This window comes from Streptomyces sp. NBC_01288 (assembly GCF_035982055.1).
Classification (GTDB): domain Bacteria; phylum Actinomycetota; class Actinomycetes; order Streptomycetales; family Streptomycetaceae; genus Streptomyces.
Genome location: NZ_CP108427.1, coordinates 8,117,888 through 8,231,630, shown reverse-complemented (window position 1 = coordinate 8,231,630; position 113,743 = coordinate 8,117,888). Strand labels below are relative to the sequence as shown.

The window sequence follows — 113,743 nt, the reverse complement described above, 5'->3', positions numbered from 1 at the left end:
CTCGGTGACCGTCTCCACCTCGTCGGGCAGCGGCAGGTCGCGTGCCTCGTACTCCAGGACGCGCACTCCGATACCGGACTGGAGCAGCCCCTTGACGACCAGCTCCGCGCTCCGGATGGCCGCAGGCCGACCCGTGTGCGCGAGCAGGAAAACAGTACGAGCTCGGTTCTGTGTCAACGCGGCCCCTCCGCCACTGCACGGTCAACATCGGCCGGGTCCAGTTCGGGTGCGCCGGCCCGCAGCCACAGAAAGTACTCGACATTCCCGGAGGGCCCGGGCAGCGGGCTGGCGGTGACGCCCTCCACCCCGAGCCCCAGTTCCGCGGCCCGCCGGGCAACACCGCGCACGGCCTCGGCCCGCAGTTCCGGGCTGCGTACGACACCGCCGCTCCCCAGCCGTTCCTTCCCCACCTCGAACTGCGGCTTGACCATCATCACCAGGTCCGCGTCCGGCTTCGTGCACCGCGCCAGGGCGGGCAGCACCAGCCCGAGCGGGATGAAGGACAGATCCCCCACGACTAGATCCACAGGCTCCCCATCGATCGCTTCAAGCGTCAACTCGCGTACGTTCGTACGGTCCTTGACGGTGACGCGTTCATCGCTCTGAAGAGACCACGCGAGTTGTCCGTACCCGACGTCGACCGCCACGACCTGCGTGGCACCCGCGCGCAGCAGCACATCGGTGAAACCTCCGGTGGACGCGCCGGCGTCCAGCGCCCGCCGTCCCTCCACCACGAGCCCCCGCGGCACGAAGACCTCCAGCGCGCCCGCGAGCTTGTGGCCGCCCCGCGAGACGTAGTCGGGGTCGCCGTCATCCGCTACGACGACGATGGCGGCCGCCGTCTCCACCTGGGTGGCGGGCTTGGTCGCGACGGTCTTGCCCACGGTGACCCGGCCGGCCGCGATCAACTGGCTCGCGTGCTCCCGCGACCGCGCGAGCTTCCGTCGGACCAGCTCGGCGTCGAGACGTCGGCGTGCCACTCCTGCCACGTTCGGTTCAGCTCCTGCGGTCGTACGGTGAAGGGGGCGCCGGAGGTCCCGGGCGGGCGTCGAGCGCGGTGAGCGCGTCGCGCAGCCCCCGGTGTACATCCTCGTACACCTCGACATGCCCGTCCGTGGCGAGGTGGTCGGTGTCGGCCAGCCGCCCGAGCTGGGCGTCGACGTCGGCGTTGCCGCTCGGCGTGCGGTCCACGTTCAGGGGCGCGGGGGCGGCGGGGTCGTACGTGGGCTCCGCCTCCGGAACGGCCTGCGGAAGGCCCTCCGCTACGGCCCCGACCTCGGCCTCGGGCAATGAGTCGCTCATGCCCAGACGCTACCCCGAAGGCCTGGGGTACCGTCGATCACGATGGCAACGATCGAGGAGTGCCGCGTCGCACTCGAAAAGCTCTCGGACAACATGCAGAAGGCCGATGGGAATGTCCGCGCCGCCGCGGCCATGGACCGTTCGGTCAGCTGTCGGATCACCGACCTCGACGTCACGTTCGTGGGCCGGCTCACCGGCGGCCGCATCGTGGTGGACGAGACCGTGCAGGGCCTTCCGGCGGAGAAGGCCCAGATCAGGCTGACCATGGCGGGCGACGACCTGGTCGCCATGGTCGACGGCGGCCTGAACTTCGCGAAGGCCTGGGGCTCGGGCCGGGTGAAGCTGGAGGCCAACGTGTTCGACCTGTTCCGCCTCAGGAAGCTTCTGTAACTTCAGGAAGCTTCTGTAGCGGCGACTTTGTCGAGGTGAGTACGCGCGCGTGCCTTCCGCGCCGCCGGCACCACCAGCGGCGTCCCCGTCTCCGGGTCGTCGATGACCTGGCAGCGCAGCCCGAAGACCTCCTCGACCAGCTCGGCCGTGACGATGTCGCCCGGGGCACCCTGTGCGATCACCGCGCCCTCCCGCAGCGCGATGAGGTGGGTGGCGTACCGGGCCGCGTGGTTGAGGTCGTGCAGCACCGCGACCAGCGTGCGGCCCTGCTCCTCGTGCAGCTCGGCGCACAGGTCGAGGACGTCGATCTGATGCTGGATGTCCAGGTAGGTGGTCGGCTCGTCGAGCAGCAGCAGGGGCGTCTGCTGGGCCAGCGCCATCGCGATCCACACGCGCTGCCGCTGCCCGCCGGAGAGTTCGTCGACATAGCGATCGGCCAGCTCGGCGACTCCGGTCTGCGCCATCGACTCCTGTACGACCCGCTCGTCCTCGGTGGACCACTGGCGCAGGATGCCCTGGTGCGGGTACCGGCCGCGGCCCACGAGGTCGCCGACGGTGATCCCGTCGGGCGCGATGGACGACTGCGGGAGCAGACCGAGCGTGCGTGCGACCTTCTTCGCCGGCATCGACTGGATGACCTGCCCGTCGAGCAGCACCCGGCCGTCGGTCGGCTTCAGCATCCGCGACAGCGCCCGGAGCAGCGTGGACTTGCCGCACGCGTTCGGGCCGACGATCACCGTGAAGGAGTTGTCGGGTATCTCCACCGACAACTCGCGTGCGATGACGCGCTGATCGTAGGCGAGGGTGACGTTCTCGGCGGACAGGCGGTTCACGGTGCTCCTTCGATTGTTCAGCCCGCTGCTGAGGCCGCTCTGGTTGCTCTGGTCGCTCATATCCGGCCCGCCTTGCGCTCGGTGACCAGGAGCCAGAGCAGGTAGACCCCGCCGAGGACTCCGGTGACCACGCCCACGGGCAACTGGTCGGCGCCGAACGCCCGTTGGGACGCCCAGTCGGCGGTGACCAGCAGGGTGGCGCCCATGCACAGCGAGGGCATCAGGTTCGGCCCCGGCGAGCGGGTCAGGCGCCGGGCGAGCTGCGGCGCCGTAAGCGCCACGAAGCCGACGGGTCCGGCGGCGGCGGTCGCGGCCGAGGTGAGCAGCACGGCGGCCACCATCAGCAGCAGCCGTACGCGCTCGACGCGCACCCCGAGGGCGTACGACACGTCGTCGCCCATCTCCATCATCCGCAGCCCGCGCGCATTGGCGAGGACGAGCGGCAGGAGTACGGCGCACAGCGCGAGGAGCGGCCAGACCTGGGTCCAGTCACGGCCGTTGAGGGAACCGGTCATCCACACGACCGCGCGGGCCGCGTCGACGAGGTCGGCCTTGGTGAGCAGATAGCCGTTGACCGCGGTGACGACGGCGGAGACGCCGATGCCGACCAGGACGAGCCGGTAGCCGTGCACCCCCTGCTTCCAGGCGAGCAGATAGATCGCGACCCCGGTGACCAGACCGCCGACGAGCGCCCCGAGGGTGACGGCGGTCGCGCTGCCGGAGAACAGCACGATGACGACGAGCGCCCCGGCCGTCGACCCCTGCGAGAGGCCGAGCACGTCCGGACTCCCCAGCGGATTACGGGAGATGGACTGGAACAGCGCACCGCCGAGCCCGAGCGAGGCACCGACAAGGAGGCCGACGAGCACGCGCGGCAGCCGCAGTTCGTTGACGATGAACTCCTGACCCGCGTCACCGCCCCCGAACAGCGTCTTGAGCACGTCACCGGCCGAGATCGGGAAGTCCCCGGTGCCGATCAGCACCACACTCGCGGCGAGCGCGCAGGCCAGGAGAAGGAGGACGACCGTGAAGGCGCGGAGGTCGAGGCGGACGGAGAGGCCACCGGTCCGGACAGCCCGCGTACGGAGCGCCCGGGTCGGCGTCACCTCCACGGCCGGGCCGTCCTGCGCCGTCGTAGAAGAGGGATTCACAGCTGAGTCGTCCTTCGGCGCCGCACGAGATAGATGAAGACCGGACCGCCGATGACCGCGGTGACGATGCCGACCTGAAGCTCCGCGGGCCGCGCGATCAACCGGCCCAGGACATCCGCGCCGAGCAGCAGCACGGGCGACAGGATCGTGGCGTACGGCAGGATCCAGCGCAGGTCGGGGCCGGTGAAGGAGCGCACCACGTGCGGCACCATCAGGCCGACGAACACGATCGGGCCGCAGGCGGCCGTCGCCGCGCCGCACAGCACGGTCGCGGAGAGCATGGCGAGCGCGCGGGTCCGGTTGAGGTTGGCGCCGAGGGCGCGGGCGGTGTCGTCGCCCATCGCGACCGCGTTGAGCGGCCGGGCGAGCAGCAGGGAGGTCACCGTGCCGACCGCGAAGAACGGGGCGACCTGCGTGATCGTCGAGCCGCTGGCCGAGGCCAGTGAACCGACCGTCCAGAAGCGCATCTTGGAGAGCGCCGCGTCGTCCATGATCATGACGGCCTGGAGATAGCCGTAGAGCGCGGCACTGATCGCGGTGCCGGCGAGGGCGAGGCGCACGGGTGTGGCACCCCGGCTGCCGCCCAGGAACCAGACCAGCGCGCCGACCACGGCCGCGCCCGCGAAGGCGAACCAGACGTAGCCGCTCAGCGAGGTGACACCGAAGTAGGTGATCGCGGTGACGACCGCGGCCGAGGCGCCGGCGTTGATACCGAGCAGACCGGGGTCCGCGAGGGGGTTGCGGGTGAGCGCCTGGAGGACGGCGCCGGAGAGGCCGAGCGCGGCACCGGCGAGCAGCCCGAGGACCGTACGGGATATCCGGTCGCCGACCACGACGTCCGCGTACGTCCCCGAGTCATGGAACAGGCCGTGCCACACATCCCCCAACGGCAGCGATTTCGCGCCGATCGCGATGCTCGCCAGGGCCACGAGGACCAGGAGCGCCACGGAGGCGAAGAGCCCAAGGACACGTATCGCCCGGCGGGTTGGGGGCGCGGGGGCGGTCTCCGCGCGCTGTTCTGGGGGACTGTCGACCAACACGTGGTTAGGTTAGCCTACCCTCGCACCCGAGCCGAAGGCCGAGTCCCGCCACCCCCTTGCGATGAGCGGCGCCTCACAACCCCAGTCGCGCCAGCGCCTTCTCCCCGTCCAGCGCGCAGGAGCCGTCGCCCGCCGCCGTCCAGGCCGCCGCGCAGAGCGCCCGGAGCCCGTCCAAGGGCTCGCCCTCACCGTCGAGTTCCAGTCGGTCGCGGCCCGCCGTCGCCGTCCAGCCACCGCACCGGAAGCCGTCTCCCGCCCCGGTGACCTCGGGCTGCGCGGTGAGCATGCCCCGCAGATCGGCGTCGACGTACGTCGGCCGGTGCTGCGGCGGCGCGGCGAGGAGCTGCGCGCCGTCGGTCACGCCGGTCAGGACGAGCAGCGAGTCGACATCCCCGTTGAACGCCCCCTCGATGTCCGTGTCCAGCCGGTCCCCTACGACCAACGGCCGCTCGGCGCCCGTGCGCAGGATCGTCTCCTTGTGCATCGGCGGCAACGGCTTGCCCGCCACCTGCGGCTCGGCCCCGGTCGCTATCCGTACGACCTCCACCGCCGCGCCATTGCCCGGCGCGATGCCGCGCGCGCTCGGGATCGTCAGGTCGGTGTTGGACGCGAACCACGGCACCCCGCGCGCGATGGCGTAACAGGCCTCCGCGAAGCGCCCCCAGGCCAGGTCGGGGCCGCCGTAACCCTGCACGACCGCGACCGGCTCGTCGTCCGCCGAGTCGACGGGCTCAAGACCGCGCTCGCGCAGCGCGACCCGCAGCCCCTCCCCGCCGATCACCAGCACGCGCGAACCCGCCGGCACCTGCTCGCTGATCAGCCGGGCGACGGCCTGCGCGGAGGTGATGACGTCGTCGGCCCCGGTCGGTATCCCCAACTCGGTGAGATGCTCGGCCACCGCGTCCGGCGTCCGCAGCGCGTTGTTGGTGACATAGGCGAGCCGCATGCCGCCCGCGCGGGCGGTGGCGAGCGAGTCGACCGCGTGGGCGATCGCGTTGCCCCCCGCGTACACCACCCCGTCGAGGTCGAGCAGCGCCGTGTCGTACGCCTCGCTCAGGGCCCGGGCACTGCCGTCGGGGCTCGTCCTGACGCTCTGGCTCATTCCACATCGCTCCTCGTTCGATCGCTTTCACCCGATCATCCCGCATGCCACTGACACACGTACGATGCCGGGATGAACACCGCAGGTCACTCGGAAGCAACGGAGCGCCGAGGCCTGGAACTCACCCCGTTCCGAGGCCTTCGCTACGATCCCGACCTGGTCGGCAGCCTGGCCGCCGTGACGTCCCCACCGTACGACGTGGTCGTACGCCCCGACGGCCTGCACCACCTCCAGGACGCCGACCCGCACAACATCGTCCGGCTGATCCTCCCGCAGGCCGTCACCCCGAGCGCCCGCAACGAGCAGGCCGCCGACACCCTGCGCCGCTGGCTCTCCGAGGGAGTCCTCACCACCGACCCCGAGCCCGGCCTGTACGTCTACGAACAGCGCGACGGCAGCGGCCTGTTGCAGCGCGGCGTCATCGGCGCCCTGCGCCTGTCGGACCCGTCGGAGGGTGTGGTCCTGCCCCACGAGGACGTCATGCCGCATGTGGTCGCGGACCGCGCGGCCCTCATGCGCGCCACCTCCGCGAACCTCGAACCCCTGCTCCTGACGTACCGCGGCAACGGCTCACCGGCCGACACGACGACGGTGGTCGAGCGCATCGCCGAGGCCCCCGCCCTCCTGTCGACGACTACAGAGGACGGCTACAGCCACCGCCTGTGGTCGGTCACCGACCCCACGGACCTGGCCCGCATCCAGACGGACCTCGCCCACCACCAGGCCCTGATCGCCGACGGCCATCACCGCTGGGCGACCTATCGACGTCTACGCGCGGAGCATCCCTCCCCCAGTCCCTGGGACTTCGGCCTGGTCCTCCTCGTCGACACGGCTCGCTACCCGCTCCGCGTCCGCGCGATCCACCGCCTCCTGCACGGCGTCCCGGTGTCCGACGCCCTCGCCGCCCTGGACGGCCTGTTCCGCGTACAACACCTTGACGTGCCCCTCCCGGAGGCCCTGGAGGTCCTCGCCGACGCGGCCTGCGCGGGCAACGCCTTCCTCCTCGCCGGCGACGGCGCCTTCCACCTGGTCGACCACCCGGACCCGGACCTCCTGGCCCGTACGATCCCGGCCGACCGCCCCACGGCCTGGCGCACCCTGGACGCGACGGTCCTGCACGCCACTCTCCTGGACCACGTCTGGCTCATCCCCGAGGACGACCCGACCCGCATCGCCTACATCCACGACACCGCCGCCACGGTCCGCAAGGCCGAACGCGACGGCGGTACGGCCGTGTTGATGCACCCCGTCCGCGAGGAGGTCGTACGCGACCTGGCCCGCCAGGGCGTCACGATGCCCCGCAAGTCGACGTCCTTCGGCCCGAAACCGGCCTCGGGGCTGGTGCTGCGCGCGCTGGACGTCTGAGACGCGGCCGTCGACACCGGAACCGCGAAAGGGCGGAACCCCAGGTGCCGGGGTCCCGCCCTTTTCACTTCACTGACGCAGGTCAGTTCTTGTCGTCGTCTTCTTCTTTAAGAAGGACATCTTCCTTGACGACGTCCTTCTCGGTCTCGGCCGCGGCTTCGACCTCGTCGTCGTCCTCGTCCTCGATGTCGTCGTCCTCGTCCTCGTCGTCCAACTCGTCGACTACGGAGACGTCGTCCTGGGGCTCGACCTCGTCGTCGACCTCAGTCTCAGCGTCGATCTCGGTGTCGCTCTCGTCCTCGTCTTCGTCCTCGACGAACGCGTCGACGAACTCGACACCGTCCATCTCGGCGAGCCGGTCCGACGCGTCCGTGCTGCCGTCCTTGTCGGACTCCACGGCCTTGGCGAACCACTCACGCGCCTCGCCCTCACGCCCGGCGGCGAGCAGGGCGTCGGCGTAGGCGTACCGCAGGCGCGCGGTCCACGGCTGCACGGTGTTCGAGGCCAGCTCCGGGCTCTGCAACGTGACGATGGCCGCGTCGAGCTGGTCCATGTCACGCCGGGCGCCGGCCGCGACGAGCCGCATCTCGACCTGCCCGGCCTTGTCGAGCTTGTGCACCTCGGCGGCGCCGGCCATCTCCAGCGCCTTCTCGGGCCGCCCGAGCCCACGCTCACAGTCGGCCATCACGGGCCACAGGTCCACGCTGCCGGTCATCCGCCGCGCGGCCCGGAACTCGGCCAGCGCCTCGCTGTACTTCTGGTTCGCGTACGCGGCGAACCCGGCCGCCTCACGTACGGCGGCGACACGCGACGCCAGACGCAGGGCGATCTTCGAGTAGGCATAGGCACCCTCGGGGTCCTCGTCGATGAGCCGGGCGACCATCACCAGGTTCTTCGAGACGTCCTCCGCGAGCCCCTTCGGCAGACTCATCAGCTCCTGCCGTACGTCCTTGTCGATCTCCTCGCCCGTGACGTCCTCGGGGATCGGCAGCCGCTTGATCGGCTCACGGTCACGCTCCCGCTCGTCACGGAACCGGCTGCCGCCACCGCGGCGGTCATCGCCCCGACGGTCGTCACGCCGGTCATCGCGGCGGTCGTCCCGCCGGAACGCCGGTCGCTCACCACGGCTGTCGTCCCGACGGAACCCTCCGCGGTCTCCACCGCGGTCATCGCGACGGGGACCGGACGGACGGTCGTCACGGCGCGGACCGGCGGGACGGTCATCCCGACGGGGACCGGAGGGCCGGTCATCACGACGAGGCGCCGCCGAACGGTCGTCACGCCCACGGAAACCGCCACGGTCACCGCGGTCGTCGTCACGCCGGAAGGCAGGACGCTCGCCCCGGTTGTCGCTGCGGTCGTCACGCCGGAACGGAGGCCGCTCACCACGGCTGTCATCCCGACGGAAGGCCGGACGATCCCCACCCCGGTCATCACGACGCGGCCCGGACGGACGGTCGTCACGGCGGGGGTAGCTGCCACGGTCACCACGGTCGTCATCACGCCTGAAAGCGGGACGGTCACCGTCACGGCGGTCATCCCTACGGTCATCACGCCGGAACGGCGGACGCTCACCACGGCTGTCATCCCGACGGAAGGCCGGACGCTCGCCGCCGCGGTCATCGCGACGGGGGCCGGCGGGCCGGTCGTCACGACGCGGAGCCGCGGAACGGTCGTCACGGCCGCGGTAGCCACCGCGATCGTCACTGCCACGGCTGTCGCTACGGCGGTCATCGCGACGGTCGTCACGGCGGGGGTAGCTGCCACGGTCACCACGGTCGTCGTCACGCCGGAAGGCAGGACGCTCGCCCCGGTTGTCGCTGCGGTCGTCACGCCGGAACGGAGGCCGCTCACCGCGATTGTCGTCGCGCCGGAAACCGCCACCGCCACCGCGGTTGTCGTCACGCCGGAACGGCGGACGCTCGCCACGGCTGTCATCGCGACGGAAACCACCGCGATCACCACCACCACGGTTGTCGTCGCGACGCTCGCCACCACGGTTGTCGCTGCGGTCGTCACGGCGGAACGCGGGCCGCTCACCACGGTTGTCGTCCCGACGGAAACCACCGGGACGTCCTCCGCGCTCGCCGCCACGGTCATCGCGACGGGGACCGGCCGGACGGTCGTCACGGCGCGGACCCGCAGGACGGTCATCCCGACGCGGGCCGGCGGAACGGTCGTCACGGCCACGGAAACCGCCGCGATCGCCACCGCCACCGCTGCCGGGACCGCCGCTGCCACGGTCGTCGCGGCGAGGGGCACCACCACGGTTGTCATCGCGACGGCCGTAGCCACCGCGATCACCGCTGCTGCCGCCGCGGTCGTTTCCTCGGTCGTTGCTACGGCTCGGGCCTCCGCGGTACCCGCCACGGTCGCCGCGGTCACCACTGTCCCGTCGCCGCTCCTCGCGCTCGGGTCGGTCCTCGGGAGAGTTGGTGGACATCGGTGACTCCTGTCTTCGGTACCGCAAGTCATTCTCGCGCAGCCGGCTACTCGGCGCGCTCCGGACTGTGTTTCTGAGAGTTTCTGGAAAAACAAAAGGACCCCTGGTCCCAGCGTGAACGCTGGGACCAGGGGTCCTCCAAATATTGTTCGGCGGCGTCCTACTCTCCCACAGGGTCCCCCCTGCAGTACCATCGGCGCTGTAAGGCTTAGCTTCCGGGTTCGAAATGTAACCGGGCGTTTCCCTCACGCTATGACCACCGAAACCCTAATGGTTTCGAGCGAACAAGCACACTTTTCTGTTGTGTGGTTCAAGCTCTAGCCGACAACTGTTCGTTGTCTCAGAACTAACACAGTGGACGCGAGCAACTGAGGACAAGCCCTCGGCCTATTAGTACCGGTCACCTCCAGCGGTTACCCGCCTTCCAGATCCGGCCTATCAACCCAGTCGTCTACTGGGAGCCTTAACCCCTCAAGGGGGTGGGAACACTCATCTCGAAGCAGGCTTCCCGCTTAGATGCTTTCAGCGGTTATCCCTCCCGAACGTAGCCAACCAGCCATGCCCTTGGCAGAACAACTGGCACACCAGAGGTTCGTCCGTCCCGGTCCTCTCGTACTAGGGACAGCCCTTCTCAATGTTCCTGCGCGCGCAGCGGATAGGGACCGAACTGTCTCACGACGTTCTAAACCCAGCTCGCGTACCGCTTTAATGGGCGAACAGCCCAACCCTTGGGACCGACTCCAGCCCCAGGATGCGACGAGCCGACATCGAGGTGCCAAACCATCCCGTCGATATGGACTCTTGGGGAAGATCAGCCTGTTATCCCCGGGGTACCTTTTATCCGTTGAGCGACGGCGCTTCCACAAGCCACCGCCGGATCACTAGTCCCGACTTTCGTCCCTGCTCGACCCGTCGGTCTCACAGTCAAGCTCCCTTGTGCACTTACACTCAACACCTGATTGCCAACCAGGCTGAGGGAACCTTTGGGCGCCTCCGTTACTCTTTAGGAGGCAACCGCCCCAGTTAAACTACCCATCAGACACTGTCCCTGATCCGGATCACGGACCCAGGTTAGACATCCAGCACGACCAGACTGGTATTTCAACGACGACTCCCCCTGAACTGGCGTCCAGAGTTCACAGTCTCCCAGCTATCCTACACAAGCCGAACCGAACACCAATATCAAACTGTAGTAAAGGTCCCGGGGTCTTTCCGTCCTGCTGCGCGAAACGAGCATCTTTACTCGTAGTGCAATTTCACCGGGCCTATGGTTGAGACAGTCGAGAAGTCGTTACGCCATTCGTGCAGGTCGGAACTTACCCGACAAGGAATTTCGCTACCTTAGGATGGTTATAGTTACCACCGCCGTTTACTGGCGCTTAAGTTCTCAGCTTCGCACACCCGAAAGTGCACTAACCGGTCCCCTTAACGTTCCAGCACCGGGCAGGCGTCAGTCCGTATACATCGCCTTACGGCTTCGCACGGACCTGTGTTTTTAGTAAACAGTCGCTTCTCGCTGGTCTCTGCGGCCACCCCCAGCTCAAGGAGTAAATCCTCTCACCAGTGATGGCCCCCCTTCTCCCGAAGTTACGGGGGCATTTTGCCGAGTTCCTTAACCATAGTTCACCCGAACGCCTCGGTATTCTCTACCTGACCACCTGAGTCGGTTTAGGGTACGGGCCGCCATGAAACTCGCTAGAGGCTTTTCTCGACAGCATAGGATCATCCACTTCACCACAATCGGCTCGGCATCAGGTCTCACCCTTGTGTCATCCGGATTTGCCTAGATGACGGGCTACACCCTTACCCCGGGACAACCACCGCCCGGGATGGACTACCTTCCTGCGTCACCCCATCACTCACCTACTAACCGCTTGGGCCGGCGGCTCCACCACTTTCCATTCCCCGAAGGGTCCGGAACGGCTTCACGGCCTTAGCATCACGATGCTCGATGTTTGACGCTTCACAGCGGGTACCGGAATATCAACCGGTTATCCATCGACTACGCCTGTCGGCCTCGCCTTAGGTCCCGACTTACCCTGGGCAGATCAGCTTGACCCAGGAACCCTTAGTCAATCGGCGCACACGTTTCTCACGTGTGTATCGCTACTCATGCCTGCATTCTCACTCGTGAACCGTCCACCACTAGCTTCCGCTGCGGCTTCACCCGGCACACGACGCTCCCCTACCCATCCCAGCACCCGTTGGGGCTTAATTGCTGAAATGACACGACTTCGGCGGTACGCTTGAGCCCCGCTACATTGTCGGCGCGGAATCACTAGACCAGTGAGCTATTACGCACTCTTTCAAGGGTGGCTGCTTCTAAGCCAACCTCCTGGTTGTCTCTGCGACTCCACATCCTTTCCCACTTAGCGTACGCTTAGGGGCCTTAGTCGATGCTCTGGGCTGTTTCCCTCTCGACCATGGAGCTTATCCCCCACAGTCTCACTGCCGTGCTCTCACTTACCGGCATTCGGAGTTTGGCTAAGGTCAGTAACCCGGTAGGGCCCATCGCCTATCCAGTGCTCTACCTCCGGCAAGAAACACACGACGCTGCACCTAAATGCATTTCGGGGAGAACCAGCTATCACGGAGTTTGATTGGCCTTTCACCCCTAACCACAGGTCATCCCCCAGGTTTTCAACCCTGGTGGGTTCGGTCCTCCACGAAGTCTTACCTCCGCTTCAACCTGCCCATGGCTAGATCACTCCGCTTCGGGTCTTGAGCGCGCTACTATATCGCCCTATTCGGACTCGCTTTCGCTACGGCTTCCCCACACGGGTTAACCTCGCAACACACCGCAAACTCGCAGGCTCATTCTTCAAAAGGCACGCAGTCACGACGCATCAAGTAAACTTGATGCGCGACGCTCCCACGGCTTGTAGGCACACGGTTTCAGGTACTATTTCACTCCGCTCCCGCGGTACTTTTCACCATTCCCTCACGGTACTATCCGCTATCGGTCACCAGGGAATATTTAGGCTTAGCGGGTGGTCCCGCCAGATTCACACGGGATTTCTCGGGCCCCGTGCTACTTGGGTGTCTCTCAAACGAGCCGTTGATGTTTCGACTACGGGGGTCTTACCCTCTACGCCGGACCTTTCGCATGTCCTTCGCCTACATCAACGGTTTCTGACTCGTCTCACAGCCGGCAGACTGTGAAAGAGAGATCCCACAACCCCGTACACGCAACCCCTGCCGGGTCTCACACGTATACGGTTTGGCCTCATCCGGTTTCGCTCGCCACTACTCCCGGAATCACGGTTGTTTTCTCTTCCTGCGGGTACTGAGATGTTTCACTTCCCCGCGTTCCCTCCACTTGCCCTATGTGTTCAGGCAAGGGTGACAGCCCATGACGACTGCCGGGTTTCCCCATTCGGAAACCCCCGGATCAAAGCCTGGTTGACGACTCCCCGGGGACTATCGTGGCCTCCCACGTCCTTCATCGGTTCCTGGTGCCAAGGCATCCACCGTGCGCCCTTAAAAACTTGGCCACAGATGCTCGCGTCCACTGTGCAGTTCTCAAACAACGACCAACCACCCGTCACACACCGCTTACACGATGCTTTACCGGGGTCGGCACTGAAGGCAGCCTCACGGCCGTGCCCTCAGACACCCAACAGCGTGCCCGGCACCATCGCCACTCGTGATCAGCTTTCCACGCCCCGAAGAGCAGTACTCGCAGCCATGAGATGACCGACAGTGCCGAATAATCAACGTTCCACCCTTGAGCAACCAGCACCGGACATTCGCCGATGAACTGGCCTCTGACCGAGCGAACTCGGTTAGAAGTGCTCCTTAGAAAGGAGGTGATCCAGCCGCACCTTCCGGTACGGCTACCTTGTTACGACTTCGTCCCAATCGCCAGTCCCACCTTCGACAGCTCCCTCCCCACAAGGGGGTTGGGCCACCGGCTTCGGGTGTTACCGACTTTCGTGACGTGACGGGCGGTGTGTACAAGGCCCGGGAACGTATTCACCGCAGCAATGCTGATCTGCGATTACTAGCAACTCCGACTTCATGGGGTCGAGTTGCAGACCCCAATCCGAACTGAGACCGGCTTTTTGAGATTCGCTCCACCTCACGGTATCGCAGCTCATTGTACCGGCCATTGTAGCACGTGTGCAGCCCAAGACATAAGGGGCATGATGACTTGACGTCGTCCCCACCTTCCTCCGAGTTGACCCCGGCGGTCTCCTGTGAGTCCCCGTCACCCCGAAGGGCACGCTGGCAACACAGGACAAGGGTTGCGCTCGTTGCGGGACTTAACCCAACATCTCACGACACGAGCTGACGACAGCCATGCACCACCTGTACACCGACCACAAGGGGGGCACTATCTCTAATGCTTTCCGGTGTATGTCAAGCCTTGGTAAGGTTCTTCGCGTTGCGTCGAATTAAGCCACATGCTCCGCTGCTTGTGCGGGCCCCCGTCAATTCCTTTGAGTTTTAGCCTTGCGGCCGTACTCCCCAGGCGGGGAACTTAATGCGTTAGCTGCGGCACCGACGACGTGGAATGTCGCCAACACCTAGTTCCCACCGTTTACGGCGTGGACTACCAGGGTATCTAATCCTGTTCGCTCCCCACGCTTTCGCTCCTCAGCGTCAGTAATGGCCCAGAGATCCGCCTTCGCCACCGGTGTTCCTCCTGATATCTGCGCATTTCACCGCTACACCAGGAATTCCGATCTCCCCTACCACACTCTAGCTAGCCCGTATCGAATGCAGACCCGGGGTTAAGCCCCGGGCTTTCACACCCGACGTGACAAGCCGCCTACGAGCTCTTTACGCCCAATAATTCCGGACAACGCTTGCGCCCTACGTATTACCGCGGCTGCTGGCACGTAGTTAGCCGGCGCTTCTTCTGCAGGTACCGTCACTTGCGCTTCTTCCCTGCTGAAAGAGGTTTACAACCCGAAGGCCGTCATCCCTCACGCGGCGTCGCTGCATCAGGCTTTCGCCCATTGTGCAATATTCCCCACTGCTGCCTCCCGTAGGAGTCTGGGCCGTGTCTCAGTCCCAGTGTGGCCGGTCGCCCTCTCAGGCCGGCTACCCGTCGTCGCCTTGGTGAGCCATTACCTCACCAACAAGCTGATAGGCCGCGGGCTCATCCTGCACCGCCGGAGCTTTTAACCCCCACACATGAGTGCGGGAGTATTATCCGGTATTAGACCCCGTTTCCAGGGCTTGTCCCAGAGTGCAGGGCAGATTGCCCACGTGTTACTCACCCGTTCGCCACTAATCCCCACCGAAGTGGTTCATCGTTCGACTTGCATGTGTTAAGCACGCCGCCAGCGTTCGTCCTGAGCCAGGATCAAACTCTCCGTGAATGTTTTCCCGTAATCGGGAATGACACACACGAGAGCGGAACAGTCAGGCGGAATAAGCCCGACCGTTCACAGCGTCCTCGCTGTATGTTTTCTTCAAAGGAACCTCGCCCCAACCATCGTGATGATGAGCTGGAGACGGGGTATCAACATATCTGGCGTTGATTTTTGGCACGCTGTTGAGTTCTCAAGGAACGGACGCTTCCTTTGTACTCACCCTCTCGGGCTTTCCTCCGGGCTTTTCCCTTCGGTCTTGCGTTTCCGACTCTATCAGACCGTTTCCGGTCCCGATTCCCTGTCGGCGGGGATTGTCAAGGGCTTTGGACTTTCGCCTGTCGGCCTTTCGACATTCACTACGTTAGCCGATCCCCTCTGCAACTCATAATCGAGTTCCGCGAGTTCGAATTCAGGCATGCAGGCACGCCGAATGCGCCCTCAGCGAGGGAGAGTCGTTAGTAGTGGGTTGGTCGCTTCCGGCTGCAGGCGATTGCCGTACCCGGGTCAAGCGGCTCGGGCTACATTACGCACCCTGCCAAGACGCGTCAACTTGGCCGACGTCTCGGCGTATGAGCCCGATACGGGCTAACCGTAGGGTCGTTGGTGATCCAGAACCGCCACGGCTGGACGGCGCCCTCGCCGGACACTCCGGTGCGGGGACCGTTGCTTACCTGATGAGAGGGGACGGGTGTACCGGCCAGCATCCTCAAGGGTGTCTCGCCCGTAGTGCACGCGTCCGTGCCGTCCAGGGAGCGGTCGACGTCCAGGGCGGTGGCCAGGCGGGCGGGGCCTTTGGCCAGTTCTTTGTCATTTCGGGCCGAGAGTCGACGTTTGCGGGCCAGCTCGGCGCCCTCGACGATCTCGCCGGCGCGGAGCAGGACCCCCCTCGCCGTGCCCTCCGGGCCGCACACCAGGTTCATGCAGTGCCACATGCCGTAGGTGAAGTAGACGTACACATGCCCGGGCGGACCGAACATCACGCCATTGCGGGCCGTAGGACCTCTGTATGCGTGGGACGCGGGGTCGTTACCGCCGTCGTAGGCCTCGACCTCTGTGATGCGCAGGACGATCGGGCCGTCGGGGGTCGTACGGACGACGAGGCGGCCCAGGAGGTCGGGGGCGACCTCCAGTACAGCGCGGTCGAAGAACTCTCTGGGGAGTGGCTTACGGTCCGGGGGCGCGATCATGGCGTCCGAGCCTAGTCCAGGCGCGCTTGTGCCAAGGGGTGGTCAAGGTTCCGTCCGCTTGCCAGGGTGTGGCGCGGAACCGGGCGCGGTCGGTTCGCGTTTGTAGGGATCAAGGGTCCATACGTAAAGGGAGAGTCATGGCGTTCAAGAAGCTGCTCGCGAGCCTGGGGGCCGGCGGGGCTTCGGTGGAGACGGTGCTGACCGAGGTCAACGTCGTTCCGGGCGGGGTCGTCCAGGGCGAGGTGCGGATCCAGGGTGGTTCCGTCGCCCAGGAGATCCAGGGGCTCTCGGTCGGGCTACAGGCCAAGGTCGAGGTCGAGAGCGGTGACCAGGAGTACAAGCAGGACATCGAGTTCACGAAGGTGCGGCTGGGCGGTGCCTTCGAGCTACAGGCGGGGACCGCGCACAACGTGCCGTTCGGGCTGGAGATCCCGTGGGAGACGCCGATCACGATGATCGACGGTCAGTCGCTGCGGGGCATGCACATCGGGGTGAGCACCGAGCTGGCGATCGCACGTGCCGTGGACTCCAGTGACCTCGACCCGGTCAACGTGCATCCGCTGCCGGCGCAGAAGGCTCTCCTGGACGCCTTCATCCGGCTGGGCTTCCGCTTCAAGAACGCGGACATGGAGCGCGGTCACATCCGGGGGACGCGGCAGAAGCTGCCGTTCTACCAGGAGATCGAGTTCCAGCCGCCGTCGCAGTACCGCGGGCTGAACCAGGTCGAGTTGAGCTTCGTGGCCGACGAGAACGCGATGGACGTCATCCTGGAGATGGACAAGAAGCCCGGCCTGTTCAGTGAGGGCAGTGACACCTTCCGCTCCTTCCAGGTGGGTCTGCACGACTTCCAGGGGACGGACTGGGCGGCGTACCTCAACCAGTGGCTGTCCGAGGTCGGCAGCAAGCGCAACTGGTTCTAGGCTCGGTGTCCACTGAAGAATCCGATCAGGAGGTACCGAGGTGACCGAGCTCAATCGGCGGCCGCTCCCCCATGACTTCCACCCGCCCGTGCCGTCGTTCACGGTGACGAGCGAGGACGTCGAGCCGGGGGCCGCGCTCAAGGACGCTCAGGTCTACGCGGCCGGCAACACCTCGCCGCAGCTGCGGTGGGAGGGCTTCCCGCCCGAGACCAAGAGTTTCGCCGTGACCTGTTACGACCCGGACGCCCCTACGGGGAGCGGGTTCTGGCACTGGACGGTGTTCGACATCCCGGCCTCGGTGACCGAGCTGCCGGAGGGGGCGGGCAGCGGCAAGTTCGAGGGGCTGCCGGAGGGCGCGGTACAGGTGCGGAACGACTACGGGTCGAAGGACTTCGGTGGTGCCGCGCCGCCGCCCGGGGACGGGCCGCACCGTTATGTGTTCACGGTGTACGCCGTGGACGCGGAGAAGCTCGGTCCGGACTCGGACGTTTCTCCCGCGGTCGTCGGTTTCAACCTGCGGTTCCACACGCTGGCGCGTGCCCAGCTGATCGGTGAGTACGAGGTTCCCGCCGAAGACTGACGTTCATGGAACGTTTGCCCGCCTCTGGTCATGGAATTGATCAGGGGCGGGCATTTTTTATTGCGTTGTCCATCTCGGCGTGCCCGGCCAGAGTTGATCCAAGCCCGCCGCGCGGTGGGCCGGTTGCACATGGGAGGTGGGCTGGATGCGGGACACGCTGGTGCTGAACGCGAGCTTCGAGCCGCTGTCGACGGTGTCGTTGAATCGAGCCGTCGTTCTGGTGCTCCAGGACAAGGCTGTCGTCGAGCAGGCCCACCCCGAACTGCGTATGCGCGGAGCCGAGGTCGATATACCGGCCCCCCGGGTGATCCGGTTGTGCAGGTACGTGAGGGTGCCGTTCCGAAGACAAGCTCCGTGGTCGAGGCGCGGTGTGCTGGTCCGGGACCGGCACCGGTGCGCGTACTGCGGCAGGCGGGCGACGACGGTCGACCATGTGGTGCCGAGGGCGCAGGGGGGTCAGGACTCCTGGCTGAACACGGTGGCGTCGTGCGCGGAGGACAACCACCGCAAGGCGGCGCGGACTCCGGAGCAGGCGGGGATGCCGTTGCTGCGGCATCCGTTCGAGCCGACGCCCGCCGACGCGATGCTGCTCGCGCTGGCGGCCGAGGATTTTGAAGCGCTGCCGGGTTGGTTGGCTCGGGACGCTGCCTGAACTGAGCGCCGTAGGGGCGTGGTTGGTCGTCGGGTGCGCGTCGTGTGTGGCTGATCGCGCAATCCCCGCGCCCCTTAGGGGCGCGGGGATTGGCGTAGGTCCAGAAGTGACCGTCAGTCGATGGACGGCTTCTCGCGGCGTTGGCGTTCCGAATTGCCGTCCGAGTTGCCGGAGTTGCCTCCGCCGCCTCCCGAACCGCCGCCGAACGGGCCCATGTTGCCCATCGCGCCGGAGAGACCCTTGAGGGCGTCGCCGATCTCGCTGGGGACGATCCAGAGCTTGTTGGCGTCGCCTTCGGCGATCTTCGGGAGCATCTGGAGGTACTGGTAGGAGAGGAGCTTCTGGTCGGCGTCGCCGGCGTGGATCGCCTCGAACACCGTACGGACGGCCTGCGCTTCACCCTCTGCGCGCAGGGCCGCGGCCTTGGCCTCACCTTCGGCGCGCAGGATCTGGGACTGCTTCTCACCTTCGGCGGTGAGGATGGCGGCCTGGCGCGTGCCTTCCGCGGTGAGGATCGCGGCGCGCTTGTCACGGTCGGCGCGCATCTGCTTCTCCATCGAGTCCTGGATGGAGGTGGGGGGCTCGATTGCCTTGAGTTCGACGCGGTTCACGCGGATGCCCCACTTGCCCGTCGCCTCGTCGAGGACTCCGCGCAGGGCCGCGTTGATCTCCTCGCGGGAGGTCAGGGTCCGCTCCAGGTCCATGCCGCCGATGATGTTGCGGAGCGTGGTGACCGTGAGCTGCTCAATTGCCTGGATGTAGCTGGCCACTTCGTAGGTCGCGGCCCGCGCGTCCGTCACCTGGTAGTAGATGACCGTGTCGATGTTGACGACCAGGTTGTCCTGGGTGATCACCGGCTGCGGCGGGAACGGTACGACCTGTTCGCGCAGGTCGATGCGGTTGCGGATCGTGTCGATGAACGGGACGACGATGTTGAGTCCCGCGTTGAGTGTCCGTGTGTAGCGGCCGAACCGCTCCACGATCGCGGCACTTGCCTGCGGGATGACCTGGATCGTCTTGATCAAAGCGATGAAGACCAACACCACCAGGATGATCAAGACGATGATGACCGGTTCCATCGTGCTCCCCGTACCCTTCTCCGCCTCGGCGCTTTCGGAAGATCTTATGGTTGTTGAAGATCTTGCTGGTCGAGTCTGTCAGACCGTCACGCAACTCGTGTGCTGTTCGGTTCAGTTGAGACCTGCGAGGTCACCAGTCGTGTCCTGCGAGGTCATCGGTCGAGTCCCGCGAGGTCAGATGACGATCGCGGTGGCTCCCTCGATCTCCACGACGTCCACCTCCTGGCCCGGTTCGTAGGCACGGTCGGTGTCGAGCGAGCGGGCCGACCAGATCTCTCCGGCCAGCTTGATCCGGCCGCCGCCTGAGCCGTCGACGCGCTCCAGGACGACGGCCTGTTTGCCCTTCAAGGCATCGATGCCCGTGGCGAGTTGGGGCAGCGTCGCGCGGTGCCGGGTAGCGATGGGTCGTACGACCGCGATGAGAGCGACCGAGACGACGACGAAGACGAGGACCTGGACGACGAGGTCCCCGCCGATTCCCGCGGTTCCGGCGGCCGCTACGGCGCCGACGGCGAACATGCCGAACTCCGGCATCGTGGTCACCACGAGAGGAATCCCGAGTGCTGCCGCGCCGACGAGCCACCACACCCATGCGCCGATGTCGTTCACATGGTCAATGGTAGGGCTGCGGGTCCCGTCACGGACAGGGCGCATATGTCCCTACACCCGCTTCTTACAAGGCAGTTCAGGCCATGGGGAGACCGTGTGCGGTCCAGCGGTCGCCGACCTGCTCCACGATGAGGGGGAGACCGAAGCACAACGACAGGTTCCGGGCGGTGAGTTCGAGCTCCAGCGGGCCCGCGGCGAGGACCTTGCCCTGACGGATCAGCAGGACGTGGGTGAAGCCGGGGGCGATCTCCTCGACGTGGTGCGTGACCATGATCATGGAGGGGGCGATCGGGTCGCGGGCGAGGCGGCCGAGGCGGCGTACGAGGTCCTCGCGGCCGCCGAGGTCGAGGCCGGCGGCGGGCTCGTCGAGGAGGAGCAGCTCGGGGTCGGTCATCAGGGCGCGGGCGATGAGGGTGCGCTTGCGCTCGCCCTCGGACAGCGTGCCGAACCTGCGGTCCAGGTAGTCGCTCATGCCGAGGCGGTCGAGGAAGGCGCGGGCGCGCTGCTCGTCGATGTCCTCGTAGTCCTCGTTCCACCCGGCGGTCATGCCGTAGGCGGCGGTCAGGACGGTCTGGAGGACGGTCTGGCGCTTGGGGAGCTTCTCGGCCATGGCGATGCCGGCGACGCCGATGCGGGGGCGCAGTTCGAAGACGTCGACCTTGCCGAGGGTCTCGCCGAGGATGGTGGCGGTGCCGCTGCTGGGGAACAGGTAGCTGGACGCGACGTTCAGGAGCGTGGTCTTGCCGGCGCCGTTCGGGCCGAGGATGACCCAGCGCTCGCCCTCCTTGACCGACCAGGAGACCTGGTCCACCAGAGCCCGGCCCTCCCGGACCACGGTTACGTCCTCCAGCTCCAGAACATCGCTCATGAGCGCGCTGTCTCCCATTGCATCGTCGGCCTGTCTCGGCTGTCGCGTGCGCCGGTAGGCGCAGCCCTCGAAGAAATCTACGCCACCGGCCGGGCGGTCCATTCCATCGGTCCTGTCCTTAGGGTGGACGCCATGCTTTCGGAACCACGCTCAGGGCGCCTCGCCGCCTGGGGAAATGCCCTGTTGGCCGGACTTGTCTCGCCGGACGACGCCGTGCTCGCCATCGTGGGCGAGGACGCCGTGCACCGGGTGGAGGGACTGCCGGGCGAGTCGGCACCCGTCGGACTGACCCTCGCCCTGGGGCGCCTGCGCACCCTCGGGGCGACCGGCCTGCGGGTGGCCCTGCCCACCTCGGGACACCCACTGGGGCTCAGCGGCCCGCCCGACTTCAACGCCCGGGCCCTTGAGGCCGAGGAGGCGGTGATCTGCTACGGCGTCGCGCTCGGCCTCGTTCCCGAGGTCTACGAGGCCGGTCCCACCGGTGACGTCCATGTCGAGGTCGTGTGGCACTGCCTGCCGGTGCGGGAGGCGCCGCCCGCCGACGTGCCCTCGCTCGGGGAGGCCGAGCGGGAGCTGGCGGAGGCGCTGCGGGACGCTACGGCGGTGTTGTCGCGGCTCGATGTCGCCGGGTCGGGGCCGGTGGCCGAGGCCGCGGTCGACGCGTATCGGGCGCGGGCGGAGCGGGGGCGGGAGGTGTTGGCGCCGGGGTATCCGCCGCGGGCGGTGCGGGTGCTGGAACTGGCGCAGCGGGTGGGGTTGCTGGTGTCCGTGGCGTACGAGAACGGGCCCGGGGGTGCGGTGAGCGCGTCCGAGATGGGGGCGCGGGCCGAAGCGTTGCGGCCGGTGGAGCGGACGGCTCGGCGGGCGCAGGTCGCGGCGTACAACTCCGTTGTGGAGGAGCGGGAGAAGGGGGTCCGCTGAATGTTCCGTTGCGTGGGTGCCCTGTGTTGGGGTGCCCTGTGTTGGGGTGCCCTGTGTTGGGGTGCCCTGTGTTGGGGTGGGCGCCGCTGGGGTGGGCGCCGCTGGGGTGGGCGCCGCTGGGGGCTCCGCCCCCAGACCCCCGATCGGCCCTGAAGGGGCCTCGTCCTCAAACGCCGGACGGGCTGAACAATGCCGGGCCTGTATGCAAGAAGAGGGGCCCCGCGAGTCGTCGTTGACTCGCGGGGCCCCTCTTTTGTGGTGTGGGCGTCAGTCGTTGATGCCCTTGTTGCCGAACGCGGGGTTCAGCAGGCCGATGACGTTGACGCTGTCGCCGACGACGTTGACCGGGACGTGGACCGGGACCTGGACGGTGTTGCCCGAACCGACACCCGGGGACTTCACGGCCGCGCCGTCGGCACCGGCGTCGGCGAAAGCGGCACCGGCGGAGGCGCCGGCGGCGATACCGGCGACGGTGAGGGCCACAGCGGCCTTCTTGGCGATGTTCATGGGAAGCGTTCCTCCTGCGATTGCGTGACCGACCCGGCCGCGGGTCGTGCGCTGATCAACGCACGGAACGGCGGAAACGGCACGGACATCCGCGTTTGACTGCCCGTTCGGATCATTGGCGCGACAAGCCGACCAGGTGACCAGGTGACGAGCGGACCGGCCTCCCAGGGAGCGCCCTGGGAGGCCGGAGGTCACTGTCGCGGAGCGACGTGCGTCAGCTGTTGACGCCCAGGTTGCCGAAGGCGGGGTTCAGGACGCCGATGACGTTCACGCTGTTGCCGACCGCGTTCACCGGGACGTGCACCGGGACCTGGATGACGTTGCCCGAGCCGACGCCGGGCGAACCGGCGGCCTGGCCGTTCGCCAGGCCGTCGGCGGAGGCCAGCCCGGCACCGGCGGCCACCAGCCCGCCGGCCACCATCGTCACGGCCGCTGCCTTCTTCAGGTTCTTCACTTCTGAGCCCTCCTAGCGATCACCGCGGCAGGCGCCGCAGCATGCACTGGAGAACGGTGGAGATCCACGAAGGATGCGCCATTCGAGGGACATTCCCACGACGGTATGAATCTCAGCCCGGAACGGGACGCTCCGTGTTGCCGTCACGCCACCACTGCGACACCGCTCACCTGGTCAGACCGTGGCGTACGGCGAACAGGGCGGCCTGGGTGCGGTCCGCCAGGTCGAGTTTCATCAGGATGTTCGAGACGTGGGTCTTGACCGTCTTCTCGGAGAGCACGAGGGCGCGGGCTATCTCGCGGTTGGAGCGGCCGTCGGCGATCAGGCCGAGCACCTCACGCTCCCGCTCGGTGAGCGAACCGCCCCTGCCCTGTCCCGAGTTGGACTCCTCCTGGGACAACAGGACGCCTGCGACCTCGGGTTGGAGCAGGATGTGGCCCGCGTGGACGGAGCGGATGGCGCCGGCCAGGGCGCCCGGGTCCACGTCCTTGTAGACGTATCCGGCGGCGCCCGCGCGCAGGGCCGGGATCACCGTGCGCTGTTCGGTGAAGCTGGTGACGATCAACACGCGCGCGGGGAGGTCGAGTTCGCGGAGTCTGCGCAGCGCGTCGATGCCGTCCATGCCCGGCATCTTGACGTCCATGAGGACGACGTCGGGCTTCAACTCCTCGGTGCGGGCGACTCCTTCGGCACCGTCGGCCGCCTCGCCGACGACCTCGATGTCGTCCTGCACCTCCAGGAAGGTGCGCAGGCCCCGGCGGACCACCTGGTGGTCGTCGACGATGAGCACCTTGATCGGTTCAGCCACCGGGGACCTCCATCTCGATCGTGGTGCCCTTTCCGGGCGCCGATTCCACGGTCAGCGTGCCGCCGACGCCGTTCGTCCGGTCCCGCATGGAGACCAGCCCCAGGTGGCGTCCGGCGCGGCGGATCGACTGGGGCTCGAAGCCGCTGCCGTCGTCGGTGATCCGGAGGACCGCTCCGCAGCCGTGCCGCTCCAGGGTCACGGCGACGTGCTCCGCGCCGGAGTGGCGCAGCGCGTTGTGCAGGGCCTCCTGGGCGACGCGGAGCAGGGCCTCCTCCTGGGCGGCGGGAACGGCGCGGAAGCCGCGGCCGGTGAAGGTCACGCGCGCGGTGTGGGCGCGGTCGAGGACCTGGATCTGGGTGCGCAGGGTGGCGATCAGTCCGTCCTCGTCGAGGGCGGCGGGGCGCAACTCGACCACTGCGGCGCGCAGTTCGTCCGCGGCCTCGGCGGCGAGCGCGGCCACCTGCTGGAGTTCGCCCTTGGCGCGGGAGGGGTCGCGGTCCACGAGGGTGGCGGCGGCCTGTGCGGTGAGGCGGAGCGAGAACAGCTTCTGGGCCACCGCGTCGTGCAGTTCGTGGGCCAGGCGGGAGCGTTCCTCGGCGATGGTCAACTCGCGGCTGCGCTCGTACAGGCGGGCGTTGGTGAGGGCGATGGCCGCGTGCTGGGCGAGGATGGAGAGGAGTTCCTCGTCCTCCTCGGTGAAGCCGCAACTGCCGTCCCGCTTGGGGCAGTTCTTGTTGGCGAGGAAGAGCGCGCCGATGACCTCGTCGTCGTCGCGGATGGGCAGGCCCAGGAAGTCGGACATGTCGGGGTGGGCCGAGGGCCAGCCTTCGAAGCGCGGGTCCTTGCGCACGTCCGCGAGGCGCTCGGCCTTGGCCTCGTGCAGCATCGCGGCGAGGATGCCGTGCTGGCGCGGGAGCGGGCCGATGGCCTTCCACTGGGCGTCGCTGACACCGTCGACCACGAACTGGGCGAAGCCGCCGTGGTCGTCGGGGACGCCGAGGGCGGCGTACTGCGCGTCGAGCAGCTCGCGGGCCGAGGCGACGATCGTCTTGAGGACGTCGCGCACCTCCAGATGCCTGCTCATGGCCAGCAGCGCGGAACTCACCGCCGCGAGGCCGGACCGTGGACCTTGACTCATGTCCTCACGGTACCGGCGGGGTCTGACAACGCGGATCGGGCCGGTGACGGCCGTCGTCTGGTCCGGTGGACCTAGGGCGAAGGGCCCCTGTGGATGCGGCCCGGGCCCGACGCGGCGGGGGCGGTCCCGTTCCTACGTTGGGGGCACGCCGACGGAGGCGTAGTGGACGAGGGGACGTGTGTGTCATGTCGGTAGCGATCATCACGGGAGCGTCCAAGGGACTGGGGCGGGCACTCGCCGAGGCCCTGGCCGAGCGGGGCTGGGACCTGGTGCTCGACGCCAGGACCGAGGGGGTGCTCACAGAAGCCGCGGTTGCCGTCGCCGCGTACGGCACGCGCGTGGAGGCCGTTCCCGGGGATGTCACGGACGCCGTTCACCGGGCCGAGCTGGTGGCCGCGGCGGGGAAGCTGGGCGGCGTCGACCTGGTCGTCAGCAACGCGAGCGCGCTGGGCGCCGAGCCGCTCGTACGCCTGGAGGAGCTGCCCCTGGACGGGTTGCGGCGGGCGCTGGAGGTGAACGTGGTGGCCGCGCTGGGGCTGGTCCAGGAGGCGCTGCCGCCGCTGCGGGCCTCGCGGGCGGGTGCGGTGATCGCGGTCAGCTCGGACGCGGCGGCGGAGGCGTACGAGACGTGGGGCGGCTACGGGGCGTCCAAGGCTGCCCTCGACCATCTCGCGGCCGTGCTCGGCGCCGAGGAACCCGGACTGCGGGTGTGGGCGGTCGACCCCGGAGACATGGGCACGGACCTGTACGCGGCGGCCGTACCGGACGACGACGATCCCCGGCCGTCGCCGACCTCCGTGGTACCGGCCTTCCTACGACTGCTGGACGAGCGTCCGGCGAGCGGGCGCTACGGCGCACCGGCCCTCCTGGAGGAGCGATGACCGTGGCCGTGCGGGTCCCGGAGGAACTGTCCGCGCGCGTGCCCGCCGAGCAGCGCGGGCCCGGGCTCGACCGGGACGCCGTACGACTGCTCGTGTCGCGGGGTACCGAGGTGTCGCATCACGCGTTCGTGGAACTGCCTCGGCTGCTGCGGGCCGGGGATCTGCTGGTCGTGAACACGTCGCCGACGCTCGCCGCGGCGGTGGACGGGTGGATCGGGCACGCACGCGTGGTGGTGCATTTCTCCACGCGGGGCGATGACGGGCGGTGGGCGGTCGAGCTGCGGGAGCCGGACGGAAAGGGCACCACACGCGCGCGTGCGGGCGGCCCGGCCGGTGTGGAGGTGCGGCTGCCTGGAGGGGTGCGGCTGGTCCTGGAGGAGCCGCTGAGCGGGCGGGGTGAGCGGTTGTGGTGGGCGCGGGCGCTGGTGCCGGACCTGGGAGCACCCGAGCCCGGGACGCCGAGGACGGCAGCCCCGGGGCCGGCCGTGCCCGGGACGAGTGCCGCGGAGCCGGAGGCGGTGGGCCCGGACGTGCCCGGGGCGGAGTCGCCGGGCTTCGGGACGCCCGGGCCTGGAGGGCCGGTGTCGAGCGTGGCCGCACTGCTCCGGGAGCACGGGCGGCCCATTCGTTACTCCTATACGGAGCGCGATCAGCCGCTCTCCGTCTACCAGACGGTGTTCTCGCTGCCCACGGAGGACGGGTCGGGCAGTGCGGAGATGCCCAGTGCGGCGCGGCCCTTCACCGCGCGGCTGGTGGCGGAGCTGGTGAGTCGGGGGGTGCAGTTCGCGCCGATCACGCTGCACACCGGGGTGGCGTCGGCCGAGGTGCATGAGCCGCCGTATCCGGAGCGGTTCGCGGTGTCGGAGGTGTCGGCCCGGTTGATCAACGCGGCCCGGGCCGGGGACGGGCGGGTGATCGCGGTCGGGACCACCGCCGTGCGGGCCGTCGAGTCCGCCGCCGGGGTCGACGGGGTCGTACGCGCGCGTGCGGGCTGGACGGATCTCGTCGTGACGCCGGAGCGAGGTGTGCGGGTCGTGGACGGGCTGCTGACGGGGCTGCACGAGCCGGAGGCCTCGCATCTGCTGATGCTGGAGGCGGTCGCCGGGCGGACTGCCGTAGGCCGGAGTTATGAGGAGGCGCTGCGCGGGCTCTACCTGTGGCACGAGTTCGGGGACGTGCATCTCATCCTCCCGGAGGAGGGTCCTCACACGGTGCATTGCTCCCGCAACTGCGGGTGAGGTTGATGTGCGGTCGATGTGAGCCCGCACATAGGGCGCAGATCACGTACTAGCGGACATAGGAGATATGGGCGCCCCGCCTGAGCGGGACGTACGGTCCCGTCTGTCCCGTTTTGCCCTGGACCGGTCAACTACCCGGGATCGTACGTCACACCTTTGCCAGGGGTTTTTGCGGCCGCTAAGAATTGCAGCCGTCGCTCAGCGCCGCGGATCCCGTCCGCGGCGTTTGTGCCGGAAGCACCCGCGTCCCCCGCCGGACGGTGAGCGACCTCCGCGCAATTCGAAGAGGTCCATCCGCCATGCCCAAGAACTCGAACACTCCTGGTCATAGTCGCCTGACCAAGCTGAACAAGCTGACGAAGCGGCACAAGATCGCGCTCGCCGGTGTCGCCACGCTCGGCGCCGCCGCCCTCGCCTTCTCCGCGGTGCCCGGCGACGCGGGGACGACCACGAGCGACGCCGCGACCTCGACGAAGATCGCGTACAGCTCGGAGCCCATCAAGGGCGTCAAGGCCAGCGTCACCGACCAGCTCGCCGGTGCCAGTGTGAAGACCGAGGCGATCCAGGCGAAGGCCGACGCCAAGGCGAAGGCGGCGAAGGCCAAGGTCGACGCCGCCGCGAAGAAGAAGGCCGCCGCCGAAGCCGCCGCCAAGAAGAAGGCGGAGGCCGCGCGCAAGGCCAAGAAGGCCGCGAGCCGCTCCACCGAGCGCGTCAAGATCCAGCCCGTCGCCGCGACGACGTACTCCAACAACCTCAACGGCTGGATCAACCACGCCCTGGCGATCATGAAGCAGAAGGGCATCCCGGGCTCGTACAACGGCCTGTACAAGAACATCATGCGGGAGTCCTCGGGCAACCCGAGCGCCATCAACGGCTGGGACGTCAACGCGGTCAACGGCACCCCGTCGATCGGTCTGCTCCAGGTCATCCAGCCGACGTTCAACGCGTACCACGTCTCCGGTACCTCGTCGAACATCTACGACCCGGTCGCCAACATCACCGCCGCCGCCAACTACGCGGCCGACCGGTACGGCTCGATCGACAACGTCAACAGCGCGTACTGAGACGCGTACCGAGGCCTCCGGCGGACCTCTGGGTCTCGGTATCGACGCCGAAGGGCGGCACCCCCACCAGGGGCGCCGCCCTTCGGCGTCGTAGCTGAACAGCCGTTGCGGAACGGCTACTTGCGCATGACCTCGGGCTCGTGGCGGCGCAGGAAGCGGGCCACGAAGAAGCCGCAGATCACGCCGAGGACGATCAGGGCGGCCATGTCCATGCCCCAGGCGCCGACGGTGTGCTCCCACAGCGGGTCGGTGCTGTCGCCGGGCTTGGGCGGGCTGATCTTGTTGAAGTCCAGCGTGGCGCCCGCGGCGCCGACCGCCCAGCGCGAGGGCATCAGGAACGAGAACTGGTTGACGCCGACCGCGCCGTTCAGGGTGAACAGGCAGCCGGTGAACACGACCTGGATGATCGCGAACATGACCAGCAGCGGCATGGTCTTCTCGGCCGTCTTCACCAGCGAGGAGATGATCAGGCCGAACATCATCGCGGTGAAGCCGAGGCCCATGATCGGGATGCAGAGTTCGAACATGGTCTGGGTGCCGAGGACCAGGCCCTGCTTCGGGATCTCGCGGCTGGCGAAGCCGATGACGCCGACCATCAGGCCCTGGAGCGCGGTGATCACACCGAGCACGAACACCTTGGACATCAGGTACGCGGAACGGGACAGGCCGGTCGCGCGCTCCCGTTCGTAGATGACCCGTTCCTTGATCAGCTCGCGGACGGAGTTGGCCGCGCCGGCGAAGCACGCGCCGACCGCGAGGATCAGCAGGACCGTGGTGGCCGTGCCGTTCGGGATGATCTGACCGTTCGCCCTGGGCGGGTTGGGCAGCAGGCTGTTGCCCGAGTCGATGAGCAGGCTCACCGCGCCCAGGACGCCCGGCAGGATCACCATCAGGGCCAGGAAGCCCTTGTCGGAGGCGATCACCCCGACATAGCGGCGCACCAGCGTGACGAACTGGGACATCCAGCCCTGCGGCTTCGGCGGCTTCATCGCCTGCATCGGCGGCATCTGTACGGACTGCGGAGCAATCGCGTCGATGTCCGCGGCGTACATCTGGTAGTGCTGCGAGCCCTTCCAGCGCCCGGCCCAGTCGTAGTCGCGGTAGTTCTCGAAGGCGGAGAAGACGTCGGCCCAGGTGTCGTAGCCGAAGAAGTTCAGCGCCTCCTCGGGCGGGCCGAAGTAGGCGACGGAGCCGCCCGGTGCCATCACCAACAGCTTGTCGCAGATCGCCAGTTCGGCCACGGAGTGGGTGACGACGAGAACCGTGCGGCCGTCGTCGGCGAGGCCGCGCAGCAGCTGCATGACATCGCGGTCCATGCCCGGGTCGAGGCCCGAGGTGGGCTCGTCCAGGAAGATCAGCGAGGGCTTGGTGAGGAGTTCCAGGGCCACCGAGACGCGCTTGCGCTGGCCGCCGGAGAGGGAGGTGATCTTCTTCTCTTTGTGGATGTCGAGCTTCAGCTCGCGCAGCACCTCGTCGATACGGGCCTCGCGCTCGGCGCCCGTGGTGTCGGCGGGGAAGCGCAGCTTGGCCGCGTACTTGAGGGCCTTCTTGACGGTCAGTTCCTTGTGCAGAATGTCGTCCTGCGGGACCAGACCGATGCGCTGGCGCAGCTCGGCGAACTGCTTGTAGAGGTTCCGGTTGTCGTAGAGGACGTCGCCCTGGTTGGCGGGCCGGTAGCCGGTGAGCGCCTTGAGCAGGGTCGACTTTCCGGACCCGGACGGGCCGATGACCGCGATCAGCGACTTCTCCGGTACGCCGAAGGAGACGTCCTTGAGGATCTGCTTGCCGCCGTCGACCTCGACGGTCAAGTGCCGTGCGGAGAAGGAGATTTCACCGGTGTCGACGAACTCTTCGAGCCGGTCGCCGACCAGGCGGAACGTGGAGTGGCCGACGCCGACGATGTCGTTCGGGCCGAGCAGCGCGGAGCCGCCCTTGGTGATCGGCTGGCCGTTGACGTACGTGCCGTTGTGCGAGCCCAGGTCACGGATCTCGAAGCGGCCGTCGGGCGTCGCGTGGAACTCGGCGTGGTGGCGCGAGACCTGGAGGTCGGAGACCACCAACTCGTTCTCCAGCGCACGGCCGATGCGCATCACGCGCCCCAGCGAGAACTGGTGGAACGTGGTCGGGCTTCGGTCGCCGTAGACCGACGGCGCCCCCGCGCCGACGCCGGATCCCTGCTGCGGCGGAATGTTCGCGGCGGCCGGCGGCGGCTGGTAACGCTGCTGCTCGGGCGTCTGCGCCGGGGCCGGGGCCTGCTGCGACGGTGCCTGCTGCGCCCAACCGGGGCCCGCGCCCTGTGCGGCGTAGGGCTGTTGCTGCGGCTGGGCCTGCGGCGTCGCCACGGCGGCCGCGGCACCTGAGAGGTTCAGGCGCGGGCCGTCGGTCGCGTTGCCCAGGTACACGGACGAGCCAGGGCCGATCTCCATCTGATGGATGCGCTGGCCCTGCACGAACGTGCCGTTGGTGCTGCCGTGGTCGTCGATGACCCAACTCCGGCCGCCCCAGCTGATCGTGGCGTGCCGCCAGGAGACCCTGGCGTCGTCGACCACGACGTCCCCCTGCGGATCACGTCCGAGGGAGTAGGGCCTGGACGCGTCGAGCGTCCAGGTCCGTCCATTCAATTCCAGTACGAGTTCCGGCACTCCATGCCCCACTGAGTAGTCCCCCGAGTTACCCCCATCACAGGGAGTCTAGGGATGGCGAACATCGTCGGGAACTATTTCAGGCTGCACCCCCTGACCGAAAGTCGGGCCTTGTGAAGACCACGTCCATACGCTTCCGTCGGTTCCGTTGACGGGGTTGAAACCGGCCCGGAGAGTGGTAATCCACGCGAGGGGGACATGCGTGGTGTCCGCACCGCGCCGCGGATCGGGGGGTCTGCCATGAACTCAGCGACGAGTGTCAGGACGGCGAACTACGACACGAGGGTGCCCTGGATCGACGTCCTGCTGTCCGCGGTCGCGGCGGTCAGTTGGGCCCTGATCGGCATGGCGGGCACGGCGGCGCTCGGCCTGCACCTGCTGGGCGCCGACGCGACGGGCTCGCTCGGCCCGATGACCGCGGCGGTGGTGGCCCTCGGAGCGGGCGGCTCGGTCACCCCGACCGGCGATGTATCGGCCTTCGGCCTGACCGGCGCACAAGCGACGACGGCCGTCACGATCACCCCGCTGGGCGTGAGCCTCGTGGGCGCGCTCCTGCTGTCGTACTTCTTCCTACGATCCTTGCGGGCGGCCGGAGTTGTGATCGCCCCGGCCGAACTCCTCGCGCGCGCGGGCTCGGTGATCGCGCTCTTCGTGGCGATGCTCGGCGGGCTGGCCTGGGCGGGCCACGACGTCATCACGATCGACGGCAGCAAACTGGGCCTGGACAAACTGACGGGTGGCGGCGGTAGCGGCGGCGGGGTGAACATCCCCGGCCTCGGCGACATCGGTGACATCGGCGGGCTGCTGCCGGGCAAGATCAGTGACCTGGTCAAGGCGAAGGCGGCGATCGGCTTCACGGTCGACACGGCACCGACGTTGCTGGGCGGCCTGGGCTGGTCGGCCGGCATCCTCCTCATCGCCCTGCTGGCATCCCGCCGTACCCCCCTCCCCCGCGGCTGGGAGGCCGTCCACCGCGTCGTACGCCCGGCCGCGTCCGCGCTCGTGGCGGTACTGCTGGTCGCGGTGGCGGCGGGCCTCGCGGCGGCGGCGTACGCGGCGATCGGCGACGACCACCCGAAACGCATCGCGGGCGCGGCCCTGCTGGGCGCTCCCAACGGGGTCTGGCTCGGCATCCCGATCGGCCTCTTCGTCCCCTGGGACGGCAGGGCGACGGGCGAACTCGCGAAGCTCCTCCCCCACCCCCTGGACCAACTCCTGAGCGTGAAGTCCGATCAGCCGGTGACGTTGGGGCAACTGGCCGAACTGGACGGTCGGGTTTGGTTGTTGGGGGTCGCGGCGGCGTTGATGATGCTGCTGGCGGGGGTGTTGACGGCGGTGCGGACGCCCTTGGGGGCGGGGAGTGGCTCCGATCGTAATGGTGCGGGGGGTCGCGGGAGTGCTCTCGGTTTTGCCGGGCGGTGTGCCGTACGGCTGGGGGTCGTCACCGCGCTGACGTTGCCGTTGCTGGCCTGGCTGACGGACGTGTCGGTGGATGCGTCGCTGTCGGTGCTGGGGTTCGACGCGTTCGGCGCGGGGATCGAGTTGCACGGGCAGCTGGGCATGGCGTTGGTGCTGGGCGCGGTGTGGGGTGCGGGGGCGGGGGGTGTCGGGGGGCTCCTCGCGTACGCGACCGGGGCCGCGGGGCGGCAGGCTTCGCGGTTGGCACGGGGTGACTTGGAGGTGGGGGCTCCGGGGACGGGTTCAGGGTCGGGGTCGGGGTCGGATGCCTGGATGCCGGGGCAGCCGGGGTATCCGGAACATGCGCAGCCCGCGGGAGGCGCGGAACAGGCAGGGCACCCGGAGAACGCCGGAGACCCGGGACCCTACGTGCCGGGTTCGCCTTACCGCGCGCCGAACCCTGCGACCAACCCATATCTGCAACTGCCCGATGAGCTACGGCAACCGGAGGACGGTCGGCCGGCGCCGCCTGGTGGAGCTTGGCCTGGTGGGAAGTCGCCGGGGCAGGAGGGTGGGGCGGGTCCTCGGGGTTCGGGATCGCCTCAGGAGGGTGTGTGGCGGCCGGGGGCGGGGTCTGGTGGTTCGGGGACTGGCGGTGCAGGGGCGGATGGTGGGGCTCGGTCCGGTGGACCTGGGTGGCCGCCGCAAGGCGCGGGCCCCGGCGGCACGCCCCGGCCTCGCGGACCAGCTCGGCCACCAGACGCCGGATCACCAACGGAGACTACGTGGCCGCCCGGTGCGCGGTCGCCGCAGGAAGGTGGTCGGCCGCCCGGTGGAGGCTCACGGCACGGCAGTTCCCCTCAACTTCCGGGAAACGCGGGGCAGTTCGGGGCCGGTCCGGCACCCGGAGCCGTAGGGACCGGTGGAGTCGGTCCGTACTCCGGAGGCTCGCGGCCGCCCGGAGCCGTTCCGCCGGACGACGGGACTCGCCCCTACGACGACCCGCAGTCGCCCGGCATCCCTTTGCCGCCCGCCGACATGTACGGCGCTCCGACGATGGCCGAGTCCTACGAGCCGCCGTCCCGGTCGCCTCGGCGTCGGCCCGGGTCACGTTCGCGGGACTGGCCGGACGACGACTCGGACGGTGGGCAGCGACCTCCTCCTCCGCCCCCGCCACCAGCGCCGCCCCCTCCGGGGAAGCCCAAGGGTCGCCGGTGAGCCATGTCCACGTCGGGTGAGCTCCGCGTCTGCTTCGGGTGAGCCCTCTTCGGTGCCCGGGGGACCTTGCCCGCACCGGATGAGCCGGGGGCACCGCCGACCGGAGTGCGGGGGCCGACATCTGCATGGGCCAACGGCCCCGTACCCGGCGTCCCACCCATCCGGACGTGTCCCTCCCATCCGGCCCCGCACCAGCCCCCTCACTCAATGACCAGCCAATTCCCGATCGGCGCCCGCACTCACCACGATCACATCAACACACCCTCTGACCGCCCATCAGGCCACTCGCGACCGACCCGAGCCCACTCCTGACCGCCGCCCCGCTCCTCCGTGATCGCCCCGTAAGGTTCGCGCCACCGACCCGACACCCACTGTTCCGTGTCCGCTAGGCGGACCTCTGCGGCATAAGGCACTCCGTGCCGGATACGGTGGGTGCATCATGAGCGCTTCGCAGACCTCTGACGTCCCCACTCTCCTCGTCAAGATCTTCGGCAAGGACAGGCCGGGTATCACGGCCGGACTCTTCGACACCCTCGCCGCCTACTCCGTCGACGTGGTCGACATCGAGCAGGTCGTCACGCGTGGCCGGATGGTGCTGTGCGCGCTGGTGACACCGCCGCCCGCCGGGCTCGAAGGGGATCTGCGGGCCACCGTGCACAGCTGGGCCGAGTCGATGAAGATGCAGGCCGAGATCATCTCCGGCCTCGGCGACAACCGGCCACGTGGGCTCGGGCGTTCGCTGGTGACCGTGCTCGGTCACCCCCTCACCGCGGAGTCCACCGCCGCGATCGCCGCCCGCATCACCAAGGCCGGCGGCAACATCGACCGTATCTTCCGGCTCGCCAAGTACCCCGTGACAGCAGTGGAGTTCGCGGTGTCCGGCGTGGAGACCGAGCCCCTGCGCACCGCCCTCGTCACCCACGCGGCGACGTTCGGCGTCGACATCGCCGTCGTGGCGGCGGGGCTGCACCGGCGGGCCCAGCGGCTCGTCGTCATGGACGTCGACTCCACGCTCATCCAGGACGAGGTCATCGAACTCTTCGCCGCGCACGCCGGCTGCGAGGCCGAGGTCGCCGAGGTCACCGCCGCCGCGATGCGCGGCGAACTGGACTTCGAGCAGTCGCTGCACGCACGCGTGGCGCTGCTGGAAGGGCTGGACGCCTCGGTCGTCGACAAGGTGCGCAGCGAGGTGCGCCTGACACCGGGGGCCCGCACCCTCATCCGTACGCTCAAGCGGCTCGGCTACCAAGTCGGCGTCGTATCAGGCGGGTTCACCCAGGTCACCGACGACCTCAAGGACCGGCTCGGGCTCGACTTCGCCCAGGCCAACACCCTGGAGATCGTCGACGGCAAGCTGACCGGCAGGGTCACCGGCGAGATCGTCGACCGCGCGGGCAAGGCACGGCTGCTGCGCCGGTTCGCCGCCGAGGCGGGCGTACCGCTCGCGCAGACCGTGGCGATCGGCGACGGCGCCAACGACCTGGACATGCTCAACGCGGCCGGTCTCGGTGTCGCCTTCAACGCGAAGCCGGTCGTACGGCAGGCCGCGCACACCGCGGTGAACGTTCCGTTCCTCGACACCGTGCTGTATCTGCTGGGCGTCACCCGCGAAGAGGTCGAGGCCGCGGACACGCACGACGAGGACTGATCCCGGACGACTCTCCATACCTTCGGGGGCCCGGCACCGCGCGGTGCCGGGCCCTTGTCGTGCGCGGTCAATTCCGGTTGTCGTGCGCGGTCGGTTCGACTACTTGGACACGTGGAACGCGGACTACTCCGACGGCGCCCAGTAGTCGTCCAGCGTGGCCACACCCGGCTCCAGCGCCTTCCAGGAACCGGTGAAGGACAGCACGGCGAAACCGGCGGCCGCGAACCCGCGCTGCTTCAGCCATTCGCGAGCCTCGGCGTTGCCCGTACCGGCGTCCGCTTCGGCGTCCGCTCCACTGCCCGTACCGGTCTCCGCACCGGGGAGGATCTCGGCCAGCCCCTGCACGCTCGGGTTGTGGCCCACGAGGATCACGTTCCGCGCGTCGTCCGGCGTCTCGTTCAGCACCGCGATCAACTCGCCGGGAGAGGCCTCGTAGAGCCGCTCCTCGTAGACGGTTTTCGGCCGGTGCGCGAGTTCGTGGACGGCGAGCTTCCAGGTCTCCCGGGTCCGGACCGCGGTGGAGCAGAGGGCCAGATCGAAGGGGATGCCGGTGTCGGCCAGCCTGCTTCCGGCGGTGGCCGCGTCCAGGCGGCCCCGCTCAGCGAGCGGCCGCTCGTGATCGGTCACCTGGGGCCAGTCGGCTTTCGCATGCCGGAAGAGGACGATCCTGCGGGATTCTGCGACGCTCATGGGATCCAGCTTCGCATGAAACAGGCCATGGGGCGCAGGGAGTTGACGGGGTGGCTCCGCAGGTGCTCAGCAGGCACTCAGCGGGCTATGAGCTGCTGCGCGCGCTCGAACAAATGGGTGATCACCGGGTCCGAGGCCGCCGCTTGCGCGTCCGTCGGGTTGAGCATCATCACGAGCAGCACGACGAACGCGAGCGCCGGCAGGGCGAGGGCCCACCACGGCAGCCTGATGTCGACGCCGCCCGTGGTCGCCGGGTGGGGCCGGGTGTACGTAGGGGCCGACATGGATGCCTCCGCTGGTCTCCGAGTGGTCCGCGATCCGCTTCTCGCGGTCACACCATCGAAGTTACGGAACGCGCGGCCCCCAACCCATCCGGAGATCCACCCACTTGACCCTGAGCCTCACCCCCTAGGGGATGGTGGGGACAACCCCACCATCGGCCCGCGGAGGCACTCACACGGTCACGGAAACGCGACCGTCAGGGCGACGCGATCGTCGCGATGATGGCGATCACGATGAAGATGGCGAAGAACGAGCCGAAGACGAGCAGCATCTTCTTCTGACCGTTCTGGGGGTTCGGGTCGAGCACTGGCATACGGCCAGTCTCGCACCCGCCGCCCACGCCGCGTCCCCCGGGGCCGGGTCAGCGGGCCGCCTCGTCCTCCACCGTGCGGTCGCGGCCCGCGAGGACGCCCACGGCCATCTGCGGGATCATCAGGCCGGCCATGAGGGCGATCGGCAGTCCCCAGCCGCCGCTGTGCTGGTAGAGCACGCCGACCAGGAGCGGCCCCGGGATGGAGATCAGATATCCGGTGCTCTGCGCGAAGGCCGACAGCTGGGCGACGCCCGCACCCGTCCTGGCCCGCATCCCGACCATCGTCAGGGCCAGCGGGAAGGAGCAGTTGGCGATGCCGAGCAGCACCGCCCAGACCCAGGCGCCGCCGGCCGGCGCGAGGTACAGGCCCGCGTATCCGGCGAGGCCGCAGACGCCGAGGGCGATCACGATCGGGCCCTGCCGGGGCAGCCGGGTGGCCACGCGCGGGATGACGAACGCCAGCGGCACGCCCATCACCATGGTGACGGCGAGCAGCAGCCCTGCGGTGCCCGCGGAGACCCCCGCGTCCCGGAAGATCTGCGCCATCCACCCCATCGTGATGTACGCGGCGGTGGCCTGGAGCCCGAAGAACACGGCGAGCGCCCACGCGGTACGGCTGCGGGTGATCCGCAGCACCGGCCGCGCCTGCTCGGCCTCCCGCGCGCGGGCTCGCGTCGGAGTCCCGGGCGCGGGTGTCCCGTCGGCGCCGTCCCGCGCGCGGGAGCGCTGTTCCCCGGCCGCCTCCGGTCCTGAGGACGCCTCCCGGTGGCGTACGAGGGCGATCCACGGCAGTACGGCAGCGGCGGCCAGTGCTGCCCACACGGCGAGGCCGGAGCGCCAACTGCCGCCCAGGGCATCGGTGACGGGCACGGTGACCGCGGCGGCGGAGGCCGTGCCGAGGGCCAGGGCCATCGAGTACAGGCCGGTCATCGAGCCGACCCGGTCCGGGAACCAGCGCTTGACGATCACCGGCATCAGGACGTTGCTGACCGCGATGCCCATGAGCGCGAGCGCGCTGCCGATCAGGAAGCCGGTCGTGCCGCCTATGTAGGGCCGTATGAGCAGGCCCGCGGTGATGAGGACCATGCCCGCGCAGACCACCGTGGCGGGGCCGAAGCGGCGGGCGAGGCGCGGGGCCATGACGCCGAAGGCGGCGAAGCACAGCGGGGGTACGGAGGTGAGCAGTCCGGCGACGCTGCCGCTCATGCCGAGGCCGTCGCGGACCTCTTCGAGGAGGGCGCCGAGGCTGGTGATGGCGGGGCGGAGGTTCAGCGCGGCGAGCACGATGCCGAGGACGAGCAGACGCGTCGTCCACGCGTGCGTGGACGCTTTCTCGGGCTGCTTCCCGGTCCGCTTCCCTGTCGGAGCCGGGGAGTCGCTCGCGGCGGAGCTGCCGACGTTGCCGCTGACGTTCGTCGTGGACTTCAGTGTCCGGGTTTCCTCGCTTGCCATGCCGCCCATCATAGAATGATGGGATGATTGGTTGTCCATCCCCGGGTGGCCCGCTCCCGCCCCACCCATGCGAAGGTGTGCCATGCCCCTGAGCCATCCCCGTCGTTCGGCGCTGTCCGAGCAGGTCATCGCCTCGCTGCGGAACCAGATCACCTCGGGCGAGTGGCCGGTCGGCTCCCGGATCCCGACCGAGCCGGAGCTGGTCGAGCAGCTCGGGGTCGCCCGCAACACGGTCCGCGAGGCCGTCCGCGCGCTCGCGCACAACGGCCTGCTGGACATCCGCCAGGGCTCCGGCACGTACGTCGTGGCGACGAGCGAGCTGGCCGGCGTGATGCACCGCCGCTTCGCGGACGCCGACCCCCGGCACATCGCCGAACTGCGCTCCACGCTGGAGTCGTCGGCGGCGCAGCTGGCGGCCGAGCGGCGCACCGAGAAGGACCTCAAGCAGCTGGACGCCCTCCTCGTACGACGGGAGGAGGCCTGGGCATCGGGCGACACGGAGGCCTTCGTGACGGCCGACGCGACCCTGCACATGGCCGTGGTGGCGGCCTCCCACAACGACGTCATGACGGCGATGTACGCCGACCTGGGCGAGGTGCTGCGGGAGTGGCTGCGCGCGGACGTCGGCGAGGCGCTCACTCCGGAGACGTACATGGACCACACGCGACTGGTGGACGCGATCCGCGCGGGTGACGCGCAGGCGGCCGCCAAGGAGGCCGCGGGCTATCCGTTCGTGTGCCGCCCGGGGAGGCTCAGCTCGCCCGCTTCTGGTGGCTGACCCACACCGCGCGGACGTCCTCCCAGCAGCGGCCGGTGAGCCGTACGGTCTGCGCCGGGCCGGCGTCGGTCGCGATGCCGTCGCTGTCGATGTCCCACCAGCGGTCGCACTCGATGTGCAGGCTGACGCGGTCGGTCCGGGGGTACGGGTTGTGGCAGTACGCGATCACGTGCGAGCCGTGGACGGCGGTGCGGCAGTCGGCGCCGAACAGCTGGGGTGCGGCCGGTTTTCGGGCCTCCACGCGTGCGTGGGGCATCGCCTCGTACGCCAGCGAGATGACGAGCGCGACGGCGACGGTCACTGAGGCCAGGCTGCGGGACAGGCGCACAAGGGAAACCTCCTCGGCAGTGCTGGGGAGGGAATCGCGTGGTGAACGCGTAGTCCAGAGTGCGCGGTTGTGCCCTGCCCCCGCCCGGCCGGAGGGGCCGAACGGGTGACGCCCCGCTCCCCGCGCGGTGCGGGAAACGGGGCGTCGACGCCGTAGGAGGGGCCGGGCCGGGAGGTCAGGCTCCGATGGCGTGCAGGCCGCCGTCCACGTGGACGATCTCGCCGGTGGTCTTCGGGAACCAGTCGCTCAGCAGGGCCACGATGGCCTTGCCGGCCGGCTCCGGGTCGTTGAGGTCCCACTCCAGGGGGGAGCGGTCGTCCCACACGGAGGCCAGCTCGCTGAAGCCCGGGATGGACTTGGCGGCCATCGAGCCGAGCGGGCCCGCGGAGACGAGGTTGCAGCGGATGTTCTGCTTGCCCAGGTCGCGGGCGAGGTAGCGGCTGGTGGCCTCCAGGGCGGCCTTGGCCGGGCCCATCCAGTCGTACTGCGGCCACGCGAAGGACGCGTCGAAGGTGAGGCCGACGACCGAGCCGCCGTTCTGCATCAGCGGCAGGCAGGCCATGGTCAGCGACTTCAGGGAGAACGCCGAGACGTGCATCGCCGTGGCGACCGACTCGAACGGCGTGTTCAGGAAGTTGCCGCCGAGCGCGTCCGGCGGCGCGAACCCGATGGAGTGCACGACACCGTCGAGGCCGCCCAGCTCCTCGCCCACGACGTCGGCGACGCGCGCCAGGTGCTCGGCGTTGGTGACGTCGAGCTCGATGACCTTGGTGGGCTTGGGGAGCTTCTTGGCGATGCGCTCGGTCAGCGTGGGCCGCGGGAACGCGGTCAGGATGATCTCGGCGCCCTGCTCCTGGGCCTGCTTGGCGGCGTGGAAGGCGATGGAGGACTCCAGCAGCACACCGGAGATCAGGACGCGCTTGCCCTCGAGAATTCCGCTCATGGTGATCAGTGACCCATTCCCAGTCCGCCGTCTACGGGGATGACGGCTCCAGTGATGTACGAGGCGTCGTCCGAGGCGAGGAACCGCACCGTCGCGGCGACCTCCTCGGGCTGCGCGTAACGGCCGAGCGGCACCTGCTTGACGATGCCCTCACGCTGCTCGTCGGTGAGCACCTTGGTCATGTCGGTGTCGACGAAGCCGGGCGCGACGACGTTGAAGGTGATGTTCCGCGAGCCCAGCTCACGGGCGAGGGAACGCGCGAAGCCGACGAGGGCGGCCTTGGAGGCGGCGTAGTTCGACTGGCCGGGGCCGCCCATCAGGCCGACGACCGACGAGATCAGCACGACGCGGCCCTTCTTGGCGCGCAGCATCGCGCGGTTGGCGCGCTTGACGACGCGGAAGGTGCCGGTGAGGTTCGTGTCGATGACCGAGGTGAAGTCCTCCTCGGACATGCGCATCAGGAGCTGGTCCTTGGTGACGCCGGCGTTGGCGATCAGGACCTCGACCGGGCCGTGCTCGGCCTCGATCTCCTTGTAGGCCTGCTCCACCTGCTCGGAGTCGGTGATGTCGCACTTCACGGCCAGGCAGCCCAATTCCAGCAAGGCGGCCGGCGGCTCTCCCGAGCGGTAGGTGAAGGCGACCTTGTCGCCGGCGTCGGCGAACGCACGGGCGATGGCGAGGCCGATGCCCCGGTTGCCTCCGGTGACGAGAACCGAGCGGCTCAACGGATCACCCTTTCGATAGCGGTCCTGCACGCCTGCCCGGTACACCTGGTCGACAGGCGGCTTTATCGAAAACCTATCGGTCCGCCCCGTCCGGCGGACAATCGGGCACCGACAGTGGCTTACGGGACTCGCTGTCGGGTCCCTACAGAAAGTGCCGACGCAGCGCGGAAACGTGTGGTCCCCGCACCCGCTCGCGCGACATGATCGGACCCGACAGGCCACGACAGCAGGGAGACCTCCGTGCCCCATTCCATCGACGAAGCCTTCACGGCACTTCCGCTACGCGCCCTGGCCGACGCCGCGCTGGCACGCGCGCGTGCGCTCGGGGCGGAGCACGCGGACTTCCGGTTCGAGCGGGTGCGCAGCGCGTCCTGGCGGTTGCGGGACGCCCGGCCCGCCGGTACGTCGGACACCACCGACCTCGGGTACGCGGTGCGGGTCGTGCACGGCGGCACCTGGGGGTTCGCCTCGGGCGTGGACCTGAGCCTGGACGCTGCCGCCAAGGTCGCCTCGCAGGCGGTGGCGATGGCGAAGCTCTCCGCCCAGGTGATCAAGGCGGCCGGGTCGGACGAGCGGGTCGAGCTGGCCGCCGAGCCCGTGCACGAGGAGCGGACGTGGATCTCGTCGTACGAGATCGATCCGTTCTCGGTGCCCGACGAGGAGAAGGCGGGGCTGCTGGCGGACTGGAGCTCCCGGCTGCTCGCGGCGGACGGCGTCAACCACGTGGACGCGTCGCTGCTCACCGTGCACGAGAACAAGTTCTACGCCGACACCGCCGGGACGGTGACCACCCAGCAACGGGTCCGGCTGCACCCGCAGTTGAACGCGGTGTCGGTCGACGAGTCGAGCGGTGAGTTCGACTCCATGCGCACCATCGCGCCGCCCGTGGGCCGCGGCTGGGAGTACCTCACCGGGACCGGCTGGGACTGGGACGAGGAACTGGCGCGCATCCCCGAGCTGCTCGCCGAGAAGATGCGGGCGCCGAGCGTCGAGGCGGGCCTGTACGACCTCGTCGTCGACCCGTCCAACCTCTGGCTGACGATCCACGAGTCCATCGGCCACGCCACCGAACTGGACCGCGCGCTCGGCTACGAGGCCGCCTACGCCGGCACCTCCTTCGCCACCTTCGACAAGCTCAACAAACTGAAGTACGGCTCGGAGCGGATGAACGTCACCGGCGACCGCACCGCCGAGCACGGCCTCGCGACCATCGGCTACGACGACGAGGGCGTCGAGGGCCAGTCCTGGGACCTCGTCAAGGACGGCACCCTGGTCGGCTACCAACTCGACCGCCGTATCGCCAAGTTGACCGGCTTCGAGCGTTCCAACGGCTGCGCGTACGCCGACTCCCCCGGCCATGTGCCGGTGCAGCGGATGGCCAACGTGTCGCTCCAGCCGGACCCGGCGGGGCTGTCCACGGAGGATCTGATCGGCGGGGTCGACCGCGGGATCTACGTGGTGGGCGACCGGTCGTGGTCGATCGACATGCAGCGCTACAACTTCCAGTTCACCGGGCAGCGGTTCTTCAAGATCGAGAACGGGCGGATCACCGGGCAGCTGCGGGACGTCGCGTACCAGGCGACGACCACCGACTTCTGGGGGTCCATGGCGGCCGTCGGCGGTCCGCAGACGTACGTCCTGGGCGGCGCCTTCAACTGCGGCAAGGCCCAGCCGGGCCAGGTCGCCGCGGTCTCGCACGGCTGCCCGTCGGCCCTCTTCACGGGCGTCAACATCCTCAACACCACCCAGGAGGCCGGTCGATGAGTCCTCGGACGAACAAGCCGCACGAGATCGTCGAGCGTGCCCTCGAACTGTCCCGGGCCGACGGCTGTGTCGTCATCGCCGACGAGCAGTCGACCGCCAACCTCCGCTGGGCGGGCAACGCGCTGACCACGAACGGCGTCACGCGCGGGCGCACGCTCACCGTCATCGCGACCGTCGACGGCAAGGAGGGCAGCGCCTCGGGGGTCGTGTCCCGGTCGGCCGTCACCCCGGAGGAACTGGAGCCGCTGGTGCGGGCCGCCGAGGCCGCCGCGCGCGGTGCCGCGCCCGCCGAGGACGCTCAGCCGCTGGTCACGGGCGTACCTCAGTCGCCCGACTTCACGGACGCGCCCGCCGAGACCTCGTCCTCCGTGTTCGCCGACTTCGCCCCGGCGCTCGGCGAATCGTTCGCACGCGCGCGTGCGGGCGGTCGCGAGCTGTACGGCTTCGCCAACCACGAGCTGGTCACCAGCTACCTCGGTACGTCGACGGGCCTGCGCCTGCGCCACGACCAGCCCAACGGCACGCTGGAGCTGAACGCCAAGTCCCCGGACCGTACGCGCTCGGCCTGGGCCGGCCGCTCGACCCGGGACTTCAAGGACGTCGACCCGGCCGCGCTGGACGCGGAGTTGGCCGTACGGCTGGGCTGGGCGGAGCGGAGGATCCCGCTGCCCGCGGGCCGGTACGAGACGCTGCTGCCGCCGACCGCGGTCGCGGACCTGCTGATCTACCAGATGTGGTCGGCGTCGGGCCGGGACGCGGTCGAGGGCCGCACGGTGTTCTCCAAGCCCGGCGGCGGCACCCGCGTCGGCGAGAAGCTCACCGAACTGCCGCTGACGCTGCGCAGCGACCCGAACGAACCGGGCCTGGAATCCGCCCCGTTCGTGCTCGCGCACACCTCCGGGGGCGACCAGTCGGTGTTCGACAACGGGCTGCCGCTGAACTCCACCGACTGGGTGCGCGAGGGCGAGTTGCAGCACCTGCTGACCAGCCGGCACAGCGCGGGTCTGACCGGGCTGCCGGTCGCGCCGTCGATCGACAACCTGATCCTGAGCGGGGGCGAGGACCGCTCCCTGGAGGAGATGGTCGCGAACACCACGCGCGGGCTGCTGCTGACCTGCCTCTGGTACATCCGCGAGGTCGACCCGGCGACGCTGCTGCTCACCGGGCTGACCCGGGACGGCGTCTACCTCGTCGAGAACGGCGAGGTGGCGGGCGAGGTGAACAACTTCCGGTTCAACGAGTCGCCGGTGGATCTGCTGGGCCGGGCCACCGAGGCGGGGCGGACGGAGAAGACGCTGCCGAGGGAGTGGAGCGACTGGTTCACCAGGGCCGCGATGCCCGCGCTGCGGGTGCCGGACTTCAATATGAGCTCTGTCAGTCAGGGCGTATAACCTCGTACCTGATTGATTCGCGAGACCACTCAAGGAGATACGAGAACCGTGACGGACATCGTCGACGAGCTGAAGTGGCGGGGCCTGTTCGCCCTGTCCACTGACGAAGATGCTTTGCGCAAGGCGCTCGCGGACGGTCCCGTCACGTTCTATTGCGGCTTCGACCCGACCGCGCCGTCGCTGCACCTGGGTCACCTGGTGCAGGTGCTCACCGTGCGTCGGCTCCAGCAGGCGGGACACCGGCCGCTGGCGCTGGTCGGCGGGGCCACGGGCCAGATCGGCGACCCCCGCCCGACGGCGGAGCGCACGCTGAACGACCCGGAGACGGTCGCCGGCTGGGTCCAGAAGCTGCGCCGCCAGATCGAGCCGTTCCTGTCCTTCGAGGGCGAGAACGGCGCGGTCATGGTGAACAACCTCGACTGGACGGCGAACCTCTCCGCGATCGAGTTCCTCCGCGACATCGGCAAGCATTTCCGCGTCAACAAGATGCTGGCGAAGGACTCGGTCGCCAAGCGTCTGGACTCCGAACAGGGCATCAGCTACACGGAGTTCAGCTACCAGATTCTCCAGGGCATGGACTTCCTCCAGCTCTACCGGAGGTACGGCTGCACGCTCCAGCAGGGCGGCAGCGACCAGTGGGGCAACCTCACGGCGGGCCTGGACCTGATCCACCGCCTGGAGCCGGACGCCACGGTGCACGCCTACGGCACACCGCTGATGACCAAGGCCGACGGCACGAAGTTCAGCAAGTCCGAGGGCACCGCCATCTGGCTCGACCCGGAGATGACCACGCCGTACGCGTTCTACCAGTTCTGGCTGAACACGGACGACCGGGACATCTCCACGTACGCGCGCATGCTGTCCTTCAAGTCCCGTGAGGAGCTTGAGGAGTTGGAGCGGCAGACCGAGGAGCGCCCCCAGGCCCGTGCCGCGCAGCGCGCGCTGGCCGAGGAGCTGACGACGCTGGTGCACGGCGCCGAGCAGACCGCCGCCGTGACCGCCGCGTCCAAGGCCCTCTTCGGACAGGGCGAGCTGGCGGAGCTGGACGAGAAGACACTGGCCGCGTCGCTCTCCGAGGTGCCGCACGTCCAGGTCGCCGAACTCGGCCCGGTCGTCGACCTGTTCGCCGAGGTCGGCCTCGTGGCGAGCAAGTCGGCCGCGCGGCGGACCGTGAAGGAGGGCGGGGCCTACGTGAACAACGTGAAGGTCGCGGCGGAGGATGCCGTGCCGGCGAAGGAAGATCTGCTGCACGGGCGGTGGCTGGTGCTGCGGCGGGGCAAGAAGAACCTGGCGGCGGTCGAGGTGACCGGAGCGTAAGCGCCAAAGGGGCGCGGGTTAACTGCGGGCCGCGGCTTTCGTCGTGGCTGGTCGCGCAGTTCCCCGCGCCCCTTTGGGGCGCTGTCCTCAGGCTCTCTGTTTGTTCTTGCCGATCGTCGCCATGTACGCCATGTCGACGACGAAGACGATGATGATCGCGGCGATGAGCTGGAACGCGTGGCGGCTCCAGTCGATGCCGCTGGTCGCGTCGACGCCGGCCGCTCGGGCGATCGCGTTGCCGACGATGGCGCCGAGAATGCCGCAGATGGTGGTCAGCCAGAGCGGACTGTGCTGCTTGCCCGGGATGATCGCCTTCGCGATCAGGCCGAGCACGAATCCCACGATGATCGCCCACAACCAGCCCATGGCTGCCTCCTTGTACGGCTCGACGTTCGACGTGAGCATTACGCCAAGTGTGGGTCCGGTCGCCGTACGGCGCATGTCGGGTACGGCCATACGCGCTACGGCGCAGTTCGTTCGCCCAGGCCGGAGGTCCCCCGGTCTCGAAGGCGACGGAGGCGCGGCGTAACGTGGAACGTGTCGGGGCCCGGTTCCCGGATCGGGTGCGAACCGGGGTCGCGGGCCGGGGAGAGTCCGATGCGGGCGGACGGTGGAATGTGATGCGGAAGCTGCACGGCGAAGGCAAGGCCCAGGTGTTCCGGATCACCGGAGCCCGGACGGGACTCGCGGAGGACATCCGCGGCCGCCAGCGCCGGTACATCATCTCGATGTCGGTCCGTACGGTGTCGGTGATCCTCGCCTGCGCGCTGTGGAACGTCGAACGGCACGTCGCGATCGTCGCGTTGGTGCTCGGCGTACTGCTCCCCTATGTCGCCGTCGTGATCGCGAACGCCGGGCGGGAGAACGCGCCGGGGCTTCCGTCCACGTTCGTCACCGCGCCGCTGCGGCCGATGATCGCGCCGCCGAGGCCGGACGGGACGTTCGCGGAACCCGTCCCGGAAGAGGTCGTGCCCGAGTCGGCACCCCGTGTGGGAGGCGAACCGTACGACCGGTCGTGACCATGGCGAACGCGCCAGAACCGGACGTCGGCTCCGCACCAAGCTCAAGAAAAGCTCAGATCAATCATGTTGTTCCGGTGCCGGGCTAGCGGTCACCCGTGACATACTTCGTACGCGCTCCGCATCCCCCGTCGGAGCGACGGACCGACGCCGGGCAGCTCCCCCCGTGGCTGCTCGGCGTCGCCTTTATCAGCGCATCTGTGAGACGAATTCCGTGAGTTCCCGTGAGTGACGAGACCCCGATCTGCTCCGCGAAGGGCTGCCGCGCCGACGCCGTGTGGGTCCTCGCGTGGAACAACCCGAAGATCCATACGCCGGAGCGACGCAAGACGTGGCTCGCGTGCGAGGAGCACCGCGAGCACCTGTCCCAGTTCCTCGGTGTGCGGGGTTTCCTGAAGGACGTCGTCAAGTTCGAGGACTGGGAAGAGCCCGAGATCCCGTAGAGCCCGTTCGCCTACGACGGCTGCTCAGCCGCCGATCGCCGACATCGGCCGGTCCGGCTGGAGGAACGACGGGTCGTCCAGGCCCGAGCCCGCCTTCTTGCCCCACATCGCCTGGCGCCAGATCCGGGCGATCTCCTCGTCCGGGGTGTCGGAGCGGAGCGCGCCGCGGAGGCTGGTCTCCTCGCGGGCGAACAGGCAGTTGCGTATCTGGCCGTCGGCGGTGAGGCGGGTGCGGTCGCAGGCCGCGCAGAACGGGCGGGTGACCGAGGCGATGACGCCCACGCGGTGCGGGCCGCCGTCCACGATCCAGCGCTCGGCGGGGGCCGAGCCGCGCTCGTCGGAGCCTTCGGGGGTCAGCTCGAAGCGGGTGCGGAGGGAGGTGAGGATGTCGCCCGCGGTGACCATGCCCTCGCGCGTCCAGCCGTGCTGGGCGTCCAGGGGCATCTGCTCGATGAAGCGCAGTTCGTACGCGTGCTCCACGGCCCAGGCCAGCAAGTCGGGGGCCTCGTCGGCGTTGAGTCCCGGCATCAGCACCGAGTTGATCTTCACCGGGGTCAGGCCCGCGGCGTGGGCGGCTTCCAGGCCGGCGAGGACGTCCTTGAGGCGGTCGCGGCGGGTGAGGGTCTTGAAGACGTCGGGGCGCAGGGTGTCCAGGGAGACGTTGACCCGGTCCAGGCCCGCCTGCTTCAAGGCGGTCGCCGTGCGCTTGAGGCCGATGCCGTTGGTCGTCAGGGACATCTGGGGGCGGGGCTCCAGGGCCGCGACCCGCTCGACGATGCCGACCAGGCCGGGGCGCAGCAGGGGCTCGCCGCCGGTGAAGCGGACCTCCTCGATGCCGAGGGAGGTGACCGCGATGTCTATCAGGCGGACGATCTCGTCGTCCGTGAGGAGGTCGGGCTTCGCCAGCCACTGCAGGCCCTCCTCGGGCATGCAGTAGGTGCACCGGAGATTGCACCGGTCGGTCAGCGAAACCCGCAGGTCGGTGGCTACTCGGCCATAGGTGTCGATGAGCACGTGTGCCCCCCTCCCTCGTTTCGGATCGCATGTTTTCCGACACCTGCGAGCGTACGCGACACCTCTGACAACGAGGGCGGCCCGATCCCACGAGGTACGACACGGCCGCGTCGTAGGGATCTACGACGCGGCCGTCGACGTGGGGGGACCTGGTGGGGGGACTCAGGTGGACCGGGCGGGGCGGCTCAGTGGGCTCCGGTGCCGGTCAGGGACCGTACCTCCAACTCCGCGAACTTGCCGGTGTCCGGCTCCTCCTTGGAGAGGATCGTGCCGAGCCAGCCCAGCAGGAAGCCGACGGGGATGGAGATGATGCCGGGGTTCTCCAGGGGGAACCAGTGGAAGTCGACGTCCGGGAACATCGACGCGGGCTTGCCCGAGACGACCGGCGAGAACAGGACGAGGCCGACCGCGGTGACCAGGCCGCCGTAGATCGACCAGAGGGCCCCGGAGGTGGTGAAGCGCTTCCAGAAGAGGCTGTAGAGGATCGTCGGGAGGTTGGCGGAGGCGGCGACCGCGAAGGCGAGGGCGACCAGGCCGGCGACGTTCAGGTCGCGGGCGAGGGCGCCCAGGAGGATGGAGACGGCGCCGATGCCGACCGTGGCGTAGCGGGCGGCGGCCATCTCCTGCTTCTCCGTCGCCTGGCCGCGCTTGATGACGTTCGCGTAGATGTCGTGGGCGAACGAGGAGGACGAGGCCAGGGTCAGGCCGGCGACGACCGCGAGGATCGTGGCGAAGGCGACCGCCGAGATGGTGGCCAGGAGGATGGCACCCCAGTTGGAGTCGACTCCGCCCAGATGCAGTGCCAGGAGGGGGGCGGCCGTGTTGCCCGCCTTGTTGGAGGCGATGATCTCGTCGGGTTTGATCAGTGCGGCGGCGCCGAAACCGAGGGCCAGGGTCATCAGGTAGAAGGCGCCGATCAGGCCGATGGCCCAGATGACCGACTTACGGGCGGCTTTGGCGGTGGGCACCGTGTAGAAGCGGATCAGGATGTGCGGCAGGCCGGCGGTGCCGAGGACCAGGGCGAGGCCCAGGGAGATGAAGTCCAGCTTGGTGGTGCCGGTGGCGCCGTACTTGAGGCCGGGGTTCAGGAAGGCGGAGCCCTTGCCGCTGTTGGAGGCGGCCTTGCCGAGCAGGTCGGAGATGTTGAAGTTGAACTTCAGCAGCACCAGGAAGGTCAGCAGCAGGGCGCCGGCGATGAGTAGGCAGGCCTTGACCATCTGGACCCAGGTGGTGCCCTTCATGCCGCCGATGGTGACGTACACGATCATCAGGACACCGACCAGGGCGACGATGCCGATCTTGCCCGCGTCGGTGGTGATGCCGAGGAGCAGCGAGACAAGGACGCCCGCGCCGGCCATCTGGGCCAGCAGGTAGAAGATCGACACCACGATGGTGGAGGTGCCGGCCGCGGTGCGGACCGGGCGCTGGCGCATGCGGTACGCGAGGACGTCGCCCATGGTGTAGCGGCCCGAGTTGCGCAGCGGTTCGGCCACCAGGAGCAGGGCGACCAGCCAGGCGACCAAAAAGCCGATGGAGTACAGGAAGCCGTCGTAGCCGAAGAGGGCGATGGCGCCGGCGATGCCGAGGAAGGACGCGGCGGACATGTAGTCGCCGGAGACGGCGAGGCCGTTCTGGAAGGCGGTGAACTGGCGGCCGCCCGCGTAGAAGTCGGCGGCGCTCTTCGTCTGGCGGCCCGCCCAGACGGTGATGACGAGCGTGGCGGCGACGAAGATCGCGAACAGGGTGATGATCAGCGGCCGGTGCTGGCTCGCCTCGCCTGCGGCCAGGGTGATCGTGGGGCTCATGCGCCGCCCTCCATCCGGGACTTGATGGCTTCGGCCTTGGGGTCGAGCTTCGCGGCGGAGTACCGCGCGTACCACCAGGCGATGAGGAAGGTGGTCAGGAACTGGGCGAGGCCCAGGACCAGGGCGACGTTGATGTGGCCGACGACCTTGGTGTCCATGAAGTCGTCCGCGTAGTTGCACAGCAGCACGTACAGCAGGTACCAGACGATGAACGCGACGGTCACCGGGATGGCGAAGGAGCGGTGGGCGCGGCGCAGTTCGGCGAACTCCGCGCTCTCCTGGACCTGTTCGAACTCCTCGGTACTGGGGAGTTGGTGTTCGGCTTTCGAGGGGGGTGGTGTCTCGGTGGCCACGGTGTCTCCTCGCGTTACGGACCTGCGGGTTCTGGTCTGGCTCGGTGCTTCCTGCCCAAGGGCACGGCGCGACACGTCGACCGGTTCAACTCCTTTGACTTCTTTCGGTAGTCGTCTTTGGGAAATCATTGCTGGCCAGCCGCCGCGGGAGATAACTTCAGGTCTGCACCACTCGTCATGTACCTGATGTACCTGCCCGAGCGCGCCACCACGTCTCGGGCCGTTTCGTTTCCGGATGATGTGGAGATCCCATGGCTCATCTGCGCCCCAGACGCCGGCTCGCCCTTGCCGTACCGGTCGTCCTGTCGCTGACCGCCTCGCTCGGTTTCCTCCCGTCGGCGGCCTCGGCGGTCCCGATCGCGGAGACCACCGCGCAGGCCGCTGACGCACCGAACCTTGCGTATGTGGTCAACACCCGGCTCGACCACCACACGATCAACTCGGTCAAGAAGGCGATCAATGCGGCCGGCGGCACCATCGTGGTGACGTACGAGAAGATCGGTGTGATCGTCGTCCACTCGGCGAACCCCGACTTCGGCGCGCGGATCCGTGCGGTGCGCGGGGTCCAGTCGGCCGGCGCCACGCGTACGGCGCCGCTGAGCCTCGCCTCGACGACCGACGAGGGCGCGGTGCAGTACCTCTCCAAGGACCAGGCCGCGAAGACGGCGAAGGCCTCCGCCGCCGCCGGTGACAGCGAGCCGCTCGAAGCCGACCAGTGGGACCTGCCCGCGATCGGTGCCGACAAGGCCGCGAAGATCAACCCGGGCAGCAAGAGCGTGACGGTCGCCGTCATCGATGTCGGCGTCGACGACACCCACCCGGACATCGCCCCGAACTTCTCCGCCTCGCAGTCCGCGAACTGTGTCGGCGGCAAGGCGGACACGACGTACGGCTCCTGGCGTCCCGTGGACTCCGCCCACTACCACGGCACGCATGTCGCGGGTGAGATCGCCGCCGCCCGCAACGGCATCGGTGTGGCGGGTGTCGCGCCGGGCGTGAAGGTCTCCGGGATCACGGTGGCCGAGCCGGACTCGACCCAGTTGTTCTATCCGGAGAGCGTGGTCTGCGCGTTCGTGTTCGCCGCGGATCACGGCGTGGAGATCACCAACAACAGCTACTACGTTGATCCTTGGCTGTACAACTGCATGGACGACCCCGATCAACGTGCCATCGTCGACGCGGTCAACAGGGCCCAGCTGTACGCCCAGAGCAAGGGCACGCTCAATGTCGCCGCGGCCGGCAACTCCAACGACGACCTCGACTCGGACGCCCTCGTCGACGACTCCAGCCCCGACGACTCGACCGCGACGCCCCGGACGGTCGACCCGCACAAGTGCTTCGACGTACCGACCCAGTTGCCGGGTGTCGTCACGGTGAGCTCGGTCGGCGCCAAGAAGGCCAAGTCGTACTTCTCCAGCTACGGCCAGGGCGTGATCGACGTGTCGGCGCCCGGCGGTGACGCCCTGCAGATCCCGGACACCCCGTCGAAGAACGGCCGCATCCTCTCTACCTTGCCGAACAACTCCTACGGCTACCTCCAGGGCACCTCGATGGCGACCCCGCATGTCGCCGCGGTGGCCGCGCTGCTCAAGTCGACGCACCCGCACGCCTCTCCGGCCCAGTTGCAGGCGCTGCTGAAGGCCGAGGCGGACAACCCTGGCTGCCCGACCGCCCCGTACGACACCAACGGCGACGGCGTCGCGGACGCGACCTGCGTGGGCGGCAAGCGCGTCAACGGCTTCTACGGGTTCGGCATCGTCAACGCGCTGCGGGCGGTGAAGTAGCCGACACCTCACCAGTTCACGAGGCACCTGTTCACGGGCCGGGCGGATCTCCGCCCGGTCCGTTCGTGTCTGTACAGCCATCCATATCCGCATTGCCTACATTGATTGAATCAATACTGCATAGTTAAATCATGACCGACATCAAGATGGCATGGGCCGCCCTGGGCGGCGATCCCGCTCTGGTCCCGCACGTCTCGACCGTCACGCGTCAGGGGGCGCTCGAAGCGCGGCTTCCCGTACGGGAGTTGGCGCGGGCCTGTGTGGGGGCGTGCGCGCTGGCCGCCGCCGAGTTGGGGGCGCGGCGGGCCGGGCTGACGGAGGTGCCCGGGGTGCGGGTGGACGACGGGGCCGTAGCGACGGCGTTCGTCAGTGAGCGGCATCTGTTGATCGACGGGCGGGCGCCGGTCGGTTTCGCGCCGCTGTCGCGGTTCTGGCGGACGGCCGACGGCTGGGTCCGCACCCACGCGAACTATCCGCACCACCGGGCGCGGCTGCTGGACGCGTTGAAGCTGCCGGGCGGCGCGTCGGTGGAGGACGTGGCCAAGACGCTCGCCGAGCGGTCCGCACCGGAGGTGGAGGAGACCGTCTACGGCGCCGGGGGCCTCGCGGTCACGCTGCGGACGGCGGAGGAGTGGGCCGCGCACGCACAGGGGGTCGCGGTGGCCCGGCGTCCGCTCGTCGAGCGTGAGCGGCTCGGCACCGCACGCGCGCGTGTGCTCCCGGCGCTCGACGGCGACCCGTTGCTGCCTGCCGCCGGGCTGCGCGTGCTCGACCTGACCCGGGTCATCGCGGGGCCGATCGCCACGCGGACGCTGGCCCTGCTGGGCGCGGACGTGCTGCGCGTGGACGCCCCGCAGCTGCCCGAGGATCCGGACGCGCACGGGGACACCGGTTTCGGGAAGCGGTCGACCCGGCTGGACCTCGGACTGTCCTCCGACCGACGGGCCTTCGAGGAGTTGCTCGCGCGGGCGGACGTGGTCGTCACCGGGTATCGGCCGGGCGCTCTGGACCGGTTCGGGCTCTCCCCCGAGGCGCTGGCCGACCGTCGGCCCGGGGGGATCGTGGCCCAGTTGTCGGCGTGGGGCGCGTACGGGCCCTGGGGTGACCGGCGGGGGTTCGACAGCCTGGTGCAGGTCGCCACCGGCATCGCGGCGATCGAGGGGGCGCCGGGGCAGCCCGGCGCGCTGCCCGCACAGGCCCTCGATCACGGGACCGGGTATCTGCTGGCGGGGGCGGTGCTGCGAGCGGTGACGGAACAGTCGGAGCACGGTCGCGGCATCGCCCTGCGGCTGGCGCTCGCACGGACCGCGGCGTGGCTGACGGCGGACGGGGGTGAGCGGGGAGAGGCGGTGGCCGACGGGACGGTGACGGGAACGGCGCGCGGGAACGGGCAGGGCCGGGCGGCGGAAGAACACGGCGGGGCGGTGTTTGCCAGCGACGCGGCGGCACAGGGGCAGCTCCGGGCGACCGACGAGCAGGACGGGGCGGCGGACCAGCGCCGTGGGGCCGCGTACGCGAGCGGCCCGGCGGCACACGGGCGGGACGGGACCGCGGACGAGCAAGGCCCGGCGGCACACGAACGCGGCGGAACCGCAGACGGCCAGCACGGGACGGCGTACAACCAGCCCGATGCCTGGCTCGTCGAGACGGACAGCGATATCGGGCGGCTGCGGCACGCCCTGTCGCCGGTGTCGTTCGTCGGTGGGCCCACGAACTGGGCGCGGCCGCCGGGGCGTTGGGGCACGGACCCGGCTCGTTGGGCTTGATGCGGGGGTCGGGCGGAAACGTACCTATGAGCGGAATGCCGTTCCGTCGGTCGTTTTGTTGCACTTGCCCGGTTATGTGGCGGCTGGTGAAGATCTTGGGGTGACCTTGATACGACCGACTGTCGAAGTGGACGACACGAGCGGCTCCGGGCGGCGCCCCGGTCCGCGTCGGGCTGTCGCCGTACTGGCCCTGGTGGTGCTCGCCGCGCTGATATCCCTGCTCGGCCCGGCCGCCGCGCTACACGACACCGGGGAGGCGGCCGCGCCCGGCGTGGGCGGCATCGCGCTGCTGCGGGCGGTGCTGTTCGGCGCGCTGTGCGTCCCCCTGGGCGAGCTGTTCGTGAACCGGCTGGCGCGTACCGTGCCCGGCGCTCCCCCGAACGGCCCCCGCAGCTGGGCCCTGTACGCGGCCGGTGCCGGTTTCGTCGCCGCGCTGGGGCTCGCGTCGGTCGTGGCGACCGGCAACCTCGTGCCGCACAGCCTCGCCCAGATCGACGTCGGCGGGCTCTACCGGTCCCGGGACGGCGAGTTGGCGCTCCTGGAGGTCAACGCGTTCGCCGTGGCGGCCCTGTGCGCCCGGTCGCGCAGACCCGGCCTCCTGGTGTGGCCCCTGGCCGCCGTGGTCCTCGCGGAGGCGCTGCGGGTGCACCCGGCGAGCGAGCACAGCCCCCTGGTCGGCTCCGAACTGACCCTGGTGCACCTGACGTGCGCGGCGCTGTGGGTGGGCGGTCTGCTGCACGTGCTGCGGACGTTGCGGCAGTGGCGGGGTACCGAGGCGGGGGCCGCGTTGTTGGGGCTCTACGCGCGCGTGGCGGCCGTACTGCTCGCCGCGATCACCGCCACAGGCGTGTGGAGTTCGCTGCGCCGGATGCCGGCCGGCACGATCCTGGACCAGCTGACGACGACGGCGTACGGGCGCACCCTGCTCGCGAAGGTGATCCTCGTCGCCGCCGTCGCCGTAATGGCGCTGTGGGCGCGCTCCAGGCTGCGGCGGGCCACCGATCCGCTGACCGCGTGCTCACCCGCGCGGGCGGAGGTCGTCGCCCTGGGGGTGGTGGTCGGGATCTCCGGACTGTTGACGGCATTGCCGGTGCCGATCCGCTGGCATTGACCGATCAGGCGATCAATCCATCGATCAATAGTTGATCAACTGTTCGTGACCAGGACCTTCAGGGCCGTGCGCTCGTCCATCGCCTTGTAGCCGTCGGGCACGCCCTCCAGGCTGACCGTCAGGTCGAAGACGGGCGAGGGGTCGATCGTGCCGTCCAGGATGTCCGGCAGCAGCTCCGGGATGTACGTGCGGACCGGTGCGACCCCGCCGCGCAGCGCGATGTTCCGGTCGAACATGACCCCGAGGTCGAGGCCCGTGCCGCTGCCGTGCGGTACGCCGACGAAGCCGATCGCGCCGCCGTCGCGCGCGATGCCGACGGCCGTCCGCATGGACTGCTCGGTGCCGACGGCCTCGACGACGGCGTGTGCGCCCTGGCCGCGGGTGAGTTCGCGGACGGCCGCGACGGCGTCCTCACCGCGTGCGGCGACGACGTCGGTGGCGCCGAAGCGGCGGGCGATGTCCGTGCGCACCTCGTGGCGGCCGAGCGCGATGATCCGCTCGGCGCCGAGGCGCTTGGCGGCGAGCACGGCGCACAGGCCGACCGCTCCGTCGCCCACGACGGCGACAGTGGCGCCCTTGCGGACGCCCGCACCGAGGGCGGCGTGGTGGCCGGTGCCCATGACGTCGGACAGGGTCAGCAGCGCGGACAGCAGGTGGTCGTCGGAGGCCGCCTCCTTCGGCAGCCGTACGAGGGTGCCGTCGGCGAAGGGCACGCGTACCGCCTCGCCCTGGCCGCCGTCGTAGCCCACGGCGCCCCAGAAGCCGCCGTGCACGCAGGAGGTGGTGAGGCCCTCGCGGCAGTAGTCGCAGACGCCGTCGGACCACATGAAGGGCGCGACCACGAGGTCACCGGTCCTGACGCCGTTCACCTCGGAGCCGGTCTCCTCCACGATCCCGAGGAACTCGTGCCCGATGCGCTGCCCCGGCTGCCGGGCCGACTCACCGCGGTACGCCCACAGGTCGCTGCCGCAGATGCAGGCCCGCAGCACCCGGACCACCGCGTCGGTGGGCAGCTGCACCAGAGGCTCAGGGACGTCCTCCACGCGCATGTCGAACGGGGCGTGGATGGTGGTGGCGCGCATGGCGAGGGTCCTTCTCGTCGCGGGTGTGCGGGTGCGGTGCGCTCAGGGGGTGGTCGAGCGCACTTCACGGTACGCCGCCGCCGGTGCGCGGCGCTCGGCGAGGGTGCCGAGCATGCCCTGGACCAGCAGGAACTGTGCGGCGACGTACGTCAGCATGATCCAGACGTCGGGCCTGGGTGGCTGCGGCCAGTCGGCGACCCCGGTCGCGATGAGGGTGTCGGAGACCATGAAGAGCGCCCCGCCGAGCCCGGCGACGAGGCCGAGCCGGGCAGCCGCGGCGCACGCCATGGCCGTCAGGAGGGCGCTGTAGCCGGCCACGGGCACGCGCAGGTCCGCCGGGAGGTCGGGCCACAGCAGCGTGACGGTGAGGGCAAGGGCGACGGCGTACCCGGCGACGAGCAGACCGGCACGCACGCGTGGAACACGTTTCGGGCCGCCGTACGTCCCGAAGAGCGCGAGGTAGCAGAGGTGGCCGGCCGCGAAGCAGGCCATGCCCGCGAGGAAGGCGGGGTCGGCGTCGGAGAGCAGCAGGGTGTCGCCGCCCCAGCCGAGGAGGAGCGCGGCGACGAGGAGCCGGGGTGCGCCGCGCAGGGCCGCGTACCCGGCGAGGAGCGGCATCAGGAGGGGCTTGGTGACGGTGTGGCCGGGGTCGTAGCCGACGGCGAGCGACAGCAGGTCCAGGAAGGCGGCCAGGGCGAAGACGGTCAGGAGCGCGCGGGAGACGGCCGGGCGTGCGGTACGTGGGTTCACGCGGCCGCGGTCTCCTCGGCGGCCGGGACGCCCTGCTCCGGGGCGGGCACCGGCTGCCAGCCCGGTCCCCGGAACACGCGCCCCACGCGCTCGCGCCAACTGGTCGCCGCCTTCAGGTCCTTGGCGATGGCGGCGTACTCATGGGTGGCCACCTTGATCGGGTTGAACGTGTTGATGTTCTTGGTCAACCCGTAGACGGGCCGCTCAACCTCCGGCACGAAGGACCCGAAGAGCCGGTCCCAGACGATGAGGATGCCGCCGAAGTTGCGGTCCAGGTAGCCGCCCTGGGAGGCGTGGTGGACCCGGTGGTGGGACGGGGTATTGAAGACGAATTCAAACCAGCGGGGCATGCGGTCGATCCGCTCGGTGTGGATCCAGAACTGGTAGACGAGGTTCGCCGAGGAGCAGAACGCCAGTGCCGCGGGATGCACGCCCAGAGCGATGAGCGGGACGTAGAACGGCCATACCGTGAGGGTCGTCCAGGGCTGGCGCAGGGCCGTGGTGAGGTTGAACCTGCGGCTGGAGTGGTGGACGACGTGGCAGGCCCACAGGATGCGGATGACGTGGTGGCCGCGGTGGGACCAGTAGTAGAAGAAGTCCTGTCCGAGCAGCATCAGCGGGATCGTCCACCACAGGACGGGCACGCGCAGCGGGGTGAGTTCGTAGATCGCCGTGTAGACCGCGACGATCGGGATCTTCCAGAGGAAGTCGAAGACGAGGCTCCCGAGCCCCATGCCGACGCTCGTGACGGCGTCCTTCGTCTCGTAGCCCGCCGCGTCCTCGTCGGGATGGACGCGCACGCTGATCATCTCGATCACGGTGAGCAGCACGAAGGCGGGTATCGACCAGAGCACGGCATCGGGCAGGTTCGGCATGGATGAACCGTAAAACCGCGAATCGGCCACGCCTAGACGTTGTTACCCACAAGTATTACCTGGGGTACGCGCTTGCTTGTTGGCGATCTCCGCCAACAGGTCACCCAACCGGTCACGCTCCCGCAGCCCCCAACAGTGTCCCCGCCACATACGTCACCGCCATCGCCAGCGCTCCCCCGGCCACGTTCCGTACGATCGCGAGCTTCGGGTCGGCCGCGCCGAGGCGGGCGCTGGTCCAGCCGGTGAAGACGAGAGCGGCCAGGGACGAGACGACGGTGACGCCGAGGCGCCAGTCGGCCGGGGGCAGGACGATCGCCAGGAGGGGCAGCAGGGCGCCGGCCGTGAAGGACAGGAAGCTCGCCCAGGCCGCGTGCCAGGGGTTGGTGAGGTCGTCGGGGTCGATGCCGAGCTCCACGCTGGCGTGGGCGCGCAGGGCGTCGCGTTCCGTGAGCTGGACGGCCGCTTCCCTGGCCACGTCGCGGGTCAGGCCGCGGTCCTGGAGGAGTTCGGTCAACTCCTCCAGTTCGGCCTCGGGTTGCTCCTTCAGCTCGCGCTTCTCCATGGCCAGCGCGGCCTTCTCGGAGTCGCGCTGCGTCGATACGGACACGTACTCCCCCGCCGCCATCGACATGGAGCCGGCGAGGAGACCCGCAAGGCCGGCCGTCAGCAGCGCCGAGCGGTCGGACGTGGCACCGGCCACGCCGACGACGAGACCGGCGGTCGACAGGATGCCGTCGTTCGCGCCGAGGACCGCGGCCCGCAGCCAGTTCAGCCGGGAACCGAGGCTGCCGCCGTGGGCCTCGGAGTGGGACTCGCCGTTGGTTTCAGTCACCCCCGGAGGATTCCACCCCGGGCCTCACCACACCCGTACCGACGCCCCTCTCGCGAACACCGGGCTCGTCGCGCCCGCCGGCGGTTCGGCGAGCGGCTCCGCGATCTCGGTCACCGTGGGGCCGACCTTCGCCGCGATCGGGTCCAGGGCGTCGAGGTCGAAGCCGTAGACGCGGGCCGCGTTGCCGCCCACCATGGCGGCGACTTCCTCGCGCGGCACGCGCGCGTAGGCGAAGCGGAGGCCCTCCCTGGAGTACGGGTAGGTGCCCTCGTCGTGCGGATAGTCGCTGCCCCACATGATCTTCTCGATGCCGATGCGGTCGCGCAGGGGCACCTCATGGGGGCGCATGAAACTGGCGCCCACGAAGCAGTTGTCGCGCCATACCTCCGAGGGACCCTTGCCCATCGAAGTGGCGAGCCCCGCGCCGAACTTGGACTCCGCGGTCGACGCCTTCGACGCCGCCGCGACCAGGCGCCCGTGGTAGTAGTCCAGCATGTCGAGCACCCCGGGTATCCAGCCGGAACCCTGCTCGGTCAGGACCAGCTTCAGGTTCGGGTGACGGCGGAAGGCGCCGCCGAAGATCAGGTGCCACAGGGCGCGGTGCGAGAACCAGGTCGTCTCGACCATGTACACCGCGCGGGCGGCCGGTTCGTCGCCCAGGGGCGGGGAGGCCGAGCCCGCGTGGTGGTTGACGGGGACGCCGAGTTCCGCGCAGACGGCCCAGATCGGGTCGTACGTCGACGAGTACAGCTCCGGCAGTCCTGAGCCGGGTGGAGTGCCGGGCAGCAGCAACCCGCCCCTGAGACCTGCCTCGACCGCCCACCGGATCTCCTGGACGGCCTCCTGGACGTCGTTGAGGAGAATCTGGAAGACACCCGCCCGTCGGCCCGGCGCGGCCGCGCAGAAGTCCGCCAGCCAGCGGTTGTGGGCCCGCAGGCCGGCCCAACGGCGCCGGAACTCCTCGGCCGTGGGCGCGGGTGCCATCAGGGAGCCGGACGGGAAGAACGGCGGGATGGTGTTCGGGAAGACGACCTCCGCGACGATCCCGTCCTCCTCCAACTCCGTGATCCGCCGCCCGGAGTTCCAGTTCTTGTCGGCCGTGTCGGCGAGCAGGTCCTGGTACGGGTTGACATACTCGGCCGCCCACGCGTCGAACTCGTCGTGGTACCGCTTCTCCAAGTAGGGCCGGTAGTCCAGGAGATCGGCGCCCGCGTGGCAGTCCGCGGAGATGACCGTGTACCGGTCCGCGCCGTCGGAACCGACAGACCCCGTGGAGCCCGTGGAGGTCATGGCGTCGCCCCCAGGACCGGGAAGTCGTGGTCGGTCAGCCAGTGCCGCCCCACCTCGCGCGAGCGCGACCAGGACGCCGTCACGGCCGCCTGGTCGTCCTGCTGGCCGAGTTCGGTGGGGGTCGGGCCGATCCGGTGGGCCAGCGGGGTCAGCGCCGCCGTATCGAAGCCGAAGGCGTCCGCCGCCGCGAGGCCCAGCATGCGGCGGGTCTCGTCCACCGGGATGTCGTGGAAGGTGCGCTTCAGCCACGCGCGCGTGTCGGGCCAGGTGCCCTCGGGGTGCGGGAAGTCGCTGCCCCAGAGGATGTTGTCGACGCCGATCTCATAGCGCTGGGCCAGTTCTCGGCGCTTGGTGTTGGTGGCGCAGATGAAGATCTGCCGGTCGAGGTACTCGCTCGGCGGCCGTTTCAGCTCCGCGAACGGCGAGAGCTTCTTGCCGCCGTGGGCGCCCAGGTAGAGGCGGTCCATGAACCACAGCTGGTTCGGCAGCCACCAGCAACCCGACTCCGCCACACCGAACTTGAGGCCCGGGTGACGTTCGAAGACCCCGGACCAGAGCAGGAACCAGAGCGGCCGGGCCGGCCACCAGGTCACCTCGCTCACATAGATGCCCAGATGGTCGCCGTACTCGTGGCGGGGCGCCGCCCCGGAGTGCGTGAGAACGGGCATCCCGCACTCGGCCGCCGCCGCCCACACGGGGTCGTAACGGCGGTCGTGGTAGGGCTCCTTGTCGACCCACATGGAGGGGATCATCAGGGCGCCGAGGCCCGACTCCTTGGCGCGGTGGATCTCCGCGACAACCTTTCCCGTAGGAGCCGTCACGGGCAACAGGGCGACTCCGCAGTGCCGTTGGGGGTTCTCGGAGACGAAGTCGGCGAGCCAGCGGTTGTGCGCCTGCGCGCCCGCCATGCCCAACTCCGGGTCCTGGTCCCCGGAAAGGCCGAGACCGACCCCGAAGGGTGCGGCCGTCTGGCTGTCCACGGCATCGGCGTCCGGGAAGACCACCTCGGCGGCCACCCCGTCCCCGTCCAGCTCCTTGAGGCGCTGTGCGGTGTCCCAACCCCCGCGCAGGCCTTCCTCGTTGTCCTGGAACCACTTGGCCGCGAACGCCTCGTTGCGGATGCCGAGCCGGGTCATCTCCTCGCGGCGGCGGTCGCGTCCGGCGAGGAACTCGTCGAAGTCCCGGTGGAACCGGGCGTCCAGATAGGGCCGGTACTCCTCGGTGGGCAGTCCGGCATGGCAGTCGGAGGAGATGATCAGGTACGGCTCCTGGTCGGTCACAACAGCCCCCTCAGTCCAGGATGAAGCTCTCTAGGTACGACGGGTTCGCGCGGTCGAGCATCGAGCCCGCCCTCGCCCGGATCTGGGCGTCGCTGTGCTCGCTCTCGGGCAGCAGCCAGAAGCGGTCCGCGCGGACGCCGTCCACGACGAGGTCGGCGACCTCCTCGACGGGCGTGAAGGCGACCTCCTTGCCCGCCTCCTTCATCGCGGTCTCCCACTGGTCGAGGCTGCGATAAGGGGTCCTACGGGGGCGCTCTTTGGCGTACCGGTCGGGCCGGTTGCGGTGCGACTCCCACAGGCCCGTGCGCAGCATGTGCGGCCCCGGGAAGAGCACCGAGGCGCCCACGCGCGCGTGCTCCGCCTTCAAGTGGGCGTACAGGGATTCGGTCATCGTCACGACGGCGGCCTTGGTGACGGCGTACACCGAGGCGGTGGGCAGCGGGGCGATACCGCCGTCCCCGGAGGACGTGTTGACGACATGACCGGGTTGACCGGACTTGATCATCCTCGGCACGAACGCCTGGATGCCGTGGAAGACACCCCACACGTTGACGGCGAACGCCCACTGCCAGTCGTTCGGTTCGTGCTCCCACATCCGGCCCTCGGCACCCGAGCCGACCCCGGCGTTGTTGCACAGGACGTGGACGGCGCCGTACGTCTCGTAGGCCGACTCGGCGAGATCCAGGACCTGTTGGCGTACGCCGACGTCGACCACGCGCGCGTGCACGTCGGCACCGTCGGCGCGCAGATCGGCGGCGGCCTTGTCGAGGGCCCCCTGCTCGACGTCGGCGAGGACCACCTTGAGCCCGTCGGCGGCGAACCGCCGTGCCATCGCGAGCCCGATCCCGCTCGCGGCCCCGGTGACGACGGCGACCTGACCCTCCCCCAACTCCATTACGCACTCCCCTCGGGCGGTCCGTCGTGGATCTGCTGCGGGTCGTCGTAGCGCTGGTGGATGTACGGCAACAGGGCCCGCGCGTCGACCCGTTCGACGACCCTGCCGCGCTGGTCGCTGGTCTTCTCGCCGATGGTGATGTCGACGAGAGTGCGTACCGGGAGGTCGGCGACCGGGTCGTACATGGACTCCCGTAGAACGACGTCTCCGGTGACGCGTTCGAGGCGGCGGACCTTCTCGTTGCGCAGGCAGTGCACGAGCACGGGGTCGGCGTCGAAGCCCGAACCGTCCACCGCGGGAAGGAACTTGAAGTAGAAGTCGGTCTTCTGGGTCGGCCCGGGGAGGGGCAGTTCCTCGCTGATCGCGCCGCGGACCTCCACGAACGCGATGCCGTGCCGGGCGAGGGACGCGTGCACGACGAGGCCCACGCGCTCGACGGTCACCTCGCCGAGTTTCTTGGGCTCTCCGAAGACCTCGCGGCCGCCGGTGAGGGCCCGTTCGTGGGTCATCGGCATCACCAGGGGGTACCAGCCCTCGACGCCGTCGTGCGCGGCGGCGACCGCGAACGAGCCCGCGCCCAGGGGGTATCCGGTCAGCTCCACCTTGCTGATGTTCACCCGGACCAGGGGCCGCCCGGTGGGCTTGAGGGGCGGCGGCAGGACCGCCGCGACCGCGTCCGGGTCGCTCTCCCAGACGGCCACCACACCGGTGGACCAGATGTCGGGGAGCTTGGAGCTCGCCGTGCGTGCGGCGGCGATCTCCGCCTCGGTCCGTGCGCCGTACCGTACGCGTGCCATACGCCGTACCGCCCTTCGTAGGCCGTCATCCGTCAGGCGGGCAGCACGCTTGCACCGGGCGGGCAAAAGGTCCATAGCCACGCGCACGCGCATTCGGCGGGCCCGAACGGGCGGGCGGGGCGGGCGACCTGAGGGACAGGACTGTCAGTGGCGGCCCGTATCCTCAGTGACCATGCTCGAAGACCACTCGCCGACAGTGTCCGCAGCCACTCCGTGGCCGGCCGCATATCCCCAGGGGTATGCGGTAGTTGACGTGGAGACCACCGGCCTGGCCCGGGACGACCGGATAATCTCCGCGGCCGTCTACCGTCTGGACGCGCTCGGCGAGGTCGAGGACCACTGGTACACGATGGTCAACCCGGAGCGCGATCCCGGCCCCGTGTGGATCCACGGTCTGACGAGTGACGTCCTGGAGGGCGCGCCCCTCTTCAAGGACATCGCCGAGGAGTTCGCGACCCGCCTGGAGGGCCGGGTGTTGGTCGCGCACAACGCGGTCTTCGACTGGCAGATGATCGCGCGGGAGTACGCGCGCGTGCAGATCGAGCCCCCGGTCCGCCAGCGGCTGTGCACCATCGCGCTTTCCAAGGAGCTGAGCCTGCCGCTGCCCAACCACAAACTGGAGTCCCTGGCAGCGCACTTCGGCGTCGTCCAGCAGCGCGCGCACCACGCGCTCGACGACGCGCGCGTGCTCGCGGAAGCCTTCCGCCCGAGCCTCCGGGCGGCGGCTCAGGGCGGCGTACGGCTGCCGCTGCACGAGTGCCGGCCGCTGACGGAATGGGCCCAGCCCGCACCCCGGATCGGGCAGCAGGCGGGGGGCTACGGCGGCTTCGGGGCGGGCGGTTGGCGTCCCGCGCGCAAGCGGCCCGCGTGCCCGTACCCCAACCCGGGGCGCTTCGAGGACGGCAGGCCGCTCAAGCAGGGGATGCGGATCGCGTTCTCCGGGGACACGTCCGTCGAGCGCGAGCTGCTGGAGGACCGGGCCGTGGAGGCCGGCCTGCATGTCGCGACGAGCCTGTCCCGGCTGACCAGCCTCCTCGTTACGAACGACCCGGACTCGGGCACCTCGAAGGTGGTCAAGGCCAAGCAGTTCGGCACGCCGGTGGTGGACGAGGCGGCGTTCGGGCAGCTGCTGCGGGACGTCGAGGCGGCGGGCTGAGCGCGCCGCGCGGGGCCGTACGCCCTGCGGCCGATCACCTCGGTCGCACGGACCGAGCGCGCCGCACGGACCGTACGGACGGGTGATTGTCGTACGACTCGCCCCGCGCCCGCTCGCCCGTGCCCGGCGGACGGCCCACCCTGTGGCGCATGGCGAGATGTGAAGTATGCGGCAATGACTACGGCATGAGCTTCGAGGTGCACGCGCAGGGCGCGGTGCACGTCTTCGACTGCTTCTCCTGCGCGATCCACCGCATGGCCCCGATCTGCGAGCACTGCCGGGTGCAGATCATCGGCCAGGGCGTGGAGGTCGAGGGCCGCTGGTTCTGCGGGGGCCACTGTGCGCGGGCGGAGGGGATGGTGGGGATCATCGACAAGGTGTGAGCCACCGGCCTTCCGGGAGCCGGACCCCGTATCCCTTCCGGTACCCCCCTGAATGCGCCCCACGACCGAGTTGTACGGTCGTGGGGTGTACCGCTTCCTGATGTCCCGGCAGTGGGTGATCCTCGCGTTGATCACCCTTCTCCTGATCCCGACGATGATCAGGCTGGGCATCTGGCAGATGCACCGCTACGAGATGCGCAGCGCCCGGAACCAGTTGGTCACGAACGCGCTGCACGCCAAGCCGGTCCCCGTGGAGACGATCAGCACCCCGGGGCACGCGGTCACCCGTACGGAGAAGTACCGCACCGTCACCGCGACCGGCACCTTCGAGACTTCTAAAGAAGTCGTCGTCCGGCGTCGTACCAATGACGACGACGAGGTCGGCTTCCATGTCCTCACCCCGTTCGTGTTGACGGACGGCAAGGTCGTGTTGATCAACCGTGGATGGATCCCGGCGACGGGGGTGCAGACGGCCTTCCCGAAGATCCCCGCGCCCCCGAGCGGCAAGACCACGATCACCGGACGCCTGATGGCCGACGAGACGACCGCGGCCAGCGGCATCAAGGACATCAAGGGCCTGCCCGATCGCCAGATCATGTTGATCAACAGCGAGGAGCAGGCGAAGCGGCTCGACGCCCAGGTGCTCGGCGGTTACGTCGAGCAGACCGCGCCGGAGCCGAAGGGTGACACGCCGGAGCAGATCTCCGACCCGGGCAAGGAAGACGCCCCGCTGAACTACGCGTACATGATCCAGTGGTGGCTGTTCGCCGCGGCCGTACCCGTCGGCTACGTGGTCCTCGCCCGCCGCGAGGCCCGCGACCGCCGGGAGGCGGCGGCGAAGGAAGAGCAGGCAGCGGAGGCCGAGCCCGCGACCGTGTGAGCCGGGCTCCCGCGACCGTGTGACCCGGGCTTCTCTTCACCCGCCCGGCCCCGAACCTTGATTGCCTCACCGACAGGCAGGGAACCCGCACCCCGTGCACCCACGTATCGAGGACTACGCCCTCATCGGCGACGAACAGACCGCGGCCCTGGTCGGCATGGACGGCTCGGTCGACTGGCTGTGCCTGCCACGCTTCGACTCGGCCGCCTGCTTCGCCAGAATGCTCGGCGACGAGGACAACGGCCACTGGCGCATCGCCCCCAAGGGCGCGGACCGCTGCACCCGCCGCGCCTACCGCCCCGACACCCTGGTCCTGGACACGGAGTGGGAGACCGACGAAGGCACGATCCGTGTCACCGACCTGATGCCCCAGCGCCACCGCGCCCCCGACGTCGTACGCATCGTGGAAGGCGTCAGCGGCAAGGTCACCGTCCACAGCAGGCTCCGTCTCCGCTTCGACTACGGCGCGGTCGTGCCGTGGATGCGCCGGTCCGACGGGCACCATGTGGCCGTCGCGGGCCCCGACTCGGTGTGGCTGCGCAGCGAGCCCGAGGTGCGCACCTGGGGCGAGGACTTCAGCACCCTCTCGGAGTTCACCGTCGAGGCCGGCCAGAGGGTCGCCTTCGTCCTCACCTGGCACCCCTCGCACGAGCCCCGTCCGCCGCTCGTCGACCCCTACAAGTCGCTGCGCACCAGCGTCGCGGACTGGAGGCGCTGGGTGGCCCGCTGCCGCTACGACGGCCCGTACAGGGACGCGGTCGTGCGGTCCCTGATCACGCTCAAGGCGCTCACCTACCGCCCGACCGGTGGCATCGTCGCCGCGGCCACCACGTCACTCCCCGAGGAGATGGGCGGCGTCCGCAACTGGGACTACCGCTACTGCTGGCTGCGCGATTCGAGCCTCACCCTGGGCGCCCTGGTCGCCGCGGGCTACCACAAGGAGGCCGAGGCCTGGCGCGACTGGCTGCTCCGCGCGGTCGCCGGCGATCCCGCGGACCTCCAGATCATGTACGGCGTGGCGGGCGAACGACGGCTCCCCGAGTTCGAACTGCCGCACCTCTCCGGCTTCGCCGGTTCGGCCCCCGTCCGGATCGGCAACGGCGCCGTCAACCAGCTCCAACTCGACGTCTACGGAGAGGTCCTGGACTCCCTGTGGCTGGCCCGCCGCGCGGGTCTGTCCCCCAAGCCGCACATGTGGTCGCTCCAGGCCGTCCTCCTGGAGTGGCTGCGCGCGCAGTGGCAGCAGCCGGACGAGGGCCTGTGGGAGGTGCGCGGCGGACGCCGGCACTTCGTGCACTCCAAGGTCATGGTGTGGGTGGCCGCCGACCGCGCCGTCCGCACCCTGGAAGAGTACGCCGACCTGCCCGGCGACCTGGAGGGCTGGCGCGAGCTGCGGGACGCGGTGCACCGGGACGTGTGCGAGAAGGGCTACGACCCGGAACGCAACACGTTCACGCAGTACTACGGCTCGCAGGAACTCGACGCCGCCCTGCTGCTCATCCCCCGCTTCGGCTTCCTGCCGCCCGATGATCCGCGGGTCGTCGGCACGGTCGACGCGGTCCGCGAGGCCCTGGGCCATGACGGCTTCGTTCGCCGCTACGACACCGCCGCCGACACCCAGGTGGACGGGCTGCCCGGCGACGAGGGCGCCTTCCTGGCGTGCTCCTTCTGGCTCGTGGACGCACTCCAGATGACGGGCCGCCGGAAGGAGGCCCGGGTGCTTTTCGAGCGGCTGGTGGGGCTCGCGAACGACGTGGGGCTGCTCGCGGAGGAGTACGACCCGGTGGCCGGCCGTCTGCTGGGCAACTTCCCGCAGGCGTTCAGCCACATCGGCCTGGTGAACACCGCCCTCACCCTGTTCGGGGACGAGGAGGCAGGATAGGGGTCATGGATCTTGGACTGAAGGACCGGGTGTACGTCGTCACCGGGGCCACCCGTGGGCTGGGCAACGCCGCCGCGCGCGAGCTGGTGGCCGACGGCGCGAAGGTGGTCGTCACCGGGCGCGACGAGAAGCGGGCCGCCGACGCGGCGGCCGAGCTGGGGCCGAACGCGGTCGGCGTGTCCGTCGACAACGCCGACGCGGAGGCACCGGCCCGGCTGATCGCCGCCGCGCGCGAGCACTTCGGGGGCTTCGACGGCATCCTCGTGAGCGTCGGCGGACCACCGCCCGGGTTCGTCGCCGACACCACCGACGAGCAGTGGCAGTCGTCGTTCGAGTCGGTGTTCCTGGGCGCGGTGCGACTCGCCCGCGCGGCGGCCGAGGAGTTGGGGGCGGGCGGTGTCATCGGCTTCGTGCTCTCCGGGTCGGTGCACGAGCCGATCCCCGGGCTGACGATCTCGAACGCCTTGCGGCCCGGCCTCGCCGGTTTCGCCAAGTCCCTCGCGGACGAGCTGGGCCCGCGCGACATCCGTGTCCTGGGGCTGCTGCCGGCCCGTATCGACACGGACCGCGTGCGCGAGCTGGACGGGCTGTCCGCGGACCCGGTGGCCACGCGTGCGGCCAACGAGTCGCGGATTCCGCTGCGGCGGTACGGGACTTCGGACGAGTTCGGGCGGGTGGCGGCGTTTCTGCTGTCGCCGGCCGCGTCCTATCTGACGGGGATCATGGTGCCTGTCGACGGTGGGATGCGGCACGGGTTCTGACGCTCCGTCAACTCAATCCCCGCTCAGCCAACCCATCAGTCAACCTGTCAACTCACCCGCTCCGCGCGGTGCTTGACGCCCGTCAGACGGACCTCCGTCGGCAGCGTCTCCAGGCCGGCCGAATCGCGGGCGTGGGCAAGGGCGTTGGCCGTCAGGTGGTCGAGGGCGACTCCGGGGTCCACGTGCGGTTCCAGGCTGAGCTGGACGCGGGCCTCGGGTGCGGTGCGGGTGCCGGCGAGCCGCACGTGCGCGTGGGCCACGCCGTCCAGGGCGCCCGCGTCGGTGGCGAGGACGCCCTCCAGGGCGCGGCCCCGCAGTAGCGCACCCTCGCCGTCACCGGTGCTGACGGCGACCTCGGTGAGCCGACGGCGCCGTAGCACCGCGACGAGCCACCACAGAGCCAGCAGGACGAGGACGGCGAGCACGGCGAGGACCGTCGGCCACCACCAGCCGTCGCCCCGCCAGCGCGTGCGCCGGGCGTCGCTCAGCAGGACGTCGTGGCGCCCGTCGTAGATCCACCAGGAGGGCGGCTTCACACCGAGGCCTACGGCGAGTACCGAGCCGCCGAGCACGAGCAGTACGAGGCCCACGACACCGATCACCGCGCGGTTGACGATCCTGAGCATCGGCCTCATCCCTTCCGGCCGGAACGGCCGACGTGCACCGACAGCGCGGGTGGCCGGGCGAGTCCTAGCCCGGTGATCGCGTCGCCGAGCACGGCGTCCAAGTCGGCCCGTACGTCGTCGAGTTCACGGAAATGCGACACCGCGCGGACGTCGGCTCTGGTCCGGCTGGTCCGTACGCGGACCGACTGCACGCCCGAGACCTCCATGGCCCGGTCGCGCAGCACCATCGCGGCGGCGGCGCGTTGCAGGCCGGCCCGGACGTCGGCGTGGGTGCGGCGCATCGGCAGCACCTGGCGCAGGCCGGGTGTCACCGCGAGCACGATCAGCCAGAGGCCGAGGGCGGCGGCGATGCCGGCGCCGATGAGCACCCAGGTGTCGTCCAGGGGGCGTTGGGCGAGCTGCCGGGCCAGTTCCCGGCGCCAGTGCGCGGCGGGCCGCTCCGCGCGCACGGCGGTGACGTCGTAGAGCAGGGCGCCGGCGCCGGCGAGCAGCAGGACGGCGACGATGGCCGCGGGGACGCGGCGCGCCGACCAGAAGCGGCCGCCCTTGCCGTCCCCGTCATGGACGACGGGAACGGGGTCGTAGTCGGACGCGGCGGTGTACCCGCCGTGGCCGGGATCGGTCTCCTTCTCGATGACCGGTAGTCGTTGGGTCGTGCCGTCGGAGCCCTGGGGCTCGCTCATCGCGTCCTCCCCTGTGCCGCGCCATGTGCCGGATGGAGCCGTTCCACTTGGACGGCGACCTCGGGCACTTCCATGCCCACCAACGCGCGTACCCGCTGAACCACCTGTCGACGCACCTGAAAACAGCGGGCGCCGATGTCGCAGGGATAGTCGAGTTCGAGGTGCACGCGTACGCGTACCGTTTCGTGGTGTACGACGACGGTGGCATGCGGCGACGCGGCGTCCGGGTGCAGTGGTCCGAGCGCCTCGCGCGCGGCCTGCGCGGCGATCTTCGCCACGACCCGGTCGGCGATCCGGGTGGCGCCCCGCTCACCGGGTGCGACGACCGCCAGGGGTCTGCCGCGCTCGTCGACCGAGCCGTCCCGGCCGCTCACGGGCGTCATCGCCGCCGGTCGTCACGCGAGCGGAAGAAGTCGCCGAGTTCCAGGTCCCCCTCCAGGAACCGGCCGACGACGAACCCGATGGCGCCCAGGGCCGCCACCAGCAGGAAGGCCCCGAACCCGCCGAAGTATCCGGCGAAGCCCAGTGCCATTCCGGCGATCATGCCGACCATGGCCCTGCTCATCCTGCGCTCCTCAGCTCGTTCGTCGGCCCGCTCGTTGACTCGTTCGTCGGCTCGGTCACTGGAGCCTGGGCTCCGGTTCGTCGTCCTCTTCGTCCGGCAGCTTCACGTCGCTGACCGCGATGTTGACCTCGACGACTTCGAGGCCGGTCATCCGTTCCACGGCGGCGATGACGTTCTCCCGTACGGCACGGGCCACGTCCGCGATCGACACCCCGTAGTCGACGACGATCTCCAGGTCGAGCGCGGTCTGCACCTCGCCGACCTCGGCCTTCACACCCCGGGACACCGACTTCGTACCGCCGGGCACCCGGTCGCGCACGGCCCCGAAGGTGCGGGACAGCCCGCTGCCCATGGCGTGGACGCCCAGGACGTCCCGGGCGGCCAGCCCGGCGATCTTCTCCACCACGCCGTCGGCGATGGTGGTCCGCCCCCGGGACGCGGGGTCGCCGCCGCCGCGTTTGGTGGGGGGTTTGCGGGTCTGTACGGACTCCCGCTCACCGTCGGGGTCCTGTGTCCGGTTCCGCTCCGTCATGTCGGTCATCGCCGTACATCCCTTTCGGTCGTCGTCCTTCGACCACCGTAAGTGCGGTTGCTCGGTCCCGCGCTGGACATGCGGCAGGCTGGAGGAATGACGGCGGACGCGTGGACTGGGAATCAGGGGCGGCGCGAAGCGCCTTCGAACAGGGCGGTGGTGGGCGACGGGCGGGCAGTACGGCATCAATTGCGGCTCGGCAGGTTGCTGCCCCTGGGTGATCGGCGCGACGGCGCGTGGATCGCCGAGCGGGCGGCCGAGGCCGTACTGCGGGGCGCGGCGGAGCAGGTGCGGGGCGTGCGGCTGGGCGCGCTGCGGATCGGGCTCGCCGACCCGGCGGACGCGCACGAGCCCGCCGTACCGCCTCCGCCGGGTGCGCTGCCGCCCGGGCCGCTGCGGATCACGGCCGACTGCGCCGCCGTGGCGACCGAACCCCTGCCGGCCGCGGCGTCCCGGCTGCGCACGGCCCTGGCTACGGCCGCTGCGGAGCGGCTCGGTCTGGTGGTGGACGAGGTTGATCTACAGGTGACGGTCCTGCTGGACCATATGGACGACGTTGACGGCATGGACGACGTCGACCGTGTGGACGATGCGGATCACGATCCCGCTGCCGACATTGACCATGTTGATGACATTGATCGTGTGGACGATGTTGATCGTGTTGACGGCGACGACGAGTCCCTGGTCGCCGCCGCCGCGCTCGCCGTCCCGGGCGTGGTCCGGCTGACCGGCGCGCTGGGCGGGCTCGGCCGCGCTGTGCACATCGAGGAGGTCGCGGGTGAGGGGACGCTGCCGCGTCGCCACGCGCGTGTGGAGCTCGCGGTGCGCGCGGACCGCCGGGCCCTGGATGTGGCCCGGGAGGTCCGCGCGGGGGTCGGCGAGGCGCTGCCGGATCACCCGACCGTGGCCGTACTGGTCACCAAGGTGCACTGACGGCAAGGTGGGTTGACGGCCTTATTCGCCGACGCCGGCCAGGTCCCGCAGGCGTCGGGCCTGGGCGGCACGCTCGGCGGCGCGCTGGTCGTCGTACGCACGGCCCTGGACGCCCTGGAGCAGCGCCTTGGTCTCGATGAGGGCGTCGCGCGGGGCGGCCAGCAGTGCGGTCGCGAGGTCGCGTACGGCGTCCTCGACCTGGTCGGCGGGAACGGCGATGTTCGCGAGGCCGGTGCTGACGGCTTCCTCGGCCAGGACGGAGCGCCCGGTCGCGCAGATCTCCAGCGCGCGGGCGTAGCCGACGAGGCCCACCAGGGGATGTGTGCCGGTCAGGTCGGGCACCAGTCCGAGGCTGGTCTCGCGCATGGCGAACTGCACATCGTCGGCGACGACGCGCAGGTCACAGGCGAGGGCGAGTTGGAACCCGGCCCCGATGGCATGCCCCTGGACGGCGGCGATGGACACGATGTCGCTGCGTCGCCACCAGGTGAAGCCCGCCTGGTACTCGGCGATGGTCCCGTCCAGCACGGCGTCATCGCTGTGCGCGAGGTCGATGAACGACGGTTCGCCGTCGAAGCCCTCGGGCGTGAACGCCTGGCGGTCGAGTCCGGCCGAGAAGGACTTGCCCTCGGCGCGCAGCACCACGACACGGACGGTGCCCGGCAGCAACCGCCCGGCCTCCGCCAACGCCCGCCAGAGAGCAGGACTTTGAGCGTTGCGCTTGGCCGGGTTGGTCAGCGTCACCGTGGCGATCGCGTCGTCGACGGTGAGCCGTACGCCGTCCTTGTCGAGTACGGGACCGAGGTCCTTGTCGTCCTGTTCGGGCGAAGCCATGGGGCGCCTCCGATGTGTGCGGTCAGCAGAGCAGAGCTAAGTGACTGCACAGTAACCACCCGGTCGGTCAGTCGTCCGACCGGGTGGCCACCATCGAAGCCGATGAGCCACCCGGGGTCAGGCCGAAGCCTTCTTGCCCCGGGTCGCCCCGCCACGCCCACGAAGCGTGACGCCCGACTCACTGAGCATCCGGTGGACGAAGCCATACGAGCGGCCGGTCTCCTCGGCCAGCGCTCGGATGCTCGCACCGGAGTCGTACTTCTTCTTCAGGTCTGCCGCGAGCTTGTCGCGCGCGGCGCCGGTTACCCGGCTGCCCTTCTTCAGAGTCTCGGCCACCCGTGCCTCCTCATGGGAAGTGCGCTCTTGGTCTCCTCATGATCACCCCTCCAAGCGTTCATGGCCACCCATTCGGCAAGGTCCGTAAGACAAGGTTTTGACGACAGGAGCGCGTCCCCACAAGTGGAATGTGGAATTCCTGAGGGTCTTGTCCGTACGGCCGAACGAGTTGTTCCGTGAAGTACCTGGTCAGAGACGCAGGACGGCCGAGCCCTTGTCGATAAAGGACTCGGCCGGGAAATCGGTGTACGACACACCTCGGTACGAGGAGATCTCACACAGATGGTGGATCACCGGTAGGCCGAATGATCCATACGCCGTGGATCAAGCATTCGGTCAAGCGGCACTGACCGTCGGGCGGCACTGACCGTCAGGCGGCCGGCCGTCAGGCGAGCGCGACGAGATCCGCGTAGTCCGCGCCCCACAGGTCCTCGACGCCGTCCGGCAGCAGGATGATGCGCTCCGGCTGGAGAGCTTCCACGGCACCCTCATCGTGGGTGACGAGGACGACGGCGCCCTTGTAGGTGCGCAGTGCGCCGAGGATCTCCTCGCGGCTGGCGGGGTCCAGGTTGTTCGTCGGCTCATCCAGGAGGAGGACGTTCGCGGACGACACCACGAGGGTGGCGAGCGCGAGACGGGTCTTCTCGCCGCCGGAGAGGACCCCGGCCGGCTTGTCGACGTCGTCTCCGGAGAACAGGAACGAGCCCAGCGTCTTGCGGACCTCGACCAGGTCCAGGTCGGGAGCGGCGGAGCGCATGTTCTCCAGGACCGTGCGCTCGGGATCGAGGGTCTCGTGCTCCTGCGCGTAGTAGCCGAGCTTGAGACCGTGGCCCTCGATGACCTCGCCGGTGTCCGGCTTCTCGGCACCGCCGAGGAGCTTCAGGAGGGTCGTCTTGCCCGCGCCGTTCAGGCCGAGGATGACGACGCGCGAACCCTTGTCGATAGCCAGGTCGACATCGGTGAAGATCTCCAGAGAGCCGTACGACTTCGACAGGCCCTCCGCCATGAGCGGGGTCTTGCCACAGGGCGAGGGCTCCGGGAAGCGCAGCTTGGCGACCTTGTCGGAGACACGCACCGCGTCGAGCCCGGCGAGCAGTCGGTCGGCGCGCTTGGCCATGTTCTGCGCGGCGACCGTCTTGGTGGCCTTGGCACGCATCTTGTCGGCCTGCGAGTGCAGGGCGGCGGCCTTCTTCTCGGCGTTCTGCCGCTCGCGCTTGCGGCGCTTCTCGTCGGCCTCGCGCTGCTGCTGGTAGAGCTTCCAGCCCATGTTGTAGTAGTCGATCTGGGAGCGGTTGGCGTCCAGATAGAACACCTTGTTGACGACGGTCTCGACGAGATCGGTGTCGTGGGAGATCACGATGAAGCCGCCGCGGTACGTCTTCAGGTAGTCGCGCAGCCAGACGATCGAGTCGGCGTCGAGGTGGTTCGTGGGCTCGTCGAGGAGCAGCGTGTCCGCGTCGGAGAACAGGATGCGGGCCAGCTCGATACGGCGGCGCTGACCGCCGGAGAGCGTATGCAGCGGCTGGCCGAGCACTCGGTCCGGGAGGTTCAGCGCGGCGGCGATGGTGGCCGCCTCGGCCTCGGCGGAGTAGCCGCCCTTGGTGAGGAACTCCGTCTCCTGGCGCTCGTACTGGCGCATGGCCTTGTCGCGGGTGGCGCCGCTGCCGTTGGCGATGCGCTGTTCGTTCTCGCGCATCTTGCGGATCAGGGTGTCCAGTCCGCGCGCGGAGAGGACGCGGTCGCTGGCGAGCACGTCCAGGTCGCCGGTGCGGGGGTCCTGCGGGAGGTAGCCGACCTCGCCGGAGCGGGTGACGGTGCCGCCGGCGGGCTGGCCCTCGCCGGCCAGGACCTTGGTCAGGGTGGTCTTGCCGGCGCCGTTGCGCCCGACCAGACCGATGCGGTCGCCCTTGGCGACACGGAAGGTGGCGGACTCGATGAGGACGCGGGCACCGGCGCGCAGCTCGATACCGGAGGCGGAGATCACGGTCAGACTCCAGAGCGGGGTCGTAGGCGGAAGGGGCGGCTGAGGACGTTCCCGCCGTCTAATGCGCGAGGAGAATGGCCATGGGCCAAGTCTAACGGGGCCGTGCAAGCGCTTTTCCTGTGCGCGGTGGGTCATCGCCCCGGGGCGGACGGCCCGGGATGGTCCGGTACAGGGCGTCCGCAGCTATGAGCTGGGCGGTCCGGGCCGGTGCCGGGAGATGGGCACCCCACGCGCGTGACGTACGGCACGCGCGTGCGTGCGGGCCCGGTGGGCGGGACCGGGTGCGTGTCCCCCGTTCGGCTCTCGTCCGGCGCCGCGGCGGGAACGGCGGGCGAGGATGACGCCATGCAGTTCGACGACGACGCGAATCTGGACACCTCCGAGGTGCAGGACGTGCGCGGCAGCCGGATTCCCGGTGGCCGGGCGACCGTGGGCGGTGGCCTCGCGGCGCTGATCGCGCTGCTGCTCGGGCTCTTCTTCGGCGTCGGTCCGGACAACCTGGGGTTGTCGTCGGGCAGCGACTCACCGGTGGCGACCGCGTCCTCGCTGGCCCAGGTGCAGTCGACCTGCCGTACGGGGGCCGACGCGAACACCAAGGAGGACTGCCGCATCGTGGCGGTGGTCAACAGCGTGCAGGACTTCTGGACGCAGGAGTTCCGGCGGCGCAGCGGTACGTACACACGGTCGCCGACGGTCTTCTTCAGCGGGCAGGTCGCCACCGCGTGCGGGACGGCGACCTCGGCGGTGGGGCCGTTCTACTGCCCCGGCGACCGGAAGGTCTATCTGGACCTGGGGTTCTTCGACGAGCTGCGGACGAAGTTCGGCTCCAGTGGCGGGCCGTTCGCGCAGGCCTATGTCGTGGCGCACGAGTACGGGCACCACGTGCAGGACCTGATGGGCACGCTCGACAGGTCGCAGGACGGGCGGACCGGCGCGAACAGCAACGCCGTGAAGGTGGAACTGCAGGCCGACTGCTACGCCGGCGTCTGGGCGCATCACGCGACCACCACGAAGGACGAGTCGACCGGGCGGCCGTTGATCACCAGCCTCACGGACGCCGACATCCGGGACGGCCTGGACGCGGCGGCGGCCGTCGGCGACGACCGGATCCAGGAGCGGTTCCAGGGCCGGGTGACGCCGGAGAGCTGGACGCACGGGTCGGCGGCGCAGCGGCAGCAGTGGTTCTACACGGGCTACCGGACCGGGGACATGGCGCAGTGCAACACCTTCCGCTGACAGCCTCGGGGGCGTTCTCGCGGGGCGTTGTCAGTGGCGGGTGCGAGACTCGTCGAAAGCGATCGAAGCAGCGGAAACACTGAGGAACCCGACAGCAACCAAGAACGGCTGAGAACCCCAGGCACACAAGGAAGTGATCGGCATGGCAGGCGAGAACAGCGGGCGTCCGAGCATCTACCCGTCCTTGCTGTACGCGGACGCGAAGGCGGCGATCCGGCAGCTCACGGAGGCCTTCGGCTTCACCGAGCTGGCGGTGTACGAGGGCGAGGACGGCTCGGTGATGCACGCGGAACTGGTGCAGGGCAACGGTGGCGTGATGCTCGGCTCCAAGGGCCGCGGCGGCCGTTTCGACGAGGCGATGAAGAGCGCGGGTCCCGCCGGGGTGTACATCGTCGTGGACGACGTCGACGCCCATCACCGGCGGGCCGTGGAGCACGGCGCGGAGATCCTGATGCCCCCGGCGGACCAGGAGTACGGCTCGCGGGACTACATGGCCCGGGACGCCGAGGGCAACATCTGGAGCTTCGGTACGTACGCTCCGGAGCTGCCGGAGATACCGAAGACAGGGGCCTGACCGCGCCTAGCTTCCCCCCGTGTGCACCTGGAAGGCGGCCCGACGTACGGCCTTGGCGAGGGCCGGGTCGGGGTGGGCCGCGGCGAGCGCGACGAGGACCTGCACGGTGCGGGGATGCCCTACGGCGCGCACCTCGTCGAGGAGCATCGGGACGGTCGGCTGGATCGCGGACTCCAGGTGGCGCACCAGCAGCGGGGCCTCCCCGTGGTCGGCGACGGCGGCGGCGCTGTCGACCCACAACCAGGTGGCCTCTTCGCGGGTGAGGACCTCGTGGGCGTCCTCCGGGTCGATCCCGTCGTGCTCGGCGAGCCACAGCAGGGCGTACGGCCGCAGGGTCGCCTCGTCGGCGACGGCGCGGACGTCGGGTTCGGCGGGGGCGCCGACGACGCGCAGCGCCTCGAAGGCGAGGCCGCGCAGCAGGGCGTCCTCACCGCGGGCGGCGTCGATCAGCTGGCCGACGGCGGTGCCCACGGTGCGGGCGGCGAGCCAGGCGCGGTACTCGGCGCGGGCGGCGTTCGGGCGGAGCTGGGAGCAACCGCGGAGCATGTCCTCGGCGGGCTGCTCGATGTTCCCGGCGGGGCTCTGGGCGGCCACGCAGATCTGTTCCAGCTTGACCCAGACCGCCCAGCTGCCGAGCGGGGTGAGGGTGGCCTGGGCGTCGCCGTAGGTGAGGGCGCCGACGGAGGCAAGGGCGTGCAGGGCCCAGTCGAGGAGGGGGTCGAGGGGGGTGTCGATGGAGGCGTCGGCGGCCGGGGGCTGCTGGACGGGTTCGGGCTGGGGGCCGTAGGGGATCTCGCAGCGCTCGGTGCGCAGTTCGGTGACCCGTTGGCCGAGGAGGTCGAGGAGCTGTTCGACGGGGACGGGGCCGGCGGACAGTTGGAGGAAGGAGAGCACCTGAGGCATGGCCGAGACGACCTCGGCGACGGCTGAGGGCTCGTGCTCCCGGGGTTCCGGGTGGGCGAGCGACCAGGCGTCGAAGAGGGCGACCCAGCCGCGCAGGACGGCGCTGTCGTCGCGGTCCCAGGCGCGCAACCGCCAGCCGGGGCGGGCCTCGTCGCCGTGCACCTCGACGAGGCCGGCGAGGCGGGCGGTGTCCCAGTCGGCGCGGACCTGAGCCGGGGTCAGGCCAAGATCCTCGGCCGCGAGTTCGGCGGTCGCGTCGGAGAGGGTGCCTTTGCCGTCGGGGCTCGCGCTGTCACGGCCGGGGCGTAGTGCGGCGTCGGCCCAGTGGGCGACTCGGGCGGCTCCGGCCAGGCCGGAGCGAGCCATTCTGGCCAGTTCCGCGGGGGCCGGTGTGCCCTCCGGAGGGCGGGGTGCGGGGCGGCGCGAGCGCCGCTGGTTCATCGCTCGGGGGGCGGCGGCCAGGGGTCGCGGGCGGACGAGTCGAAGCCTGGAGTCGCGCGGGATACGGGACGTCACGGGTGCAGTCTTCCGGTTGACGGTCCGAAAACCCAAACGGAATGTCACGGCGGGCGACGGGGAGGGCCAAGGCACGGGGTCCCGCGGGCGGCTGGGGACCGGGATCAGGCCAGTGGTACAGGGCTAAACGGAAGGTCGGTGGGGTGTGGTGGGGGTGGGAGTCCGGGGTGGTGAAGGAGGGCGTCCGGTACGGCCGGTGGATCACATCAGCGGTGCGCGGATCACGTCAACGGGGTGCTGCTCACATCAGCGGGGTCAGGAAGCGGCGCAGGATCTCCTCGTATCCGGCCGGGTCGGCGTTCCACATCGCGCTGTGCGGGGCGTGGGCGACCGGCTGGAGGGTGATCAGGTCGGGGCGCTGGGCGGCGAAGCGGCGGGAGAGGGTCCAGGGGGCCACCGTGTCGTCCGGGCCGTGGAAGATCAGGGTCGGGACCCGGAGCCGGGCCGGGTCGGCGGCCTCGGCGATGCGGTCACCGTGCAGACCGGTGCGGCCCTGGGCGGCGCGGACCGCCAGCGGCAGCAGCGCGCCCGGGGTGTGCCGGGCGGTGGCGAGGGCGCGCAGCGTGGTCTCCCAGTCGAGCACCGGCGAGTCCAGCACGAGGCCGGAGACGCGGTCGCGCATCGCGGAGTGGGCGGCGGCGCGCAGGGCCATGGTGGCGCCGGTGGACCAGCCGTACAGGACGACGTGCTCGGCGCCGTAGCGCACGGCGTAGCGGATCGCCGCGTCCAGGTCCCGCCACTCGGTCTCGCCGAGGTGGCCCAGGCCGTCGGGGTTGCGGGGTGCGCCCAGGTCGCCCCGGTAGGCGAGGGCGAGCACCGGGAAGCTGTTGCGGTGCAGGAACTCCATGACGTTCAGGGAGAGTTCGCGGGTCGCCGCCAGTCCGTGCACCGCGATCACCCAGGTGCTCCGCGCTCCGGGTACGAACCACGCGGGCAGGGAGCCGAGTTCGCCGGGGATGTCGATGTCGGCGTGGTCCAGGCCGAGGGCGGCGCTCGGATTGCCGACGTGGACGTTCGGGGTGAGCCACACCTTGTCGCCGGGGTCCAGGGTGCCGTGGGTGACGCGTTCGAGGCGGCGTACGACGGCGTCGGCGGGGACGGACGCCGTTTCGACAACCGGGCCGACGACCGCGTGGGAGCCGTCACCGGCCAGACCGTAGGTCCCGGGGCGCAGGGAGGCCAGGTCCCGGGTGAGCGTGATCTGCCCGGCGGCGGTGGAGTGCACCGTGAGCCGGGGTTCGCCCGGCAGCGGGCGGCCGGGCGGCGCCTTCAGCGCGGCGTCGCTGGCGTACCGGCCGGCGGCGACACCGGCGACACCGGCCGCGAGGGCCACGGAGACGGCCGCGGCCGTCGCTTTGACTGTGCGCACGGGTCCAGTGTCGCGGGGGACCGGGCGAGCGGCCAGCCGGAGCGGGCCTGGGGTGACGGGCGGGGCGGTTTCAGCGGCGAGGGTCGGGTGATGCGGGGCGGCTCGGGGTCACCGGAAAGGTTCACCGCGGCCGAGCAGCGTCGCGATGGGCGGAAGGCGTCGGCGACGGGGGCGGCACGGCGGCACGGCAGCACCGGAAAAGCTCACCGCGGCCGAGCACCGACGCGGCGGGCGGAACGCCTCATCGACGGGGGCCGCGAGAGATGTCGGCGACGGCAGGGCGACCGCCGGGAAAGGCGTCGGCACCGGCAAGAAGCCCACCGCAGACAGCGACCGTCACACCTGTTGCCCTCATCCCCGGCGCTGTCCGCCCCGGTTGCCGTCACACACGCTGCCCTCACCCGGGTTGCTCCCAAGCCCCGTCACCATCCACCCCAGCTGCCGTCACACCCGCTGCCCTCACCCGAGTTGCTCCCAAGCCCCGTCACCGTCCACCCCGGCTGCCGTCACACCCGCTGCTTCACCCGGGCCGCCTTCAACCCGGCCACCCTCAACTCCGGCCGCCCTCACCCCAGCGGACCTCACCCCCTCACCCTCACCCCCGCTTCCACCCCCTCACCCCGCCGCGCGCTCCCCCTGCCCATACCCCCGCAACCGCTCCCCCGCCGCCGCCACCTGTTCCCCCGTCAGCAACGTAGGCGACAGCCCCGGCACGGACGACGCCGTCAGCCACAGTCGGCACATCCACTCCAGTTGGGCCGTGCGGTCGAAAGCCTGGTCCAGGGAGGTGCCGTAGGCGATCGTGCCGTGGTTCTGGAGCAGGCAGGCGGAGCGGTCCGTCAGGGCGTGGAGCATGTTCTCGGCCAACTCCTCCGTGCCGTAGGTCGCGTACGGGGCGACCCGGACCGGGCCGCCGAGGGCGCCGGACATGTAGTGGACCGAGGGGAGTTCGGGGACGAGGGTCGAGACGGCTGTCGCGTGGACGGCGTGGGTGTGGACGACGGCGTGGGCGTCGGTGGTGCGGTAGACGGCGAGGTGCATGGGGAGTTCGCTCGTCGGGAGCAGGGTGCCGAGGACCTGCCTGCCGTCGAGGTCGACACCCACCGTGTCGGCGGGTGCGAGGCGGTCGTAGGGGACGCCCGACGGTGTGACCAGGACGGTGTCGCCGACGCGGACCGAGACGTTTCCGGAGGTGCCGACGACCAGGCCGTCGGAGACCGTCCGGCGCGCGGTCGCGACGAGCGCGCCCCAGGCGTGCGCCTCCTCGGGGAGGACACTCCGCCTCCGCGTCTCACCCGCAGTTCCCGCACTCTCCCGGGCGTCCCGCCCGCCCCGCTGGTCCCGCCGTTGCTCAGCCATGTCGCGATCCTGTCAGCCGGTGCCCCAACGCACGTTCGGGCGAAGGCACTTTAGGCCGGAAGCCGCGCGTCCGAAAGATGACATATGGGCGTGAACCGCCCACTCCAGTCGCCCGACTGGAGACCGACCGGCATCGACGGATCGTCCAACAACCTCTGGGTGATTTGTCGTGCACGCCGCCATTCCCCGGGGGAAACATGGCCCGTGATCGCACACCGTCCCTGACCCGCGTCCGCACCGGCATCCGCCTTCGCCTCCGCACCGACCCCCGCGCCCGCCTCGCCGTAGCCGCCGTCGCCGCGCTCACCGTCGGCGCGACCACCCTCGCGCTCGCCGAGATCCCGGCCGTCGCCGCAGACATCGTCGCGAGTTCACCGAAGGGCCACGACGTCTCCTCGCACCAGAAGAACGTCGACTGGCCGAGCGCGAAGGCGAAGGGCGCCACGTTCGTCTACGTCAAGGCGACCGAGTCGACGACCTACCGCAACCCGTACTTCGGCCGGCAGTACGACGGCGCCCGCAAGGCCGGCGTCATCCGCGGCGCGTACCACTTCGCCCTGCCGGACAGGTCGTCGGGCGCGAGCCAGGCCGCGTACTTCGTGGCGCACGGCGGCGACTGGAAGGCGGACGGCTGGACGCTGCCGCCCGCGCTGGACATCGAATACAACCCGTACGACAAGAAGCACGGCTGCTACGGCCTGAGCAAGGCCAAGATGGTCAGCTGGATCAAGGCCTTCAGCGCCGAGGTGAACCGGGAGACCGGCCGCCGCCCGGTGATCTACACCACCACCCTGTGGTGGAAGACCTGCACGGGCGACAACAGCTCCCTGGCCTCGACACACGCGCTGTGGATCGCCCGCCACAACGCGGCGGACGCGGGCTCGCTGCCCGCCGGATGGTCGTACTGGACCTTCTGGCAGTACGACAACAGCGGGAGCCTGCCGGGTGACCAGAATCTCTTCAACGGGACGGTGAGCCAACTGAGGAAGTTCGCCCGGGGCTACTAGTCGATTTGCTGGGCAATCCGGCCACCACAGGGACCCCCTCAGTTCATCTTCCGTTCATCCGGATTGCCTACGGTCAACGCGCCGATGACCTCGAACGATTGCCTGGGTAAATGGAAAACTTCTCGCTGATCCTCGCGATTGTGGTAATCACCGCACTCGCGTTCGATTTTACGAACGGTTTCCACGACACCGCCAACGCGATGGCCACCACCATCTCGACCGGTGCGCTCAAGCCCAAGGTCGCGGTGGCCATGTCGGCCACCCTCAACCTGGTGGGCGCTTTTCTCTCCGTGGAGGTCGCCAACACGATCTCCAAGGGTCTCGTCGACGAGAGCGGCATCCGTCCCGAGGTCATCTTCGCCGCCCTGGTCGGCGCGATCCTCTGGAACCTGGTGACCTGGCTCGTCGGTCTGCCGTCCAGTTCCTCGCACGCCCTGATGGGCGGTCTGATCGGCGCCACCATCGCCTCGGCCGGCACCGGCGCGGTCCACGGCGACGTCCTGGTCACCAAGGTCCTGCTGCCGGCGATCGCCGCCCCGATCGTCGCGGGCATCGCGGCGATGCTCGCCACCCGCTTCTCGTACGCCCTGAGCCGCAACGCCGGGGGCAAGGCCGCCGACAAGGGCTTCCGCGTCGGCCAGATCGCCTCCGCCGGACTGGTCTCGCTGGCCCACGGCACGAACGACGCGCAGAAGACGATGGGCATCATCACCCTCGCCCTGATCGCCGGCGGCTCCATCGCCCCCGACTCGGACCCGCCCACCTGGGTCATCCTCTCCGCGGGCCTCGCCATCGCGATGGGCACCTACATCGGCGGCTGGCGCATCATCCGCACCATGGGCAAGGGCCTGACCGACCTCCAGCCGCAGCAGGGCTTCGCCGCCCAGACCAGCGCCGCCGCGGTCATCCTGGCCTCCTCGCACATCGGCTTCTCCCTCTCCACCACGCACGCCGTCTCCGGCTCGGTGATGGGCGCGGGCCTCGGCCGCAAGGGCGGGGTCGTCCGCTGGTCGACCGCGACCCGGATGTTCGTCGCCTGGGGTCTGACCCTGCCGGCCGCCGCACTGGTCGGTGCGCTCGCCGAGTCCGTGACCGACCTCGGCGACTGGGGCACCGCACTGGTGGCCGTCTTCCTGGTCGCCTCCAGCGCCGGCATCTGGCTGCTCTCCCGCCGCCAGGTCGTCGACGCCTCGAACGTCAACGAGGTCGACGAACCGGCCGGCGTGATCACCACCGCGATCGCCGCCGTGACCCCGCCGCCCCCGTCGGTCGCCCTCTCCGAAGGCCTCACGGCGACGATCCCCTCGCCGCCCGTGAACCCGGCCCCCATCGTGCAGTCCGACCCGGCGACACCGCCGGCCGCCGCCGTCTGAGCCCCGCGCCCCGGACACGAAGGAACGAATCAGCATGCACATCGACTGGGCAGCCCTCGGCTCCGTCTTCGGCGTCAGCCTCGTCGCCACCGTCTCCCTGGTGGCTGTTTTCACCCTCGGCATCGTCGGCCTCTCCCGCCGCGAACGCGCCACCGCCCAGGGCGACTCCGCGCCCCTCGCCCTGACCGGCGCGTACGCCTGCTTCGCGGCCTGCGCGGCGGCGGTGGCGTACGGGATCTATCTCATCGTGGCCTGACCGGCCGCCAGTTGGACCGAGCGTGGGGTGCGGGACGGATCGCCGTCCCGCACCCCACGTCCGCGTGACCCCTCCGACCCCTCGCGTGTGGGCATCAGCACACTCCGTCCCCGCAGGTCAACAGCAAGTTGACGGCCCTTCCAACAGCATGGTGGACTGCCGGAGCCATATACGGCGGCAGGAGAGGAAGCCGGTGCGAATCCGGCGCGGTCCCGCCACTGTCACCGGGGTAGACACCCCCGGGAGCCAGGAACTCTCACCGCCGGTCTCGTCGAACCAGGGCGTGGACACCCTGAGTGAGGACATATCGCCATGCTCGGCTGCCGTTCGAGGTCCCGCACCATCCCCGTGTCCGACTCAGTGATCGGCTGACCCGATGCGTGCCGATCGCGTCTTCGCGTACGGCGCCGCCGCCGGCCTCCTCGGCGACCACCTGCTCGGCGATCCCCGCCGCGGGCATCCGGTCGCCGCCTTCGGCCGTGCCGCGGGCGCCGTGGAACAGGTGCTGTGGCGCGACCACCGGGGCTGGGGCGCCCTGCACACCGCCGTGTGCGTCGGTGGCACCATCACCCTCGCCGCCGCGGCCACTTCGGCCCTACGGCCGTCCCGTACGGCCTCTGCCGCCCTCACCGCCGCCGCCACCTGGGCCGTCGTCGGCGGGACCTCCCTCGCGCGCGAGGCCGGGGTCATCGGGCGGGCGCTGGAGGCCGGTGACATCGACGGTGCGCGGGCCCGGCTCCCCCACCTCTGCGGGCGGGACCCGCAGTCCCTCGACGCCGACGGGATCGCCCGGGCCGTCGTCGAGTCCGTCGCCGAGAACACCTCCGACGCGGTCGTCGGCGCCCTGGTCTGGGGCGGCATCGCGGGTGTCCCGGGCCTGCTCGGGTTCCGGGCCGTGAACACGCTCGACGCGATGGTCGGCCACAGGTCGGCCAAGTACCGCCGCTACGGCTGGGCTTCGGCCCGCCTCGACGACGTCGCCGGCTGGCCGGGCGCCCGCCTCACCGCCGCCCTCGCGACCGTCGCGGGCGACGACCCGCGCGGCGCCGCCCGCGCCTGGCGCACCGACGCCCGCAAACATCCCAGCCCCAACGCCGGCCCCGTCGAGGCCTCCTTCGCGGGAGCCCTCGGCGTACGCCTCGGCGGGACGCTCTCCTACGGCGGCCGGGTCGAGCACCGGCCCGTGCTCAACGGCGACGGACGCCCCGTCGCCGTACCGGACATCGCGCGTGCCGTACGACTGTCCCGGCGCGTCGGTCTGCTCGCGCTCGGGGTCAGTGTCGCCGGGCGGCTGCTGGTGAAGGGACGGAAGTCATGAGCGGCGGCGGGCTGTTGGTGGCCGGCACCACCTCGGACGCCGGCAAGAGTGTCGTGACCGCCGGGATCTGCCGGTGGCTGGTGCGGCAGGGCGTGAAGGTCGCGCCGTTCAAGGCGCAGAACATGTCCCTGAACTCGTTCGTGACGCGCGAGGGCGCCGAGATCGGTCGGGCACAGGCCATGCAGGCGCAGGCGTGCCGGATCGAGCCGACCGCGCTGATGAATCCCGTGCTGCTGAAGCCGGGCAGTGACCGGACCAGCCAAGTCGTCCTCATGGGCAGCCCTGTTGGCGAGATGAGTGCCCGCGGCTATCACGGCGGGCGCCAAGAGGCCCTGCTCGGCACGGTGTTGGACTGTCTCGCCGAGTTGCGGGGCACGTATGACGCGGTGATCTGTGAGGGGGCCGGTTCGCCCGCCGAGATCAATCTGCGGCGGACCGACATCGTGAACATGGGCATCGCGCGCAATGCCCGCCTGCCCGTGCTCGTGGTGGGCGACATCGACCGCGGGGGCGTCTTCGCCTCCTTCTTCGGGACCGTCGCGCTGCTCAGCCCCGAGGACCAGGCGTTCGTCGCCGGGTTCCTCGTCAACAAGTTCCGGGGCGATGTGTCGCTGCTGGAACCGGGGTTGGAGATGCTGCTCGGCCTCACCGGGCGGCGGACGTACGGCGTGCTGCCGTTCCGGCACGGGCTCGGGATCGACGAGGAGGACGGCCTGCGCATCTCGCTGCGCGGGACCGTGCGCGAGTCGAACACCGCGCCGCCGGTCGGCGAGGACGTGCTGCGGGTCGCCGTCTGCGCGATCCCGCTCATGTCCAACTTCACCGACGTGGACGCGCTGGCCGCCGAACCGGGCGTCGTGGTGCGGTTCGTGGACCGGCCGGAGGAGTTGGCCGACGCGGACCTCGTCGTCATCCCCGGCACCCGGGGGACGGTGAAGGCGCTGGAGTGGCTGCGCGAGCGGGGACTTGCGGACGCCCTCGTGCGCAGGGCGGCCGAGCAGCGGCCAACTCTCGGTATCTGCGGTGGCTTTCAGATCCTCGGCGAGCACATCGACGACGAGGTCGAGAGCCGGCAGGGGTCGGTCGACGGGCTCGGAGTGCTGCCGCTGCGCGTGCGGTTCGCGCGCGAGAAGACCCTCACCCGGCCGGTGGGCGAAGCCCTCGGCGAACCGGTCGAGGGCTACGAGATCCACCACGGAATCGCCCAACTGACGGGCGGCGAAACCTTCTTGGACGGGTGCCGGGTCGGTCAGACCTGGGGCACGCACTGGCACGGCTCGCTGGAGTCGGACGGGTTCCGGCGGGCGTTTCTGCGCGAGGTGGCGACCGCCGCGGGCCGCCGGTTCGTACCGGCGCCCGACACCTCGTTCGCCGCGCTGCGCGAGGAGCAGCTCGACCGGCTCGGCGACCTCATCGAACAGCACGCGGACACGGACGCGCTCTGGCGACTCATCGAGTCCGGCGCGCCGCAAGGACTGCCTTTCATTCCACCGGGAGCGCCCGCATGAGCACAGTGTTGTTGTTGTCGACCGCCGACACGGATCTGCTGGCGGCCCGGGCCTCCGGCGCCGGGTACCGGATCGGCAACCCGAACCGGGTGGACGTGGCAGCCGAGTTGCCCGCGCTCGTCGCGGGCGCGGACATCGCCGTCGTACGACTGCTCGGTGGCAAGCGCGCCTGGGAGGACGGACTCGCCGCGCTGAAGTCGTCCGGGATTCCGACCGTGCTGCTGGGCGGGGAGACCGTCCCCGACGCGGAGTTGATGGCCGAGTCGTCGGTACCGGCCGGTGTGGTGGCCGAGGCGCTGCGGTATCTCGTCGAGGGCGGGCCGGAGAACCTCGCCGAACTCGCCCGGTTCCTCTCGGACACGGTGCTGCTGACGGGCGAGGGTTTCGAAGAGCCGCAGAAGATGGCCGAGTTCGGCGTCCACGGCGAGCGTGCCTTCGTCGAGGGCCGACCGATGGTCGGTGTCCTCTTCTACCGGGCGCACCACTTGAGCGGCAACACCGCCTTCGTGGACACCCTGTGCGACCAGATCGAGGCGAAGGGCGCCAACGCCCTTGCCGTGTACTGCGGTTCACTGCGCGGCGCCGACTCCGGGCTGTACGAGATCCTCGGCACGGCGGACGCGTTGATCGCCACCGTCCTGGCCGCGGGCGGTACGCACGCCTCGCAGGCGTCGGCCGGCGGTGACGAGGAGGCGTGGGACATCGGCGCGCTCGCCGACCTCGACGTCCCTGTGCTGCAAGGCCTTTGCCTTACGTCGTCCAGGGCGACCTGGGACGAGTCCTCCGCCGCCCTCTCCCCCATGGACGCGGCGATGCAGGTCGCGATCCCGGAGTTCGACGGACGGCTCATCACCGTCCCGTTCTCCTTCAAGGAGGAGGGCCCGGACGGCGTCCCGGTCTACGTCGCCGACCCCGAGCGCGCCGCCCGCGTCGCCGGGATCGCCGTACGGCACGCGAAGTTGAAGCACAAGCCGAACGCCGAGAAGAAGCTCGCGGTCGTCTTCACCGCCTATCCGACGAAGCATTCGCGGGTCGGCAACGCGGTCGGCCTGGACACGCCCGCCTCGGCGATCCGGGTGCTCGATGCCCTGCGGGACGCCGGGTACGGGGTCGACGAACACCCGGACAACGGGGACGAGTTGATCCACCGGCTCATCAACGCCGGTGGCCACGACGTGGAGTGGCTGACGGAGGAGCAGTTGGCCGCCGCGCCCGCGCGGGTGCCGCTCGCCGACTACCAGGCGTGGTTCGACAAGCTCGAACCGGAGCTCAGGCAGGGCATGTTGGACGCGTGGGGTGAGCCGCCCGGCAACCTCTACGTCGACGGCGACGACATCGTGCTCGCCTCGCTCCAGTTCGGGAACGTCGTCGTGATGATCCAGCCGCCGCGCGGCTTCGGGGAGAACCCGATCGCGATCTACCACGACCCCGACATGCCGCCGTCGCACCACTACATGGCCGCATACCGGTGGCTGGACAACAGCTTCGGCGCCGACGCGATCATCCACATGGGCAAGCACGGCACCATGGAATGGCTGCCGGGCAAGGGACTTGGGCTCAGCAGCGGCTGCGCGCCCGACGCCGTACTCGGTGAACTCCCGCTGATCTACCCGTTCATCGTCAACGACCCCGGCGAGGGGACGCAGGCCAAGCGGCGCGGGCACGCCACGGTCGTCGACCACCTCGTGCCGCCGATGGCGCGTGCCGACACCTACGGCGACCTGGCGAAGCTGGAGCAACTCCTCGACGAGTACGCCCTCGTGTCCGACCTGGACCCGACGAAGGCGCCGGCCGTGCGCGCGCAGATCTGGACGCTGGTGAAGGCGGCCGAGCTGCACCACGACCTGCATGTGGACGACCAGCCGGACGACGCGGCGTTCGACGAGTTCGTGATGCACATCGACGGCTATCTGTGCGAGATCAAGGACGTGCAGATCCGCGACGGGCTGCACATCCTCGGCGGCGGGCCGGTCGGCGAGGCCCGCGTGAACCTCGTGCTGGCTGTGCTGCGCGCCTCGCAGGTGTGGGGCGGGCAGGCGAACGCGCTGCCGGGTCTGCGAGCCGCGCTGGCGCTCCACTTCGGCCTGGTCGAGAAGGAGTTGCTGGCCGAGCCGGGTGCGCCGGTGAAGGTGCCGGTGGAGCTGAGCGAGCTGGTCGACGGGCCCGCCCGTTCAGCCGCCGACGCGATCGATCTGCTGGAGCAGCTGTGCCGCCGGTTCGCGGAGGGCATGGAGTCGCAGGAGTGGGAGGTCACGGCGGTCCCGGCGCTCGTCCGTGCCGTCATCGGCACCGAACTCCCGGACGCGGTCGCGGTGTTGGAGTTCGCCTGCGACGAGGTCGTGCCCCGGCTCGCCCGCACCACCGACGAGATCGACCACATCCTGCTGGCGCTGAACGGGGGTTACGTCCCGGCGGGTCCGTCGGGCTCCCCGACCCGCGGTCTGGTCAACGTCCTGCCGACCGGCCGGAACTTCTACTCGGTCGACCCCAAGGCCATTCCGTCCAGGCTGAGTTGGGAGGTCGGGCAGGCGCTGGCCGACTCGCTCGTGCAGCGGTACCTCCAGGACAACGGCGAGTTCCCCACGTCCGTCGGCCTCACGGTCTGGGGTACGTCGGCGATGCGCACCCAGGGTGACGACATCGCCGAGATCCTCGCGCTGCTGGGCTGCCGTCCCGTCTGGGACGACGCCTCGCGCCGGGTGACCGGCTTCGAGATCGTGCCCGTCACGGAGCTGGGCCGACCGCGCATCGACGTCACGGTGCGGATCTCCGGCTTCTTCCGGGACGCGTTCCCGCACGTCGTCGGGCTGATCGACGACGCGGTACGGGCGGTGGCCGAGCTGGAGGAGCCGCCGGAGTCCAACTACGTCCGCAAGCACGCCGACGAGGACACCGCCGAGCACGGCGACCGACGCCGGGCCACGGCCCGCATCTTCGGCTCCAAGCCGGGGGCGTACGGGGCGGGGTTGCTGCCGCTGATCGACGCGCGGAACTGGCGCAGCGACGCGGACCTCGCCGAGGTGTACGCCGTGTGGGGTGGCTACGCCTACGGGCGCGGCCTCGACGGGCGGCAGGCGCGCGGGGACATGGAGACCGCGTTCAAGCGCATCGCCGTAGCGGCCAAGAATGTCGACACCCGCGAGCACGACCTCGTCGACGCCGACGACTACTTCCAGTACCACGGCGGCATGGTCGCCATGGTCCGCCACCTGACCGGCACCTCCCCCGAGGCGTACGTCGGCGACTCCGCCACCCCGGACCAGGTGAAGACCCGCACGCTGGGCGAGGAGACGCACCGCGTCTTCCGCGCCCGCGTCGTCAACCCCCGCTGGATGGCGGCGATGCGGCGGCACGGCTACAAGGGCGCCTTCGAGATGGCGGCGACCGTCGACTACCTCTTCGGGTACGACGCGACGGCCGGGGTCGTCGACGACTGGATGTACGAGAAGCTCAGCGCGGAGTACGTCTTCGACCCGGAGAACCGGGACTTCATGAAGAAGTCCAACCCGTGGGCGCTGCGCGGCATCACCGAGCGGCTGCTCGAAGCGGCCGAGCGCGGACTGTGGGCCGAGCCGGACGCGGACACGCTGGAACGACTGCGGGCCACCTACCTGGAGCTCGAAGGCGACCTGGAGGGCGACGACCAGTGACAACTCCCTTTCCGTTCACGGCCGTTGTCGGCCAGGACGATCTGCGGCTCGCGCTGCTGCTGAACGCCGTGTCGCCGGCGGTCGGCGGTGTGCTGGTGCGCGGCGAGAAGGGCACCGCCAAGTCGACGGCCGTGCGCGCGCTTTCGGCGCTGCTGCCGGAGGTCGCCGTCGTTCCCGGCTGCCGCTTCTCCTGCGACCCCGCCTCGCCCGACCCGGCCTGCCCGGACGGCCCGCACGAGACCGGGCCCGGGGCCCAACGCCCCGCGCGCATGGTCGAGTTGCCGGTCGGCGCCTCCGAGGACCGGCTGGTCGGCGCGCTCGACATCGAGCGGGCGCTCGCCGAGGGCGTCAAGGCCTTCGAGCCCGGCCTGCTGGCCGACGCGCACCGGGGCATCCTCTACGTCGACGAGGTCAACCTCCTCCACGACCACCTGGTCGACCTGCTGTTGGACGCGGCGGCGATGGGCGCGTCGTACGTCGAACGCGAGGGCGTCTCCGTCCGGCACGCCGCCCGCTTCCTGCTCGTCGGCACCATGAACCCCGAAGAGGGCGAACTGCGACCGCAGTTGCTCGACCGGTTCGGCCTGACCGTGGAGGTCGCGGCCTCACGGGAGCCCGACCAGCGGGTCGAGGTGGTGCGGCGCAGGCTCGCCTACGACGACGATCCGGAAGGGTTCGCCACGCGCTGGGCGGACGAGGAGTCCTCCGTGCGGGCGCGGATCATCGCCGCGCGTGCGCTGTTGCCGTCCGTGCGGCTGGGCGACGGGTCGTTGCGGCAGATCGCGGCGACCTGCGCCGCCTTCGAGGTGGACGGCATGCGGGCCGACATCGTGATGGCCCGTACGGCGACCGCGCTGGCCGCCTGGGCCGGGCGGACCGACGTGCTCGCCGAGGACGTACGGCAGGCCGCGCTGCTCGCGCTGCCGCACCGGCGGCGGCGAAATCCCTTTGACGCTCCGGGACTTGACGAGAACAAGCTCGACGAGACCTTGGAGGAGTTCGCGGAGCCCGAGCCCGACGACGATCCGGATCCGGACGGCGGTCCTGACGGATCCGGCGGAGGTGGCGGGCAGCCGCCCGAGTCGGATTCCGACGGGCCTCAGGACGGGGACGCCGGGGCGCCGCCCGAGGCCGGGGAGGGCGGGGAACCGCAGCCTTCGGGTACGGGCTCGGGTGAGCAGCAGCCCGTGCGGGCCTCCGAGCCCTTCCGTACCAAGGTGTTGAGCGTGCCGGGTCTCGGTGAGGGCGCCGCCGGGCGGCGGTCGCGGGCACGCACCGAGCACGGGCGGACCACCGGGGCCCGACGGCCCCAAGGGGCGCTCACCAAGCTGCACTTGGCGGCGACCATCCAGGCGGCCGCTCCGCATCAGCTGGCGCGTGGACGGGCCGGGCGTGGACTGGTCGTACGGCGGGACGATCTGCGGCAGGCGACGCGGGAAGGGCGCGAGGGCAACCTCGTGCTGTTCGTCGTGGACGCCTCCGGGTCGATGGCGGCGCGGCAGCGGATGAGTGCGGTGAAGGGGGCCGTGCTGTCGTTGCTGCTGGACGCGTATCAACGGCGGGACAAGGTGGGGCTGGTGACCTTCCGGGGGTCCGCCGCTGATGTCGCCCTGCCGCCGACCTCTTCCGTGGACGCCGCCGCCGTACGGCTGGAGTCGTTGCCGACCGGGGGGCGTACGCCGCTCGCGGCCGGGCTGCTCAAGGCGCATGACGTGCTGCGGGTGGAACGGTTGCGGGATCCGGCTCGGCGGGCGTTGGTTGTCCTGGTGACCGATGGGCGGGCGACCGGTGGTCCTGAACCGGTCGCGCTCGCCGGGCGGGCGGCGCGGTTGTTCGCCGCCGACGGGGTCGCTTCCGTGGTCGTCGACTGCGAGTCGGGGCCCGTACGGCTGGGGCTGGCCGGGCAGTTGGCCGGTGAACTGGAGGGTACGGCGGTGACGCTGGACGAGTTGCGGGCGGACTCGATCGTCGGGCTGGTCAAGGACGTGCAGAGGAGGGCCGCGTAATGCCGCAGGGGCAGCCGAGTGTCGTACCGGACGACGGACTGACGACCCGTCAGCGTCGTAATCGGCCACTTGTCGTCGTGCATACGGGAGTTGGGAAGGGCAAGTCCACTGCTGCTTTCGGGCTCGCGTTGCGTGCCTGGAATCAGGGGTGGCCGATCGGGGTGTTCCAGTTCGTCAAGTCGGCGAAGTGGAAGGTCGGGGAGGAGAACGCGCTTCGGGTGCTGGGGGCTTCCGGCGAGGGCGGGTCCGTCGACTGGCACAAGATGGGCGAGGGGTGGTCGTGGGTTCAGCGCGACTCCCAGATGGACAACGAGGAGAAGGCGCGCGAGGGGTGGGAGCAGGTCAAGCGGGATCTCGCCGCCGAGACCTACAAGCTGTACGTGCTGGACGAGTTCGCCTATCCGATGCACTGGGGGTGGGTCGATGTCGATGAGGTCGTCTCCGTGCTGCGGGATCGGCCCGGGAACCAGCACGTCGTGATCACCGGGCGGAACGCGCCCGAGAAGCTCGTCGAGTACGCCGACCTCGTCACCGACATGTCCAAGGTCAAGCACCCCATGGACGCCGGGCAGAAGGGTCAGCGGGGTATCGAGTGGTGAAGCCGTCGTGACTTCCTCGTCCTCCCTGTTCTCCGTTCCTCGGTTGGTCATCGCCGCGCCGTCCTCCGGCAGTGGCAAGACCACCGTTGCCACGGGGTTGATGGCCGCGTTCGCCTCACGGGGGCTTGCCGTGTCTCCGCACAAGGTCGGGCCGGACTACATCGATCCCGGGTATCACGCGCTCGCGACCGGGCGGGTGGGGCGGAATCTCGACGCGTATCTGTGTGGGCCGGAGTTGGTCGGGCCGCTCTTCGCGCACGGTGCTCGCGGGTGTGATCTCGCTGTTGTCGAGGGTGTGATGGGGATGTACGACGGGGCTGCGGGGGAAGGGGAGTTGGCGTCCACGGCGCATGTGGCGAAGTTGCTGCGGGCGCCGGTCGTTCTTGTCGTCGACGCTTCTTCGCAGTCTCGGTCTGTTGCCGCGTTGGTGCATGGGTTCGCTTCCTGGGATCCGGAGGTTCGGGTCGGGGGCGTGATCCTGAACAAGGTCGCGTCCGATCGGCACGAGGCCTTGTTGCGGGAGGCGTTGGACTCGGCGGGGGTGCCGGTGCTGGGTGTGTTGCGGCGGGCTCCTCAGGTGGATACGCCTTCTCGGCATCTGGGGTTGGTGCCGGTCGCCGAGCGGCGGGCTGCGGCGGTGGAGGCTGTTGCGGCGATGGGGGCGCAGGTGGTCGCCGGGTGTGATCTTGAGGGGTTGTTCGCGCTGGCGCGTAGTGCGGGGGCGTTGTCGTGTGCGGCTTGGGATGCGGCTGAGGCTTTGGTTTCCTCGCCCCCGCCGCCCCGACCCGTCCCATCACTGGGGGCTGCGCCCCCAGACCCCCGCTTCGGCCCTGAAAGGGCCTCGTCCTCAAACGCCGGACGGGCTGAAAGTGGCGGCCCGCGTCCAAAAGTGAATGGGCAGGCCGATGTTGCCGCCAACTCGAAAGTGAGGGTTGCCGTCGCCGGTGGTCCCGCCTTCACCTTCTCCTACGCCGAGCACACCGAACTTCTCAGCGCGGCCGGTGCCGAGGTCGTCGTGTTCGATCCGCTGCGGGATGAGCAACTTCCTGACGGGACACGCGGGTTGGTGATCGGGGGCGGGTTTCCCGAGGTGTACGCCGCGGAGTTGTCGGCGAACGAGCCGTTGCGCAAGGCCGTTGGCGCGCTCGCCCACACTGGCGCGCCGGTCGCCGCCGAGTGTGCCGGACTCCTCTACCTGTCCAGGGAGTTGGACGGGATGCCCATGTGCGGGGTGCTCGATGCGTCCGCGCGGATGAGCGAGCGGCTGACTCTGGGGTATCGGGATGCCGTCGCGTTGAGCGACAGTGTGCTGGCCGTGGCCGGGACGCGGATGCGGGGGCACGAGTTTCATCGGACCGTCGTCGAGCCCGGCTCGGGGGCGGCTCCCGCCTGGGGGGTTCGCGCCCCTGAGCGGCGGGTCGAAGGTTTCGTACAACAGGGTGTGCACGCGAGTTATCTGCACACGCACTGGGCGGCCGAGCCCGGTGTGGCCCGTCGGTTCGTGGAGAGGTGCCGGACGTCATGAGCAGCAGCAGGTTGATCGGAGTCGGGGTGGGTCCCGGCGATCCGGAGCTGGTGACCGTCAAGGGCGTCAACGCTCTGCGGGCCGCCGATGTCGTGGTCGTGCCGGTCATGGACAGCGGGGAGCGGGGGCGGGCCGAGGCCACCGTTCTGCATTACGTGCCTGAGGAGAAGGTGCTGCGGGTCGTGTTCGCGCTGAACGAGCGGACCGACCGGGCCCGGCGCGAGGCCGCCTGGGATGCCGCGGGGGCGAAGGTCGCCGAGCTGCTCGGCGCGCATCGCGTCGTCGCGTTCGCCACCATCGGGGACCCCAACGTCTACTCCACCTTCACCTACCTCGCCCTGACCATCGGGGAGTTGGTGCCGGGGACCGTAGTCGAGACCGTGCCCGGGATCACCGCCATGCAGGATCTCGCCGCGCGGTCCGGGGCCGTACTCACCGAGGGGACCGAGCCGCTCACGCTCGTGCCCGTGACCGCGGGGGCCGCCGTGCTCAAGGACGCGCTGGCCGGGCCGGGGACGGTCGTGGCGTACAAGTTCGGGCGGCAGGCCGCGGAGGTCGCCGAGGCGCTGCGGGTGACCGGGCGGATCGGGGACGCGGTGTGGGGGTCGGCGCTCGGGCTGCCCGAGGAGTCGATCCGGCCCGCCGCCGAGCTGGACGGGGAGCCGTTGCCGTACCTCTCCACGCTCATCGCGCCCGCGCGGCGCGAAGGCGGGCGGGGCGGGAAATTGTGACCGGTCGTAGATGTCGTAGACGTCGTGGATCAGGCCGCGAGGCCTACCACCAGCCAGATGAACGCCGCTCCCGCGACCGTGCACAGCAGGGTCGCGGGTGCGGGGTGTTCGTGGTGGGCCTCGGGGAGGATCTCGGCGGCGGCGAGGTAGAGGAGCACGCCGCCGAAGAAGCCGAGATAGCCGCCGAGCAGGGCCTCCGGGATGGTGAGGAAGGCCGTCGAGGCGGCGCCCGCCACCGGGGCCGCCGCGTCCGCGACCAGCATCGCGATCGCCTTGCGGCGGGCGTTGCCGTACAGACTCGTGATCGTGTACGTGTTGAAGCCGTCCGCGAAATCGTGAGCGATGACCGCGAGCGCGACCGCCGTGCCCATGCCGCCGCCCACCTGGAAGGCCGCGCCGATGGCGACCCCGTCCATGAAGCTGTGGCCGACCATCGCGGACGCCGCCGTGAGACCCACCTCGGGCGCGCGGCCGTTGTTCTCCTCGGCTCCGTGCGAGGCCTGGCGGGCGGCGAGCAGGCGTTCGACCAGATGGGCCACGAGGAAGCCGGCCACGAAGAGCAGCAGGGCGGCCGGTACGCCGAAGACCTCGCGGCCCGCCGCGTGCAGCGCCTCCGGCAGCAGGTCGAGGCCGACCACGCCCAGCATCAGGCCGCCGGCCAGGCCCAGGACGAGATGACGGCGGTCGGTCACACGCTGTGCCGTCCAACCGCCGGCCAGCGTCATCAGGAACGCGCCGAGCGCGACGAAGACCGCCATAGTCCCCTTGCTATCCGATCAACCCCTGTTCGCGCACATCCTGGCCCACTCCGCCCCCATTCGTATTGACGTTCCCCACGTCTCCCACGTTCCGTATGTTCCGCGTGTTCCGCATGTTGTGTTTGAGAGGATCCGACCCCATGGCCGATGCCGCTGCCGACGCCGATACCCCCGTCGGCAAGGTGACCTTCGTCGGTGCCGGCCCCGGCGCCGCCGACCTGCTGACGTTCCGAGCCGCGCGCGCCATCGCCGAGGCAGACGTCGTGATCTGGGCGGCCAGCCTGGTGCAGGCCGAGGTCCTCGACCACGCGCGCGAGGGCGCCGAGATCCTGGACTCGGCGACGATGTCCCTGGAGGACGTCGTCGCCGTCTACGAGCGGGCCCGGAGCGAAGGGCTGCGCGTCGCGCGTATTCACTCCGGCGATCCCGCCCTCTGGGGCGGTACTCAGGAGCAGGTCGACCGGTGTGCCGCGATCGGGATCGCGACCGAGATCGTCCCGGGTGTCTCGGCGTTCTCCGCCGTCGCCGCCCTCGCGCAGCGCGAGCTGACGATCCCCGAGGTCGCGCAGTCCGTCGTCCTCACCCGGCTCGGCGGGGGCAAGACGCCGATGCCGCCCGGGGAGGAGGTACGGGAGTTCGCGCGCCACGGCACGACCATGGCGATCTTCCTGTCGGCCGCCCGCAGCGGGCAGTTGGTGCGGGAGCTGCTGGAGGGCGGCTATCCGACGGAGACGCCCGTCGTCGTCGCCTACCAGGCGACCTGGCCCGAGGAACTGATCGTGAAGTGCACGATCGCCACGCTGGAGGAGACGGTCAAGGAGCACAAGCTCTGGAAGCACACCCTGTTCCTGGTCGGCCCGGCCCTCGACGCCCACGGCACCCGCTCGCACCTCTACCACCCGGGCCATTTCCACGGCTACCGCAAGGCCGACCCGGAGGCTCGCCGGGCCCTGCGCTCGCGGGGTGCCAGCACGTGATCACGGTCGTGGGGATGGGGACGGGGGAGGTAGTCGCGGAGGACGTGCTCTACGGCGCCCGGCTCGTCGTCGGCGGCCGGCGGCATCTCGCCGCCATCACCGTCCCCGAGGACGCCGAGCAGGTCGTCCTCGGTCCGCTCGCGCCCGCCCTCGACACCATCCAGGCCTACGTCGAGAAGGGCGAGCCCGTCGTCGTGCTGGCCTCGGGGGACCCCGGGTTCTTCGGGATCGTCCGGGCGCTGGCGGAACGGTTCACCGGCGACGCCCTCGACGTCCGCCCCGGCGTCTCCTCCGTCGCCACCGCCTTCGCCCACGCCGGGCTGACCTGGGACGACGCCGTCGTCGTCAGCGCGCACGGACGTGACCTGCGTACGGCGGTCAACGCGTGCCGCGCGCATCCCAAGGTCGCCGTGCTGACCGGACCGGGCGCCGGACCCGCCGAGCTGGGCGCCGCGCTCACCCACCGGACCGGCGGGCGTGTCCTCGTCGTCGCGTCCGCGCTGGGCTCCGCGGAGGAGCAGGTGGAGCGGGTCACGCCCGCCGAGGCCGCCGCCCGGGACTGGGGTACGGCGGTGAGTGTGGTGCTGTGTCTGGACGAGTCGCGGGTCCTGGGTGCCGTGCGGACGGTCGCCGGGGCTGGCGTCGGGCCTGCCCAATGGGCGCTGGACGAGCGGGAGTTCGAGCACCGGGACTCGATGATCACCAAGTTCGAGGTACGGGCGCTGGCGCTGGCCCGGCTCGGGCCCCGGCTCGGCGACCTGGTCTGGGACGTCGGCTCGGGCTCCGGGTCCGTGGCCGTCGAGTGCGCGCGGCTCGGCGCCGCCGTCACCGCCGTCGAGAAGACCCGGGACGGTGTCGAGCGGATCCGCGCCAACGCCGAGGCGCACGGCGTCGACGTCCACACCGTGCACGGGGCGGCGCCGACCGTGCTGTCCGACCTCGACGACCCCGACGCCGTGTTCGTCGGCGGGGGCGGGCGTGAGTTGCCCGCCATCGTCACCGCGTGCGCGCGGCGGGCCCGGCGGACCGTGGTCGTCGCGATGGCCGCCCTGGACCGGGTACCGGCCGTGCGGGAGGCTCTCTCGGCGGCCGGACTCGCGGTCGACGGGGTGCTGTTGCAGTCGTCCCGGCTGGCGCCGCTCCCGGGTGACGTGACCCGGCTCGCGGCCACCAATCCTGTTTTCCTGTTGTGGGGCGTCCGGCCTCCGGCATCTGTTGAAGGAGTTGCTCAGTGATCGGCCTCATCTCCGCCACCGCGGCGGGAGCGACGGCGCGGGACCGGCTGGCCGCCGCGTGGCCGGACCGTACGCGCGTGTACGAGGGTCCCGTCGGCGACGCCGTCCGGACCGCGTTCGCGGAGTGCGAGCAGCTCGTGTGTTTCCTCGCCACGGGAGCCGTCGTACGGCTGATCGCCCCGCTGCTGGGCGACAAGCGGACCGATCCTGGGGTCGTGACCGTCGACGAGGGCGGGCGGTACGCCGTCTCGCTGGTGGGCGGACACGGCGGCGGGGCCAATGAACTCGCCGTGGAGGTGGGCGAGTTGCTCGCCGCGCAGCCGGTGGTGACGACGGCTACGGACGCGGTCGGTGTGCCCGGTCTCGACACGCTCGGGTTCCCCGTGGAGGGGGATGTCGCCGGGGTCACTCGGGCCCTCCTGGACGGCGAACCGGTCGCCCTGGACGCCGAGTTGGCGTGGCCGCTGCCGCCGTTGAAGGTGTCGCCCCAGGGGGCCTACGTCATCCGCGTCACCGATCACGCCGTCGAACCCGGCGAGCGGGAGGTCGTACTGCGACCGCCGTCCCTCGTCGTCGGGGTCGGCGCTTCCAAGGGCGCACCCGTGAACGAGGTGCTCGGACTGGTCTACGACGCTCTGCGCGAGGCGGAGTTGTCCGTCGGCAACATCGCCGAACTCGCCACCGTGGACGCCAAGGCGGACGAGCCCGGCATCGTCCAGGCGGCTCAGCGGCTCGGGGTGCCACTGGTGACCTACTCCGCCGAGGAGTTGGCCGCCGTGGAGGTGCCCAACCCGTCGGACGCGCCGCTCGCCGCCGTGGGCACGCCGTCCGTGGCGGAGGCCGCCGCGCTCGTCGGCGGGGGTGAACTCCTCGTCCCCAAGCGGAAGTCGGAGCGCGCCGACGGGCAGGCGGCGATGGCGACCTGTGCTGTCGTACGACGGCTCGCGCGCGGGCGGCTCGCGGTGGTCGGGCTCGGGCCCGGCGCCCGGGATCTGCTCACGCCGCGTGCGAAGGCCGAACTCCGGCGCGCCGCCGTGCTGGTGGGGCTCGACCAGTACGTCGACCAGATCCGGGATCTGCTGCGGCCCGGGACCGTCGTCCTGGAGTCGGGGCTCGGTGCCGAGGAGGAACGGGCGCGTACCGCCGTGGCCGAGGCGCGCAAGGGGCAGGCCGTCGCGCTGATCGGCAGCGGTGACGCCGGGGTGTACGCGATGGCCTCGCCCGCGCTCGCGGAGGCGTCCGACGACATCGACGTGGTCGGAGTCCCGGGCGTGACCGCCGCGTTGGCCGCCTCGGCGATCCTCGGGGCGCCGCTCGGCCACGACCACGTGTCCATCAGCCTCTCCGATCTGCACACGCCGTGGGAGGTCATCGAGCGGCGGGTCCGGGCGGCGGCCGAGGCGGACATCGTGGTGACGTTCTACAACCCCCGTAGCCGGGGCCGGGATTGGCAGCTCCCGAAGGCCCTCGCGATCCTCGCCGAGCACCGGGAGCCCACGACTCCGGTCGGTGTCGTACGGAACGCCTCGCGGCCCGACGAGTCCAGCCGGCTGACGACATTGGCCGCGCTGGATCCGGCGTGGGTCGACATGATGACGGTGGTGACCGTGGGCAACACGGCCACCCGGGACATCGCGGGGCGCATGGTGACGCCGCGCGGGTATCGCTGGCAGGCGTCACAGGCAGGGCAGACAGGGCAGACAGCGCAGGAGGTGGCGAAGTGAGTTCTGTGGACCGTGCGGACCGTGTGATCCATCCGATCGAGGTGGAGTCCTACCGGCGGATGCGCGCCCGGCTGGACACCTCGCACCTCCCGCCGCTGACCCGTGCGGTCGTGGAGCGGGTCGTCCACTCCGCCGCCGATCTGGAGTACGCGTCCGATCTCGTCCTGGACGAGGGCGAGTTGGCGAAGGCGCACCGCGCGCTGCACGCCGGGGCGCCGGTCGTCGTGGACGTGCGGATGGTCGCGGCCGGAATCACCCGGCGCGAGACCGTCTGCCGACTCAAGGACGCCAAGTCCGGTCCGGGGACGACCCGTTCGGCACATGCGATCCGGCTCGCCTACGAGGAGGTCGGGCCCGGTGCCCTCTGGGTGATCGGCAATGCGCCCACCGCCCTGGAGGAGTTGCTGACGCTGGACGCCTCCCCCGCGCTCGTCATCGGGCTGCCCGTCGGTTTCGTCGGCGCGGTCGAGTCCAAGGCCGCGTTGCGCGCGAGCGGGCTGCCCGCGGTGAGCAACGTGTCCGAGAAGGGCGGTTCGGCGGTGGCCGCGGCTGCCCTCAACGCCCTGCTGTATCAACCTGTTTCACCTATCGAGGAGAAATCGTGACCACCCCGCCGCCCGCCCTGCTCATCGCCGGACACGGCACCCGGGACGAGGCCGGAGCCGAGGCGTTCCGGTCCTTCGTACGGGAGTTGGGCCGCCGTCACCCCGAACTGCCTGTCGCGGGCGGGTTCATCGAGCTGTCGCCGCCGCCGCTGGGCGACGCGGTGACCGAGCTGGTGGAGCGGGGGGCGCGCCGGTTCGCCGCCGTACCGCTGATGCTGGTGTCCGCCGGGCACGCCAAGGGGGACATCCCGGCGGCGCTGGCCCGGGAGAAGGAGCGGCACGAGGGGATCTCGTACACGTACGGCCGTCCGCTGGGCCCGCATCCCTCGCTGCTGAAGGTGCTGGAGCGGCGGCTCGACGAGGCGCTCGGCGAGTCGGTGCGCACGCCCGCCGACCGGGCCGACGTGACCGTGCTGCTGGTGGGCCGCGGTTCGACGGACCCGGACGCCAACGCCGAAGTGCACAAGGCGGCGCGGCTGTTGTGGGAGGGGCGCGGATACGCTGGCGTGGAGCCGGCGTTCGTGTCGCTCGCGGCGCCGGACGTGCCGAGCGGCCTGGACCGGTGCGTGAAGCTGGGCGCCCGGCGGATCGTCGTCCTGCCGTACTTCCTCTTCACCGGCATCCTGCCGGAGCGGGTGCGGCAGCAGACGGAGGGCTGGGCGGCGGCGCACCCGGAGATCAATGTCCTGTCCGCCGAAGTCATAGGCCCGGAGCCGGAGTTGCTGGACCTGGTGATGGAGCGGTACCGGGAGGCGGTCAAGGGTGATCTGCGGATGAACTGCGACTCGTGCGTGTACCGCATCGCACTGCCCGGCTTCGAGGACAAGGTGGGGCAACCGCAGCAGCCGCACTTCCACCCGGACGACGACGGCCACGACCACGACGGTCACCACCACGGGCATCACCATCACGGTGGGCACGCCCATGCACACTGACAGAGCCCACGGCCACGATCCGACGGACAGAGCGCACGATCTGCGCCATCACGGTGACGTCGAAGTCCGGGACGACGGCGCCCAGTTGATCGACCTCGCCGTGAACGTCCGCGCGGACACGCCACCGGCCTGGCTGCGGGAACGGATAGCCGGTTCGCTGACCGGGCTCGCCGCCTACCCGGACGGGCGGGCGGCGCGGGCCGCGGTCGCGGCGCGGCACGGGCTGCCGGTGGAGCGTGTGCTGCTCACGGCGGGTGCCGCCGAGGCCTTCGTGCTGCTCGCTCGCGCCCTGAAGGTCCGTCAGCCGGTCGTCGTGCACCCGCAGTTCACGGAGCCGGAGGCGGCTCTGCGGGACGCGGGGCACTCGGTGGGGCGGGTGCTGTTGCGGGAGGCGGACGGCTTCCGGCTGGGCCCGGGAGCGGTGCGGGCGGTGCCCGAGGACGCGGACCTGGTGCTGATCGGCAACCCGACGAACCCTACGTCCGTCCTGCACACCGCTGCGGTGATCGCCCAACTCGCGCGCCCCGGGCGGACGTTGGTGGTCGACGAGGCGTTCATGGACGCGGTGCCGGGTGAACGGGAGTCGCTGGCGGGCCGGACCGACATTCCCGGCCTGGTGGTGCTCCGCAGCCTCACCAAGACCTGGGGGCTGGCGGGGCTGCGGATCGGCTACGTCCTGGCCGCCCCCGAGACCATCGCGGAACTGGAGCGGGCCCAGCCGCTCTGGCCGGTGTCCACGCCGGCGCTCGCCGCGGCGGAGGCCTGCATGGAGTCGCGGGCCCTCGCCGAGGCCGCCCACGCCGCGCACCGCGTCACCGCCGACCGTGCCCATCTCGTCGCCGGGCTGGCCGAGTTCGCCCCCGACGGACTCCGGGTCATGGAACCCGCCGAGGGGCCGTTCGTCCTCCTCCGCGTCCCGAACGCGGTGGCCGTACGCCGTCATCTCCGCGACCTGGGCTTCGCCGTTCGCCGTGGGGACACGTTCCCGGGGTTGGACGAGGAGTGGCTACGGCTCGCTGTGCGCGACCGGGCGACAGTGAACCGGTTCTTGCAGGCGCTGGACCAGGCGGTGACGTTGGCGGGGCGGTGAGGGTGGCTCCGCCCTGCACCCACCCACCAAACCTTTCGCACCCACCCACCCGTCTCGGTGGGCTGAGAGGTCACCGTCAAAACCCTGCCCGCCCGACTCGGTCGGTCGAGAGGCCAGCCTCCAAGCCCTTCCCTCGTACCCGCCCACCCGCCCGACTCAGTCGGCCAAGAGGTCAGCCTCCAAGCCCTCCCGCCCACCCGCCGCCCGCCGCCCTCCCGTTTGCTCTCTTTTCAAGCTGAGCCTCTAAAACGCCCGAGACGGGTGGGTGGGTGGGCAAGGCAGTTTCCTCAGCCTCGGCGCCGGCGCGTCATCAGCACCGCTCCGCTACCCATCGCCAGCAGCAACACCGCCCCACCCGCGATGTACGGCGTCGTGGAACTACCCCCCGTCTCGGCCAACCCCGCCTCCGCAGGCGCCCCTTGGGGCTTCACATCCGGTGCCGGCTTCGACGAGGGCGGGGTCACGGCGGCGACCTTCGGCGCCTCGCACGTCGCCTGCGCCAAGGTCACCGTCCCCTCGACGTCGGCGACGTTCAGCTTCAACGGGTTGACGGAGACCTTGAGTTCGAGCGCGGTCGCGGCGGCCGTACGGGACGTGGTCGACCTCTTGGACAGGTCGAGGCGGACCGAACCGACCCCCGGCACCTCAACATCCGTAGGACCACTGGCGGTCACTGTGATCCGCTTGCCGAGCACCGTCACCGCCCCCGGCAGATGCGACGTGGCCACGGGCGCCTTCCCCGCCTCGCACGTCGCCTTCGAGGTGACCGCGTCGATCTCGATGAGCGAGAGCAGCGGCAGGCCGGGAACATGGAGCCGCGCGTGGGCGAGGTTCGTGTAGCCCTCGGCCTTGGTCGCGGACACCGTCGCCTTCGCCGTGGCGACGTCCGCGCTGAGCACACTGAACGCCTGACCGCCGTTCACCCCGTCCAACTGGGCGGTGAGCGCGGTCTTTTCGGCACTCTGCGGCGCCTGGACCTCGTTGAGGGAGACCGCGAGCGGGACGTCCACGGTCTTGTTGAGCAGGGACACGTCGAGCCCGGTGCGGAGCACGACGGCGCTCGCGCGACCCTGGTCAACGGTCGCGTGGGCGGACCCCGCGCCGGCCAGCGCCACGGGACCGGCGGCGAGGGCGGTCGCCGTGGCCACGGTGGCCCAACGGCGTGCGGGCATGCGGAAGTTGGTGCCGTTCAAGGTGTGGGACCCCCAGAAGAGACATGCTTGGGACCCGGTAAGAATTACCCACGACGAGTGAACCGTCAGCAATCCTGCGTCACTTCACCCCATCGTGGGTTTTCCGTGAACGTATTCGAATCGCCTGGCGACTATTCGACCACCAGCCCGTTCAGCACCACCCGCCGCGGCGACGCCAGCACGCGCACATCGGCGCGCGGGTCGGCCTCATAGACGACGAAGTCCGCCGGCGCACCCTCATCGAGCCCCGGCCGCCCGAGCCACCGCCGCGCACCCCACGCGGTCGCCGACAGCGCCTCTACGGCGGGGATGCCGGCGGTGACGAGTTCGGCGACCTCGGCGGCCACCAGGCCGTGGGCGAGGGAACCCCCGGCGTCCGTGCCGACGTAGACCGGGACGCCGGCGTCGTAGGCGGCGCGGACGGTGTCGTAGCGCCGCTCGTACAGTCGCCGCATATGGGCCGACCAGCGCGGGAACCTGGCGTCGCCGCCCTCGGCGAGCTGCGGGAAGGTCGCGATGTTCACGAGGGTCGGGACGATCGCGACGCCCCGTGAGGCGAACAGCGGGACGAGGTCCTCGGTGAGGCCGGTCGCGTGCTCGATGCAGTCGATGCCCGCCTCGACCAGGTCGCGCAGCGCGTCCTCCCCGAAGCAGTGCGCGGTGACGCGCGCGCCGAGCCGGTGGGCCTCGGCGATGGCCGCGTCCACCGCTTCGCGCGGCCAGCAGGCCGACAGGTCACCGAGGTCGCGGTCGATCCAGTCGCCGACCAACTTGACCCAGCCGTCGCCGCGTTGGGCCTCCTGGGCGACGTAGGAGACGAGTTCGTCGGGTTCGATCTCGTGGGCGAAGTTGCGGATGTAGCGGCGGGTGCGGGCGATGTGTCTGCCCGCGCGGATGATCTTCGGGAGGTCTTCGCGGTCGTCGATCCAGCGGGTGTCCGAGGGGGAGCCGGCGTCGCGGAGCAGGAGGGTGCCGGCGTCGCGGTCGGTTCGGGCCTGTTGCTCGGCGGTGTCGGCGTCTACGGGGCCGTGGGTGCCGAGGCCTACGTGGCAGTGGGCGTCGACGAGGCCTGGGAGGGCCCAGCCGTCAATCGTCCGGATGTCATCGGCGTCGACGGGACGGTCGTAGGAGATGCGGCCGTCGATGACCCAGAGTTCGTCGCGGATGTCCTCCGGCCCCACAAGGACCCGGCCCTTTACGTGCAGCACGGCTTGATCGCTCATGGGACGCACGATAGTTCGTCGAGTGCGGGTCCGTTGTGGCTGGTCGCGCCCACGCGGCGGAGCCGCACATCGACACAGCCCCGCGCCCCTTTAGGGGGTGCTTTCCTCGTCCTGTACTTCAGCCATCGCGGGCTCCAGGAGCCTCGACAAGAAGTGGCGGGTGCGGTCGTGCTGCGGGTCGCCGATCACCCGGTCCGGAGTGCCCTCCTCGACGATCAACCCCGCGTCCATGAACACCACCCTGTCGGCCACCTCACGCGCGAACGTCATCTCGTGGGTGACGACCATCATCGTCATGCCCTCGTTCGCGAGCATCCGCATGACCGCGAGCACGTCTCCGACCAGCTCGGGGTCGAGTGCCGACGTCGGTTCGTCGAACAACATCACCTCGGGGCCCATCGCCAACGCCCTTGCGATCGCCACGCGTTGCTGCTGGCCGCCGGAGAGGGAGGCGGGGTAGGCGGCGGCCTTCTCCGACAGACCTACGCGGCGGAGGTTCTCGGCGGCGACCTTCGCCGCCTCCGTCTTGTCGCGGCGCAGGACCCTCCGTTGGGGCAGGGTGAGGTTCTCGGTGACGGTGAGGTGCGGGAAGAGGTTGAACTGCTGGAAGACCATGCCGATACGGCGGCGTACGGCGTCGATGTCGACATCGGGGTCGGTGATCTCGGTGCCGCCGACGAACACCCGTCCCTGGGTGGGTTCTTCGAGGAGGTTCACGCAGCGTAGGAGGGTCGACTTGCCGGAGCCGGAGGGGCCGATGACGCACACGACCTCGCCCTGGCCGATCTCCAGGTCGATGCCGCGCAGCACCTCGTTGGTGCCGAACGACTTGTGCAGGCCGCGGACTTGGATCTCCGGAGTGCCCGTGACCGGACCGCGGTTCACCGGACCGCCTCCCCCGTCTTCGTCTCCATGCGGCGGACCACGAAGCTCAGCGGGATCGTGACCAGGAGGTAGCACAGGCCGGCCACCAGGATCGGGGTGGAGTTGGCTGTCGTACTCGCCAAGTCCCGACCGTATTTGGAGAGTTCGCGTTCCTCCAGGGTGACGCCGAGGAACAGGACCAGGGAGGAGTCCTTGAAGAGGAGGACGAGTTCGTTGGTCAGCGGCGGGAGGATGATCCGGAACGCCTGCGGGACGATGATCGACACCATGGCCCGCGCCTGGGAGAACCCGAGCGAACGGGCCGCCTCCAACTGCCCTTTGGGCACCGCCTGGATGCCCGCGCGGATCGTCTCCGCCATGTACGCGGCCGACACCAGGCCGAGCGCGAGGGCGACCTTGCCGTACGTGCCGCCGACGATCTCCGTGCCGGGGAAGGCGAGGGGCACGGCGACGCCGACGAAGATGAAGATCAGCAGGGCGGGCAGGCCGCGGAAGATCTCGATGTAGATCCCGGCGAGCCAGCGGTAGGGGCCTACCGACGACAGTCGCATCAGCGCGACGACCATGCCGAGGACGAGTCCGAAGACGAAGCCCGACAGGGTGTAGAGCACGGTGTTCTTCAACGCCAGGGTGATGACGTCGGGGAACATCTGCTTGGCGATGCTCCACTGTGCGAACTGGTTCTTCAGGCGGCCCCAGTCGGCGGTGACCGCGAAGACGATCACGACGGCGGCGAAGACGGCGTACTGCACGCCTTGGGACAGCCTGCGCCGCTGACGTCTGCTCAACCCCTGTCTCCTGGGCTGGAGTCGGGGGTCCGCGGTGTCGCCGGTCATGAGGCCGACGGAGAGGCGGTGGCCGAGGCGTCGTAGGGGCCGATCCACTTCTCGTAGAGCTTCTTGTACGTGCCGTCGGCCTTCGCGTCCTTGATGGCCTTGTTGATGGCGGCGAGGAGTTTCGTGTTGCCCTTCTTGACCGTGAAGCCGTACTGCTCACCGGTGTTGAGGTTGTCGACGACCTTGAAGGCGTCGGCGTTGGCCTTGGTCTTGAGCCAGCCCTGGACGACCGGGTAGTCGATGATGACGGCCTGGACCTGGCCGGTGCGCAGGCCGTTGAGGACGGCGTCGGAGGACTCGAAGGAGACGGGGTCGAAGCCCTTGCTCTTGGCGTAGTCCTCGCCGGTGGTCTGCGCCTGGGCGCCGAGCTTCTTGCCCTTGGTCTTCACGTCGGCGAGGGAGGTGATCCCGCTCTTCCTGTCGACGAGGACGGCCTGGGTGGCGTCGAAGTACGGGTCGGAGAAGTCGACGTTCTTCTTGCGCTCGGCGGTGATGGTCATGCCTGCGGCGGCCAGGTCGCACTCGTCGGCGTTGAGGAAGGCGCCGGTCTTGAAGTTCTCGAAGGGGGTGTCGAGGATCGTCTGCTTCACGCCGAGGTTCTTGGCGACCAGGTCGATGAGGGAGACGTCGAAGCCCTGTACTTTGCCGTCGATCTCGGACTGGAAGGGCGGGTAGGGCAGGTGGGTGCAGGTGGTGAGTTGGCCGGCCTTGACGAGTTCGACGCCACCGGCGGCGGTCTTCGAGCCGCTGTCGCTCGACGTGCAGCCGGCCGCGAGGACGAGGGCGAGTGCGGCCGTCGCGGTGGTGGCGGCCAGGGTGCGGGACCGGCGGCCGAGGAGCGTGTTCACGGAGGCCTCCTGTGACGGAACTATGGGTTCCGATTATTCGGAGGGGTTGGGCGGGCCGCTCACCCGGAACGGTGACCAGGGGGCCGTCCGGGCTAAGAAGTCGCCGGTTACGCTCATCTCCGTCGATCAGGACCGTCCGGCCCGACCCCTCCCCCAGTCCCTCCCGGCCCCTCTCCCCGTCCCTCCCCGCGAGCGAAAGAGCACCGCCATGACCCACCCCTTCCTCGACCTGGCCCCGCTGAGCGCCGCGCACTTCGCCTCGATCGAGGACCGGGTGGCCCGGCTGCTCGGCACCGAGCAGGATGTCGTGATCATGCAGGGCGAGGCGCTGCTGCCGCTGGAGGGCGCGATCCGTTCGACGGCGGGGCCGGGCACGCTCGCGCTGAACGTCGTCACCGGCCCCTACGGGCAGACCTTCGGGAACTGGCTGCGGGACTGCGGTGCCGAGGTGATCGATCTCGCGGTGCCGTTCCACACGGCGGTGACCGCCGACCAGATCCGGGAGGCCTTCGCCGAGCACCCCGAGATCGACTTCGTGTCCCTCGTCCACGCCGAGGCCGCGACCGGCAACACCAACCCGGTCGCGGAGATCGGCGAGATCGTGCGCGCGCACGGCGCGATCTTCTACCTCGACGCGGTGGCGTCCATCGGCGCGGAGCCGGTGCTGCCGGACGCGTGGGGTGTCGACCTGTGTGTGATCGGCGCGCAGAAGGCGATGGGCGGCCCGGCGGGTGTGTCGGCGGTGTCGGTGAGCGCGCGGGCGTGGGCCCGTATGACGGCCAACCCCGGGGCCCCGCGCCGCTCGTACCTCTCCCTCCTCGACTGGAGGGACCGCTGGACCGACGCCGGCCGCACGACGCTGCCGCACGCACCGGCCCAGTTGGAGATGCTCGCGCTGGAGGCGTGCGTGGAGCGCATCGAGTCGGAGGGCCTGGATGTGCTGATGCGCCGCCACGCGACCGCGGCGGCGGCGACGCGCGCGGGCGCGCTCGCCCTGGGCGGCGGCCTCGAACCGTACGTCCACGCTGCCGCTGAGGCCGCACCGGTCGCTACGACGCTCAGGACACCTCCGGGTGTCGTGGCCTCGGAGCTGGTGGCAAGGGCCCTGTCCTCGGACCCGGCCCTGCCGCTGGCCGCCGGTGGGGGTGCCCTGGCGAAGGAGATGATCCGGGTCAACCACTACGGGGTGGACGCGACGGTGGGGGCGGTACAGAGCTCCTTGGCAGCGCTGGGCGCGGCGCTGGCGGAGCAGGGGGTGTCGGTGGACCCGGAGAGCGCGCGGTCCGCCGTCGAAAGCACGTGGCGGTAGTCGTGGGCTGAGGTGGTGCTGGGGGTTCCGCCCCCAGACCCCCGATCGGCCCTGAAGGGGCCTCGTCCTCAAACGCCGGACGGGCTGAGTCATGCCGGCCTGCGTTGGAAGGCGCCGGACCTGACGCAACGGGCACCCACGCGGAACCGAACCCTCATGCCATGCTCCCCCGCATGACCACTGACACGCCCCAGACGCTCCCCGACGGCCGCCCCTTCCCCGCCATGACGGGCGCCGAACGCCCCATGCTCGAAAGCTGGCTCGGGTTTCATCGCGCCACGCTGGAATTGAAGTGCGCCGGTCTGGACGACGCACAGGTGCGGCTCGCGGCGGCCGCGCCCTCCTCGTTGACGTTACTCGGCCTGGTCCAGCATCTCGCCGAGGTCGAACGGAACTGGTTCCAGCGGGTGTTCGGGCTCGACGTGCCGACGGTGTACGGCAGCGAGGACGGGTATGCCCTCGAACCCGGGCGCGGGATGGACGAGGCGCTGGCCGTGTGGCGGCGGGAGGTCGCGCGCGGGCAGGAGCACTGTGTGGGGCTCGCACTGGACGATCTCGGGCGGATCCCGGACGGGCCGATGGCCGGGGGCGAGGTCAGTCTGCGGTGGGTGCTGATTCATCTGGTCGAGGAGTACGCGCGGCACAACGGTCACGCCGACATCCTTCGGGAAAGCATCGACGGCGTCACCGGAGCCTAATTTCGATATAATTCCCGGGAATTTTATCGCCGTCTTTACGGGCAGCTTCCCATATTCTTCTGCCCGATTTCAGCGCACCCAAACGCAAATAATTCGCGTAGATCTCGTGAGGGTTACACCCTTGTGACCCGTTACACAGGTCACCCGTTTTGCCCTTTATCTGCGGGTCAAAGCAGTACATAGCATGCTCCCTCGCACGCGTGATAACACAGCACCGCCTCAGACGTAACCCCATCCCTCCATGCAATTTAGAATTTCCCTCGGTAAATTCAATTCGCATGACTGCCACCCAAGCAGACCTGCACATCGACCGCCCCACGGTGGCCGACGGCGCCGCGTTGTGGCGTATTGCCAAGGACTCGAACGCCCTCGACCTGAACTCGTCGTACAGCTATCTGCTGTGGTGCCGGGACTTCGCCGGTACCTCCGCCGTCGTGCGGGACGAGCGCGGGGAGCCGGTCGGCTTCGTCACCGGGTACGTGCCGCCGGACCGGCCGGGCACCCTGCTCGTGTGGCAGGTGGCCGTCGACGCCGCGCAGCGCGGTCGCGGGCTGGCGGCACGGCTGCTCGACGGACTCACCGAGCGGGTCTCCGGCGACTACGGGGTGACCGCGATCGAGACCACGATCACGCCCGGCAACACCGCCTCCGAGCGCCTCTTCACGTCGTACGCCGAACGCCACGGCGCCACCGTCGAACGCACGGTCCTCTTCGAGGCCGGTGACTTCCCGGACGGACCGCACGACCCCGAAGTGCTGTACCGCATCGGCCCGTTGAGCCTCTGACGGCCCTCCGCCGGTGGAGTCTCTGACGGCTCCCGGCCGGTTCCCCAGACTTCCCGCCACACCCCGCACCCCCTCACCCCCCACCCCGAGGAGCGATTCGCGTGACCATCACCCAGCCCGATCTCAGCGTCTTCGAGACCCTGGAGTCCGAGGTCCGCAGCTACTGCCGCGCCTGGCCCACCGTCTTCGACCGGGCCCGGGGCAGCCGTATGTACGACGAGGACGGCCACGCCTACCTCGACTTCTTCGCGGGCGCCGGCTCGCTGAACTACGGGCACAACAACCCTGTCCTGAAACGGGCGTTGATCGACTACCTGGAGCGGGACGGCGTCACGCACGGGCTCGACATGTCGACCAGTGCGAAGCGCGCGTTCCTGGAGACCTTCCAGGACCTGGTGCTACGGCCGCGCGACCTGCCGTACAAGGTCATGTTCCCGGGCCCGACCGGCACCAACGCCGTTGAGTCCGCACTGAAGTTGGCGCGGAAGGTGAAGGGCCGCGAGTCGATCGTGTCGTTCACCAACGCCTTCCACGGCATGTCGCTCGGCTCGCTCGCCGTGACCGGCAACGCCTTCAAGCGGGCCGGCGCCGGCATCCCGCTGGTGCACGGGACGCCGATGCCGTTCGACAACTACTTCGACGGCAAGGTCCCCGACTTCCTGTGGTTCGAGCGGCTGTTGGAGGACCAGGGCTCCGGCCTCAACAAGCCCGCCGCCGTGATCGTCGAGTCCGTGCAGGGCGAGGGCGGCATCAACGTCGCCCGCCCCGAATGGCTGCGCGCGCTGGCCGAGTTGTGCGAGCGCCAGGACATGCTGCTGATCGTCGACGACATCCAGATGGGCTGCGGCCGCACCGGCGCGTTCTTCTCCTTCGAGGAGTCGGGCGTCGTCCCGGACATCGTCACCGTGTCCAAGTCCATCAGCGGCTACGGCCTTCCGATGTCGCTGTGCCTGTTCAAGCCGGAGCTGGACATCTGGGAGCCGGGCGAGCACAACGGCACCTTCCGCGGCAACAACCCGGCGTTCGTCACCGCCACCGCCGCCCTGGAGACGTACTGGGCGGACGGTTCCGCGATGGAGAAGCAGACCCGGGCCCGCGGTGAGCGGGTCGAGCAGGGACTGATCTCCATCACCGAGGAGAACCTCGCCGACATCAAGGAGTACCGGGGCCGCGGCCTGGTCTGGGGCATCGAGTTCAAGGACCCCGAGCGCGCCGGCCGGATCAGCGCCCGCGCCTTCGAACTCGGCCTGCTCGTCGAGACGTCGGGCCCGCAGAGCGAGGTCGTGAAACTCCTCCCCGCGCTGACCATCACCCCCGAAGAACTGGACGAGGGGCTGAGCATCCTCGCCCGCGCCGTACGCGAGACCGCCTGACCCGACATTCCTATCTGATACTGCGTCAAGGAGGCGTCACCACACCGTGATTGTTCGTTCGTTCAAGGAACTCGAAGGCACCGACCGGCACATCAAGGCCGCGTCCGGCACCTGGGAGAGCAAGCGCATCGTCCTCGCCAAGGAGCGGGTCGGTTTCTCGGTGCACGAGACCGTCCTCTACGCGGGTACCGAGACGTCGATGTGGTACGCGAACCACATCGAGGCCGTCGTCTGCGTCGAGGGCCACGCCGAACTCACCGACGACGAGACCGGGCAGACGTACACGATCACGCCCGGGACCATGTACCTCCTCGACGGCCACGAGCGGCACACGATGCGGATCAAGGAGGACTTCCGCTGCGTCTGTGTCTTCAATCCGCCCGTCACCGGACGGGAGGACCACGACGAGAACGGCGTCTACCCGCTGCTGACCGAACCCGAGGAGGTGTGACGAGCATGACCACCGTCACCAGCGTCACCGACCTGTACCCCAGCCGCGGCACCACCGAGGTGTCCGCCCCGCGCAAGGACCCCGTCGTCTGGGGCTCCCCCGACACCCCGGGGCCGATCCCGACGGCCGACCTCCAGGCGTTCGAGCGCGACGGCTTCCTCTCCATGCAGGAACTCCTGCGGGACGACGAAGTCGACGTCTACCGGCGGGAGTTGGAGCGTCTCGTCACGGACCCGGCGATCCGGGCCGACGAGCGGTCGATCATCGAGTCGAAGTCCAAGGAGATCCGGTCCGTCTTCGAGGTGCACCGGATCAGCGAGGTGTTCGCGCGCCTCGTGCGCGACGAACGGGTCGTCGGGCGGGCGCGCCAGATCCTCGGCTCGGACGTGTACGTCCACCAGTCCCGGATCAACGTGAAGCCCGGCTTCGGCGCGAGTGGCTTCTACTGGCACTCGGACTTCGAGACCTGGCACGCCGAGGACGGGCTGCCGAACATGCGCACCGTGTCCGTGTCGATCGCGCTCACCGAGAACCACGACACCAACGGCGGCCTCATGATCATGCCGGGCTCGCACCGGACGTTCCTCGGCTGCGCGGGCGCGACCCCCGAGGACAACTACCGCCAGTCGCTCCAGATGCAGGACGCGGGCACCCCGTCCGACGAGGCGCTGACCGGCATGGCCTCCGAGTACGGCATCAAGTTGTTCACGGGCAGGGCGGGTTCGGCGACCTGGTTCGACTGCAACTGCATGCACGGCTCCGGCGACAACATCACGCCGTTCCCGCGCAGCAACGTCTTCATCGTGTTCAACAGCGTGGAGAACAAGGCAGTTGAGCCGTTCGCCGCGCCGGTACGACGGCCCGAGTTCATCGGGGCACGGGACTTCACGCCGGTGAAGTGACGGCCAGGCGGTTCGCCGCAAGCGCATCAGGGCACCTCGGTCACGACGACCGGGGTGCCCTTCCGCACTTCAACTCCCGTACGGCATCAGCCTCTTCTGCCCGCGTCAGCCGGCCAGCACCTCCAGCAGACGGTCCACGTCCTCGGCGGTGTTGTAGAGATGGAAGGCCGCCCTCAAGTTCCCCGCCCGGTCGGAGACTTCGACCCCGGCCGCGCTCAACTCGCCCTGCCGGTGGCCGAGTCCGGGCACGGAGACGATCGGTGAACCGGGTGACGCCACCGGTTCGTGCCCGAGGGTGTCGAGGCCCGCGCGGAAGCGGTCGGCGAGAGCCAGGTCATGCGCGCGTACGGCGTCGACCCCCAACTCCTCCAGCAGCGCGAGGGAGTGGCGGGCACCGGCGTAGGAGAAGAGGGCCGGGCTCTCGTCGAACCGGCGGGCGGAGTGGGCGAGTTCCTCGACCGGGCCGTAGCAGCTGTCCCAGGGCGCCTCGCCCGCGACCCAGCCGGCGAAGACCGGGTTGAGGCCGCCGAGGTCCTCCGGGGTGACCAGGAAGGCGACCCCGCGCGGGCAGAAGAGCCACTTGAAGCCGACGGCGGCGACATAGTCGTAGGCGTCCGCGTCGAGGTCGAACCAGCCGGCGGCCTGCGACGCGTCGAGGTACGTACGCGCCCCGTGTTCGCGTGCCGCCGCCCGGAGCGCGGGCAGGTCGGCGATGCGGCCGTCGGCGGACTGGGCGGCGCTGACCGCGACGAGTGCGGTGCCGGGGCGTACCGACTCGGCGATCCGCTCCAGCGGGACGGCGCGCACCTTGAGGTCGGGGCGCATGTGGAAGGGGTTCACGACGGAGCTGAAGTCGGCCTCGGCGGTGAGGACTTCGGCGCCGGCGGGCAGCGACGAGGCGATCAGTCCGCTGTAGACCGCGACCGAGGCCCCGGCCGCCACCCGGCCCACCGGTACGCGGGTCAGGCGGGCGAACGCGGCACGGGACGCCTCGACGTCGTCGAACATGTCGGTCGGTGTGCCGACCGCGGCGGCCTCGATGGCGGTGTGCATCGCCGTGACCGTGCGGGTCGGGAGGAGGCCGGTGCTCGCGGTGTTGAGGTAGGTGTTCTTCGGGGCGAACTCGGCGCGGACGAGGCTCTCGAAGGTCTCCATGCCACCACTCTGCGGTGCCGCGAAGCCCTCGTCCATTGCGATTTTTTACGTGGATCCGCTAAGGAACGCTTATAGGTCACGGCATGATCGACGAGCGATCGGCCCTGACCAGCGCCTTTTCAGGACTGCGGTACCGCGCACCCGTCGGGCCCGCACGCCTCCGCGCCGCCGTCGGCAGCACTTCCGGCAGCGCTGTCGATCAGCTTCAGCGGCGCGTGCTCGCCCCACGCCTGGGTCAGCGCCTGGGCGAAGACCTCGGCGGGCTGGGCGCCGGAGACGCCGTACTTGCGGTCGAGGACGAAGAAGGGGACGCCGTTCGCGCCCAGCTCGGCGGCCTCGCGCTCGTCGGCGCGGACGTCGTCGGCGTACGCGGTCGGGTCGGCCAGCACCTTGCGGGCGTCCTCGGCGTCCAGTCCGACACCGGCGGCCAGCTCGACGAGCCGCTCGTCGTCGCCGAACACGGACCGCTCCTCGGCGAAGTTCGCCTTGTACAGCGCCTGGATCAGCTCGTCCTGGCGGCCCTGCGCCTTGGCGAAGTGGAGGAGGCGGTGCATGTCGAAGGTGTTGCCGTGGTCGCGGTCGCGGGTGCGGTAGTCGAGCCCCTCGGCGGCGGCCTGCGTGCCCAGGTTGTCCTCACCGGCCTGCGCCTGCGCCTCGCTCATGCCGTACTTCTTGGTGAGCATCTTGAGCACGGGCTGGGTGTCGTCCCTGGCGCGCCCCGGGTCCAGTTCGAAGGACCGGTGCACGACCTCGACGCCGTCACGGTGCGGGAACGCGTCGAGCGCCTTCTCGAAGCGGGCCTTGCCCACGTAGCACCAGGGGCAGGCGATGTCGGACCAGATCTCGACGCGCATTCTTCGGCTCTCTTCAGGACGTACGGGTGAGAGACAGAGGCTCTCTGTCTCCCCCGTGAACGTTCAAGCAGCTCGCTTCATTCCCCCGTCACGACCAGGCGCATCCTCAGGTGGTGACTGCCGTCGGCCGGCTCGGCGACCCACCCCTGGCGGACGTAGAAGGCCTGCGCGCGTTCGTTGTCGACATGTACGTCGAGTACGGCGGTCCGCCGGCCGTCGGCCCGCCACTGTTCGAGGCAGGCCGCGTGCAGGGCCGTGCCGAGGCCGGAGCGCCACTGGTCGGGGTCGACGTGGAACTGGAACAGCGCGACCGTGTCCGCCGGGTCGCCCTCCTGGGTGCGGAAGGAGGCGATGGCGACGATACGGCCGTTCTCGACCACGCACAGGACATGGGCGTCGGGCCGCTCGATGACGCCCCGCCAGGCGGCGAGCCAGTCCCGCCCGTCCTCCGGGACGCCGTCGGGGTAGTACGTCGCCCGGGCGCGCGCGTGCAGCGCGGCGACGCTCTCCGCCTCGGCGGGCAGAGCGGTTCTGATCACCCGGTTCTCGATGGCACGGTCACTGATCACGCAACCGATGAC

General features: G+C 70.0%; 106 protein-coding genes, 3 rRNA genes, 2 pseudogenes and 1 riboswitch (2 of these 112 cut by a window edge). Of the genes and pseudogenes, 50 read left to right on the top strand and 61 right to left on the bottom strand.

Translation table 11 applies throughout. From position 1 onward, the window contains the following. The 3 genes in view from OG194_RS37020 to OG194_RS37010 are tightly spaced (at most 7 nt apart) and all read right to left on the bottom strand, a layout consistent with a single transcriptional unit that may run on beyond the window. Positions 1-177, bottom strand: the 5' end (the start) of a protein-coding gene (locus tag OG194_RS37020; protein WP_026179466.1) for an NAD kinase. It extends 729 nt beyond the left edge of the window; only the first 177 of its 906 coding nucleotides appear in the window; the start codon lies at positions 175-177; its stop codon lies off the left edge, out of view. Next, positions 174-989 carry a TlyA family RNA methyltransferase gene (locus OG194_RS37015; protein ID WP_327405102.1) on the bottom strand — a complete coding sequence of 272 codons (816 nt, stop codon included), beginning with the start codon at positions 987-989 and terminating at the stop codon, positions 174-176. Before OG194_RS37015 ends, OG194_RS37020 begins: the two co-directional genes overlap by 4 nt. Before the next feature lie 7 nt (positions 990-996). Further along, on the bottom strand, positions 997-1,302 hold the full coding sequence (locus OG194_RS37010) for a hypothetical protein (RefSeq protein WP_327405101.1): 306 nt from the start codon (positions 1,300-1,302) through the stop codon (positions 997-999). Positions 1,303-1,344: 42 nt separating this feature from the next. Here OG194_RS37010 and OG194_RS37005 point away from each other — a divergent pair, with 42 nt between their 5' ends. Further along, on the top strand, positions 1,345-1,692 hold the full coding sequence (locus OG194_RS37005) for an SCP2 sterol-binding domain-containing protein (protein ID WP_327405100.1): 348 nt from the start codon (positions 1,345-1,347) through the stop codon (positions 1,690-1,692). Positions 1,693-1,694: 2 nt separating this feature from the next. On the opposite strand, the gene OG194_RS37000 is transcribed toward OG194_RS37005, so the two are convergent. The 4 genes from OG194_RS37000 to OG194_RS36985 all read right to left on the bottom strand — a co-directional run bounded on the left by OG194_RS37000 (position 1,695) and on the right by OG194_RS36985 (position 5,818). Next, complete coding sequence (locus tag OG194_RS37000; protein ID WP_327405099.1) at positions 1,695-2,585, bottom strand: ABC transporter ATP-binding protein; 891 nt, start codon at positions 2,583-2,585, stop codon at positions 1,695-1,697. Continuing rightward, positions 2,582-3,637 carry a FecCD family ABC transporter permease gene (locus OG194_RS36995; protein WP_327407336.1) on the bottom strand — a complete coding sequence of 352 codons (1,056 nt, stop codon included), beginning with the start codon at positions 3,635-3,637 and terminating at the stop codon, positions 2,582-2,584. Before OG194_RS36995 ends, OG194_RS37000 begins: the two co-directional genes overlap by 4 nt. Positions 3,638-3,672: 35 nt before the next feature. Further along, on the bottom strand, positions 3,673-4,716 hold the full coding sequence (locus tag OG194_RS36990; RefSeq protein ID WP_327405098.1) for a FecCD family ABC transporter permease: 1,044 nt from the start codon (positions 4,714-4,716) through the stop codon (positions 3,673-3,675). A gap of 73 nt (positions 4,717-4,789) precedes the next feature. Then, a complete protein-coding gene (locus tag OG194_RS36985) occupies positions 4,790-5,818 on the bottom strand; it encodes an HAD hydrolase-like protein (protein WP_327405097.1) in 1,029 nt (342 codons plus the stop codon). 72 nt (positions 5,819-5,890) lie between these two features. On the opposite strand from OG194_RS36985, the gene OG194_RS36980 reads away from it, so the two are divergent. Then, a complete protein-coding gene (locus OG194_RS36980; protein ID WP_327405096.1) occupies positions 5,891-7,183 on the top strand; it encodes a DUF1015 domain-containing protein in 1,293 nt (430 codons plus the stop codon). A gap of 82 nt (positions 7,184-7,265) precedes the next feature. Here the strand turns inward: OG194_RS36980 and OG194_RS36975 are convergent, their stop codons facing one another. The 6 genes and pseudogenes from OG194_RS36975 to OG194_RS36950 all read right to left on the bottom strand — a co-directional run bounded on the left by OG194_RS36975 (position 7,266) and on the right by OG194_RS36950 (position 16,137). Further along, positions 7,266-8,114: a hypothetical protein gene (locus OG194_RS36975; RefSeq protein ID WP_327407335.1), complete on the bottom strand. Its 849-nt coding sequence runs from the start codon at positions 8,112-8,114 to the stop codon at positions 7,266-7,268. A 519-nt stretch (positions 8,115-8,633) separates the two neighbouring features. Continuing rightward, positions 8,634-9,527, bottom strand: a pseudogene (locus OG194_RS47760) (hypothetical protein); the annotation flags it as partial. Between the two features lie 246 nt (positions 9,528-9,773). After that, positions 9,774-9,890 (bottom strand): 5S ribosomal RNA (gene rrf / locus OG194_RS36965). Between the two features lie 106 nt (positions 9,891-9,996). Next, positions 9,997-13,120 (bottom strand): 23S ribosomal RNA (locus OG194_RS36960). A 308-nt stretch (positions 13,121-13,428) separates the two neighbouring features. Continuing rightward, a 16S ribosomal RNA gene (locus tag OG194_RS36955) occupies positions 13,429-14,956 on the bottom strand. Together the 16S, 23S and 5S rRNA genes form the textbook arrangement of a ribosomal RNA operon. Positions 14,957-15,495: 539 nt before the next feature. Beyond that, positions 15,496-16,137: a DNA-3-methyladenine glycosylase gene (locus OG194_RS36950; protein WP_327405095.1), complete on the bottom strand. Its 642-nt coding sequence runs from the start codon at positions 16,135-16,137 to the stop codon at positions 15,496-15,498. Between the two features lie 137 nt (positions 16,138-16,274). On the opposite strand from OG194_RS36950, the gene OG194_RS36945 reads away from it, so the two are divergent. The 3 genes from OG194_RS36945 (at position 16,275) to OG194_RS36935 (ending at position 18,289) form a co-directional block, all read left to right on the top strand. Beyond that, positions 16,275-17,057 carry a sporulation protein gene (locus OG194_RS36945; RefSeq protein ID WP_266874674.1) on the top strand — a complete coding sequence of 261 codons (783 nt, stop codon included), beginning with the start codon at positions 16,275-16,277 and terminating at the stop codon, positions 17,055-17,057. Between the two features lie 40 nt (positions 17,058-17,097). Continuing rightward, positions 17,098-17,637, top strand: coding sequence for a YbhB/YbcL family Raf kinase inhibitor-like protein (locus OG194_RS36940; RefSeq protein ID WP_327405094.1), 540 nt, complete (start codon positions 17,098-17,100; stop codon positions 17,635-17,637). A 145-nt stretch (positions 17,638-17,782) separates the two neighbouring features. Next, positions 17,783-18,289 (top strand): HNH endonuclease, encoded by a 507-nt coding sequence (locus OG194_RS36935; RefSeq protein WP_327405093.1) that lies wholly within the window; start codon positions 17,783-17,785, stop codon positions 18,287-18,289. 113 nt (positions 18,290-18,402) lie between these two features. Here OG194_RS36935 and OG194_RS36930 read toward each other — a convergent pair whose 3' ends face one another. From OG194_RS36930 to OG194_RS36920, 3 genes are all read right to left on the bottom strand, one after another. Continuing rightward, positions 18,403-19,368, bottom strand: a complete 966-nt coding sequence (locus OG194_RS36930) for an SPFH domain-containing protein (protein ID WP_327405092.1) — start codon at positions 19,366-19,368, stop codon at positions 18,403-18,405. A 174-nt stretch (positions 19,369-19,542) separates the two neighbouring features. Then, positions 19,543-19,977, bottom strand: coding sequence for an NfeD family protein (locus OG194_RS36925; protein WP_327405091.1), 435 nt, complete (start codon positions 19,975-19,977; stop codon positions 19,543-19,545). 76 nt (positions 19,978-20,053) lie between these two features. Next, a complete protein-coding gene (locus OG194_RS36920; protein ID WP_327405090.1) occupies positions 20,054-20,845 on the bottom strand; it encodes an ABC transporter ATP-binding protein in 792 nt (263 codons plus the stop codon). A gap of 132 nt (positions 20,846-20,977) precedes the next feature. Between OG194_RS36920 and OG194_RS36915 the strand changes: the two genes are divergently transcribed. Continuing rightward, positions 20,978-21,766, top strand: a complete 789-nt coding sequence (locus OG194_RS36915; protein ID WP_327405089.1) for a hypothetical protein — start codon at positions 20,978-20,980, stop codon at positions 21,764-21,766. 267 nt (positions 21,767-22,033) lie between these two features. On the opposite strand, the gene OG194_RS36910 is transcribed toward OG194_RS36915, so the two are convergent. The 4 genes from OG194_RS36910 to OG194_RS36895 all read right to left on the bottom strand — a co-directional run bounded on the left by OG194_RS36910 (position 22,034) and on the right by OG194_RS36895 (position 24,673). Then, positions 22,034-22,273, bottom strand: a complete 240-nt coding sequence (locus OG194_RS36910) for a chaplin (protein WP_327405088.1) — start codon at positions 22,271-22,273, stop codon at positions 22,034-22,036. A gap of 214 nt (positions 22,274-22,487) precedes the next feature. Then, on the bottom strand, positions 22,488-22,727 hold the full coding sequence (locus OG194_RS36905) for a chaplin (protein ID WP_033286424.1): 240 nt from the start codon (positions 22,725-22,727) through the stop codon (positions 22,488-22,490). A gap of 166 nt (positions 22,728-22,893) precedes the next feature. Continuing rightward, positions 22,894-23,535, bottom strand: a complete 642-nt coding sequence (locus OG194_RS36900) for a response regulator transcription factor (protein ID WP_327405087.1) — start codon at positions 23,533-23,535, stop codon at positions 22,894-22,896. Further along, complete coding sequence (locus tag OG194_RS36895) at positions 23,528-24,673, bottom strand: GAF domain-containing sensor histidine kinase (RefSeq protein WP_327405086.1); 1,146 nt, start codon at positions 24,671-24,673, stop codon at positions 23,528-23,530. Before OG194_RS36895 ends, OG194_RS36900 begins: the two co-directional genes overlap by 8 nt. Before the next feature lie 185 nt (positions 24,674-24,858). On the opposite strand from OG194_RS36895, the gene OG194_RS36890 reads away from it, so the two are divergent. The 3 genes from OG194_RS36890 to OG194_RS36880 all read left to right on the top strand — a co-directional run bounded on the left by OG194_RS36890 (position 24,859) and on the right by OG194_RS36880 (position 27,856). Next, positions 24,859-25,554 carry an SDR family NAD(P)-dependent oxidoreductase gene (locus OG194_RS36890; protein WP_327405085.1) on the top strand — a complete coding sequence of 232 codons (696 nt, stop codon included), beginning with the start codon at positions 24,859-24,861 and terminating at the stop codon, positions 25,552-25,554. Then, the gene (locus tag OG194_RS36885) at positions 25,551-26,792 is read left to right on the top strand and encodes an S-adenosylmethionine:tRNA ribosyltransferase-isomerase (RefSeq protein WP_327405084.1); all 1,242 of its coding nucleotides are present in this window, start codon (positions 25,551-25,553) and stop codon (positions 26,790-26,792) included. Before OG194_RS36890 ends, OG194_RS36885 begins: the two co-directional genes overlap by 4 nt. 299 nt (positions 26,793-27,091) lie before the next feature. Beyond that, the gene (locus OG194_RS36880; RefSeq protein ID WP_327405083.1) at positions 27,092-27,856 is read left to right on the top strand and encodes a transglycosylase SLT domain-containing protein; all 765 of its coding nucleotides are present in this window, start codon (positions 27,092-27,094) and stop codon (positions 27,854-27,856) included. A gap of 116 nt (positions 27,857-27,972) precedes the next feature. On the opposite strand, the gene OG194_RS36875 is transcribed toward OG194_RS36880, so the two are convergent. Next, entirely contained in the window at positions 27,973-30,498 is a 2,526-nt protein-coding gene (locus OG194_RS36875) for an ABC transporter ATP-binding protein/permease (protein WP_327405082.1), read from the bottom strand. Positions 30,499-30,738: 240 nt separating this feature from the next. Between OG194_RS36875 and OG194_RS36870 the strand changes: the two are divergent. Then, positions 30,739-32,640 (top strand): annotated as a pseudogene (locus OG194_RS36870) (streptophobe family protein); the annotation flags it as partial. A 913-nt stretch (positions 32,641-33,553) separates the two neighbouring features. Then, positions 33,554-34,762 (top strand): phosphoserine phosphatase SerB, encoded by a 1,209-nt coding sequence (gene serB, locus OG194_RS36865; protein WP_327405081.1) that lies wholly within the window; start codon positions 33,554-33,556, stop codon positions 34,760-34,762. A gap of 123 nt (positions 34,763-34,885) precedes the next feature. Here the strand turns inward: serB and OG194_RS36860 are convergent, their stop codons facing one another. The 4 genes from OG194_RS36860 to OG194_RS36845 all read right to left on the bottom strand — a co-directional run bounded on the left by OG194_RS36860 (position 34,886) and on the right by OG194_RS36845 (position 37,499). Next, a complete protein-coding gene (locus tag OG194_RS36860; protein WP_327405080.1) occupies positions 34,886-35,452 on the bottom strand; it encodes a SixA phosphatase family protein in 567 nt (188 codons plus the stop codon). Between the two features lie 77 nt (positions 35,453-35,529). Beyond that, entirely contained in the window at positions 35,530-35,736 is a 207-nt protein-coding gene (locus tag OG194_RS36855) for a hypothetical protein (protein ID WP_327405079.1), read from the bottom strand. A gap of 194 nt (positions 35,737-35,930) precedes the next feature. Then, positions 35,931-36,047: an SGM_5486 family transporter-associated protein gene (locus tag OG194_RS36850; protein ID WP_088245544.1), complete on the bottom strand. Its 117-nt coding sequence runs from the start codon at positions 36,045-36,047 to the stop codon at positions 35,931-35,933. 48 nt (positions 36,048-36,095) lie between these two features. After that, the gene (locus tag OG194_RS36845; protein ID WP_442811687.1) at positions 36,096-37,499 is read right to left on the bottom strand and encodes a CynX/NimT family MFS transporter; all 1,404 of its coding nucleotides are present in this window, start codon (positions 37,497-37,499) and stop codon (positions 36,096-36,098) included. A gap of 82 nt (positions 37,500-37,581) precedes the next feature. Between OG194_RS36845 and OG194_RS36840 the strand changes: the two genes are divergently transcribed. Continuing rightward, complete coding sequence (locus OG194_RS36840) at positions 37,582-38,277, top strand: FadR/GntR family transcriptional regulator (RefSeq protein ID WP_033286413.1); 696 nt, start codon at positions 37,582-37,584, stop codon at positions 38,275-38,277. On the opposite strand, the gene OG194_RS36835 is transcribed toward OG194_RS36840, so the two are convergent. From OG194_RS36835 to fabG, 3 genes are all read right to left on the bottom strand, one after another. Next, on the bottom strand, positions 38,252-38,605 hold the full coding sequence (locus OG194_RS36835) for a hypothetical protein (RefSeq protein ID WP_327405077.1): 354 nt from the start codon (positions 38,603-38,605) through the stop codon (positions 38,252-38,254). The genes OG194_RS36840 and OG194_RS36835 overlap by 26 nt on opposite strands. 175 nt (positions 38,606-38,780) lie before the next feature. After that, positions 38,781-39,548, bottom strand: coding sequence for an enoyl-ACP reductase FabI (gene fabI / locus OG194_RS36830; protein WP_327405076.1), 768 nt, complete (start codon positions 39,546-39,548; stop codon positions 38,781-38,783). 5 nt (positions 39,549-39,553) lie between these two features. Continuing rightward, positions 39,554-40,273: a 3-oxoacyl-[acyl-carrier-protein] reductase gene (fabG, locus tag OG194_RS36825; RefSeq protein ID WP_327405075.1), complete on the bottom strand. Its 720-nt coding sequence runs from the start codon at positions 40,271-40,273 to the stop codon at positions 39,554-39,556. 240 nt (positions 40,274-40,513) lie between these two features. Here fabG and OG194_RS36820 point away from each other — a divergent pair, with 240 nt between their 5' ends. Genes OG194_RS36820 through tyrS form a run of 3 tightly spaced genes read left to right on the top strand, consistent with a single transcriptional unit; the run spans position 40,514 to position 44,745 of the window. Then, entirely contained in the window at positions 40,514-42,037 is a 1,524-nt protein-coding gene (locus tag OG194_RS36820; RefSeq protein ID WP_327405074.1) for a TldD/PmbA family protein, read from the top strand. Beyond that, positions 42,034-43,428 carry a metallopeptidase TldD-related protein gene (locus tag OG194_RS36815; RefSeq protein ID WP_327405073.1) on the top strand — a complete coding sequence of 465 codons (1,395 nt, stop codon included), beginning with the start codon at positions 42,034-42,036 and terminating at the stop codon, positions 43,426-43,428. The genes OG194_RS36820 and OG194_RS36815 overlap by 4 nt, the downstream gene beginning before the upstream one ends. Positions 43,429-43,476: 48 nt before the next feature. Then, a complete protein-coding gene (gene tyrS, locus OG194_RS36810; protein WP_327405072.1) occupies positions 43,477-44,745 on the top strand; it encodes a tyrosine--tRNA ligase in 1,269 nt (422 codons plus the stop codon). Positions 44,746-44,832: 87 nt separating this feature from the next. Here tyrS and OG194_RS36805 read toward each other — a convergent pair whose 3' ends face one another. Continuing rightward, entirely contained in the window at positions 44,833-45,111 is a 279-nt protein-coding gene (locus OG194_RS36805; RefSeq protein ID WP_043685229.1) for a GlsB/YeaQ/YmgE family stress response membrane protein, read from the bottom strand. 254 nt (positions 45,112-45,365) lie between these two features. Between OG194_RS36805 and OG194_RS36800 the strand changes: the two genes are divergently transcribed. Both OG194_RS36800 and OG194_RS36795 read left to right on the top strand, forming a co-directional pair. Next, positions 45,366-45,764 carry a DUF3099 domain-containing protein gene (locus tag OG194_RS36800; protein ID WP_327405071.1) on the top strand — a complete coding sequence of 133 codons (399 nt, stop codon included), beginning with the start codon at positions 45,366-45,368 and terminating at the stop codon, positions 45,762-45,764. 224 nt (positions 45,765-45,988) lie between these two features. Then, positions 45,989-46,207 (top strand): hypothetical protein, encoded by a 219-nt coding sequence (locus OG194_RS36795; protein ID WP_327405070.1) that lies wholly within the window; start codon positions 45,989-45,991, stop codon positions 46,205-46,207. Between the two features lie 24 nt (positions 46,208-46,231). On the opposite strand, the gene moaA is transcribed toward OG194_RS36795, so the two are convergent. From moaA to OG194_RS36780, 3 genes are all read right to left on the bottom strand, one after another. Beyond that, positions 46,232-47,221, bottom strand: a complete 990-nt coding sequence (gene moaA, locus OG194_RS36790; RefSeq protein WP_327405069.1) for a GTP 3',8-cyclase MoaA — start codon at positions 47,219-47,221, stop codon at positions 46,232-46,234. 185 nt (positions 47,222-47,406) lie between these two features. Continuing rightward, a complete protein-coding gene (locus OG194_RS36785) occupies positions 47,407-49,026 on the bottom strand; it encodes a solute symporter family protein (RefSeq protein WP_327405068.1) in 1,620 nt (539 codons plus the stop codon). Continuing rightward, positions 49,023-49,379 (bottom strand): DUF485 domain-containing protein, encoded by a 357-nt coding sequence (locus tag OG194_RS36780; RefSeq protein ID WP_327405067.1) that lies wholly within the window; start codon positions 49,377-49,379, stop codon positions 49,023-49,025. Before OG194_RS36780 ends, OG194_RS36785 begins: the two co-directional genes overlap by 4 nt. A gap of 251 nt (positions 49,380-49,630) precedes the next feature. Between OG194_RS36780 and OG194_RS36775 the strand changes: the two genes are divergently transcribed. The 3 genes from OG194_RS36775 to OG194_RS36765 all read left to right on the top strand — a co-directional run bounded on the left by OG194_RS36775 (position 49,631) and on the right by OG194_RS36765 (position 54,040). After that, positions 49,631-51,163: a S8 family peptidase gene (locus tag OG194_RS36775; RefSeq protein ID WP_327405066.1), complete on the top strand. Its 1,533-nt coding sequence runs from the start codon at positions 49,631-49,633 to the stop codon at positions 51,161-51,163. A 131-nt stretch (positions 51,164-51,294) separates the two neighbouring features. After that, complete coding sequence (locus OG194_RS36770) at positions 51,295-52,929, top strand: CoA transferase (protein ID WP_327405065.1); 1,635 nt, start codon at positions 51,295-51,297, stop codon at positions 52,927-52,929. Positions 52,930-53,029: 100 nt separating this feature from the next. Continuing rightward, entirely contained in the window at positions 53,030-54,040 is a 1,011-nt protein-coding gene (locus OG194_RS36765) for a CopD family protein (protein ID WP_327405064.1), read from the top strand. A 35-nt stretch (positions 54,041-54,075) separates the two neighbouring features. On the opposite strand, the gene OG194_RS36760 is transcribed toward OG194_RS36765, so the two are convergent. From OG194_RS36760 to OG194_RS36725, 8 genes are all read right to left on the bottom strand, one after another. Further along, positions 54,076-55,122 carry a zinc-dependent alcohol dehydrogenase family protein gene (locus OG194_RS36760; protein ID WP_327405063.1) on the bottom strand — a complete coding sequence of 349 codons (1,047 nt, stop codon included), beginning with the start codon at positions 55,120-55,122 and terminating at the stop codon, positions 54,076-54,078. 42 nt (positions 55,123-55,164) lie between these two features. Then, positions 55,165-55,872, bottom strand: a complete 708-nt coding sequence (locus tag OG194_RS36755) for a lysoplasmalogenase (RefSeq protein WP_327405062.1) — start codon at positions 55,870-55,872, stop codon at positions 55,165-55,167. Beyond that, the gene (locus OG194_RS36750) at positions 55,869-56,747 is read right to left on the bottom strand and encodes a sterol desaturase family protein (protein WP_327405061.1); all 879 of its coding nucleotides are present in this window, start codon (positions 56,745-56,747) and stop codon (positions 55,869-55,871) included. The genes OG194_RS36755 and OG194_RS36750 overlap by 4 nt, the downstream gene beginning before the upstream one ends. A gap of 112 nt (positions 56,748-56,859) precedes the next feature. Then, positions 56,860-57,579, bottom strand: coding sequence for a VIT1/CCC1 transporter family protein (locus OG194_RS36745; protein WP_327405060.1), 720 nt, complete (start codon positions 57,577-57,579; stop codon positions 56,860-56,862). 24 nt (positions 57,580-57,603) lie between these two features. Next, positions 57,604-58,869 carry an amidohydrolase family protein gene (locus OG194_RS36740; protein ID WP_327405059.1) on the bottom strand — a complete coding sequence of 422 codons (1,266 nt, stop codon included), beginning with the start codon at positions 58,867-58,869 and terminating at the stop codon, positions 57,604-57,606. Continuing rightward, entirely contained in the window at positions 58,866-60,149 is a 1,284-nt protein-coding gene (locus tag OG194_RS36735; protein ID WP_327405058.1) for an amidohydrolase family protein, read from the bottom strand. The genes OG194_RS36740 and OG194_RS36735 overlap by 4 nt, the downstream gene beginning before the upstream one ends. A gap of 10 nt (positions 60,150-60,159) precedes the next feature. Continuing rightward, positions 60,160-61,044: an SDR family NAD(P)-dependent oxidoreductase gene (locus tag OG194_RS36730; protein WP_327405057.1), complete on the bottom strand. Its 885-nt coding sequence runs from the start codon at positions 61,042-61,044 to the stop codon at positions 60,160-60,162. Next, complete coding sequence (locus OG194_RS36725; protein ID WP_327405056.1) at positions 61,044-61,841, bottom strand: acetoacetate decarboxylase family protein; 798 nt, start codon at positions 61,839-61,841, stop codon at positions 61,044-61,046. Before OG194_RS36725 ends, OG194_RS36730 begins: the two co-directional genes overlap by 1 nt. 172 nt (positions 61,842-62,013) lie before the next feature. On the opposite strand from OG194_RS36725, the gene OG194_RS36720 reads away from it, so the two are divergent. From OG194_RS36720 to OG194_RS36700, 5 genes are all read left to right on the top strand, one after another. Continuing rightward, the gene (locus tag OG194_RS36720; protein ID WP_327405055.1) at positions 62,014-62,997 is read left to right on the top strand and encodes a DEDDh family exonuclease; all 984 of its coding nucleotides are present in this window, start codon (positions 62,014-62,016) and stop codon (positions 62,995-62,997) included. A 149-nt stretch (positions 62,998-63,146) separates the two neighbouring features. Next, entirely contained in the window at positions 63,147-63,380 is a 234-nt protein-coding gene (locus OG194_RS36715) for a hypothetical protein (RefSeq protein ID WP_033286388.1), read from the top strand. A gap of 85 nt (positions 63,381-63,465) precedes the next feature. Beyond that, positions 63,466-64,260, top strand: a complete 795-nt coding sequence (locus OG194_RS36710) for an SURF1 family cytochrome oxidase biogenesis protein (RefSeq protein ID WP_327405054.1) — start codon at positions 63,466-63,468, stop codon at positions 64,258-64,260. A gap of 94 nt (positions 64,261-64,354) precedes the next feature. After that, the gene (locus OG194_RS36705; RefSeq protein ID WP_327405053.1) at positions 64,355-66,142 is read left to right on the top strand and encodes a glycoside hydrolase family 15 protein; all 1,788 of its coding nucleotides are present in this window, start codon (positions 64,355-64,357) and stop codon (positions 66,140-66,142) included. Between the two features lie 5 nt (positions 66,143-66,147). Then, entirely contained in the window at positions 66,148-66,903 is a 756-nt protein-coding gene (locus tag OG194_RS36700) for an SDR family oxidoreductase (protein WP_327405052.1), read from the top strand. Positions 66,904-66,950: 47 nt separating this feature from the next. On the opposite strand, the gene amaP is transcribed toward OG194_RS36700, so the two are convergent. The 5 genes from amaP to OG194_RS36675 are packed head-to-tail and all read right to left on the bottom strand — an operon-like array spanning position 66,951 to position 69,318. Continuing rightward, positions 66,951-67,529, bottom strand: a complete 579-nt coding sequence (gene amaP, locus OG194_RS36695; RefSeq protein WP_327405051.1) for an alkaline shock response membrane anchor protein AmaP — start codon at positions 67,527-67,529, stop codon at positions 66,951-66,953. 5 nt (positions 67,530-67,534) lie between these two features. Further along, positions 67,535-68,212 carry a DUF6286 domain-containing protein gene (locus OG194_RS36690; protein ID WP_327405050.1) on the bottom strand — a complete coding sequence of 226 codons (678 nt, stop codon included), beginning with the start codon at positions 68,210-68,212 and terminating at the stop codon, positions 67,535-67,537. Beyond that, positions 68,209-68,595: an Asp23/Gls24 family envelope stress response protein gene (locus OG194_RS36685; protein WP_327405049.1), complete on the bottom strand. Its 387-nt coding sequence runs from the start codon at positions 68,593-68,595 to the stop codon at positions 68,209-68,211. Before OG194_RS36685 ends, OG194_RS36690 begins: the two co-directional genes overlap by 4 nt. Continuing rightward, entirely contained in the window at positions 68,592-68,777 is a 186-nt protein-coding gene (locus OG194_RS36680) for a hypothetical protein (RefSeq protein ID WP_327405048.1), read from the bottom strand. Before OG194_RS36680 ends, OG194_RS36685 begins: the two co-directional genes overlap by 4 nt. 55 nt (positions 68,778-68,832) lie before the next feature. After that, a complete protein-coding gene (locus OG194_RS36675) occupies positions 68,833-69,318 on the bottom strand; it encodes an Asp23/Gls24 family envelope stress response protein (protein ID WP_033286381.1) in 486 nt (161 codons plus the stop codon). A gap of 87 nt (positions 69,319-69,405) precedes the next feature. On the opposite strand from OG194_RS36675, the gene OG194_RS36670 reads away from it, so the two are divergent. Beyond that, entirely contained in the window at positions 69,406-70,242 is an 837-nt protein-coding gene (locus OG194_RS36670) for a nucleopolyhedrovirus P10 family protein (protein ID WP_327405047.1), read from the top strand. Between the two features lie 21 nt (positions 70,243-70,263). Here the strand turns inward: OG194_RS36670 and OG194_RS36665 are convergent, their stop codons facing one another. The 3 genes from OG194_RS36665 to OG194_RS36655 form a co-directional block, all read right to left on the bottom strand. After that, positions 70,264-71,076, bottom strand: a complete 813-nt coding sequence (locus OG194_RS36665) for an enoyl-CoA hydratase/isomerase family protein (RefSeq protein ID WP_327405046.1) — start codon at positions 71,074-71,076, stop codon at positions 70,264-70,266. A 117-nt stretch (positions 71,077-71,193) separates the two neighbouring features. Further along, a complete protein-coding gene (locus OG194_RS36660; RefSeq protein ID WP_019060653.1) occupies positions 71,194-71,412 on the bottom strand; it encodes a helix-turn-helix domain-containing protein in 219 nt (72 codons plus the stop codon). Positions 71,413-71,797: 385 nt separating this feature from the next. Beyond that, positions 71,798-73,396, bottom strand: a complete 1,599-nt coding sequence (locus tag OG194_RS36655; protein ID WP_327405045.1) for an ABC-F family ATP-binding cassette domain-containing protein — start codon at positions 73,394-73,396, stop codon at positions 71,798-71,800. A gap of 345 nt (positions 73,397-73,741) precedes the next feature. Between OG194_RS36655 and ypfJ the strand changes: the two genes are divergently transcribed. Both ypfJ and OG194_RS36645 read left to right on the top strand, forming a co-directional pair. Further along, positions 73,742-74,632: a KPN_02809 family neutral zinc metallopeptidase gene (ypfJ, locus tag OG194_RS36650; protein WP_327405044.1), complete on the top strand. Its 891-nt coding sequence runs from the start codon at positions 73,742-73,744 to the stop codon at positions 74,630-74,632. A gap of 142 nt (positions 74,633-74,774) precedes the next feature. After that, complete coding sequence (locus OG194_RS36645) at positions 74,775-75,206, top strand: VOC family protein (RefSeq protein ID WP_327405043.1); 432 nt, start codon at positions 74,775-74,777, stop codon at positions 75,204-75,206. Between the two features lie 6 nt (positions 75,207-75,212). On the opposite strand, the gene OG194_RS36640 is transcribed toward OG194_RS36645, so the two are convergent. From OG194_RS36640 to OG194_RS36630, 3 genes are all read right to left on the bottom strand, one after another. Further along, positions 75,213-76,625: a hypothetical protein gene (locus OG194_RS36640; protein ID WP_327405042.1), complete on the bottom strand. Its 1,413-nt coding sequence runs from the start codon at positions 76,623-76,625 to the stop codon at positions 75,213-75,215. Between the two features lie 241 nt (positions 76,626-76,866). Beyond that, positions 76,867-77,994 carry an alpha/beta hydrolase family protein gene (locus OG194_RS36635; protein ID WP_327405041.1) on the bottom strand — a complete coding sequence of 376 codons (1,128 nt, stop codon included), beginning with the start codon at positions 77,992-77,994 and terminating at the stop codon, positions 76,867-76,869. A 615-nt stretch (positions 77,995-78,609) separates the two neighbouring features. Continuing rightward, positions 78,610-79,353 (bottom strand): class II aldolase/adducin family protein, encoded by a 744-nt coding sequence (locus OG194_RS36630; RefSeq protein WP_327405040.1) that lies wholly within the window; start codon positions 79,351-79,353, stop codon positions 78,610-78,612. A 197-nt stretch (positions 79,354-79,550) separates the two neighbouring features. On the opposite strand from OG194_RS36630, the gene OG194_RS36625 reads away from it, so the two are divergent. From OG194_RS36625 to cobI, 10 genes are all read left to right on the top strand, one after another. Beyond that, positions 79,551-80,360 (top strand): lysozyme, encoded by an 810-nt coding sequence (locus tag OG194_RS36625; protein ID WP_327405039.1) that lies wholly within the window; start codon positions 79,551-79,553, stop codon positions 80,358-80,360. 110 nt (positions 80,361-80,470) lie between these two features. Further along, complete coding sequence (locus OG194_RS36620; protein ID WP_327405038.1) at positions 80,471-81,733, top strand: inorganic phosphate transporter; 1,263 nt, start codon at positions 80,471-80,473, stop codon at positions 81,731-81,733. A gap of 34 nt (positions 81,734-81,767) precedes the next feature. Then, entirely contained in the window at positions 81,768-81,989 is a 222-nt protein-coding gene (locus OG194_RS36615) for a hypothetical protein (protein ID WP_033287090.1), read from the top strand. A 135-nt stretch (positions 81,990-82,124) separates the two neighbouring features. Further along, a riboswitch (cobalamin riboswitch) is annotated at positions 82,125-82,267 on the top strand. A 98-nt stretch (positions 82,268-82,365) separates the two neighbouring features. Continuing rightward, the gene (locus OG194_RS36610; RefSeq protein ID WP_327405037.1) at positions 82,366-83,307 is read left to right on the top strand and encodes a cobalamin biosynthesis protein; all 942 of its coding nucleotides are present in this window, start codon (positions 82,366-82,368) and stop codon (positions 83,305-83,307) included. Next, positions 83,304-84,815, top strand: coding sequence for a cobyric acid synthase (locus OG194_RS36605; protein ID WP_327405036.1), 1,512 nt, complete (start codon positions 83,304-83,306; stop codon positions 84,813-84,815). The genes OG194_RS36610 and OG194_RS36605 overlap by 4 nt, the downstream gene beginning before the upstream one ends. Continuing rightward, positions 84,812-88,465, top strand: a complete 3,654-nt coding sequence (cobN, locus tag OG194_RS36600) for a cobaltochelatase subunit CobN (protein ID WP_327405035.1) — start codon at positions 84,812-84,814, stop codon at positions 88,463-88,465. Before OG194_RS36605 ends, cobN begins: the two co-directional genes overlap by 4 nt. After that, positions 88,462-90,471: a putative cobaltochelatase gene (locus tag OG194_RS36595; protein WP_327405034.1), complete on the top strand. Its 2,010-nt coding sequence runs from the start codon at positions 88,462-88,464 to the stop codon at positions 90,469-90,471. The genes cobN and OG194_RS36595 overlap by 4 nt, the downstream gene beginning before the upstream one ends. Next, complete coding sequence (gene cobO / locus OG194_RS36590) at positions 90,471-91,070, top strand: cob(I)yrinic acid a,c-diamide adenosyltransferase (protein WP_026150966.1); 600 nt, start codon at positions 90,471-90,473, stop codon at positions 91,068-91,070. The genes OG194_RS36595 and cobO overlap by 1 nt, the downstream gene beginning before the upstream one ends. 43 nt (positions 91,071-91,113) lie before the next feature. Continuing rightward, positions 91,114-92,595 carry a cobyrinate a,c-diamide synthase gene (locus OG194_RS36585; protein ID WP_442811685.1) on the top strand — a complete coding sequence of 494 codons (1,482 nt, stop codon included), beginning with the start codon at positions 91,114-91,116 and terminating at the stop codon, positions 92,593-92,595. After that, positions 92,580-93,326: a precorrin-2 C(20)-methyltransferase gene (gene cobI / locus OG194_RS36580; protein ID WP_327405032.1), complete on the top strand. Its 747-nt coding sequence runs from the start codon at positions 92,580-92,582 to the stop codon at positions 93,324-93,326. The genes OG194_RS36585 and cobI overlap by 16 nt, the downstream gene beginning before the upstream one ends. Positions 93,327-93,355: 29 nt before the next feature. On the opposite strand, the gene OG194_RS36575 is transcribed toward cobI, so the two are convergent. After that, a complete protein-coding gene (locus OG194_RS36575; RefSeq protein ID WP_327405031.1) occupies positions 93,356-94,084 on the bottom strand; it encodes a ZIP family metal transporter in 729 nt (242 codons plus the stop codon). Between the two features lie 140 nt (positions 94,085-94,224). Here OG194_RS36575 and cobM point away from each other — a divergent pair, with 140 nt between their 5' ends. From cobM to cobC, 6 genes are read left to right on the top strand one after another with little or no spacing between them, the layout of a single operon-like run. After that, positions 94,225-95,061, top strand: coding sequence for a precorrin-4 C(11)-methyltransferase (gene cobM / locus OG194_RS36570; protein ID WP_327405030.1), 837 nt, complete (start codon positions 94,225-94,227; stop codon positions 95,059-95,061). Continuing rightward, on the top strand, positions 95,058-96,296 hold the full coding sequence (gene cbiE / locus OG194_RS36565) for a precorrin-6y C5,15-methyltransferase (decarboxylating) subunit CbiE (protein ID WP_327405029.1): 1,239 nt from the start codon (positions 95,058-95,060) through the stop codon (positions 96,294-96,296). Before cobM ends, cbiE begins: the two co-directional genes overlap by 4 nt. Then, positions 96,293-98,020, top strand: coding sequence for a precorrin-3B C(17)-methyltransferase (cobJ, locus tag OG194_RS36560; protein ID WP_327405028.1), 1,728 nt, complete (start codon positions 96,293-96,295; stop codon positions 98,018-98,020). The genes cbiE and cobJ overlap by 4 nt, the downstream gene beginning before the upstream one ends. Next, a complete protein-coding gene (locus OG194_RS36555; RefSeq protein ID WP_442811684.1) occupies positions 98,017-98,625 on the top strand; it encodes a precorrin-8X methylmutase in 609 nt (202 codons plus the stop codon). The genes cobJ and OG194_RS36555 overlap by 4 nt, the downstream gene beginning before the upstream one ends. Continuing rightward, entirely contained in the window at positions 98,622-99,560 is a 939-nt protein-coding gene (locus OG194_RS36550; protein WP_327405027.1) for a sirohydrochlorin chelatase, read from the top strand. Before OG194_RS36555 ends, OG194_RS36550 begins: the two co-directional genes overlap by 4 nt. Continuing rightward, entirely contained in the window at positions 99,550-100,650 is a 1,101-nt protein-coding gene (gene cobC / locus OG194_RS36545; RefSeq protein ID WP_327405026.1) for an Rv2231c family pyridoxal phosphate-dependent protein CobC, read from the top strand. The genes OG194_RS36550 and cobC overlap by 11 nt, the downstream gene beginning before the upstream one ends. 287 nt (positions 100,651-100,937) lie before the next feature. Here cobC and OG194_RS36540 read toward each other — a convergent pair whose 3' ends face one another. The 5 genes from OG194_RS36540 to OG194_RS36520 all read right to left on the bottom strand — a co-directional run bounded on the left by OG194_RS36540 (position 100,938) and on the right by OG194_RS36520 (position 105,635). Further along, the gene (locus OG194_RS36540; protein WP_327405025.1) at positions 100,938-101,843 is read right to left on the bottom strand and encodes an SCO1860 family LAETG-anchored protein; all 906 of its coding nucleotides are present in this window, start codon (positions 101,841-101,843) and stop codon (positions 100,938-100,940) included. 131 nt (positions 101,844-101,974) lie between these two features. Then, positions 101,975-103,066 carry an amidohydrolase family protein gene (locus tag OG194_RS36535; protein WP_327405024.1) on the bottom strand — a complete coding sequence of 364 codons (1,092 nt, stop codon included), beginning with the start codon at positions 103,064-103,066 and terminating at the stop codon, positions 101,975-101,977. 90 nt (positions 103,067-103,156) lie between these two features. Then, positions 103,157-103,951: an amino acid ABC transporter ATP-binding protein gene (locus OG194_RS36530; protein ID WP_327405023.1), complete on the bottom strand. Its 795-nt coding sequence runs from the start codon at positions 103,949-103,951 to the stop codon at positions 103,157-103,159. Continuing rightward, positions 103,948-104,787 (bottom strand): amino acid ABC transporter permease, encoded by an 840-nt coding sequence (locus tag OG194_RS36525; protein ID WP_327405022.1) that lies wholly within the window; start codon positions 104,785-104,787, stop codon positions 103,948-103,950. Before OG194_RS36525 ends, OG194_RS36530 begins: the two co-directional genes overlap by 4 nt. After that, complete coding sequence (locus OG194_RS36520; RefSeq protein WP_327405021.1) at positions 104,784-105,635, bottom strand: transporter substrate-binding domain-containing protein; 852 nt, start codon at positions 105,633-105,635, stop codon at positions 104,784-104,786. The genes OG194_RS36525 and OG194_RS36520 overlap by 4 nt, the downstream gene beginning before the upstream one ends. Before the next feature lie 208 nt (positions 105,636-105,843). Here OG194_RS36520 and OG194_RS36515 point away from each other — a divergent pair, with 208 nt between their 5' ends. The 6 genes from OG194_RS36515 (at position 105,844) to thpD (ending at position 111,153) form a co-directional block, all read left to right on the top strand. Further along, complete coding sequence (locus tag OG194_RS36515) at positions 105,844-106,944, top strand: pyridoxal-phosphate-dependent aminotransferase family protein (protein ID WP_327405020.1); 1,101 nt, start codon at positions 105,844-105,846, stop codon at positions 106,942-106,944. Positions 106,945-107,117: 173 nt separating this feature from the next. Further along, positions 107,118-107,642, top strand: a complete 525-nt coding sequence (locus OG194_RS36510) for a DinB family protein (protein WP_327405019.1) — start codon at positions 107,118-107,120, stop codon at positions 107,640-107,642. Between the two features lie 278 nt (positions 107,643-107,920). Then, positions 107,921-108,427: a diaminobutyrate acetyltransferase gene (gene ectA, locus OG194_RS36505; RefSeq protein WP_327405018.1), complete on the top strand. Its 507-nt coding sequence runs from the start codon at positions 107,921-107,923 to the stop codon at positions 108,425-108,427. A 101-nt stretch (positions 108,428-108,528) separates the two neighbouring features. Then, positions 108,529-109,800, top strand: a complete 1,272-nt coding sequence (gene ectB, locus OG194_RS36500) for a diaminobutyrate--2-oxoglutarate transaminase (protein WP_327405017.1) — start codon at positions 108,529-108,531, stop codon at positions 109,798-109,800. Between the two features lie 46 nt (positions 109,801-109,846). After that, complete coding sequence (locus OG194_RS36495; RefSeq protein ID WP_327405016.1) at positions 109,847-110,251, top strand: ectoine synthase; 405 nt, start codon at positions 109,847-109,849, stop codon at positions 110,249-110,251. Positions 110,252-110,256: 5 nt separating this feature from the next. After that, entirely contained in the window at positions 110,257-111,153 is an 897-nt protein-coding gene (thpD, locus tag OG194_RS36490; RefSeq protein WP_327405015.1) for an ectoine hydroxylase, read from the top strand. A gap of 105 nt (positions 111,154-111,258) precedes the next feature. On the opposite strand, the gene OG194_RS36485 is transcribed toward thpD, so the two are convergent. The 4 genes from OG194_RS36485 to OG194_RS36470 form a co-directional block, all read right to left on the bottom strand. Next, positions 111,259-112,344, bottom strand: coding sequence for an aminotransferase class V-fold PLP-dependent enzyme (locus OG194_RS36485; protein ID WP_327405014.1), 1,086 nt, complete (start codon positions 112,342-112,344; stop codon positions 111,259-111,261). 83 nt (positions 112,345-112,427) lie between these two features. Then, on the bottom strand, positions 112,428-113,162 hold the full coding sequence (locus tag OG194_RS36480) for a DsbA family oxidoreductase (protein WP_327405013.1): 735 nt from the start codon (positions 113,160-113,162) through the stop codon (positions 112,428-112,430). Positions 113,163-113,239: 77 nt separating this feature from the next. Further along, on the bottom strand, positions 113,240-113,731 hold the full coding sequence (locus tag OG194_RS36475; protein ID WP_327405012.1) for a GNAT family N-acetyltransferase: 492 nt from the start codon (positions 113,729-113,731) through the stop codon (positions 113,240-113,242). Then, a protein-coding gene (locus OG194_RS36470; RefSeq protein ID WP_327405011.1) for a GlxA family transcriptional regulator crosses the window boundary here: on the bottom strand, positions 113,728-113,743 show its end. It continues 989 nt past the right edge of the window; the window shows 16 of its 1,005 coding nt (coding positions 990-1,005); the start codon falls outside the window, past its right edge; it ends in the stop codon at positions 113,728-113,730. The genes OG194_RS36475 and OG194_RS36470 overlap by 4 nt, the downstream gene beginning before the upstream one ends.

Excerpts from the sequence above, each read along its gene's own strand:
- OG194_RS36815 (WP_327405073.1), top strand. The coding sequence starts at position 42,034 with ATGAGTCCTCGGACGAACAAGCCGCACGAGATCGTCGAGCGTGCCCTC.
- OG194_RS36770 (WP_327405065.1), top strand. The coding sequence starts at position 51,295 with ATGACCGACATCAAGATGGCATGGGCCGCCCTGGGCGGCGATCCCGCT.
- fabI (WP_327405076.1), bottom strand. The coding sequence starts at position 39,548 with ATGAGCGGAATTCTCGAGGGCAAGCGCGTCCTGATCTCCGGTGTGCTG.
- OG194_RS36785 (WP_327405068.1), bottom strand. The coding sequence starts at position 49,026 with ATGAGCCCCACGATCACCCTGGCCGCAGGCGAGGCGAGCCAGCACCGG.
- OG194_RS36515 (WP_327405020.1), top strand. The coding sequence starts at position 105,844 with ATGACCCACCCCTTCCTCGACCTGGCCCCGCTGAGCGCCGCGCACTTC.
- cobO (WP_026150966.1), top strand. The coding sequence starts at position 90,471 with ATGCCGCAGGGGCAGCCGAGTGTCGTACCGGACGACGGACTGACGACC.
- OG194_RS36880 (WP_327405083.1), top strand. The coding sequence starts at position 27,092 with ATGCCCAAGAACTCGAACACTCCTGGTCATAGTCGCCTGACCAAGCTG.
- OG194_RS36670 (WP_327405047.1), top strand. The coding sequence starts at position 69,406 with ATGACGGCGGACGCGTGGACTGGGAATCAGGGGCGGCGCGAAGCGCCT.
- OG194_RS36690 (WP_327405050.1), bottom strand. The coding sequence starts at position 68,212 with ATGAGCGAGCCCCAGGGCTCCGACGGCACGACCCAACGACTACCGGTC.
- OG194_RS36685 (WP_327405049.1), bottom strand. The coding sequence starts at position 68,595 with ATGACGCCCGTGAGCGGCCGGGACGGCTCGGTCGACGAGCGCGGCAGA.
- OG194_RS36630 (WP_327405040.1), bottom strand. The coding sequence starts at position 79,353 with ATGGCTGAGCAACGGCGGGACCAGCGGGGCGGGCGGGACGCCCGGGAG.
- cobN (WP_327405035.1), top strand. The coding sequence starts at position 84,812 with ATGAGCACAGTGTTGTTGTTGTCGACCGCCGACACGGATCTGCTGGCG.
- OG194_RS36480 (WP_327405013.1), bottom strand. The coding sequence starts at position 113,162 with ATGCGCGTCGAGATCTGGTCCGACATCGCCTGCCCCTGGTGCTACGTG.
- OG194_RS36625 (WP_327405039.1), top strand. The coding sequence starts at position 79,551 with ATGGCCCGTGATCGCACACCGTCCCTGACCCGCGTCCGCACCGGCATC.
- thpD (WP_327405015.1), top strand. The coding sequence starts at position 110,257 with ATGACCACCGTCACCAGCGTCACCGACCTGTACCCCAGCCGCGGCACC.
- OG194_RS36890 (WP_327405085.1), top strand. The coding sequence starts at position 24,859 with ATGTCGGTAGCGATCATCACGGGAGCGTCCAAGGGACTGGGGCGGGCA.
- OG194_RS36910 (WP_327405088.1), bottom strand. The coding sequence starts at position 22,273 with ATGAACATCGCCAAGAAGGCCGCTGTGGCCCTCACCGTCGCCGGTATC.
- OG194_RS36665 (WP_327405046.1), bottom strand. The coding sequence starts at position 71,076 with ATGGCTTCGCCCGAACAGGACGACAAGGACCTCGGTCCCGTACTCGAC.
- OG194_RS36750 (WP_327405061.1), bottom strand. The coding sequence starts at position 56,747 with ATGCCGAACCTGCCCGATGCCGTGCTCTGGTCGATACCCGCCTTCGTG.
- serB (WP_327405081.1), top strand. The coding sequence starts at position 33,554 with ATGAGCGCTTCGCAGACCTCTGACGTCCCCACTCTCCTCGTCAAGATC.
- OG194_RS36920 (WP_327405090.1), bottom strand. The coding sequence starts at position 20,845 with ATGAGCGATGTTCTGGAGCTGGAGGACGTAACCGTGGTCCGGGAGGGC.
- OG194_RS36805 (WP_043685229.1), bottom strand. The coding sequence starts at position 45,111 with ATGGGCTGGTTGTGGGCGATCATCGTGGGATTCGTGCTCGGCCTGATC.
- cobC (WP_327405026.1), top strand. The coding sequence starts at position 99,550 with ATGCACACTGACAGAGCCCACGGCCACGATCCGACGGACAGAGCGCAC.
- OG194_RS36985 (WP_327405097.1), bottom strand. The coding sequence starts at position 5,818 with ATGAGCCAGAGCGTCAGGACGAGCCCCGACGGCAGTGCCCGGGCCCTG.
- OG194_RS36720 (WP_327405055.1), top strand. The coding sequence starts at position 62,014 with ATGCTCGAAGACCACTCGCCGACAGTGTCCGCAGCCACTCCGTGGCCG.
- OG194_RS36485 (WP_327405014.1), bottom strand. The coding sequence starts at position 112,344 with ATGGACGAGGGCTTCGCGGCACCGCAGAGTGGTGGCATGGAGACCTTC.
- ypfJ (WP_327405044.1), top strand. The coding sequence starts at position 73,742 with ATGCAGTTCGACGACGACGCGAATCTGGACACCTCCGAGGTGCAGGAC.
- ectA (WP_327405018.1), top strand. The coding sequence starts at position 107,921 with ATGACTGCCACCCAAGCAGACCTGCACATCGACCGCCCCACGGTGGCC.
- OG194_RS36975 (WP_327407335.1), bottom strand. The coding sequence starts at position 8,114 with ATGAGTCTGCCGAAGGGGCTCGCGGAGGACGTCTCGAAGAACCTGGTG.
- OG194_RS36700 (WP_327405052.1), top strand. The coding sequence starts at position 66,148 with ATGGATCTTGGACTGAAGGACCGGGTGTACGTCGTCACCGGGGCCACC.
- OG194_RS36605 (WP_327405036.1), top strand. The coding sequence starts at position 83,304 with ATGAGCGGCGGCGGGCTGTTGGTGGCCGGCACCACCTCGGACGCCGGC.
- OG194_RS36535 (WP_327405024.1), bottom strand. The coding sequence starts at position 103,066 with ATGAGCGATCAAGCCGTGCTGCACGTAAAGGGCCGGGTCCTTGTGGGG.
- OG194_RS36525 (WP_327405022.1), bottom strand. The coding sequence starts at position 104,787 with ATGACCGGCGACACCGCGGACCCCCGACTCCAGCCCAGGAGACAGGGG.
- OG194_RS36760 (WP_327405063.1), bottom strand. The coding sequence starts at position 55,122 with ATGCGCGCCACCACCATCCACGCCCCGTTCGACATGCGCGTGGAGGAC.
- OG194_RS36860 (WP_327405080.1), bottom strand. The coding sequence starts at position 35,452 with ATGAGCGTCGCAGAATCCCGCAGGATCGTCCTCTTCCGGCATGCGAAA.
- OG194_RS36850 (WP_088245544.1), bottom strand. The coding sequence starts at position 36,047 with ATGCCAGTGCTCGACCCGAACCCCCAGAACGGTCAGAAGAAGATGCTG.
- OG194_RS36885 (WP_327405084.1), top strand. The coding sequence starts at position 25,551 with ATGACCGTGGCCGTGCGGGTCCCGGAGGAACTGTCCGCGCGCGTGCCC.
- OG194_RS36935 (WP_327405093.1), top strand. The coding sequence starts at position 17,783 with ATGCGGGACACGCTGGTGCTGAACGCGAGCTTCGAGCCGCTGTCGACG.
- OG194_RS37010 (WP_327405101.1), bottom strand. The coding sequence starts at position 1,302 with ATGAGCGACTCATTGCCCGAGGCCGAGGTCGGGGCCGTAGCGGAGGGC.
- OG194_RS36610 (WP_327405037.1), top strand. The coding sequence starts at position 82,366 with ATGCGTGCCGATCGCGTCTTCGCGTACGGCGCCGCCGCCGGCCTCCTC.
- OG194_RS36980 (WP_327405096.1), top strand. The coding sequence starts at position 5,891 with ATGAACACCGCAGGTCACTCGGAAGCAACGGAGCGCCGAGGCCTGGAA.
- OG194_RS36775 (WP_327405066.1), top strand. The coding sequence starts at position 49,631 with ATGGCTCATCTGCGCCCCAGACGCCGGCTCGCCCTTGCCGTACCGGTC.
- OG194_RS36645 (WP_327405043.1), top strand. The coding sequence starts at position 74,775 with ATGGCAGGCGAGAACAGCGGGCGTCCGAGCATCTACCCGTCCTTGCTG.
- OG194_RS36945 (WP_266874674.1), top strand. The coding sequence starts at position 16,275 with ATGGCGTTCAAGAAGCTGCTCGCGAGCCTGGGGGCCGGCGGGGCTTCG.
- OG194_RS36615 (WP_033287090.1), top strand. The coding sequence starts at position 81,768 with ATGCACATCGACTGGGCAGCCCTCGGCTCCGTCTTCGGCGTCAGCCTC.
- OG194_RS36840 (WP_033286413.1), top strand. The coding sequence starts at position 37,582 with ATGCCCCTGAGCCATCCCCGTCGTTCGGCGCTGTCCGAGCAGGTCATC.
- OG194_RS36915 (WP_327405089.1), top strand. The coding sequence starts at position 20,978 with ATGCTTTCGGAACCACGCTCAGGGCGCCTCGCCGCCTGGGGAAATGCC.
- OG194_RS36895 (WP_327405086.1), bottom strand. The coding sequence starts at position 24,673 with ATGAGTCAAGGTCCACGGTCCGGCCTCGCGGCGGTGAGTTCCGCGCTG.
- OG194_RS36730 (WP_327405057.1), bottom strand. The coding sequence starts at position 61,044 with ATGGAGTTGGGGGAGGGTCAGGTCGCCGTCGTCACCGGGGCCGCGAGC.
- OG194_RS36740 (WP_327405059.1), bottom strand. The coding sequence starts at position 58,869 with ATGACCTCCACGGGCTCCACGGGGTCTGTCGGTTCCGACGGCGCGGAC.
- OG194_RS36715 (WP_033286388.1), top strand. The coding sequence starts at position 63,147 with ATGGCGAGATGTGAAGTATGCGGCAATGACTACGGCATGAGCTTCGAG.
- amaP (WP_327405051.1), bottom strand. The coding sequence starts at position 67,529 with ATGCTCAGGATCGTCAACCGCGCGGTGATCGGTGTCGTGGGCCTCGTA.
- OG194_RS36510 (WP_327405019.1), top strand. The coding sequence starts at position 107,118 with ATGACCACTGACACGCCCCAGACGCTCCCCGACGGCCGCCCCTTCCCC.
- OG194_RS36725 (WP_327405056.1), bottom strand. The coding sequence starts at position 61,841 with ATGGCACGCGTACGGTACGGCGCACGGACCGAGGCGGAGATCGCCGCC.
- OG194_RS36620 (WP_327405038.1), top strand. The coding sequence starts at position 80,471 with ATGGAAAACTTCTCGCTGATCCTCGCGATTGTGGTAATCACCGCACTC.
- OG194_RS36675 (WP_033286381.1), bottom strand. The coding sequence starts at position 69,318 with ATGACCGACATGACGGAGCGGAACCGGACACAGGACCCCGACGGTGAG.
- OG194_RS36930 (WP_327405092.1), bottom strand. The coding sequence starts at position 19,368 with ATGGAACCGGTCATCATCGTCTTGATCATCCTGGTGGTGTTGGTCTTC.
- OG194_RS37005 (WP_327405100.1), top strand. The coding sequence starts at position 1,345 with ATGGCAACGATCGAGGAGTGCCGCGTCGCACTCGAAAAGCTCTCGGAC.
- OG194_RS37000 (WP_327405099.1), bottom strand. The coding sequence starts at position 2,585 with ATGAGCGACCAGAGCAACCAGAGCGGCCTCAGCAGCGGGCTGAACAAT.
- OG194_RS36575 (WP_327405031.1), bottom strand. The coding sequence starts at position 94,084 with ATGGCGGTCTTCGTCGCGCTCGGCGCGTTCCTGATGACGCTGGCCGGC.
- cobM (WP_327405030.1), top strand. The coding sequence starts at position 94,225 with ATGGCCGATGCCGCTGCCGACGCCGATACCCCCGTCGGCAAGGTGACC.
- OG194_RS36800 (WP_327405071.1), top strand. The coding sequence starts at position 45,366 with ATGCGGAAGCTGCACGGCGAAGGCAAGGCCCAGGTGTTCCGGATCACC.
- OG194_RS36845 (WP_442811687.1), bottom strand. The coding sequence starts at position 37,499 with ATGGCAAGCGAGGAAACCCGGACACTGAAGTCCACGACGAACGTCAGC.
- OG194_RS36855 (WP_327405079.1), bottom strand. The coding sequence starts at position 35,736 with ATGTCGGCCCCTACGTACACCCGGCCCCACCCGGCGACCACGGGCGGC.
- OG194_RS36680 (WP_327405048.1), bottom strand. The coding sequence starts at position 68,777 with ATGAGCAGGGCCATGGTCGGCATGATCGCCGGAATGGCACTGGGCTTC.
- OG194_RS36950 (WP_327405095.1), bottom strand. The coding sequence starts at position 16,137 with ATGATCGCGCCCCCGGACCGTAAGCCACTCCCCAGAGAGTTCTTCGAC.